106 protein-coding genes, 2 tRNA genes and 1 riboswitch (1 of these 109 running past the window's edge) are annotated in these 115,343 nt (G+C 67.5%); of the genes, 36 read left to right on the top strand and 72 right to left on the bottom strand.

Annotated features, from left to right (window positions below; translation table 11 throughout):
- The 12 genes from D000_RS0107400 to smc form a co-directional block, all read right to left on the bottom strand.
- Positions 1-1,063: the beginning of an alginate lyase family protein gene (locus tag D000_RS0107400; protein WP_026279832.1), read on the bottom strand. 1,640 nt of this gene lie to the left of the window's left edge; only the first 1,063 of its 2,703 coding nucleotides appear in the window; the start codon lies at positions 1,061-1,063; its stop codon lies off the left edge, out of view.
- Between the two features lie 64 nt (positions 1,064-1,127).
- Entirely contained in the window at positions 1,128-2,060 is a 933-nt protein-coding gene (locus D000_RS0107395) for a glycosyltransferase family 2 protein (RefSeq protein ID WP_018872898.1), read from the bottom strand.
- On the bottom strand, positions 2,057-3,685 hold the full coding sequence (locus tag D000_RS0107390; protein WP_018872897.1) for a hypothetical protein: 1,629 nt from the start codon (positions 3,683-3,685) through the stop codon (positions 2,057-2,059). The genes D000_RS0107395 and D000_RS0107390 overlap by 4 nt, the downstream gene beginning before the upstream one ends.
- A gap of 442 nt (positions 3,686-4,127) precedes the next feature.
- Entirely contained in the window at positions 4,128-4,508 is a 381-nt protein-coding gene (locus D000_RS0107385) for a type II toxin-antitoxin system VapC family toxin (RefSeq protein WP_018872896.1), read from the bottom strand.
- Complete coding sequence (locus tag D000_RS0107380; protein ID WP_018872895.1) at positions 4,505-4,711, bottom strand: AbrB/MazE/SpoVT family DNA-binding domain-containing protein; 207 nt, start codon at positions 4,709-4,711, stop codon at positions 4,505-4,507. The genes D000_RS0107385 and D000_RS0107380 overlap by 4 nt, the downstream gene beginning before the upstream one ends.
- A gap of 176 nt (positions 4,712-4,887) precedes the next feature.
- Entirely contained in the window at positions 4,888-5,871 is a 984-nt protein-coding gene (locus D000_RS0107375) for an IS110 family transposase (protein WP_018872894.1), read from the bottom strand.
- 281 nt (positions 5,872-6,152) lie between these two features.
- A complete protein-coding gene (locus tag D000_RS0107370; RefSeq protein WP_018872893.1) occupies positions 6,153-7,319 on the bottom strand; it encodes a nucleotide sugar dehydrogenase in 1,167 nt (388 codons plus the stop codon).
- Positions 7,320-7,551: 232 nt separating this feature from the next.
- Positions 7,552-9,453 (bottom strand): nucleoside-diphosphate sugar epimerase/dehydratase, encoded by a 1,902-nt coding sequence (locus D000_RS0107365; RefSeq protein WP_018872892.1) that lies wholly within the window; start codon positions 9,451-9,453, stop codon positions 7,552-7,554.
- A gap of 392 nt (positions 9,454-9,845) precedes the next feature.
- Positions 9,846-10,301, bottom strand: coding sequence for a transposase (locus tag D000_RS0107360; protein ID WP_018872891.1), 456 nt, complete (start codon positions 10,299-10,301; stop codon positions 9,846-9,848).
- 141 nt (positions 10,302-10,442) lie between these two features.
- Positions 10,443-12,533, bottom strand: coding sequence for an NAD-dependent DNA ligase LigA (gene ligA, locus D000_RS13400; RefSeq protein WP_018872890.1), 2,091 nt, complete (start codon positions 12,531-12,533; stop codon positions 10,443-10,445).
- Complete coding sequence (gene zipA / locus D000_RS0107340) at positions 12,530-13,756, bottom strand: cell division protein ZipA (RefSeq protein ID WP_018872889.1); 1,227 nt, start codon at positions 13,754-13,756, stop codon at positions 12,530-12,532. Before zipA ends, ligA begins: the two co-directional genes overlap by 4 nt.
- Positions 13,757-13,886: 130 nt before the next feature.
- Positions 13,887-17,381: a chromosome segregation protein SMC gene (gene smc, locus D000_RS0107335; RefSeq protein WP_018872888.1), complete on the bottom strand. Its 3,495-nt coding sequence runs from the start codon at positions 17,379-17,381 to the stop codon at positions 13,887-13,889.
- A 222-nt stretch (positions 17,382-17,603) separates the two neighbouring features.
- Between smc and queF the strand changes: the two genes are divergently transcribed.
- The 4 genes from queF (at position 17,604) to cysZ (ending at position 20,432) form a co-directional block, all read left to right on the top strand.
- Positions 17,604-18,026, top strand: coding sequence for a preQ(1) synthase (gene queF, locus D000_RS0107330; RefSeq protein WP_018872887.1), 423 nt, complete (start codon positions 17,604-17,606; stop codon positions 18,024-18,026).
- 10 nt (positions 18,027-18,036) lie between these two features.
- The gene (locus D000_RS0107325) at positions 18,037-19,332 is read left to right on the top strand and encodes an FGGY-family carbohydrate kinase (RefSeq protein ID WP_018872886.1); all 1,296 of its coding nucleotides are present in this window, start codon (positions 18,037-18,039) and stop codon (positions 19,330-19,332) included.
- Between the two features lie 120 nt (positions 19,333-19,452).
- Positions 19,453-19,662 carry a DUF3185 family protein gene (locus D000_RS0107320; RefSeq protein WP_018872885.1) on the top strand — a complete coding sequence of 70 codons (210 nt, stop codon included), beginning with the start codon at positions 19,453-19,455 and terminating at the stop codon, positions 19,660-19,662.
- Positions 19,663-19,670: 8 nt separating this feature from the next.
- Positions 19,671-20,432 (top strand): sulfate transporter CysZ, encoded by a 762-nt coding sequence (gene cysZ / locus D000_RS0107315; protein ID WP_018872884.1) that lies wholly within the window; start codon positions 19,671-19,673, stop codon positions 20,430-20,432.
- A gap of 73 nt (positions 20,433-20,505) precedes the next feature.
- Here the strand turns inward: cysZ and D000_RS0107310 are convergent, their stop codons facing one another.
- From D000_RS0107310 to D000_RS0107295, 4 genes are all read right to left on the bottom strand, one after another.
- Positions 20,506-22,494: a DUF1631 family protein gene (locus D000_RS0107310; protein ID WP_026279830.1), complete on the bottom strand. Its 1,989-nt coding sequence runs from the start codon at positions 22,492-22,494 to the stop codon at positions 20,506-20,508.
- Between the two features lie 221 nt (positions 22,495-22,715).
- Positions 22,716-23,039, bottom strand: coding sequence for a non-heme iron oxygenase ferredoxin subunit (locus D000_RS0107305; protein ID WP_018872882.1), 324 nt, complete (start codon positions 23,037-23,039; stop codon positions 22,716-22,718).
- A 42-nt stretch (positions 23,040-23,081) separates the two neighbouring features.
- The gene (locus D000_RS0107300; protein ID WP_018872881.1) at positions 23,082-23,411 is read right to left on the bottom strand and encodes a hypothetical protein; all 330 of its coding nucleotides are present in this window, start codon (positions 23,409-23,411) and stop codon (positions 23,082-23,084) included.
- Positions 23,412-23,906: 495 nt separating this feature from the next.
- Complete coding sequence (locus D000_RS0107295) at positions 23,907-24,365, bottom strand: YaiI/YqxD family protein (protein ID WP_018872880.1); 459 nt, start codon at positions 24,363-24,365, stop codon at positions 23,907-23,909.
- 187 nt (positions 24,366-24,552) lie between these two features.
- Between D000_RS0107295 and D000_RS13840 the strand changes: the two genes are divergently transcribed.
- Positions 24,553-24,729: a PLDc N-terminal domain-containing protein gene (locus tag D000_RS13840; RefSeq protein WP_018872879.1), complete on the top strand. Its 177-nt coding sequence runs from the start codon at positions 24,553-24,555 to the stop codon at positions 24,727-24,729.
- Between the two features lie 49 nt (positions 24,730-24,778).
- Here the strand turns inward: D000_RS13840 and D000_RS0107285 are convergent, their stop codons facing one another.
- Positions 24,779-26,170, bottom strand: coding sequence for a MinD/ParA family protein (locus D000_RS0107285; protein ID WP_026279829.1), 1,392 nt, complete (start codon positions 26,168-26,170; stop codon positions 24,779-24,781).
- A 232-nt stretch (positions 26,171-26,402) separates the two neighbouring features.
- On the opposite strand from D000_RS0107285, the gene D000_RS0107280 reads away from it, so the two are divergent.
- Positions 26,403-28,532: an HDOD domain-containing protein gene (locus D000_RS0107280; protein WP_018872877.1), complete on the top strand. Its 2,130-nt coding sequence runs from the start codon at positions 26,403-26,405 to the stop codon at positions 28,530-28,532.
- Between the two features lie 27 nt (positions 28,533-28,559).
- On the top strand, positions 28,560-30,701 hold the full coding sequence (locus D000_RS0107275) for a bifunctional diguanylate cyclase/phosphodiesterase (protein WP_018872876.1): 2,142 nt from the start codon (positions 28,560-28,562) through the stop codon (positions 30,699-30,701).
- 51 nt (positions 30,702-30,752) lie between these two features.
- Here D000_RS0107275 and D000_RS0107270 read toward each other — a convergent pair whose 3' ends face one another.
- The gene (locus D000_RS0107270) at positions 30,753-31,235 is read right to left on the bottom strand and encodes a DUF1249 domain-containing protein (RefSeq protein WP_026279828.1); all 483 of its coding nucleotides are present in this window, start codon (positions 31,233-31,235) and stop codon (positions 30,753-30,755) included.
- 113 nt (positions 31,236-31,348) lie between these two features.
- Here D000_RS0107270 and D000_RS0107265 point away from each other — a divergent pair, with 113 nt between their 5' ends.
- A complete protein-coding gene (locus D000_RS0107265) occupies positions 31,349-32,986 on the top strand; it encodes an alpha-D-glucose phosphate-specific phosphoglucomutase (RefSeq protein WP_018872874.1) in 1,638 nt (545 codons plus the stop codon).
- 22 nt (positions 32,987-33,008) lie between these two features.
- Complete coding sequence (locus D000_RS0107260) at positions 33,009-34,382, top strand: sodium-dependent transporter (RefSeq protein ID WP_018872873.1); 1,374 nt, start codon at positions 33,009-33,011, stop codon at positions 34,380-34,382.
- Between the two features lie 27 nt (positions 34,383-34,409).
- Here the strand turns inward: D000_RS0107260 and D000_RS0107255 are convergent, their stop codons facing one another.
- From D000_RS0107255 to D000_RS0107165, 19 genes are all read right to left on the bottom strand, one after another.
- The gene (locus tag D000_RS0107255) at positions 34,410-35,516 is read right to left on the bottom strand and encodes an aminotransferase class I/II-fold pyridoxal phosphate-dependent enzyme (RefSeq protein ID WP_038047615.1); all 1,107 of its coding nucleotides are present in this window, start codon (positions 35,514-35,516) and stop codon (positions 34,410-34,412) included.
- Positions 35,517-35,611: 95 nt separating this feature from the next.
- Complete coding sequence (gene der, locus D000_RS0107250) at positions 35,612-37,102, bottom strand: ribosome biogenesis GTPase Der (protein WP_018872871.1); 1,491 nt, start codon at positions 37,100-37,102, stop codon at positions 35,612-35,614.
- Between the two features lie 28 nt (positions 37,103-37,130).
- Positions 37,131-38,291 (bottom strand): outer membrane protein assembly factor BamB, encoded by a 1,161-nt coding sequence (bamB, locus tag D000_RS0107245; RefSeq protein ID WP_018872870.1) that lies wholly within the window; start codon positions 38,289-38,291, stop codon positions 37,131-37,133.
- A 196-nt stretch (positions 38,292-38,487) separates the two neighbouring features.
- Positions 38,488-39,102 (bottom strand): tetratricopeptide repeat protein, encoded by a 615-nt coding sequence (locus D000_RS0107240; RefSeq protein WP_018872869.1) that lies wholly within the window; start codon positions 39,100-39,102, stop codon positions 38,488-38,490.
- A gap of 33 nt (positions 39,103-39,135) precedes the next feature.
- Positions 39,136-40,407 carry a histidine--tRNA ligase gene (gene hisS / locus D000_RS0107235; protein WP_018872868.1) on the bottom strand — a complete coding sequence of 424 codons (1,272 nt, stop codon included), beginning with the start codon at positions 40,405-40,407 and terminating at the stop codon, positions 39,136-39,138.
- 45 nt (positions 40,408-40,452) lie between these two features.
- Positions 40,453-41,571 (bottom strand): helix-turn-helix domain-containing protein, encoded by a 1,119-nt coding sequence (locus D000_RS0107230; protein WP_018872867.1) that lies wholly within the window; start codon positions 41,569-41,571, stop codon positions 40,453-40,455.
- Positions 41,568-42,338, bottom strand: a complete 771-nt coding sequence (gene pilW, locus D000_RS0107225; protein WP_018872866.1) for a type IV pilus biogenesis/stability protein PilW — start codon at positions 42,336-42,338, stop codon at positions 41,568-41,570. Before pilW ends, D000_RS0107230 begins: the two co-directional genes overlap by 4 nt.
- Positions 42,335-43,468, bottom strand: a complete 1,134-nt coding sequence (locus tag D000_RS0107220; protein WP_018872865.1) for a bifunctional tRNA (adenosine(37)-C2)-methyltransferase TrmG/ribosomal RNA large subunit methyltransferase RlmN — start codon at positions 43,466-43,468, stop codon at positions 42,335-42,337. The genes pilW and D000_RS0107220 overlap by 4 nt, the downstream gene beginning before the upstream one ends.
- A gap of 117 nt (positions 43,469-43,585) precedes the next feature.
- A complete protein-coding gene (gene ndk / locus D000_RS0107215) occupies positions 43,586-44,017 on the bottom strand; it encodes a nucleoside-diphosphate kinase (RefSeq protein ID WP_018872864.1) in 432 nt (143 codons plus the stop codon).
- Between the two features lie 365 nt (positions 44,018-44,382).
- On the bottom strand, positions 44,383-44,586 hold the full coding sequence (gene iscX / locus D000_RS0107210) for a Fe-S cluster assembly protein IscX (RefSeq protein ID WP_018872863.1): 204 nt from the start codon (positions 44,584-44,586) through the stop codon (positions 44,383-44,385).
- 10 nt (positions 44,587-44,596) lie between these two features.
- A complete protein-coding gene (fdx, locus tag D000_RS0107205) occupies positions 44,597-44,935 on the bottom strand; it encodes an ISC system 2Fe-2S type ferredoxin (RefSeq protein ID WP_018872862.1) in 339 nt (112 codons plus the stop codon).
- Positions 44,936-44,939: 4 nt separating this feature from the next.
- Positions 44,940-46,823, bottom strand: a complete 1,884-nt coding sequence (hscA, locus tag D000_RS0107200; protein WP_018872861.1) for a Fe-S protein assembly chaperone HscA — start codon at positions 46,821-46,823, stop codon at positions 44,940-44,942.
- A gap of 3 nt (positions 46,824-46,826) precedes the next feature.
- Entirely contained in the window at positions 46,827-47,372 is a 546-nt protein-coding gene (gene hscB, locus D000_RS0107195; RefSeq protein WP_018872860.1) for a Fe-S protein assembly co-chaperone HscB, read from the bottom strand.
- Positions 47,373-47,479: 107 nt separating this feature from the next.
- Positions 47,480-47,803: an iron-sulfur cluster assembly protein IscA gene (gene iscA, locus D000_RS0107190; RefSeq protein WP_018872859.1), complete on the bottom strand. Its 324-nt coding sequence runs from the start codon at positions 47,801-47,803 to the stop codon at positions 47,480-47,482.
- 7 nt (positions 47,804-47,810) lie between these two features.
- Positions 47,811-48,221: a Fe-S cluster assembly scaffold IscU gene (iscU, locus tag D000_RS0107185; RefSeq protein ID WP_018872858.1), complete on the bottom strand. Its 411-nt coding sequence runs from the start codon at positions 48,219-48,221 to the stop codon at positions 47,811-47,813.
- A 54-nt stretch (positions 48,222-48,275) separates the two neighbouring features.
- Positions 48,276-49,499, bottom strand: coding sequence for an IscS subfamily cysteine desulfurase (locus D000_RS0107180; protein WP_018872857.1), 1,224 nt, complete (start codon positions 49,497-49,499; stop codon positions 48,276-48,278).
- Between the two features lie 6 nt (positions 49,500-49,505).
- Positions 49,506-50,018, bottom strand: coding sequence for an Rrf2 family transcriptional regulator (locus tag D000_RS0107175; protein WP_018872856.1), 513 nt, complete (start codon positions 50,016-50,018; stop codon positions 49,506-49,508).
- Positions 50,019-50,076: 58 nt separating this feature from the next.
- Positions 50,077-50,904, bottom strand: a complete 828-nt coding sequence (cysE, locus tag D000_RS0107170; RefSeq protein WP_196800597.1) for a serine O-acetyltransferase — start codon at positions 50,902-50,904, stop codon at positions 50,077-50,079.
- A gap of 56 nt (positions 50,905-50,960) precedes the next feature.
- Positions 50,961-51,704 carry an RNA methyltransferase gene (locus D000_RS0107165; RefSeq protein ID WP_026279827.1) on the bottom strand — a complete coding sequence of 248 codons (744 nt, stop codon included), beginning with the start codon at positions 51,702-51,704 and terminating at the stop codon, positions 50,961-50,963.
- A 163-nt stretch (positions 51,705-51,867) separates the two neighbouring features.
- Between D000_RS0107165 and D000_RS0107160 the strand changes: the two genes are divergently transcribed.
- Complete coding sequence (locus D000_RS0107160; RefSeq protein WP_018872853.1) at positions 51,868-52,680, top strand: inositol monophosphatase family protein; 813 nt, start codon at positions 51,868-51,870, stop codon at positions 52,678-52,680.
- Positions 52,681-52,855: 175 nt separating this feature from the next.
- Here D000_RS0107160 and D000_RS0107155 read toward each other — a convergent pair whose 3' ends face one another.
- Complete coding sequence (locus D000_RS0107155; RefSeq protein ID WP_018872852.1) at positions 52,856-54,754, bottom strand: thioredoxin domain-containing protein; 1,899 nt, start codon at positions 54,752-54,754, stop codon at positions 52,856-52,858.
- Positions 54,755-54,907: 153 nt separating this feature from the next.
- On the opposite strand from D000_RS0107155, the gene D000_RS0107150 reads away from it, so the two are divergent.
- The 6 genes from D000_RS0107150 to D000_RS0107125 all read left to right on the top strand — a co-directional run bounded on the left by D000_RS0107150 (position 54,908) and on the right by D000_RS0107125 (position 64,094).
- A complete protein-coding gene (locus D000_RS0107150; RefSeq protein WP_018872851.1) occupies positions 54,908-55,867 on the top strand; it encodes a MerR family transcriptional regulator in 960 nt (319 codons plus the stop codon).
- A gap of 14 nt (positions 55,868-55,881) precedes the next feature.
- The gene (locus tag D000_RS0107145) at positions 55,882-57,459 is read left to right on the top strand and encodes a cryptochrome/photolyase family protein (RefSeq protein WP_018872850.1); all 1,578 of its coding nucleotides are present in this window, start codon (positions 55,882-55,884) and stop codon (positions 57,457-57,459) included.
- Complete coding sequence (locus D000_RS0107140; protein WP_018872849.1) at positions 57,459-58,865, top strand: deoxyribodipyrimidine photo-lyase; 1,407 nt, start codon at positions 57,459-57,461, stop codon at positions 58,863-58,865. The genes D000_RS0107145 and D000_RS0107140 overlap by 1 nt, the downstream gene beginning before the upstream one ends.
- A gap of 15 nt (positions 58,866-58,880) precedes the next feature.
- Positions 58,881-59,144, top strand: a complete 264-nt coding sequence (locus D000_RS0107135) for a hypothetical protein (protein WP_018872848.1) — start codon at positions 58,881-58,883, stop codon at positions 59,142-59,144.
- Positions 59,145-59,254: 110 nt separating this feature from the next.
- Positions 59,255-59,746 (top strand): DsrE family protein, encoded by a 492-nt coding sequence (locus D000_RS0107130; protein ID WP_018872847.1) that lies wholly within the window; start codon positions 59,255-59,257, stop codon positions 59,744-59,746.
- A gap of 529 nt (positions 59,747-60,275) precedes the next feature.
- Complete coding sequence (locus tag D000_RS0107125; RefSeq protein WP_026279825.1) at positions 60,276-64,094, top strand: AAA family ATPase; 3,819 nt, start codon at positions 60,276-60,278, stop codon at positions 64,092-64,094.
- A 251-nt stretch (positions 64,095-64,345) separates the two neighbouring features.
- On the opposite strand, the gene D000_RS0107120 is transcribed toward D000_RS0107125, so the two are convergent.
- The 11 genes from D000_RS0107120 to D000_RS0107070 form a co-directional block, all read right to left on the bottom strand.
- Positions 64,346-64,421: transfer RNA gene (locus D000_RS0107120), tRNA-Glu, on the bottom strand.
- Positions 64,422-64,441: 20 nt separating this feature from the next.
- On the bottom strand, positions 64,442-64,666 hold the full coding sequence (locus D000_RS0107115; RefSeq protein ID WP_026279824.1) for a hypothetical protein: 225 nt from the start codon (positions 64,664-64,666) through the stop codon (positions 64,442-64,444).
- Positions 64,667-64,692: 26 nt separating this feature from the next.
- A tRNA-Ala gene (locus D000_RS0107110) sits at positions 64,693-64,768 on the bottom strand.
- Positions 64,769-64,810: 42 nt separating this feature from the next.
- Positions 64,811-66,217: a glutamate--tRNA ligase gene (gltX, locus tag D000_RS0107105; protein WP_018872844.1), complete on the bottom strand. Its 1,407-nt coding sequence runs from the start codon at positions 66,215-66,217 to the stop codon at positions 64,811-64,813.
- A 156-nt stretch (positions 66,218-66,373) separates the two neighbouring features.
- The gene (locus D000_RS0107100; protein WP_018872843.1) at positions 66,374-67,354 is read right to left on the bottom strand and encodes a cytochrome-c peroxidase; all 981 of its coding nucleotides are present in this window, start codon (positions 67,352-67,354) and stop codon (positions 66,374-66,376) included.
- A 203-nt stretch (positions 67,355-67,557) separates the two neighbouring features.
- Positions 67,558-68,166 (bottom strand): cob(I)yrinic acid a,c-diamide adenosyltransferase, encoded by a 609-nt coding sequence (gene cobO / locus D000_RS0107095; RefSeq protein WP_018872842.1) that lies wholly within the window; start codon positions 68,164-68,166, stop codon positions 67,558-67,560.
- 66 nt (positions 68,167-68,232) lie between these two features.
- Entirely contained in the window at positions 68,233-69,084 is an 852-nt protein-coding gene (locus D000_RS0107090) for an ABC transporter substrate-binding protein (protein ID WP_018872841.1), read from the bottom strand.
- On the bottom strand, positions 69,051-69,611 hold the full coding sequence (locus D000_RS0107085) for a cob(I)yrinic acid a,c-diamide adenosyltransferase (RefSeq protein WP_018872840.1): 561 nt from the start codon (positions 69,609-69,611) through the stop codon (positions 69,051-69,053). The genes D000_RS0107090 and D000_RS0107085 overlap by 34 nt, the downstream gene beginning before the upstream one ends.
- A 6-nt stretch (positions 69,612-69,617) precedes the next feature.
- Positions 69,618-71,480 carry a TonB-dependent receptor domain-containing protein gene (locus tag D000_RS0107080; protein ID WP_018872839.1) on the bottom strand — a complete coding sequence of 621 codons (1,863 nt, stop codon included), beginning with the start codon at positions 71,478-71,480 and terminating at the stop codon, positions 69,618-69,620.
- A gap of 140 nt (positions 71,481-71,620) precedes the next feature.
- A riboswitch (cobalamin riboswitch) is annotated at positions 71,621-71,862 on the bottom strand.
- A 71-nt stretch (positions 71,863-71,933) separates the two neighbouring features.
- Positions 71,934-73,832, bottom strand: a complete 1,899-nt coding sequence (locus tag D000_RS0107075; protein ID WP_018872838.1) for a hypothetical protein — start codon at positions 73,830-73,832, stop codon at positions 71,934-71,936.
- Between the two features lie 186 nt (positions 73,833-74,018).
- The gene (locus D000_RS0107070; RefSeq protein ID WP_026279823.1) at positions 74,019-75,257 is read right to left on the bottom strand and encodes a cyclopropane-fatty-acyl-phospholipid synthase family protein; all 1,239 of its coding nucleotides are present in this window, start codon (positions 75,255-75,257) and stop codon (positions 74,019-74,021) included.
- A 273-nt stretch (positions 75,258-75,530) separates the two neighbouring features.
- Between D000_RS0107070 and fnr the strand changes: the two genes are divergently transcribed.
- The 3 genes from fnr (at position 75,531) to D000_RS0107055 (ending at position 77,369) form a co-directional block, all read left to right on the top strand.
- Entirely contained in the window at positions 75,531-76,262 is a 732-nt protein-coding gene (gene fnr / locus D000_RS0107065; RefSeq protein ID WP_018872836.1) for a fumarate/nitrate reduction transcriptional regulator Fnr, read from the top strand.
- On the top strand, positions 76,255-76,728 hold the full coding sequence (locus D000_RS0107060; RefSeq protein WP_018872835.1) for a DUF2390 domain-containing protein: 474 nt from the start codon (positions 76,255-76,257) through the stop codon (positions 76,726-76,728). The genes fnr and D000_RS0107060 overlap by 8 nt, the downstream gene beginning before the upstream one ends.
- A 71-nt stretch (positions 76,729-76,799) precedes the next feature.
- On the top strand, positions 76,800-77,369 hold the full coding sequence (locus D000_RS0107055; RefSeq protein WP_018872834.1) for a DUF2058 domain-containing protein: 570 nt from the start codon (positions 76,800-76,802) through the stop codon (positions 77,367-77,369).
- 24 nt (positions 77,370-77,393) lie between these two features.
- On the opposite strand, the gene D000_RS0107050 is transcribed toward D000_RS0107055, so the two are convergent.
- The 4 genes from D000_RS0107050 to apbC all read right to left on the bottom strand — a co-directional run bounded on the left by D000_RS0107050 (position 77,394) and on the right by apbC (position 80,359).
- Positions 77,394-77,621, bottom strand: a complete 228-nt coding sequence (locus tag D000_RS0107050; protein WP_018872833.1) for a hypothetical protein — start codon at positions 77,619-77,621, stop codon at positions 77,394-77,396.
- Positions 77,622-77,741: 120 nt separating this feature from the next.
- Positions 77,742-78,641 (bottom strand): carbamate kinase, encoded by a 900-nt coding sequence (locus D000_RS0107045; protein ID WP_018872832.1) that lies wholly within the window; start codon positions 78,639-78,641, stop codon positions 77,742-77,744.
- A 28-nt stretch (positions 78,642-78,669) separates the two neighbouring features.
- Entirely contained in the window at positions 78,670-79,236 is a 567-nt protein-coding gene (gene dcd / locus D000_RS0107040) for a dCTP deaminase (protein ID WP_018872831.1), read from the bottom strand.
- Positions 79,237-79,267: 31 nt separating this feature from the next.
- Positions 79,268-80,359: an iron-sulfur cluster carrier protein ApbC gene (apbC, locus tag D000_RS0107035; protein ID WP_018872830.1), complete on the bottom strand. Its 1,092-nt coding sequence runs from the start codon at positions 80,357-80,359 to the stop codon at positions 79,268-79,270.
- 454 nt (positions 80,360-80,813) lie between these two features.
- Between apbC and metG the strand changes: the two genes are divergently transcribed.
- The 12 genes from metG (at position 80,814) to D000_RS0106975 (ending at position 91,440) form a co-directional block, all read left to right on the top strand.
- Positions 80,814-82,850 (top strand): methionine--tRNA ligase, encoded by a 2,037-nt coding sequence (gene metG, locus D000_RS0107030; protein WP_018872829.1) that lies wholly within the window; start codon positions 80,814-80,816, stop codon positions 82,848-82,850.
- 104 nt (positions 82,851-82,954) lie between these two features.
- A complete protein-coding gene (mtnB, locus tag D000_RS0107025; protein WP_018872828.1) occupies positions 82,955-83,575 on the top strand; it encodes a methylthioribulose 1-phosphate dehydratase in 621 nt (206 codons plus the stop codon).
- Positions 83,572-84,282 carry a hypothetical protein gene (locus D000_RS0107020; protein ID WP_018872827.1) on the top strand — a complete coding sequence of 237 codons (711 nt, stop codon included), beginning with the start codon at positions 83,572-83,574 and terminating at the stop codon, positions 84,280-84,282. The genes mtnB and D000_RS0107020 overlap by 4 nt, the downstream gene beginning before the upstream one ends.
- 153 nt (positions 84,283-84,435) lie before the next feature.
- Positions 84,436-85,014, top strand: a complete 579-nt coding sequence (rsxA, locus tag D000_RS0107015) for an electron transport complex subunit RsxA (protein WP_018872826.1) — start codon at positions 84,436-84,438, stop codon at positions 85,012-85,014.
- Positions 85,011-85,595: an electron transport complex subunit RsxB gene (gene rsxB / locus D000_RS0107010; protein ID WP_018872825.1), complete on the top strand. Its 585-nt coding sequence runs from the start codon at positions 85,011-85,013 to the stop codon at positions 85,593-85,595. Before rsxA ends, rsxB begins: the two co-directional genes overlap by 4 nt.
- 32 nt (positions 85,596-85,627) lie before the next feature.
- Positions 85,628-87,277: an electron transport complex subunit RsxC gene (gene rsxC / locus D000_RS0107005; RefSeq protein WP_018872824.1), complete on the top strand. Its 1,650-nt coding sequence runs from the start codon at positions 85,628-85,630 to the stop codon at positions 87,275-87,277.
- Complete coding sequence (rsxD, locus tag D000_RS0107000) at positions 87,277-88,338, top strand: electron transport complex subunit RsxD (RefSeq protein WP_018872823.1); 1,062 nt, start codon at positions 87,277-87,279, stop codon at positions 88,336-88,338. The genes rsxC and rsxD overlap by 1 nt, the downstream gene beginning before the upstream one ends.
- A complete protein-coding gene (gene rsxG, locus D000_RS0106995) occupies positions 88,331-89,017 on the top strand; it encodes an electron transport complex subunit RsxG (RefSeq protein WP_018872822.1) in 687 nt (228 codons plus the stop codon). Before rsxD ends, rsxG begins: the two co-directional genes overlap by 8 nt.
- The gene (locus tag D000_RS0106990; RefSeq protein WP_018872821.1) at positions 89,014-89,715 is read left to right on the top strand and encodes an electron transport complex subunit E; all 702 of its coding nucleotides are present in this window, start codon (positions 89,014-89,016) and stop codon (positions 89,713-89,715) included. The genes rsxG and D000_RS0106990 overlap by 4 nt, the downstream gene beginning before the upstream one ends.
- Before the next feature lie 105 nt (positions 89,716-89,820).
- Positions 89,821-90,258: a hypothetical protein gene (locus D000_RS0106985; protein WP_018872820.1), complete on the top strand. Its 438-nt coding sequence runs from the start codon at positions 89,821-89,823 to the stop codon at positions 90,256-90,258.
- Positions 90,259-90,338: 80 nt separating this feature from the next.
- A complete protein-coding gene (gene nth / locus D000_RS0106980; RefSeq protein ID WP_018872819.1) occupies positions 90,339-90,986 on the top strand; it encodes an endonuclease III in 648 nt (215 codons plus the stop codon).
- Positions 90,987-91,014: 28 nt separating this feature from the next.
- Positions 91,015-91,440 (top strand): DUF1841 family protein, encoded by a 426-nt coding sequence (locus tag D000_RS0106975; RefSeq protein ID WP_018872818.1) that lies wholly within the window; start codon positions 91,015-91,017, stop codon positions 91,438-91,440.
- On the opposite strand, the gene D000_RS0106970 is transcribed toward D000_RS0106975, so the two are convergent.
- The 3 genes from D000_RS0106970 to D000_RS0106960 are packed head-to-tail and all read right to left on the bottom strand — an operon-like array spanning position 91,418 to position 96,177.
- Positions 91,418-94,564 carry an efflux RND transporter permease subunit gene (locus D000_RS0106970; RefSeq protein WP_018872817.1) on the bottom strand — a complete coding sequence of 1,049 codons (3,147 nt, stop codon included), beginning with the start codon at positions 94,562-94,564 and terminating at the stop codon, positions 91,418-91,420. The genes D000_RS0106975 and D000_RS0106970 overlap by 23 nt on opposite strands.
- Positions 94,561-95,688 carry an efflux RND transporter periplasmic adaptor subunit gene (locus D000_RS0106965; RefSeq protein ID WP_018872816.1) on the bottom strand — a complete coding sequence of 376 codons (1,128 nt, stop codon included), beginning with the start codon at positions 95,686-95,688 and terminating at the stop codon, positions 94,561-94,563. Before D000_RS0106965 ends, D000_RS0106970 begins: the two co-directional genes overlap by 4 nt.
- Before the next feature lie 30 nt (positions 95,689-95,718).
- Positions 95,719-96,177, bottom strand: coding sequence for a hypothetical protein (locus tag D000_RS0106960; protein WP_018872815.1), 459 nt, complete (start codon positions 96,175-96,177; stop codon positions 95,719-95,721).
- A gap of 148 nt (positions 96,178-96,325) precedes the next feature.
- Here D000_RS0106960 and D000_RS0106955 point away from each other — a divergent pair, with 148 nt between their 5' ends.
- Positions 96,326-96,757, top strand: a complete 432-nt coding sequence (locus tag D000_RS0106955) for an SRPBCC family protein (protein WP_018872814.1) — start codon at positions 96,326-96,328, stop codon at positions 96,755-96,757.
- 29 nt (positions 96,758-96,786) lie between these two features.
- On the opposite strand, the gene D000_RS0106950 is transcribed toward D000_RS0106955, so the two are convergent.
- The 5 genes from D000_RS0106950 to D000_RS0106930 all read right to left on the bottom strand — a co-directional run bounded on the left by D000_RS0106950 (position 96,787) and on the right by D000_RS0106930 (position 102,284).
- Positions 96,787-98,151 (bottom strand): YihY/virulence factor BrkB family protein, encoded by a 1,365-nt coding sequence (locus D000_RS0106950; protein ID WP_018872813.1) that lies wholly within the window; start codon positions 98,149-98,151, stop codon positions 96,787-96,789.
- A 38-nt stretch (positions 98,152-98,189) separates the two neighbouring features.
- Entirely contained in the window at positions 98,190-98,822 is a 633-nt protein-coding gene (locus D000_RS0106945; protein WP_018872812.1) for a YdbL family protein, read from the bottom strand.
- A gap of 88 nt (positions 98,823-98,910) precedes the next feature.
- Positions 98,911-100,986: a hypothetical protein gene (locus tag D000_RS0106940; RefSeq protein ID WP_018872811.1), complete on the bottom strand. Its 2,076-nt coding sequence runs from the start codon at positions 100,984-100,986 to the stop codon at positions 98,911-98,913.
- Entirely contained in the window at positions 100,986-101,777 is a 792-nt protein-coding gene (locus D000_RS0106935; protein WP_018872810.1) for a YdcF family protein, read from the bottom strand. Before D000_RS0106935 ends, D000_RS0106940 begins: the two co-directional genes overlap by 1 nt.
- A gap of 24 nt (positions 101,778-101,801) precedes the next feature.
- Positions 101,802-102,284, bottom strand: coding sequence for a Crp/Fnr family transcriptional regulator (locus D000_RS0106930; RefSeq protein ID WP_018866896.1), 483 nt, complete (start codon positions 102,282-102,284; stop codon positions 101,802-101,804).
- Between the two features lie 94 nt (positions 102,285-102,378).
- On the opposite strand from D000_RS0106930, the gene D000_RS0106925 reads away from it, so the two are divergent.
- Positions 102,379-102,837 (top strand): DUF6231 family protein, encoded by a 459-nt coding sequence (locus tag D000_RS0106925; protein WP_018872809.1) that lies wholly within the window; start codon positions 102,379-102,381, stop codon positions 102,835-102,837.
- A gap of 36 nt (positions 102,838-102,873) precedes the next feature.
- On the opposite strand, the gene D000_RS0106920 is transcribed toward D000_RS0106925, so the two are convergent.
- Together D000_RS0106920 and D000_RS0106915 are read right to left on the bottom strand one after the other, a co-directional pair.
- Positions 102,874-104,193 carry an MFS transporter gene (locus D000_RS0106920; protein ID WP_018872808.1) on the bottom strand — a complete coding sequence of 440 codons (1,320 nt, stop codon included), beginning with the start codon at positions 104,191-104,193 and terminating at the stop codon, positions 102,874-102,876.
- The gene (locus D000_RS0106915) at positions 104,190-104,888 is read right to left on the bottom strand and encodes a metalloregulator ArsR/SmtB family transcription factor (RefSeq protein ID WP_026279822.1); all 699 of its coding nucleotides are present in this window, start codon (positions 104,886-104,888) and stop codon (positions 104,190-104,192) included. The genes D000_RS0106920 and D000_RS0106915 overlap by 4 nt, the downstream gene beginning before the upstream one ends.
- A gap of 255 nt (positions 104,889-105,143) precedes the next feature.
- Here D000_RS0106915 and D000_RS0106910 point away from each other — a divergent pair, with 255 nt between their 5' ends.
- Positions 105,144-105,593, top strand: a complete 450-nt coding sequence (locus D000_RS0106910; RefSeq protein WP_018872806.1) for a hypothetical protein — start codon at positions 105,144-105,146, stop codon at positions 105,591-105,593.
- Positions 105,594-105,908: 315 nt separating this feature from the next.
- On the opposite strand, the gene mnhG is transcribed toward D000_RS0106910, so the two are convergent.
- The 9 genes from mnhG to D000_RS0106865 all read right to left on the bottom strand — a co-directional run bounded on the left by mnhG (position 105,909) and on the right by D000_RS0106865 (position 114,004).
- The gene (gene mnhG, locus D000_RS0106905) at positions 105,909-106,304 is read right to left on the bottom strand and encodes a monovalent cation/H(+) antiporter subunit G (RefSeq protein ID WP_018872805.1); all 396 of its coding nucleotides are present in this window, start codon (positions 106,302-106,304) and stop codon (positions 105,909-105,911) included.
- Positions 106,297-106,572, bottom strand: a complete 276-nt coding sequence (locus D000_RS0106900; protein ID WP_018872804.1) for a monovalent cation/H+ antiporter complex subunit F — start codon at positions 106,570-106,572, stop codon at positions 106,297-106,299. The genes mnhG and D000_RS0106900 overlap by 8 nt, the downstream gene beginning before the upstream one ends.
- A gap of 12 nt (positions 106,573-106,584) precedes the next feature.
- Complete coding sequence (locus D000_RS0106895) at positions 106,585-107,058, bottom strand: Na+/H+ antiporter subunit E (protein WP_018872803.1); 474 nt, start codon at positions 107,056-107,058, stop codon at positions 106,585-106,587.
- A complete protein-coding gene (locus D000_RS0106890) occupies positions 107,055-108,557 on the bottom strand; it encodes a Na+/H+ antiporter subunit D (protein WP_018872802.1) in 1,503 nt (500 codons plus the stop codon). Before D000_RS0106890 ends, D000_RS0106895 begins: the two co-directional genes overlap by 4 nt.
- On the bottom strand, positions 108,554-108,901 hold the full coding sequence (locus D000_RS0106885; protein ID WP_018872801.1) for a Na+/H+ antiporter subunit C: 348 nt from the start codon (positions 108,899-108,901) through the stop codon (positions 108,554-108,556). The genes D000_RS0106890 and D000_RS0106885 overlap by 4 nt, the downstream gene beginning before the upstream one ends.
- Positions 108,901-109,326, bottom strand: coding sequence for a Na+/H+ antiporter subunit B (locus D000_RS0106880; RefSeq protein WP_018872800.1), 426 nt, complete (start codon positions 109,324-109,326; stop codon positions 108,901-108,903). The genes D000_RS0106885 and D000_RS0106880 overlap by 1 nt, the downstream gene beginning before the upstream one ends.
- A complete protein-coding gene (locus tag D000_RS0106875; protein WP_018872799.1) occupies positions 109,323-111,623 on the bottom strand; it encodes a putative monovalent cation/H+ antiporter subunit A in 2,301 nt (766 codons plus the stop codon). The genes D000_RS0106880 and D000_RS0106875 overlap by 4 nt, the downstream gene beginning before the upstream one ends.
- Before the next feature lie 216 nt (positions 111,624-111,839).
- Entirely contained in the window at positions 111,840-112,541 is a 702-nt protein-coding gene (locus D000_RS0106870) for a TIGR04211 family SH3 domain-containing protein (protein ID WP_051074946.1), read from the bottom strand.
- 128 nt (positions 112,542-112,669) lie between these two features.
- Positions 112,670-114,004 carry a hypothetical protein gene (locus D000_RS0106865; RefSeq protein WP_018872797.1) on the bottom strand — a complete coding sequence of 445 codons (1,335 nt, stop codon included), beginning with the start codon at positions 114,002-114,004 and terminating at the stop codon, positions 112,670-112,672.
- A 237-nt stretch (positions 114,005-114,241) separates the two neighbouring features.
- Between D000_RS0106865 and D000_RS0106860 the strand changes: the two genes are divergently transcribed.
- Both D000_RS0106860 and fabA read left to right on the top strand, forming a co-directional pair.
- Positions 114,242-114,556 carry a hypothetical protein gene (locus D000_RS0106860; RefSeq protein ID WP_018872796.1) on the top strand — a complete coding sequence of 105 codons (315 nt, stop codon included), beginning with the start codon at positions 114,242-114,244 and terminating at the stop codon, positions 114,554-114,556.
- A gap of 179 nt (positions 114,557-114,735) precedes the next feature.
- A complete protein-coding gene (fabA, locus tag D000_RS0106855) occupies positions 114,736-115,248 on the top strand; it encodes a 3-hydroxyacyl-[acyl-carrier-protein] dehydratase FabA (protein ID WP_018872795.1) in 513 nt (170 codons plus the stop codon).
- Positions 115,249-115,343: the final 95 nt, after the last annotated feature.

The following is a 115,343-nucleotide window of genomic DNA, read 5'->3' as shown; positions in this document are numbered from 1 at the left end:
GCGGTTCCCATAGCTGGAGCCCGTGCTTCTCTCCCACGCGGCTGATCAGCGCCATGGCCATGACCGTGAATGCCACGTAGTCCTGGGGGTACGCGCGCTCCAGCTCCGCGGGCAGGCTGCCGTCCTCTTGCATCTGCGCCTGCAGGCGCGGGCTGGAGACATCGCGGGCGATGCCGGTCGCCAGGTCGTCCTTGCCACAGAAGTCGGCGTACACCATCCGCTGCAGGTCGTACCAGAAGGCGATGTTGTTGTTGCGGCTGGCGGCGGCCTTTCCGAACTCGCTTTCCGTCATCCACTGCAGCAGCTCGGAAAACCATTTCTGGATGTGGTGCACGTCGTCCGCGGCAAGGCCACCCGCCGCCTCCAGCAGCCGGGCCGACTCGGTGATGTAGATCAGACGCCGGGCCTCGATGATGCCCTGCCAGCGACCATCCTTCTCGCCAGGTGCCGCCTGGGCATACTCGAAGTGCGGGTTCTGCCGGGTTTCCTCATCCACACACCATGCCCGCAGAAAGCGCGCCCCCTGGTCCGCATAACGCCGGTCGCCGGTCAGGAAGGCCGCCAGCGCGAGCGGGAGTACGGCCTCCGCAAATGCCTCAAGCTCGGAGAAATCGTAGGTGTCGGAATAGCAGTCCGGGTTGATCCGCCCGTCCTCCCGGACGAAGGGCAGACCATCGGGGGTATCCGGGTTGGGCCACCAGTATTTGGCCAGGCTGTAGTAGTCGTGTGGGTCGCCGGATGCGGGCCTCCCCTGCTTGTTCATCACCGAGAAGGGGCCACGCTCCAGCAATTGGTCGGCTTTTTCGCACAGGCTGTCCACTGCCCGGCCGATCTCGGGATCACCGGCTTCGTACCGGTCTTTCATGAACGCGAGTTGCTCACCTCGAAAAAGACAGGTATCCGGCTTGACCAGAGAGGCGTCGGCGTCGTGAGCGGCGGGGACCCGAAACCAGACATAGCCCAGCGGCACACCGAGACACACGTCCAGAAGAATCGCCTTCTCGATGGAGACGAAACCGCCACCTTGTTCGGCTGGACCGGAAGGATGAGCTTCTGTCGGCATTGTGTGGCGAATCCTTTTGCGGTTGTGACTTTTGGTTATATACCCACTCGGTGCGGGGTGGACGCTATGGCCGCTGACGGCGCGACAGGCGCATCAGCAGACGCAGCATCTCCATCAGTTCGTGGCCCCACAATCGGGACTGCACAGCCAGGCTGACCAGCCGATACCGGACGGGGTATTGGCTCGCCAGCGTATACCGGTAATACAGGGGTACCGGCGGCAGCAGTGTCCGCAACACCCAGTACGCACGCGAGATCCTCGAGCCGCACAAGATCTGCCCACCTTTGATTCGACGCGCCTTGGCTACCACTTCTTCCCAGGACTCGCGGGCCGGGTGGTACACCAGCGCCTCTGGGACAAAGCGGATTGGATACCCGCGGGCAACCGCGCGGCGGCAAAGATCAGCATCACCGCCCGAAAATCGCGTGGCGTCGAAACCACCCAATTCCTCCAGAACCGGCCGTGGAATCAGAAGATTCGCGGTGGCGGCATACCCGCGGCGCACGTAGTGCTCCTGCGGGATGCCGCGAATCAGGTCATAGATCTGGTAGGCATTGGGGCGAAGAGTGTCTGCATACATCTCGACGGGGCCGGCCAGCAGAACGTTTCCGGGCTCTTTTCGGCTTGCGTCTCTCATGGATTCGAGCCACTCGGGCGCAGGACGGCAGTCCGCATCCGTGAATACCATCCATTCCCCCGCGGCTGCCGACACCCCGGCATTTCGGGCTGCGTAGGAACCTCGCCTGTCGCACTGCAGGATACGAACGTTACGGGGAAGCGTTTTGGGCGCCGTGAAGGCCTTCAAGCCGTTGTTGATCAGAATGACTTCGAACTCGTCTTGCGGCAGGGTCTGCGCTCGCAGGCAATCCAGCAGCTCGGGTACAAGCGACCAGTGATCATAGACCGGCACAATGACAGAGTAAGCCGGGCGGGTTGGCTGCTTCCCCTCGCACTGGCATGTCACGTCGGTTGCAGTCACGGCAGGAGCCCCGGTCATGACGGCTCAACCTCCAGAACCGCGGCCTCGTGCTCCGCTGTCAGCAGCCCGACGATTCGCGGCACCAGTCTGAGCGCCCGGGTATAGCGCTGCCGGTCAAAGTGCATCTCGAATTCAAAACTCGATGCCGCGAGTGTCAAACCGCAGTGCGGGCAGCCGAGCTCGTCGCTCATCTCCTCGAGTGCCTGCAGGCTTTTCGGCTTGCCCGGCCAGGAGGCCCCTGCGGGCTCGATCACCCATTGCCCCCAGTGGATCAGGCACGCCTGCCCCGAGCGGGTCAGCACAATGTTGCCAGGCCCTATGCCAGCGGTTGTGAGCGCAGGAGGCAGCGCCGCAAGCTGGTCGCGCCAGTTTTGCAGCTGGGCGCGAAGCGCATCCAGTTTCGTCTGTGTTGCGGGATCGGTTACGGCGATCTGCAGGCGATCCAGCATGCCTTCGTGCAGGCGCTGCCAGAGCATCAGCCGGGAACGCTGGTAACGAGTCAGCAGGGACTGCGGCGGACGCACCAGGAGCAGGGCTTTGCGAATCTCCTCTACGCCCTGGGAGGCATCGCCCTGGCGTTCCGGCAGATCTTCGGGGGCTTGCAGCACGTGGCAATGAAAGCCTCGAACCTGCGTGGCGCCGACCCATTTCAGCCCGGGCAGGCCTTCTGGGGAATCCGCCAGCAAGGTCGCTTCGTGCTGGGCGTACGAGGCGCGCCCAGGGGCGAACAGCTTGATGAAGAGGCTCCGCTGCCCTGGCACGACGCAGTGCAGGACACCCACATTGGAAACGTCTGTCTGCCACCACTGGATATCCATGTCGGCGGGCACAGTCTCGCCAAGCATTTCCGACATCAGGTCCGGCACCCATTCCCGTCGGGCTTTTGGCGCCAGCAGCGTCCAGATCGATTCCTTTTTGTCGTCCTCTTCCGGGCTGAAGGCAGTCGAGTGGAAGAACAACGCGCTCAGCTTGGCCTTCTGGCTGTGCTGCCCCACCAGCCCCGAGACCACACTCGACAGCCGCCCAAAGCTCTGGCGCGACAACAACAACGCGATGATGGCGGGGATCAGCCCCGGTGGATCCAGATACAGGAAATCGATTACCAGGTACGCAAAGGCCAGCATGAAACCCGTACCCGAAAGGACGCTTAGCCAGGCGTTCAGGTTCTCCTTAAAACGGTTGCGGAAACCCGTGTTCGTGGCAAGCACGCTCACGAGCACCGCAGTTACCAGGAGCAGGTAGCCGGAGACAAGGAACGCCACACCCGGATACAGCCAGAACAGAACCACCACGGCCAGTAGCAGGAACACAGCTCCCGCAATCACCTCGGCATGGCGCTTGTACGCGCGGGCGGCGAGCTCGTCCTGGTTCTCGAACAGGACCATCTTGCGGCTGCGCGCGAGCAGGGCCCGGGAGCCCCGCTCGCCACCGAACTCCACGATCCGTTCCGCCACCAGGTACAGGGCGTAGAACGCGACGGTGGCAATACTCAGCCAGACGATCAGCGCATCGCGGTCAAACTGCTCGAAGGCCGGCGGGAAATACCGCGGGATACCGTCCGAGCCCAGCAGGATGATGACCTTCAGGGGAAGGAAAAAGGCGAGCAGCATGGACAGCTGCGATACCAGAGTAAACAGCACCACCCCACTGGTAGCCGTTGGGACGGCCCAGAAAAACTTGGCTCCCAGGCGGCTATTCCATCTCAGGCTGTCCAGAATGTCGCGAATCAAGCTGTTCAACCGCTGCCGGGATCAAGGAGACAGGATCGTCGAGAGGCCTCGGTTCCTGTATGCGAAAAGGAGACAAGGATACTACGCCCCTCATGGCAGCCGACAGCTTGAAAATCCCGATCTTGTCGGTCCGATCACGGATATCGCCAGCAATACAGCAGGCTGCGATGACGCGGCTCATGCAAATGGTGCCACCAAAGTCCCAAATCAACCGACGCCGGCCGATGGCATCGCCCACTACCCCATCGCGCACAGGGCTGCGCTCCTACAGGTCTCGGAGCCACCACAGAAGTGGGAGGCCAGCCCTCTGGCCGATTGGCATCACCAACGCCCCATCGCGCAGAGGGCTGGCCTCCTACGGGGAAGGCTTCGGGATGTAGTGAACAGCTGGAAGCCCGTCGAAATCCGCGTCCTGGGTCCAGAGGTCGGCCTGATGGGCGCGCGCGGTGGCGTAGATGATGCTGTCGGCGAGCGGGAGGCCATGTTGGGCGCCGAGACGGGCAGCGGACAGGGCCAGAGGCCCCGTGAGTTCGACGAGTTCGCCCTGCTGCATCAGTGCGGCCGCCTGCAGGGCCGCTGCCTCGCCTCGTTGTTGGAGCACCCGTTTGAAGACTTCATAGAGGCTGAGCGTGGGCACGATCAGTTCTGCCGTGGTTTCGATTGCGTCTGCAAACACATCGGCGTTCGGGCCGTCGGCAAAGTATTCCAGCCACGCGGACGAATCGACCACGTTCACACGCGGTCTCCGTCGCGCGGGATGTCGGGGTTAATGCCCTTGAGAAACCCCCGCATCTCGCTCATGCGCCGTTCGGGAATCAGCTCGATACGGTCGTCGTACGCCACAATCTGGACCTTCTGGCCGGCACGAAGATGCAGCGCCTCGCGTACCGCCTTGGGGATGACGACCTGATATTTAGGAGAGATGGTGAGGGCTTCCATTTCAGCACCTTGATCGATCGATAATTCGTTTTACCAATGTAGCATCGATGCCGTAGACGAGCGAGCGATCCTTCGCCCCTTGGCCGATTGGGGGTTATACCCAGCGCCCCATCGCGCAGAGGGCTGCGCTCCTACAGCAATCGCCCCGTGTAGATACCGTGTCTCGGTCACTGGGTTCAACCGGTGCTGCAGCGAGGCTGGTACGGCTGCTGCGACTTCAGCACACCGAAGGCGATGTGCAATAGCTTGCGCATCGCGGCGCCGATTGCCGCCATCTTCGCCTTGCCGCGCCGCAACAGCCGCTGGTACTGCGCCCGAACGTCGGCATTGTGGTGCGCGGCCGTGACCGCCGCCATATAGAGCTTGCGTCGCAGGCGGCTGGAGCCGGCCTTCGCCAGCCGCGGTCGCCGCTGGACCGAGATGCCCGATTCCTGCTGGACCGGCACCAGTCCATGGAACGCCGCCGCCTGACGGGCACTCTTGAACGCCCGGCTGCGCAACGTCGCGGTCATCGAGGCCGATAACACCCGGCCGATCCCGGGGATGCTCTCCAGCAGGGCCCGATCCCGCTTCAGGTGGTCATGAACGTCGAAGTGGTCGTCGATCTGCTGCTGGAGACGCCGGTGTTCCTCGCGCAGGGCCTCCAGCACGTTGCCGATGGACTCCTGGGCCAGCGCATCCTCACTGAACTGCGCCTTCTCCAGCCGGTTCTCCTCGCGCCGGATGTCCTGCTCCAGCGCCTCCAGCCGCCCCAGAAGACGCTTGAGTTCCCGCACCTCCGGGGGTTCCGGCTGCCACGGTGCGGGCGCGCGTTCGATGCCGTAACGCGCCAGCATCATGCTGTCCTTGCGATCCGTCTTGTTGCGCACCCCCATGCCTTGGGCGTGGAAGCGCACTTGGGCCGGGTTCAGTACATAGACCCGCACGCCCTGCTCATGCAGCCAGTACGCCAGGGGTTCGTGATAGATGCCGGTGGCCTCCAAGTACACATGTAGTGCCTCGGGCGACTCACCCGTGTTGCGCTCGAGCCAGTGGAGTAGTTCCGGGTACTGGTCCCGGCGGTTCGGGAACACCTTGGGCTTGACCTTGCCCGCCTCCAGGTCCCGCACCCACATGCAGTCGAGCTTGTTCTTGCTGACATCAATGCCAATATGAGCCATCTCGTCCTCTCGCCTTGTCCGTACAGCCTCACCCGTCCGTCACGGAGGGGGGCTTGGATACCGTGCAAACTTCGAGATGAAAACGGGCTCGGGGACCGATCTACCAATCAGGCTCAAAGCCTCAGGAGGCCAACGGGTTGCCCCGAGCCCAGTGCCACAGATGGTAGCGAACCGTCTGCGACGACACACAAGGAGGCCAGCCCTCTGGCCGATGGGCCTGTCCAACATCCGATCGGCCAGAGGGCTGGCCTCCTACAAGGGAGGGAAGGCGTGGAAACTGATCAGTCGCTATTGAAGAGGTCGCGGGTGTAGATTTTGTCGGTCTGGTCGCGGATGTCGTCGGTGATGCGGTTGGCGACGATCACGTCGCTGATGCGCTTGAACTCGTCGAGGTCGCGGATGACGCGGGAGCGGTAGAAGTCGTCGTCCGGGAGTTCCGGCTCGTAGACGACGACCTCGATACCCTTGGCCTTGATGCGCTTCATCACGCCCTGGATGGCGGAGGCACGGAAGTTGTCGGAGCCGCTCTTCATCACCAGCCGATAGATGCCCACCACCTGCGGATTGCGCCGAATGACCGCGTCGGCCACGAAGTCCTTGCGCGTGCGGTTGGCGTCGACGATCGCGCCGATGATGTTGTTGGGGATCTCGTCGTAGTTCGCCAGGAGCTGCTTGGTGTCCTTCGGCAGGCAGTAGCCGCCGTAGCCGAAGGACGGGTTGTTGTAGTGGCTACCGATACGAGGGTCCAGGCAGACGCCGTCTATGATCTGGCGGGTCTCCAGTCCGTGAGTCTCGGCGTAGCTGTCCAGCTCGTTGAAATACGCCACACGCATGGCCAGGTAGGTGTTGGCAAACAGCTTGATCGCCTCGGCCTCGGTGGAGTTGGTGAAGAGGATCGGGATGTCCGCGTCCACTGCGCCTTCCGCCAGCAGGCCCGCGAAGGTCTCGGCGCGGTCGGACTGCTCGCCCACGATGATCCGCGACGGGTGCAGGTTGTCGTACAGCGCCCGGCCCTCCCGCAGGAACTCGGGAGAGAACAGGATGTTGTCGGTCTCCATCTGCGCGCGGATCTCGCGCGTGTAGCCGACCGGCACGGTAGACTTGATGACCATCGTGGCGTGCGGGTTGATCGCCAGCACGTCGCGGATCACGGATTCGACGGTGCTGGTATTGAAGTAGTTGGTCTGCGGGTCGTAGTCCGTGGGCGTGGCGATGATGATGAAGTCCGCGCCTTCGTAGGCCTCTTGCTTGTCCAGTGTCGCCTTGAGGTTGAGTTCGCGGTTCGCGAGGAAATCCTGGATCTCGGCATCGATGATCGGCGACTGCCTGCGGTTGATCTGTTCGACCTTCTCCGGCACCACGTCCAGCGCGACCACCTCGTGGTGCTGCGCGAGCAGGACGGCGTTGGAAAGCCCGACATAGCCGGTTCCGGCGACTGCGATTTTCATCCCTTGCTTCCTTTCTGTCTAAATCTGTGTGTCTGCGTTTACGGTTGCCCGGGGCCTGTAGGAGCCGCCTTGGCGGCGAAGCCCCTGCCAGGGTCCGGCTTTGGCAGGGGCTTCGCCTGCGAGCAGGCTCCTACGGGGGGCTGGCCCACCGGCCGCGATTATGCACGGCCCGAGGATACTGGGGCGTCATGGACAATGATGCGATCGGGGGCACGAAGGGCTAACGGCCTGCTTACCCCGCGAACCGTTCTTGCGGCGGGTGGTCGGCCGGGGCGTATTCGTGCACCACTGTCCGGATCGTGTGGCAGGCGCGCTCGGTATCCATTTCGCGGTCGGCCTGGTCGAGCTGATTCAGGGCCGCCTGCAGGTCCCGTGGCGCGACGCAGTCCTCGCGTGCGCGCATGATCCGGGTATGCGTGGTGGGCTCGACGTTGTCGCCGATCAGCAGTTCCTCGTAGAGCTTCTCGCCTGGGCGCAGGCCGGTGAAGACGATCTCGACCCCGTCCTCGGGCATGCCGTCTTCCTTCACCTGGCGCCCGTGCAGGCGGATCATGCGCCGGGCGAGGTCGATGATCCTGACCGGCTCACCCATGTCCAGCACATAGACCTCACCACCCTCGGCCATGGCACCGGCCTGGATGACGAGCTCGGCCGCCTCGGGGATGGACATGAAATAGCGCGTGATCTCCGGGTGGGTCACCGTGACCGGCCCGCCATCTCGGATCTGCTGGTGGAACAGCGGCACCACGGAGCCGGAGGACCCCAGCACGTTGCCGAAACGCACCATGCTGAAGATCGTGCAGCACCGCTCGCGGGCGCGGTCCTGCAGGACCATCTCGGCCAGGCGCTTGGTGGCGCCCATCACGTTGGTGGGGCGCACGGCCTTGTCGGTGGAGATCAGGATGAAGCGTTCCACGCCCGCGTTCAGCGCGGCTTCCGCCAGGACGGCGGTGCCAAAGACGTTGTTGCGCACGCCCTCGATCAGGTTGGACTCGACGATCGGCACGTGCTTGTAGGCCGCCGCGTGATAGAGGGTCTGCACGCCGTGTTCTTCCAGCACCGCGGCCACGCGCCGCGCATTGGCCACGGAGCCGAGGACGGCGTGGATCGCCGGGTACTGCTCCAGCTGTGCCGCAACCTCCTGCATCTCGCGCTCGATGCTGTAGAGCGCGAACTCGTTGCGCTCGAACAGGATCAGCGCGGCCGGCTCCAGGTGGATGATGCGACGGCAAAGCTCCGACCCGATGGAACCGCCCGCCCCGGTCACCATCACCACCCGACCGCGCACGCTGCGGGTGAGCAGCTCCGGGTCAGGGGGAACGGGATCCCGGCCCAGCAGATCGCCGATGTCGACGTCCTCCAGCTGCTCGAGGCTCGCGTGTCCGGAGACCACAGCCTCCATCGACGGCACGGTCTGCACGTACACCGGCAGCGGTTCCAGTTGCTCGAGGATGCGGCGGCGCGCCTGGCGCGTCGCGGACGGGATGGCCAGCAGCACCCGACCGACCCGGAAACGATTGACCAGACGCGCGAGGTGGGCCGGCTTGTGAACCGGAATGCCGTCGATCGAGCTGCCCTGCAGGCTGCGGTCCTCGTCCACGAACGCGATCACGCGGAAGCGGCCTCCGGCCTTGAGCCCGGACAGCAACTGCACACCGGCCTCGCCGGCCCCGAACACGATCACCGGTTCGGCGCCCGCGGCTGCCTCGATGATGGAGCGATACCAGGTGCGCACCAGGAACCGGCTGCCACCGACGTAGATGAAGGCCACGATCGCGAAGTTGATCGGGACCGAGCGCGGGAAGCTGTCTATACGACCGATCGCCGCCGCCGCCCACAGCACGAGTGCGAGCACGGCCACACCGGCTGCCACCGCCCAGATCGTCCGCGACCCCATAAAGCGGATCACGGCCCGGTAAAGGCCCAATTTTGCGAATACCGGGATGCCCACCAGCACCACCAGCGGGAACAGCCACCAGGTCTCCAGCATGATCGGCGGGAACGGCTCGGCCAGGCGGATGGCGAAGCCGGACCACAGCGCCAGCGGCAGCATCACGACATCCGCCAGCACCATGAGCCAGCGCTTACGCGAGCGCGGCAGATTGAGCAGCCTTTCCAGGCTCCGGCTCAGCATGAGCTGCAACACCCTTTACGCATTGGCCGCCCGACTCCGATGTCCACCAAAACCACCCGGATACAGTACATCAAGCGCCCAACCCGGGGGCCACCGCGATCCGTCACGGCCCGCGGAGCATAAGCAACCCCTGATAAAAATGCACCCCGACTCCGTGATACACACTGTGGGAGCCTGCTTGCAGGCGAAGCCCCCGCCCGCGCCGGGAAACCAACCCCGCGCAGGAGCCTCGCTGCCAAGGCGGCCCATGCGGGGCTGGCCCAACGCGCGACCATCTCGCTGCTCTGGCAGGGGCTTCGCGGGCAAGCCCGCTCCCACAGCGGCACCTTGGGTTCTGTCCACCGTGGGAGCGGCCTTGGCCGCGAAGCCCCTGCCAAAGTCCATTCAGCCGCTCACTCCAACCAGACCGCATCCCACAGGGGATAGTCACCGAGATTGCCCACCAGCCCAGCCCGAAGCGGGTTCGCCACCACATAACGAGCCACGGCCTGGAGATCCTCTTCCCGGCGCAAAGCGCGATCGTGGAAACCCGGCTGCCAAACCCGGCAAGGTCGACCACTCAACTGCCCGATTCGGCGCGTCGTCGAACCCTTCACCTTCTGCACAACGCGGGAGAGCGATCCAACTTCGAGCTGCATCAACCAGTGCAGATGGTCCGGCATAACCACGAAGCAGAGTGTATCCGCCTCGCCTTCCAGTTCACGCAGCGCATGGACGCAACAGCGCCCATGCTCGAACTGGGAAAACCAGGCGTACCGATCGGCGCAAACCGCCGTGACCAGGTAAATCCTTCCGCGCTCGCTAACCCGCCCAAGCCGCAGCCGGTGGGATCGTGCCTTCCGTGGCATTCGAACCTCCCGAGATTGTTAGCACTCCATAGTTCTGTGGGAGCGGGCTTGCCCGCGAAGCCCCTGCCCGGGTCCGACTTTGGCAGGGGCTTCGCGGCCAAGGCCGCTCCCACAAAAACATACCCACCAAGGCCACCATGATCAGGCGAGGAGCTGGGCGAGGTCGTCGGGGCCGAGGATGGGGATGTCGAGGGATTCGGCCTTGGTGACCTTGGAGCCGGGGTCGGCGCCGGCGATGACGGCGGTGGTCTTTTTGGAGACGGAGCCGGTGATCTTGGCGCCGCGGGCCTCGAGGGCGGCCTTGGCTTCGTCGCGGGTCATGGTGTCGAAGCTGCCGGTGAGGACGTAGGTGTTGCCGGCCAGCGGGGCCGCGTCGCCCGGCTCTGCCGCTTGTGGCCGGGGCGGGTCGGGCCAGTGGACGCCGGCGTCGCGCAGGGCCTGGATCACGTCGCGGTTGTGCGGCTCGGCGAAGAAGTTGGCGATGTGCTCGGCGACGATGGGTCCGACATCGGGAACCTCCTGCAGCGCCTCGGCGTCGGCCTGCATCAGCGCATCCAGGTCTCCGTAGTACGTGGCCAGGTTGCGGGCGGTGACCTCGCCCACCTCGCGGATGCCAAGGGCGAAGATGAACCGCGCAAGCGTCGTCTCGCGCGCCTGTTCCAGCGCGTTGACGAGATTGGCCGCGAGCTTGGGGCCGACGCGTTCCAGCGCCTCCAGGCGCTCGGCGTCCAGCGCGAACAGGTCGGCCGGGCTTTGCACGATGCCGCCGTCGGCCAGTTGCTCGATGATCTTCTCGCCGAAGCCCTCGATGTCCATCGCGCGGCGCGAGACAAAGTGCTTGAGCGACTCGCGTCGCTGCGCGGGGCAGACCAGCCCGCCGGTGCAGCGGGCCACGGCCTCGCCCTCCGGGCGTTCGATGTGCGAATCGCACTCGGGGCAGCTCACGGGCATCTCGATCGCGCGGGTGTCCGCCGGGCGTTCGCCGCCGGCGCGGCCGACCACCTCGGGGATCACGTCGCCGGCGCGGCGCACGATCACGCGGTCGCCGATACGCACGTCCTTGCGCGCGATCTCGTCCATGTTGTGCAGGGTGGCGTTGCTGACCATCACGCCGCCCACCAGCACCGGCTCCAGGCGCGCCACCGGCGTCAGCGCGCCGGTGCGGCCGACGCGGAACTCGACATTGCGCAGCGTGGTGGTGCGTTCCTCCGCCGGGAACTTGTGGGCTATGGCCCAGCGTGGCGCGCGCGAGACGAAGCCCAGCGCCTGCTGGTCGGCCAGGGCATCCACCTTGTACACGATGCCGTCGATCTCGTAGTCCAGCCCGGCGCGGCGGGCGGCGAGGCGCTCGTAATAGTCGAGACAGGCCTCCACACCCTCCAGCACCTCGCGCTCCGGGCAGGCCGGGAAGCCAAGCTCCCGCAGCCAGTCCAGCGTGCCGGACTGGGTGTCCGGCAGGGTCCCGCCTTCCACGAAGCCCACGGAGTAGGCGAAGAAGCTGAGCGGGCGGCGCGCGGTCACCTGCGGGTCCAGCTGGCGCAGGCTGCCGGCGGCGGCGTTGCGCGGGTTCATGAAGCCGCGCTGGCCCTCGGCCTCCAGGCCGGCGTTCAGGCGCTCGAAGTCGGCGCGACGCATGAACACCTCGCCGCGCACCTCCAGCACCTGCGGCGCGTCGTCGGTGAAGCGGTCGCCCAGGTGCAGCGGGATCGGACGCACGGTGCGCACGTTGGCGGTTACGTCCTCGCCGGTCTCGCCGTCCCCGCGGGTGGCGGCCTGCACCAGGCGGCCGTTTTCGTAGATCAGGCTGATGGCGAGCCCGTCCAGCTTGGGCTCGGCCATATAGGTGACGGCGGCCTCGCTGCGTGCCGGGTCGCCGGTCTGCTTCGCCAGGCGTTCGCGCACGCGGCGGTCGAAGTCGTGGATCTCGTCGACGTCGAAGCCGTTGGCCAGCGACAGCATCGGCAGGCGATGGCGCACGGTGGCAAAGCCGGCCGCCGGCGCACCCCCCACGCGCTGGGTGGGCGAGTCGGTGCTGACCAGCTCCGGGTGCTCGTCCTCCAGCTTTTGCAGCTCGCGCATCAGGACATCGAACTCGGCGTCCGACACCTCGGGGTCATCGAGCACGTAGTAGCGGTAGTTGTGATGCTCGATCTGCCGCCGCAGGGCCTCGATACGCGCTGCGGCCGCGGCGCTCGGGCCGGCCTCGGGGACCGGGGCCTTGGACGCGGTCATCGCATGCTGCGCCGGCGCAACACGTCCGGGCGGTGACGACGCAACCAGTCGTTCAGGTCCTCGCGCATGTAGGCCAGGGTCTGGTTGGTCGCGGTGGACTGCTGCGCATCCAGGATGCTGCCACCCAGATCGCGCGCGAGCCGGTGGGCATGTTCCAGCAGCGCCTCGAACGCACGCTGCGGCTGGGCGGTCAGATGAACCTGGGTAAAGAGCGTGACACCCGGCGTCATCATGTCCGCCAGGTCTTCCTCGCGCAGGGTGCCGGGGGCGACCATATTGGCGGCGGAGAACAGCGGTACGCGGGTGTCCGTCTCCGGCTCGTGGAAGTGGTAGATATCCATCTCCCCGGGCTTCATGCCGGCGCGCTGCATCGCTGCTCCCAGGGCCACACCGGTGAAGGGCTTGTTGCGCGGGGCGACCACGTGCAGCAGCAGGATCTTCTCGTCGGTTGCACGTCGATCGGCCTTCGGATTGCGCCCGACCACCCGCGGCTCGGACACGTACTCGCCCAGCGCCTCCATGTCCGGCGTGGGTTCCTCGATCAGCTCCGGGTCCACCTCGTGGTCCGGGTGCAGGGGTTCACCCAGGGTATCGTCGGCGCGGGAGCGCCCGAGCCCGCCACGGCGCCAGCGGCCCAGTCCGGCGCGCAGGCGTGTACCCATGCCCTCCAGCGCCGCGCGTGCACGCGCGGCCGGCTCCGCGGCCATGTCCTTGCGGCGGGCGCGGATCGGGCGATCCTCCGGAGACGGCTCGAAGGCCCCATGTGGCGGGGGCGGCGTGGGCTCCTCGTCGCTGTCCAGTACGCCGTAGATGTCCTGCGGGCGCTCGCCGCGATGGCCATAGTCGGGTTCCAGCTCGGGGGCGTCATCGTTGCTGGTCACGCCCAGGTGGGGTTCGTGGCGGTCCCCGGCGGCGGGCGCGGGGATATGCGGCGTGTCCAGCCCGGGTTCGACGCTGCCCCCGGTGCGCTGATGCACGTGGCGATCCAGCGGATCGCCCCAGCCGGCCTCCGGGTCGGCGCCGGCGCCCGACTCGGGTGCCTCGGCCGGCTCAAACCAGCGCTTCTGGCCAGGCGACTCGTGGGCCCGGATGTGCACGGCCTCCTCGCCCCAGTCCGCGGCGTCCTCGTCGCGATCGAGCGGGGCCTCGCGGGTACGCAGACGGTGGGCAATCCAGATGCCCGCGATCAGGACAACCCCCAGAATGATCAGACTGATGCGCATCCAATCCACGCAGTACCTCGTTTAATTGCAGTGTTGTGCCGCGATTTTGCCCGACCACACCGAGCAGCCGTTATACCCGCCCCGGAGACTGCCGCAGCCCATTCGGGGCCACGCAATGCCCGGAGGGCATTCAGGCCTCGGCCAGTTCCACGGCCTCGTCGATATCCACGCTGACCAGGCGCGACACGCCCGGCTCGTGCATGGTAACGCCTATGAGCTGCTCGGCCATGGCCATGGTCGCCTTGTTGTGCGTGATGAAGATGAACTGGATCTGCTCCGACATCTCGCGCAGCAGATCACAGAACCGTCCCACGTTGGCCTCGTCCAGCGGGGCGTCCACCTCGTCCAGCATGCAGAAGGGCGCCGGATTCAGCTCGAAAATCGCGAACACCAATGCCGAAGCCGTGAGCGCCTTCTCACCTCCGGACATCAGATGGATAGTGGACAGCCGCTTGCCGGGCGGGCGCGCCATGATGGTCACGCCGGTATCCAGTAGGTCATCCCCGGTCATCTCCAGGCGCGCCTCGCCGCCCCCGAACAGGCGCTGGAACTTGTGCCCCAGCCCGGCATTCACCTGGTCGAAGGTCTGCTTGAACAGCGCGCGGGTCTCGCGGTCGATGCGGTGCATCGCCGCCTCCAGGGTCTCCAGCGCCTCGATCAGGTCGGCGTGCTGCTCTTCCAGGTAGCGCGAGCGTTCCTCCAGGCTGCGCGCCTCGTCGATGGCCGCGAGGTTGATCGGCCCCAGCTTTTCGATCTTGCGGTCCAGTTCGCCGATCGCCTGCTCCCAGGCCGGGACGGTGGCGTCCTCCGGTAGCTCGGGCGCAAGGGCCTCGGCGTCGAAGCCGGATTCCTGGAGCTGGGTCTTCAGTTGTTCGATCTGCACCGAGCGTTCGCGCAGGTCCAGGCGCAGCTCCTCGCAGGTCGAGCGCTGCGCCTCCACACGATTGCCCAGCTCGGTGCTGGCACCGGCCAGTTCGCGCAGCCGCGCATCGCAGGCCTCCAGGTCGGCGCGCGCCCGGGTCAGGCGTGCCTCGGCCTCCTGGCGTTGTTCCGCGGCGGTCTGCAGATCGGCGCGCCACTGCTCCAGCGGGCCCTGGCGCTCGTGCAGCCCCTGTGCGAGGCGCTCGCGGCGCTGGGCGTCGTCCTCGCGCTGGCGTTCCAGGCGGTCGCGCTCGTGGTGTTCGTGCTCCAGGCGGTGGCGCGCCTCCTGCTCGGCCATCCGCGCCTGGTTCGCCGCGTCGCGCGCCGCGCGCAGCGCATCCCGGGCCTCGGACTGCGCGGCGCGGGCGGCCTCTAGGCGTGCCTCCAGCGCGGCGCGGTCGGCCTCCAGGGTCTCGATGCGCGCCAGCGCCTCGTTGCGCTCGGCCTCCGCGGTCGCGAACTGCTCGCGGGCACGCGCGGCCTCCTCGTCCAGCTCGCCGGCCTCGCGGTCGATGCGTTCCTGCTGCTGCTCGAGCTGCCGGGCCTGGTCGCGCAGACGCTGCACGCGGCGCTCGCGGTCGTCGATCTGGCCCTGCTGCTCGCGGATCTGCCCGTCCAGCGCCTCGCGCCGGGCGCGGGTGGTTGTGATGGTCTCGTTGCGCTCTTCCAGCGCGGCCTGCAGGCGGTTCACATCGGTCGCGAGTGCCTCCTGACGCTCCTGCAGCTCGCGCGCCAGCCGCACCCGCGCGACCGCCCCGCTGGCCCCGCCCTCCAGCGTGCGGTGGGCCAGCCAGCCCGGCCCCAGCCAGGTGCCGTCCGGGGTGATCACGCTCTCGCCCGGAGCCAGCGTCGCCACTCGGGCGCGGGCGGCTGAGAGATCGTCCGCGCACTGCACTGCAGCCAGCCAGGCGGTGACCACCGCCGAGCCCTGCACGCGGGCGGCCAGGCTGCCGGCCGGCGCCTGCGCGCCCTGCGGCACGTCGGTACCGACCAGGCGCAGCATGGCGTCGGGCAGATCCGGCGCGGCTTCCGGGGTGGCGGTCACGGCGGCCTCCAGCCAGGCCCCCAGGACCATCTCCACGGCGGTATCCCAGCCCTCGGCGACCTCCAGCTGCCGCACCAGCGGCCGCGACAGGTCCAGCCCGTGTTCACGCGCCCAGGCGTCGCGTCGGGCGCGGGTCTCCTGCGGGTCGTCCTCGCCGGCGAAGTGCTCCAGCCCCGCCAGACGCCCGGCGACCTCGCGCGCCTCGCGTTCGGTGGCATGCAGGCGTTCCTGCTCCTCGCGCTGGGCCTGTTCCAGTTCGGTCAGCGCACTCTGCTGCTGTTCGCGATCGCCCTGCAGAACCTGCAGCCGCTCGCGCAGGCCGCCCAGTTCCGTATCCAGGCGATCGGCCTCAGTGCCCGGGTGGGTCTGCGGCAGGGCCGCGCGCTCGGACTCGAGGCGCTCGCGGCGCTGGGCGACGCGCTTGAGCAGGTGCTCGGCGTTGTCCATTCGCGAGCGCGCGAGCTGCGCATTCTGGCGCGGTTCCGCCAGCGAGCGTTCCCACTCGGTGAGGGCCTCGCGCGCGGCCTGGTATTCGGTCTCGCCCTGTTCCGCGCCCGCCTCCAGGCGCTCGCGTTCGGCCTCGGCGCTGGCGGTAGCCTCCTGGCGCTGCGCGCTCTCCTGCTCGGCCTGAGCGATGCGCGCCTGCACCGCCTGATGCTCGTCGGCGGCGGCCTCGATGCGGCTGTCCAGCTGGCGCAGCTCGGCCTGTTCGCGCGCCAGTTCGTCCTCGGCATGGCGAATGGACTGCTCCAGCCGCGAGACCTCGGCGGCGCGATCGTAGTAGGCACTCTGCGCCTGGGTGGTGGCCGCCTCGAGCTCAAGGCGCTCCTGGCGCGCCTGCTCGGTGCCGGTCTGCGCCTTCTGTGCCTCGGCCTGGGCCTGGGCCAAGGCTGTCTCGGCATCGTTCAGGCGGGTGCGGCTGGCCTCCATCTCGCGTTCCTGCGCCTGCAGGCGCAGGAGGATGGCCTCGGCGCGCTTTTGCCGCCGCTCGGCGGCCAGGGCCTGGTAGCGCTCGGCAGTGGCGGCCTGGCGATTCAGGCGCTCGGCCTGCTTGGCCACCTCGTCGCGCACGTCGTCCAGGCGCTCCAGGTTCTCGCGGGTGTGGCGCACGCGGTTCTCGGTCTCGCGCCGGCGCTCCTTGTACTTGGAGATGCCGGCCGCCTCCTCCAGGTACACGCGAAGCTCTTCCGGGCGCGCCTCGATCAGCCGCGCGATCATGCCCTGCTCGATGATGGCGTAGCTGCGCGGTCCCAGGCCGGTACCGAGGAACAGGTCCACCACGTCGCGCTTGCGCGCGCGCTGGCCGTTGAGGAAGTACTTGGACTGGCCGTCGCGGGTCAGCGCGCGTTTGACGGCGATCTCGCCATAGCCGCTGTACTCGCCGCCCAGACGGCCGTCGGAGTTGTCGAAGACGAGCTCGATGGAGGCCTGCCCCACCGGCTTGCGGCTGGAGGAGCCGTTGAAGATCACGTCCTCGCTGGAGTCGCCGCGCAGATGCTTGGCCGAGGATTCGCCCATCACCCAGCGCACCGCGTCGATGGTGTTGGACTTGCCACAGCCGTTCGGCCCGACCACGCCAACCCGGTTGCCGGGCAGGACGAGGGTGGTCGGGTCCACGAATGACTTGAAGCCGGCCAGCTTGATTCGGGCGAGTCGCACGTTCGGCGCTATCCGCGGTCAGGAATCTCGGGGTTAGAATGGTACACGCTTACAACCCGACCGTGACCTGCCCCCAAACACCTGACACCTGCCCCCGTAGGAGCCTGCTTGCAGGCGAAGCCCCTGCCAAAATCCGGCGTGGGCAGGGGCTTCGCCTGCAAGCAGGCTCCCACGGTGGCACAGTCAGGCGCGGGACCTTTCATTCCATAACGAGAGACGTAGATGCCCAGCCAGCCGAGCAAGACCCTGGATACCTTCGACAACCCGGCACCGGAAAACGACTTCGCGATTTACATGCGCATTCCGGAGTTCACCTGCCTGTGTCCCGCCACCGGCCAGCCGGACTTCGCCGAGCTGCACCTGCAGTACGTGGCCGACCAGAAATGTGTGGAACTGAAATCGCTGAAGTCCTACATGTGGTCGTTCCGCGAGGAAGGCGCCTTCCACGAGGCGATCACCAACCGCATCCTGGCCGACCTGGTGGCCGCGACCGATCCGCGCTACATGCGTCTGACCGCGTATTTCAACGTGCGCGGAGGGATCTACACGACCGTGGTGGCGGAACACCGCAAGCCGGGCTGGAACCCTCCGGCTCCGGTTCAGCTGCCCGCCCCGGCCCGCAGCCCGCTGGACATGAACCGCTGACGCCGACGCGATGCACGCACTCGGCCTCGACCTGGGCACTTCCGGCATCCGCCTGGCCCTGCTGGACCCGGACGGGCGCCATGTCCACACGGCCCGGCGCGGGCTGCCGGAATCCAGCGGCGCGGACGACAGCCACGCGGAACAGGACCCGATGCAGTGGTGGAGCCATGTGCGCGAACTGCTGCGCGAGGCCGCCGGCCTGCTGCGCGGGGCACCGGCGGCGATCGCGGTGGACGGCACCTCCGCCACGCTGCTGCGCGTGGACCACGAGGGCCGGCCAACCCACCCGGCTCTGATGTACAACGATGCCCGCGCCACCGACATGCAGTCGGTGCTGGCCGGGGTTGCCCCCACCGAATCGGCCGTGCACAGCCCCAGCTCCTCGGCCGCCAAGCTGCTCTGGCTGCGCCGCCACGAGGGCCTTTCCGGGGTGCGCCATGTGCTGCACCAGGCGGACTGGATCGCCGGCCGCCTGCGCGGGCGCTATGACCGCATGGACGAAAACAACGCCCTGAAACTGGGCTACGACGCGCTGTGGGGTGGCTGGCCGGACTGGCTGCAGGACATCCTGGGCACGGATGCGGCCCTGCTGCCGACGGTCGTGCCTGCTGGAACCGTGCTCGGCCCACTCGATCCCGCCATGGCGGAATCACTGCACCTGAACCCGGCCTGCCGGGTGGTGGCGGGCACGACGGACAGCATCGCGGGGTTTCTGGCCACGGGCGTGGACGACGACCGCACCGGCGTCACCAGCCTGGGTTCGACCCTGGTGATCAAGCAGCTCGCGCCGGAACCGGTCTACGCCCCGAAACTGGGTATCTACAGTCATCGTCTGCTGGGGCGCTGGCTGGTCGGCGGGGCCTCCAACAGCGGGGGTACCGTGCTGCGCCAGTATTTCGACGATGCCGCCCTGGAGCGCCTGAGCGCTGCGATCGACCCGGAAACCGACAGCGGGCTGGACTACCTGCCCCTGCCCCGCCCCGGCGAGCGCTTCCCGGTCAACGACCCTGAACTGAAGCCGCGCATGACCCCCCGCCCCGAGGACGACACGCGCTTTCTTCAGGGCCTGCTCGAGGGGATTGCCCGCATCGAGCGCGACGGCTACCAGCGCCTGACCGAGCTGGGTACCCCGCCTGCGGAACGCGTGGTCTCCCTCGGTGGCGGCGCCCGGAACCTCGTGTGGACGCGCATCCGCCGCCGGATTCTGGGGCTGCCGGTGACCCGGGCCGAGCACGACGACGCCGCCCGCGGTGCGGCCCGACTCGCCCGGATTGGCATCGGCCTGGAGCCCGGCTTCACGGACTGACCCGCCCCTATGGGGAAAGACCCTTGTGGGAGCGGCCTCGGCCGCGAAGCCCCCGCGGCGCCTCCGTGCCGGTGACCGGTGTTACATTCGGAAGGGAACACCACGACAAAGGGACACAACATGCACTGGACGCGAATTCTCGGGATTGCCCTGCTGGTCGGCGGGATCATCCTGCTGTTGATGGGCTATGACGCCACCGAAAGCCTGGGCGAGGAGCTGCACCGCGAATTCCTGGGTAGCTACACGGACGAGACACGCTGGTATCTGATTGGCGGGGGCGTGATGGCGGCCGTCGGCCTGGTGCTGACCCTGTTCGGGGCCCGCCGCTGAGGCAGACGGTGGCGCAGCCTGCGCGCGGGGTTGCAACACCCCTGTTCGCGTTTCTCGCGCCGTTTCGCGGCCTTTCGCGGGTGTTCGATCCGGCCCTGCGCGGGCTGGTCATGATCCCGCTGCTGATCAACATCGCCGTGGTGATCGGCCTCGCCACGGCGGCGGCGTTCGGCTTCGAGGCGCTGCTGACCGCCTGGCTCCCGAGCGGATGGGACTGGCTGGCCTGGTTGCTGTGGCCCCTGTTCGCGCTGGCCCTGCTGGTGGCCTTCGCCGTGTCCGCGGTCGCGCTGGCGGCGATCATCGCCAGCCCGTTTTCCGGGCCTCTGGCCTACCGCACCGCCTGTAACCTCGGGTACCCGCCGCCGCGGCCGGCGCGATCCTTCTTCGCCGAGACGGGCCACGCCAGCATTACCGCGCTGCGCAAGACCGGCTACTACGCGCTGCTGTTCATCCCGGTGCTGCTGATCACGATCATACCCGGGCTCAACCTGATCTCCGGGATCGCCTGGTTCGTCTTCGGGAGCTGGGTGCTGTCAGTGGAGTTCCAGGAACCGCCGCTGGCCAACGACGGGCTGGGTTTTGCAGCGGTGCGTCAGACCCTGCGCGGCCGACGGCTGGAGACCCTCGCCTTTGGCGCCGGCACCACGCTGCTGGCGATGGTGCCGCTGCTCAATCTCCTGCTGGTGCCCGCGGCGGTTATCGGCGCCACCCATCTGCACGTACGCCGGCAGCGAGGCCTGACAGCCCGGGGAACTCGCACCGCGGGGTAATACGCACAGCCACGGCGCGCGGCGGATCCCGCTACGGGGACTGCGCACCGTTTCGACCCCATGCGGCCCAGGTTCAGCCCAGCAGCGCGTCGAGCGGGTTGTCCACCGGCAGGGGGCGCATGCGGCCCTCGCGCAGCTCCTGGGCCACCCCCTGCAGGGAATGGCGCCGGCACCGACCCTGATCCAGCGACAGGAACAGGAAGCCCCGCGTCGCCTCGCCACGCCAGACCAGCCCCACGCGCCAGGACTCGCCGCTCGCCTTGTCCACACACTCGAACCAGTCACCCCTGCGAATGCGGCTGGCGTCGAAGACAAAACGGTCGTCCAGATCGGTCAGCAGGTCGCGGTCGTCGTCCTCCAGACGCAGGGTGCGGCGCGCCTGGATGCGCGCCTGCGGATCGAACCGCGGTTCGTTGCCCGTGGCGCGGATGCGCTGCAGATGGGCCTGCCCCAGGTGCTGAACCACGGCCTTGATGCGATCGTCGTCGGCCCCGAACTCGCGCGCAGTGCCGACGATGCGCTGCACCAGCGGATTGACCTCCTGCGGTGTGGCCCGGTTGCAGATCGCCCGCGCCACCTCCTGCACCTCGGATTCCAGTACCTGCTGCGCGGCCTCGTCCACCGCCAGCAGGTCCTCCCAGGCATCCGCGATCTGTTCGGCGGCACGTTCCGGCAGCTCGGCGCCGGTTTCCAGCACGCAGACGGTCAGGCTGCGCCGGGCCCGCGCGGCCCGCTCCTGCTGCATCATCGGGGCCGCTCGCTCCTGGGCGCCCTCCCACCAGTTCGTGTCTTCCGCCGCCCGCGCGGCCTCCCAGCTCGCATACAGGTCCTCGGCACCGGCCCGGTCGATCGTATCGGCCTCGTTTGCCAGACGCTGGATCGCCGCACGCATGGCCAGCAGATAGCGCTTGACCGCCTCCGAGTCCTCGATTTTCACACCGGGACTGATCCGGACGCCGGTATTGACCAGGCTCCCCGCAAACTGGCGCAGCGGATGCGCCGGGTCGTGGAAAAATTCGAGATCGCGACTGACTGCACGCGCCAGCAGCGGCGGCAGGGACTGCATCAGACCCCGAAATTCGGCGTGGCAGAGCAACTGCTGCGAGACCTCGGCCAGCACCCCGGCGAGGATGCCTTCGATCACGGCGGCCAGGCTGGGCGCACCCGCCGGGGCGGCCCCGGACTCCGCCGGTACCACCCCGCCATCCCCGGGCAGCCAGCCGGCTGTGGCGGCCCAGCGTTGCCAGGCCTCCGGCCCGGCGTCGGCCGCCGGCATGCGTGCACGGCCGCCGCCACCCGCAACAGCACCACCCGCGGCGGCCCCGTCGGGCCCCGCCAGCAGCGCCGGGTCCGCGCTCGCAGCATCCGCCGGCGTCTGCGCTTCGGGCTCGCCATTGTCCGCGCGGGTATCACCCCAGCTTGGGCGCGCCGGCGCCCGGCTCAGATCGCCGTCCGGGGCCTCGGAGACCGGCTCGCGGACCAGGCCGCAGGCCTCCACCGTCTCCACCACGAAGGCCAGCGCAGGCGCGGCCGTCTTGCCCAGGCACTGCACATAGCCCCGCATCAGCGACAGCGTCATGTCGGTGCGGCCGAACTGTTCCTCGGCCGACTCGATCAGGCGCTCGTACCAGTTCAGGGGCGACCAGGGGGCCCAGCCGGGGTGCTCGAAGCGGTCGTCCTCGCGCGCGGCCTGCACGAACACGTAGTAGGAGTAGCGATTGTGCTCGCGGATCAGGCCCTCGAGCTGGTGGCGCAGGGAACGCCGCGTGGACTGGTAGTCGTCCAGTATCTGCAGCCCGGAGTCATCGCCCGCGTAGGCCGAGCCGGAAAAGTCGTAGGCGGGTGGATAGGTCGCGGACAGGAAATCGCGCTCCAGTGCCTCCTCGAACTGGCGCCGCAGCACGAACTGGTAGCTGCGCAGCTGGTTGGCCCATTCGCTGGTGTCCGCATCGGCACCGCGGGCAGGCCATCGCTGCGCCACCGATTCCAGGCAGCGGTCGAGGTGATCCGTGACGCGCGGCACGATGCCGCGGGCCAGCTGCTGGCGCTGGGCCTCCGACAGCCCCGCCAGGCCGGACCAGACCACAGCCAGGTCCTGTCCTGTGTCGCCGCCCTCGGTTCGCCCCTTGTCTGCCATCGCTGTGCGGCCCTCCTGCCGATAATTGTCCGCCCGCTTCAATCCCTTGCGGGCTGTAGTAAACGCTGATTCCCGGCCGCGTTTTTCTGGACGATAGTGTACAGGGGCGGCCTGCACGCGGCATCCCGCGCGGGCGCTCGCGGTGCTCAGTCCAGCGGCTGCGCGCCGACCTGGATCATCGTCCCCTCGACGCGGACCGGAAACCGCGTCAGCGGATCCTCCGCTGGCGGAGCCATCACCGCGCCGGTGCGCAGGCAGAACTGGGCGTCGTGTATCGGGCAGGTTATGCAGTCATCAGCGTCGATCTCGCCGTCGGCGATGGGCACATCCTCGTGCGTGCAGAGGTTCTCTACCGCGAAGTACTCACCGCCGAGGTTGAACACGGCGACCTCGGTATCCGCCGCTTCCACCAGGCGATGGTCACCGTCCTCGATATCCCCTACGGGGACTACGTCAATCCATTCCGTCATGCGATTATCCAGACCTTCCGTTCTTGTATGACAGCGTATCGGTCAGCGCGCCGACGCGCGCAGCGCGGCGGTCGCGGCGGGATCGATCTCGATGCGGCGACCTTCCTCCGGGTGGTAGGAGAAGCGCCCGACCACCCGGAGGCTCTCGCCCACATGCGCGCGCACCGCCGACTTCGGCGTGACCGCGACACGATTGATCGCGTCGTCTTCCAGCCAGTAGTGTTCCGGATCCTCGAAACGGTTCACCACGCCTTCGGTCTCCACCAATTCACCATTGAAGGCGGGCGCGGATGCCGCCAGCTGCTCCAACGTGACCGGGGAGACGCGCTCGCCACCGCAGCCGGCGAGCAGCAGGGCCAGCGTACCCGCCACGATCAGGCTCCATCGTCTACCCACTTGAAAGCTCCTTTTGTGGTTATGGCGAACGCCGCCACCGATGCCTTACAGCCTACCGGAATCGTCCCCGGGCGCCCGATTAACCCCGGTCTCCGTGCCCCATGGGAACACCTCGGACCGCGGGCCACGCCCCCTGCACGGGCAGCGGGGCTGCACCCTCACGATTCAAGTCCACCCACGCCTCGCCGTTACCGAGGGAAGACCCACCCACGCACTGCCAGCGCAAAGGGGCCGCTCGTGAATCCGGTACCGCACACCCGTCACCGTATGGACCGCCGCCTCGGCGCGCACTCGCGGGGCCCCGAGACTGCCTCGGCGTCTGAGCCCGAACGCGCATCCACGCGCCCGCACCCGGACTGCGCAGGCACAGAGGACTGGATCGGGATCGCGCACGAGGCCCTGCGGCTGATCCGACAGCTTCGCGTTTAGGCTTCGAGCTCAGGGCACCACGGTCGCTGCCGAGCCTGGCGGTCACCCCGGGCGCGGTGCGTGTTGCGCAAGCCAGCGGTCGAGGGCATTGCCGAAGGCCTGGCGGTCGCGCGGGCCCAGGGCTGCGGGACCGCCGGTGTCCACGCCGCTGCCGCGCAGCGTATCCATGAAATCGCGAATGCTGAGGCGCTCGCGGATGTTGTCGCGGGTATAGAGCTCGCCGCGCGGATTGAGCGCCTGGCCGCCCTTCTCGATCACCTCCGCGGCCAACGGGATATCGGCCGTTATGACCAGGTCGCCCGCCGCGAGACGCCGGACAATCTCGTTGTCGGCGACGTCGAACCCGGCACCGACCTGAATCGAGTCAATCAGCTTGGACGGCGGCGTACGCATGGGCTGATTGGCGACGAGGGTCATCGGCGTCCCGGTGCGCTTCGCGGCGCGAAACAGGATCTCCTTGATCACGCCGGGACAGGCATCGGCATCCACCCAGATCTTCATCGGTTTCCCCTCGTTCCAGTTTGCGCCGCAGGGTATCGGTTTGTGGCCGCAGGCACATTTTGCCGCGACCCGCGCTGGCGCCCGCAGCACAAGCGTGTTACGAAATGTCGCATCGCACCACCGGACCGCGGAGCGGGCCACCCGCCGGCACCGTCCCGGCCGCATCACAACCTGCAAGGAGCCTCGCATGGGCATCGAAGTGACCGGCATTCTGGGCCTGATCTGGCTACTCGTCGTCATCTGGGCAATCGTGAAGACCGCGCAGAGCCCGGCCGGCCCGGTGGTGAAACTGCTGTGGATCCTGATCCTGCTGTTCCTGCCCCTGCTGGGCCTGATCGCCTGGCTCCTGCTCGGGCCTCGCTAGGTCTGATCTCTCAATAGGTTGTCCACGGGGTGGCGTGGACTGGAGCTATTCAGTCCGATAGTCGGCGCAGGAATGCCGCGAGATCCAGGTCCGCGTCCGTCCGCTGGCGCAGACGTTCCGCCAGCGCATCCTGGCAGCCGAAACGCTCGTGGTCATAGCCCGGCAGACGGCCCGACCCGGTGACTGGCGCGGACTCCGCAGCAGCGGCGCGCCAGCCGAAATCGGGTGGCGGGGTCGCGGCAGGCGCCGACTCCACGCGGGCCGATCGGGGATCGGGCGTATCCACGCGCGACTGGCGCTCGACGCGATCAGGCGCCGCGGCCAGGGCGCGGTAGCGGGCCTGCAGTTCATCGAGTGCGGCCCCCAGGGATTCGGGACTGGCTTCGCGCAGGCTGCGCTCGAAGGCCTGGTGCAGTGCATCGAGCGCATTGGGCGCATTGGGCGCATTGGGCGCATCGGGCACATCGGACGGCTCCGCATCCACCACCACGCTAATGGCCGGATCGGCGGCCGCGGCCGGGGCCCCCTCGGGGGCAGGATCGGCCGCCGCCCCGGACTCTGGCTCAGCCCCGGGAGCCGACGATGCGGGCGGCGGCTCGGCCTCCGGGGCGAGATGCGCGCCCCAGAAGCGGCTCAGCGGCATCGCATCCGGCGCCGGCACATCCTCTTCCAGCGCATCGGCCAGGCGCTGGAACGGCCGCGCCGACGGGTCATCCTCCGCGAACAGTGCCACCGGATGCTGCAGCGTAACCGCGGAGCGCAGGCTCTCGTCGCGCTGGATAAAACCAAAGAACTCGACCCGCGTGTGCAGGTACTTTTCCGCGGCATTGGCGAAACGCTGGAACACACTGCGCGCCTCGGCCACGTCCGCCACCATGTTGACGATCACCCGCACCTCCAGGGCCTGCTGGCGCAGGGCCAGCTTGAGCAGGGAGAAGGCATCCGTCAGCGAGGTCGGCTCCGGGGTCAGCACCAGCAGGACCTGGTGACCGGCGGCGAGGAAATCCAGGGTGGTCGCGCCGATACCGGCGGCGGTATCCAGCAGCAGGTCATCGAAATCGGGCTCGATACGGGCCAGCTCGTCCACCAGGCGCCGCTGTTGCGCGGGTGACAGCTCGGCATACTCGCGCAGGCCGCTGGCCCCGGGGATGATCCGCAACCCGTGCGGTCCCTCCAGCAGCACCTCCTCGATCCCGCATTCGCCTGCGAGCACCTCGGCCAGCCCCCGCGCCGGACGCAGCCCCAGCAGGATATTGACGTTGGCCAGCCCGGTATCCCCATCCAGGATGCACACACGCCGGCCGCGCCGCGCCAGCGTAATCCCGAGGTTCACCGCGATGCTCGATTTGCCCACCCCGCCCTTGCCGCTGGCGACGGTGAGCACGCGCGGCCGTGCGCGGCCGGCGGAGGGGGCTTCCGCTGGGGCAATCCGATCCGGCATCAGGACTCCCTGCTTCGCATTCATCGGCATTGGCAGCCTGGCAACATCAACCTAAAGAATGACGACGAACTCACGCCGGGTCTACCCCATTTGCTGGCACCCGGCAAGACCGCCCATTATAGTCGGGTATCCGTACCGGGCCGGCGCCCGCGACCAAACCTGTTTGGCGCGCCGTGCCCGGACATCGGTCCGTGAGGACGACGGGCCGCCCGCATCACCACCGGGGAGTGCAATGGCGAGGGTCAACACGGCAACGGAGGGTCTGCCCAGCCTGCCCCAGGCCCTGAGCGCCGTGCTCGATGCCACCCAGGCCGACGAGGCCGATTTCCAGTCCCTGGCGCGCGCGATCCTGCAGGATGCCGGCATGTCCAGCCGCCTGCTGCAGGCCGCCAATTCCCCTTTCTATTTCCGCGGATCGCCCTGTCGCACCATCGACCGTGCCCTGTTCAGCCTCGGTCTGGATACCGTCCGCAGCCTCGCGCTGACGGCGGCCATCCAGCAGCTGTTCGGTGCGTTCGGCATGCGGCATCGCGCGTATGTCCGCATCGTCTGGCGCCGCTCCCTGACCTGCGCCGGACTGGCACAGGCCCTGGCGACACTCACCCGCTACCCGCGTCCCGAGGAGGCCTACCTCGCCGGACTGCTGATCGATGTCGGTCGTCTGGTGCGGCTCGCGGAGGACGAGGGGCACTACTGGCCGATCCTGCAAACGGCCACGGACGACCCGCACCTGATCGCGACTGAACGCGAGACCTACGGCCGTCACTATGGCGAGCTGGGGGGAGACTGCCTGGAGGCCTGGGGGCTGGGCCGGTTCCTGGCGGACGCCGTGCGCTATCACCTGGAACCGGCCGAGCGGGTGCGCGATGCCCATCACCTGGTCAAGCTGGTGAACCTCGCCCACGCCCTCGTCTGCCTGCCCGCCACGCTGTCCGCAGCCGCCGAACCCGAGTGTAACGAGGCGGCCCTGGCCGCGGCGGATACGCTATTCGGGCTGAACGAAGGCCTGGCGCGCGAGCTACGTAACCGCGCCGACGAGGATGTGCGTCGCGTGGCCGGCGCGCTGGAGATTGAACTGGCGCCCAGCGCAGCCGCGGCCGAGTCCGGTCCGGAGGCCTCCGACCGCGCGGCCGAGCGGGCCCTCGGCATGCGGGTGCGCGACCTGACCGAGCTGGAACGGATCAACGCCGAGATGGCGCGCGCCGCCAGTCTGCAGGAACGCTGCCTAGCGGCGCGGCGCGCCCTGTATCTGACCCTCGGGATCAGCCAGTCGCTGCTGTTCCTGATGGACGCCGACCAGCAGTCGGTCAGTGCCTGGGTAGAGGACGAGGAAACGCCCGATTTCACACTGCCCCTGCTGCCCGGGCGCAGCCTGGTCACGGACACCCTGCTGGACCGCGAAATCCTGCGCCACGAAGAGGACAATGCCGCCGGACTCCCGGTCATCGATCAGCAGCTGTTCCGCCTGTGCGAGGCCGAACGGCTGTGGAGCTATCCCCTGCTGGCCGATGGTGACCAGCCCGCCGGGGTGCTGATCCTGGGCCTGAGCCAGCACGAGGCCGAGACCCTGGAGGCCCGCAGCGACTTCATCCGCTCGCTTGCCCGCGAGATCGCCCGAGCACTCGCCCGCGCTGCGCCACCCCCCGCCGCCCCGAGCGAGGACATGCAGCGCATCCGCGAGACGGTACACGAGGCCGGCAACCCCCTCAGCATCATCCAGAACTATCTCGGCGTGCTGCACCGCAAGCTGGGCGAGGAGCACGAGGCCCGGCACGAACTGGGTCTGATCAAGGACGAGATCGATCGCGTCGGCCGCATTCTGCTGCGACTGCGGGACCCGGACGCCGTACCCGCCGACGACAACGGTCCGGCCTCGCTGAACGGCCTGGTGCGCCAGATCGCGGACATCGTCGACGGCTCGCTGTGCCGGACCCGCAATATCCGCCTCCATCTCGATCTGACCCCGGCGGACCCGCCCCTGACAGTGCCGGCCGACCACCTGCGCCAGATCCTGACCAACCTGCTGAAGAACGCCGCGGAGGCGCAGCCCTCCGGTGGCGAGATCACCATTGCCACGCGCGCCCCGACCACGGTCAGCGGGCGCCGGGTGGTGCCGCTTTCGGTGGCCGACCGCGGGCCGGGCCTGCCGCCCGAGATCCAGGCCGCGGCCTTCGCGCCGGTCGCATCGACCAAGGGCAGCGGCCACTCCGGTCTCGGGCTCAGTATCGTCAAGCGCCTGACCGAGGAGATCGGGGCGGGGCTTGCCTTCACCAGCACAAGCGCCGGGACGCGCTTTGACCTTGCCCTGCCCCTGCCGCCGGCAGGCACGGGCAGCGCCTCATCAGGGACGATGCGGACATGACCATGCCCCATTGACCCCGAGGCCACGATGACCGAACGCGACGCGACCCCTGATCCGAAGTCCGTACGCATCCTGATTGCCGACGACGACCCCGGGCTGCTGGAAAGCCTGCGGCAGCTGCTCAGCCTCGAGGGCTATCCCGTACATACCGCCAACGGTGGCGGCGCCGCCATCGAGGCCCTGCGCCAGGAGTCCTTCGACCTGCTGCTGCTGGACCTGAGCATGCCCGGTCTCGGCGGGGTCGACGTGCTGCGCTTCATGCGCGCGGCGGACCTGGAGACGCTCACCGTGGTCGTCAGCGGCAACAGCACGGTTGAAGATGTCGCCGGTGCCCTGCGCGAAGGTGCCCACGACTACCTGAAAAAGCCCTACGAACCGGCCGAACTGATGGCCACCGTGCGCAACGCCCTGCAGCGCAAGGTGCTGGAAGACACCAACCGCGCGATGCGCGCGCGTCTGGAACAGTCCGAGCGTCTGCACCGGGTGATCGTGAACAACTCGCCGGATATCGTCTTCATCCTGGACGCCGACAAGCGCTTTCGCTTCGTGAATTCGCGGGTCCACGAGCTGCTCGGGTATTCACGCCAGGACCTGCTGGAGACCTCGGTGCTGGATCTGGTCGAGGCCGACGAACGCGACAAGGCGGAGTATTTCTTCGACCAGGCGCGCAACCGCCAGACCCACCTGCGTTCGGTGGAACTGGCCCTGCGGCCCGCCCGCCACTCGCGCACCCGGCGCTTCTTCGAGGTCGCGGTATGGCCGGCCGGCGCCGGGGAGACACACGACCACGGCGGCCATGAGGCCCTGACCTACGGCACCGCGCGGGACATCACCGACCGCAAGGAATCCGAGGCCTTCATCAACTTCCAGGCCTACCATGACCTGCTGACGCGACTGCCCAACCGCGCGCTGTTCCGCGATCGCGTGGATGTCGCCATTTCCCACGCGCAGCGATCCGGTACCCGCCTGGCCGTGCTGTTCATCGACCTCAACCGCTTCAAGGTCATCAACGACTCCCTGGGACACACCGTGGGCGACCGGCTGCTCCAGGGCGTGGCGCAGCGCCTGCAGGACTGCATCCGCAAGGGCGACACCCTGTCGCGCTTCGGTGGCGACGAATTCACCCTGCTGATCCCCGGGCTTGCCGACAACGACGCGGCAGTGCATGTGGCCGACAAGATCCTGGAGAGCCTGCAGGCCCCGTTCGAGATCGGCGAACACGAGCTGTTCGTCGGGGCCAGCATCGGCATTGCCATCTACCCCGATGCGGGCGACAACCTCGAGGCCCTGATCAAGAACGCCGACATCGCGATGTACCGCGAGAAGAGCACCGGCCGCACCGGCGTGCGCCTGTACAGCCCGGAGATGGGCGGACACCCGCCGCAGCGCCTGCAACTGGAACAGGACATGCGCCGCGCCCTGGACCGCGACGAGTTTCACATCCTCTATCAACCCCAGATCGACACCCACAGCGGGCTGATGGTCGGCGTCGAGGCCCTGGTGCGCTGGGATCACCCCCGACTCGGCCTGCTGGGACCGGCGGAATTCATCGCCATCGCCGAGGAGACCCGCCTGATCGTGGAGCTGGACCGTCTGACCCTGCGCACCGCGATCCGCGAGATCCTTCATCACAACCGCGAGGGCCGCCCAGAGCTGCGCCTGGCGATCAACCTCTCACCGGTGCTGGTCGAACGCGACGACTTCGTGGAGGATTTCCTCGGGATCCTGGGAGAAACCGGGTTCCCGCCCGATCTCCTGGAGGTCGAGATCACCGAGAACCTGCTGATGAGCGACACCGTGGACACGGTGCACAAGCTGAACCGCCTGTGCGCCGCCGGCGTGCAGATCGCAGTGGACGACTTCGGCACCGGCTACTCGTCGCTCAGCTACCTGCAGAAGCTGCCGATCCACACGCTCAAGATCGACCGCAGCTTTACCCACACGATCTGCCAGGAGGACGAGGCCTGCATCGTCAATGCCATCATCTCCATGGCGCGCGGCCTGCAAATGAACATTGTGGCCGAGGGCGTGGAGACCGAGGCCCACCGCGACTACCTGCAGCGCCTGGAGTGTCCGATGATGCAGGGTTTCCTGTTCAGCCCGCCGGCGCCCCTGCATGCCCTGCTGACCAACGGCGATCTGGTGGCCGCAACGGCCACCTGCCAGTAGAACCGTCGCGCCCGCCGCGGCTGCCGGGGCCGGCGGCCGGGATCGCCCCGATCAGTCCAGGGCAACCACCTCCGGGCCGGCATCCGCGCGAAATCGGTGGCCCTGGCGCAGGCAGTAACGCAGCCACTTGTAGAGGAAGCGGTTGTGGCGCCAGCGACACAGCAGACCCGGGTGCCCGGTACGCATCTCCGCCGCCAGGTCCTCCCCGATGCGGCGGCAGTGCAGCTCCAGCACCTCGGCCTGGTGCGCATCGTGGAACATGCGCACCCGCATGTCCGGCTGCCGGCGCTGCTCGCCCTGGTGATCGAAGTGATAGGTCAGGTGCAGGGTCGTGGTGTAACGCGTGCGCTCCAGCACCTCCAGGTGCAGGTCCAGCGCCCCCGCCACCCGCGACACCGAGCGCGGCGGCAGCCCCGCCGGCTCCGGGCACAGGCGCCGCAGCGCAAGGTAGTTATCCTCGTACATCTCCATCAACGCCGCGAAGCTCGCGGGCCGGGGGTCGAGGTGAGCGGGGTTACGGCGTTCCAGCAGCATGTCGCGCAGTCTAACAGCCCGCGCACGCCCCGCCGCGAGCACCAGCACCGGAAGGCGGGACACCCCGGGGGCTTTTTGGTAACGTCGAACGGAACAACAAGGATGCTCGGCCCATGGATATCAGCGTCGTCACGACTCGCCCCTTCCCCGACCAGAAACCCGGCACCTCGGGGCTGCGCAAGCGCGTCCGGCAGTTCCGCCAGCCGCACTATCTCGAGAACTTCATTCAGAGCATCTTCGATGCCTGCCCGGAGCTGCTCGAGGGCGAACTGCTGCTGGGCGGGGATGGCCGCTTCCACAACCGCGAGGCCATCCAGGTCATCCTGCGCATGGCGGCAGCGAACGGTGCGCAGAAGGTCGCCGTGGGCCTCGGCGGGCTGCTGTCTACGCCGGCCGCTTCCCATCTGATCCGCAGCCGCGGCGCCACCGGCGCGCTGATCCTCTCCGCCTCGCACAACCCCGGGGGCCCGGAGGGCGACTTCGGCGTAAAGCTGAACACCGCCAATGGCGGCCCGGCCACCCCGGCGGTGACCGATGCCATCCACGCACGCAGCACCGCCCTGAGCCACTACCGTATCGTCAACGGGGCGGAACACGTGGACATTGACCACCTCCACACCCAGAAACTGGGCGAGATGCAGGTGGAGATCCTGGACCCGGTGGTGCCCTATGCCGATGCCATGGCCACGCTGTTCAACTTCGAGCGTATTGGCGAGCTGCTGCGTTCCGACCACTTCGACATGCGCTTTGATGCCATGCACGCGGTCACCGGCCCTTACGCCGAGGAGATCCTGGTGAAGCGGCTGGGCGCCTCCCCCGAGATCATCCTGCGCGCGGAACCGCTGGCCGACTTCGGCGGCCGCCACCCGGACCCGAACCTGTCGCATGCGCGCGAACTGCGCGAGGCCCTGTTCGGACGCAATGCCCCTGATTTCGGCGCCGCCTCCGATGGCGACGGCGACCGCAACATGATCCTGGGCCGCCACTTCTTCGTGACGCCCTCGGACAGCCTCGCGGTGATGGCCGCAAACGCACACCTGATCCCGGCCTTCGCCGACGGGCTGAAGGGCGTGGCCCGCAGCATGCCCACCAGCCAGGCCGTGGATGCCGTCGCACGGGCCATGGGCATCCCCTGCTACGAGACACCCACCGGCTGGAAGTTCTTCGGCAACCTGCTGGACGACGGCCGCATCCGCCTGTGCGGGGAGGAAAGCTTCGGCACCAGCTCCGACCACGTGCGGGAAAAGGACGGTCTCTGGGCCGTGCTGTTCTGGCTCGACCTGCTGGCCGCGCGCCGCCAGTCGGTGGAGGAAATCGTGCGCGACCACTGGCGCCAGTACGGCCGCCACTACTACACGCGGCATGACTACGAAGAAGTGGAAAGCGAACGCGCGGAACAGGTCATGGCCCGCATCCGTGACCAGCTCTCGGTCCTCCCCGGCCAGTCCCTCGCGGGCATGCGGGTGGCGGCGGCCGACGACTTTGCCTACCGCGATCCGGTCGACGACAGCCTGACCGAACACCAGGGCCTGCGCGTGCTGTTCGAGGGCGGGGCCCGCATCGTGTTCCGGCTGTCCGGCACCGGCACCGAGGGGGCCACCCTGCGCCTGTATATCGAGCAGCACGAGACCCACCCCGATCACCTCGATGCCGATCCCCAGGTCCTGCTGCGGCCACTGATCGACGCCGCTGTGCGACTGGGCGACATCCCTGGCCTCACCCGCCGCCAGAAGCCCGACGTCATCACCTGACCGGAGCCACGCCCCCAGCGCCATGCACATCGCCGCAACGGCCCAGCGCTGGAGCCATGCCTATGCCTTCTTTCTGGCTGCCACGGCCTCCGCCGTGGGCCTTGGCAACGTCTGGAAGTTTCCCTACATCCTCGGACAGAACGGCGGCGGCGCCTTTCTGGCGGTGTATCTGAGCTGCATCGCGCTGATCGGCATCCCGATCATGATGGCCGAGGTGATGATCGGCCGGCACGGGCGCCGCTCGCCCGGCTATGCGGCGCGGGCCGTCGCCCGGGAAAGCGGGGCCCATGACCTGTGGCAGCTAGTCGGCTGGCTCGGTCTGCTCGCCGCCTTCCTGATCCTCGGCTTCTACGTGGTGATCACCGGCTGGGCCTTCGCCTATGTGCAGAAGGCGGCCAGTGGCGCCTTTGCCGGGGCCGGCGGCGACACGGTGGCCGCGCTGTTCGCGGGTCTCACCGGGTCACCCGGCGAGATGCTTGCCTGGAGCACCCTGGTCGTCGTTCTCGCCTTCGCAATCGTGGCCCTGGGGCTGCGCCGGGGACTGGAGCGCTGGCTGCACCTGCTGATGCCGCTGCTGCTGGTACTGCTGCTCCTGGCCGTGGTCAGCGGGCTGTGGATCGGCGATGCCGCCCGCGCCGTGGACTTCATGTTCCGCCCCGACTTCTCCGCCCTCACCGCTCAGGGCGTCCTGATCGCGGTCGGCCATGCCTTCTTCACCATGACCCTGGCCGCGGGCGTGCTGATGATGTTCGGCGCCTACCTGCCGCAGGAGACCTCGATCGCGCGCACCGCGATCGGGGTCGCACTGGCGGACACCGCTGTGGCGCTGATCGCCGGTCTGGCGATCTTCCCGGTCGTGTTCGGCTTCGACATGGACCCGGCCGAGGGCCCGGGGCTGATGTTCCAGACCCTGCCGCTGGCCCTGGCCGCGGCGCCCGCCGGGGTCATGCTGACCACCCTGTTCTTCGCCACCCTGAGCCTGGCGGCATTCAGTTCCGTCATGACCAGTGTCCAGGCCTTTGTGCACCTGTTCCACGAACGCCTGCACACCTCGCGGATGCTGGCCGCGCTGGTCTGCGGCGGCGCCATCTGGCTGCTGAGTCTGGCAACGGTGTTTTCGTTCTCCGGTGCCGCCTGGACGCGTCTGGACATCACCCTGGCCGGGCGCGAGCTGCCGACGCTCTACCACGCGTTCGAACACACCGCGATCAACCTGCTGCTGCCAGTAGGCGGGCTGCTGATCGCGACCTTCGTCGGCTGGGTCGTGCCGGCCCGCATCAGCCGCGAGGAACTCGCCCTCGCCCCTGCCGGCTTCCGGCTCTGGCGCTTCCTGCTGCGCTACGCCGCACCCGGCGCACTGGGGCTTCTGCTGCTGCAGCTCGTTGGGGTGTTTTGAGCCCTGCCGGCGTGCCGGGCGGGCGCCCTACAGCACCCGGGCCAGGCGCTCCACGGCCTCGCGCAGGCGGTCCTGCGACTGAGTATAGGCAATGCGCAGGTAGTCGCGCCCACACGAGGGGCTGAAATCCGTCCCCGGCGTCAGCGCCACCCCCGCGCGGTCCAGGATGCGGGCGCACAGGGCCTCGGAGTCCGGTCCATGCGCGGTACAGTCGGCGTACAGGTAAAACGCCCCCTGCGGGTGCGCCTGTACCTTCAGGCCCAGTCCTGGCAGGGCCTCCAGCAACAGGTCGCGACGCTGGCGCAGCTCCCGCACCCGAGCCTGCAGCAGGGCCTCAGTCTCCTGCCCGAAGGCCGCCAGGGCCGCGGTCTGGGCCATCGTGGCCGGGGCCACGAACAGGTTCTGCGCCAGCCGCCGCACCGACTCGACCCAGGCCGCGGGCACAACCATCCAGCCCAGCCGCCAGCCGGTCATGGCGAAATACTTGGAAAACGAGTTGATCACCACAACGTCGGGGAAATCGGCGGCGGCGCTGGGCTCCGGGTCCTCGAACACGATCTGGGCGTAGATCTCGTCCATGATCACCAGCCCGCCACGGGCCCGCACCACCTCCACGATGGCAGCCAGCCGCGTACGCGACAGGCAGGTTCCGGTCGGATTCGCGGGCGATGCCAGCAGCACCGCGCGCGTATTCGCACCCCAGGCCGCGGCAATGGCCTCGGCGGTCGGCTGAAAGCCCTCTTCCGCGCGTACCGGAACCGCGACAGGCCGGGCCCCGCGGGCGGCCACGAACTGGCGATTGCAGGCATACCCGGGGTCCGGCAGCAGCACCTCCTCGCCCGGGTTCACCCCCGCCGCCAGTGCCAGAAGGATGGCCGCGGAGGCCCCCGCGGTGATCACGATACGCTCGGGATCAACCGCGGCCCCGTGGCGGGCGCGATAATCGGCCGCCAGGGCCTCGCGCAGGGCCTGAGTGCCATGGGCGGGCGTGTAGCGCGTGTCCCCGTTCGCCAGCGCGGCGTGCCCTGCGGCGATCACCTCCGGGGGCGTCGGGAAGTCCGGCTCCCCTACTTCCAGATGGATGATATCGGCACCGGCGCGCTCGGCCGCCTGGGCCCGCGCGAGAATATCCATGACCCGGAACGGCTCCACCACCTCGGCGAAGGCCGACAGTGCCGGGCCGCTCACGGGCTCTTCGGGGGAGGTGCGCGCCACGCCCGGGAACGGCGTCAGCGACGGACGTGCCGCATCAGCCGCTTGCGTTTTTGCTGCTGGCGCGGGGTGAGCTTGTTCCGGCGCCCGGCGTAGGGGTTGCGGCTGGAGCGGAATTCCAGCCGCAGCGGGGTGCCCACCAGCTTCAGGTGCTTGCGGAAGAAGTTCTCCAGATAGCGCTTGTAGCTACCCGGGAGCGCATCGGTCTGGTTGCCGTGCAGCACGATCACCGGCGGGTTCTGGCCACCCTGATGGGCATAGCGCAGCTTGATCCGGCGGCCGCTGACCATGGGCGGGGCATGTTCCGCTACCGCGGCCTCCAGCAGCCGCGTGAGTTCGGGCGTGGAGACCTTGCGGAAGGCACTGGCATGCGCCTCGCGCACGTCATCCAGCAGGTGCCCGACATTGGTCCCGTGCAGCGCGGAGATCAGCCGCATGCGGGCGAAGTCGACAAAGCCCAGGCGCCGGTCCAGCTCGTCGCGGATGCGCTCGCGGGCATGCTCCTGCATCCCGTCCCACTTGTTCACCGCCAGCACCAGGGCGCGGCCCGCCTCGATCACCATACCCAGCAGGTGGGCGTCCTGGTCGGACAGGCCGGCCTGCGCATCCACCACCAGGATCACCACGTGTGCGGCCTCGATCGCCTGCAGGGTCTTGATGACACTGAACTTCTCGATCACCTCGTGGACCCGGGCGCGGCGCCGCACCCCAGCGGTATCAATCAGGGTGTAGTCCACCCCGTCGCGCTCAAAGGGCACGAAGATGCTGTCGCGCGTGGTGCCGGCCACATCGGTGGCCACCACCCGCTCGTCACCGAGGATGCGATTGACCAGCGTGGACTTGCCGACGTTCGGACGCCCGACGATCGCCACGCGGATACCGGGCCAGTCGTCGAGCGCAGCCTGCTGCGAGGCCTCGTCGAGGCCGTCACTGGCCGCCCCGGTGCCGCTGCCAGCCCCTGTGCCCTCGGTTTCGGCGTCCTCGGTCCCGGCCTCCGCCTCGGCAATCCGCCGTGCAGCGGCCACATCCTTGCGCACGGCCTGCATCAGACCCTGCACGCCGCGCCCGTGGGCGGCGGCAATCGCCGTCACCTGCCCCAGCCCCAGCGCATAGAACTCGGCGCTGACCGAGTCGGCGTCGAGCCCGTCGGTCTTGTTGACCACCAGACGCGCGCGGACGCCGGCACTGCGCAGCTGGTCCGCAATCACCTGGTCCTGCGGGGTGAGGCCGTCACGGGCATCCACCAGAAACAGCACATGGTCGGCCTCCGCCACCGCGCGCTGGGTCTGTTCGGCCATGGCCCGGTCCATCTCCGCACCCTCGCCGGACAGACCACCGGTATCCACCACCAGGTAGGGGAAGCCCCCTACCTTGCCGACGCCGTACTGGCGGTCGCGGGTCAGACCGGCGACATCCGCCACCAGGGCATCGCGCGTTCGCGTCAGCTGATTGAACAGGGTGGATTTGCCGACGTTCGGGCGGCCCACCAGTGCGATGACGGGGATCATGCGTCGATCTCGCCCACCAGCCGGTCGCTCACTCGTCGCCTCCGAGTCCCGATTTCACCGCGGTCAGCTGGCCGTTGTCGGTTACCACGTAGAGCGTGCCGTTAACCAGCACGGGCCGGGTAACCACGGCGCCGGAACTCGCGCGGATGCGCGCCACGATGCGGCCGTCCTCGAGATCCAGCCAGTGCAGGTAGCCCTGATAGTCACCGACAATCGCATGCGAACCGACCACCACCGGCGCGGTTACGCCGCGCAGACGCAGGGCATCCGTCTGCCACAGGTCACCACCACTGCGCGGGTCCAGGCCCCACACGTGACTCTCGGCATCGGTCACCACCAGCACATCGGACCCGGTGTCCACGTCCGCCCCCTGATAGGAGGAGAAGTCACGTGCCCAGAAGATCTCGCCGGAGTTCAGGTCCAGTGCCGCCAGGCGCCCCTGGTAGGTCGCGGCAATCGCCGCGCCGCGGTACAGGGGGATGTGCCCGTCGATGTCCACCATGCGCTCGACCTCGGTGCGGCCGCTGGAAATGCCCAGGGTGGTCTCCCACAGCACGTTGCCACGGTTGAGCCCCAGCATCAGCAGGCGACCATTGTCGAAGCCGGCCAGTACCCGTCCGGAGGTGATCTGCGGGCGCTGCGCGCCGCGCAGGCTCAGCGACGGCGTGGTGCGCAGCGCGGTCCACTGGGTTGCGCCGGATTCGGCATCCAGCGCATGGATGCGACCGTCGTTGGTACGTACCACCACCAGACCGCCGGCGACGTCGGACACCGCCAGCACCTCGCTGGAAAGCGTGGCGCGCCAGCGTTCTCCATCGCCTGCCAGATCCACCCCGATGGCATGGCCGTCCAGCGTACCCACCACGGCGATCTCCTCGCCGATACCCACGCCCGCCGAGATCCGGGCGTTGTCCAGACGGGTCTGCCAGCGCTGGCTGCCGCTCTCCGGGTTGAGACCCGTCACGCGCCCGGCGGCATCACTGACTACCACCAGGTCCTCGCCGATGCCCGGGTACATCTGCCACAGGAAGCGCTCGCCGCCGCTGCCGACAGAGCGCGACCACAGCCGCTCCGCTTGCCCTTCGGCCTCGAATTCCGGCAGGTCGGCCGGGGGCTCGGTGGTATCGCGCTGCCACAGACCGCAGGCGCTCAGGGACAGGATCAGCGCGCTGGCAAGCAGCAGGCGCACGACCGAACTCGTTAGGGAAGGCACTGGCATCGGGCGACGAATCCTCCGGGAAAAGTCTGGCTGGGAAAACGCGGATTAAGGCAACACGGATTACTGTACACGCCCGCGCCGGGGTCGCGCCTGCAGGCGCAGCGACGTGCGGGCGGCGGCGAGCATCCGATCCCGGGCTGACAACGCGAGCGCACGCACGCGGCGGTCAGACCGAGAGCTCTTCGTATTTCAGCTGCAAATACTCCGGACGGTGCCCGGCATCCAGCGCGGCGCCATAGCGCTCGCGCGCCAGGTCGCGGTCACCGCGGGCGCGCGCCAGGTCGCCTTCCAGCTCCAGCCGCAGACCGTCAAAGGCATCCCCGCGGATCGCCTTGAGCACGTCCTCGGCCGCATCCAGCCGTTCGGCCAGGATCAGCTGGCGCGCCAGCCGCAGGCTGAACACCTCGCGGTAGCCGCGATCGGGCGCGCTGTCGCGCGCCGACTCCAGCGCGCGAATCGCCGCCTCGCGATCATCCTGGGCCAGCGCGACATCGGCGCGGTAGATCCAGGCCAGCGACCGGTACGGGGTCCCGCGGCCCTGTTCGATCAGGGCGTCCGCCAGCTCGGCGGCGCGCTCGGTCTGGCCGACCTGACCGGCGGACTGCAGGGCCTGGTACATCTCCGATGCCACCTGGGCGCGGGTCTCCTCGCGGTCGCTCCACCAGTTCCAGCCGAACAGGCCGCCAATCCCCAGTACCAGACCCGCGACAATGGCCAGACCATTATCGGCCCACCACTGCTTGATGCGTTCCGCTTTCTCTTCGTCGGTGAGGTAGCTCATGCTTTTCTCTGTCGGTTGTACGTCGCGCGCGGGCTACTGCAGGGCCGTGCGCATGTAATCAGCCAGGGCGGCACGCGCAACCGCCTCCTGCTCGCCGCCCTGCGATCTTAACGGCTTGACGGTTACGGTGCCCGCCGCCTGCTCGTCCGAGCCGAGCACCAGCGCGTAGCGGGCACCCAGACGGTCGGCCCGCTTCATCTGCGACTTGAAGCTGCCGCCACCGCAGTGCTGGACCAGGCTCAGTCCCGGTAGCGCGTCGCGCAGTTGTTCCGCCAGCTGCAGGGCATCCGCCACGAGTTCGTCGCCGCCCACGATCAGGTAGGCGTCCGGTCCGCTGGCGGCCGGGGCCACGGCGGCCCCCTCCAGCAGGGCGACCAGCCGCTCCAGCCCCATGGCCATCCCGATCGCCGGGGTGCCACGTCCCCCGAGCTGCTCCACCAGCCCGTCGTAGCGACCGCCGGCACATACCGTGCCCTGGGCCCCGAGGTCGTCGGTGATCCACTCGAACACGGTATGGGTGTAATAGTCGAGCCCGCGCACCAGACGCGGATTGTGCTCGAACGGGATCCCGAGCTGTTCCAGCTGCGCACAGAGCCCGTCGAAGTGGGCCCGGGACTCCGCATCGAGGTGGTCCATCAGGCTGGGTGCCTGCGCCACCACCGCGCGCGTCTCCGGGTGCTTGCTGTCGAGGATGCGCATCGGGTTCTCGTACAGCCGTCGCTGCGCCTCCTCGTCGAGGGCCTCGCGATGGCCCTCGAAATAGGCAATCAGATGCTCGCGGTAACGCTGGCGGCTATCCGGCGTACCCAGCGTATTCAGTTCCAGGCGTACGTTGTCCAGGCCCAGCATGCGCCAGAGGCGCGCGGTCATCGCCAGCATCTCGGCATCCACGTCCGGCCCCGGAAGCCCGAACACCTCCACCCCCACCTGATGAAACTGGCGGTAGCGCCCCTTCTGCGGGCGTTCGTGGCGAAACATCGGCCCCAGATACCAGAGCCGCTGCACCTGGTTGTGCAGCAGGCCGTGCTGGATCCCGGCGCGCACGCAGCTGGCGGTCCCCTCCGGGCGCAGGCTGAGACTGTCGCCGTTGCGATCTTCGAAGGTGTACATCTCTTTCTCGACGATATCGGTCACATCCCCGATCGAGCGCTTGAACAGCTCGGTCGCCTCGACCACGGGCATGCGGATCTCGTGATAGCCGTAGCCCTCAACGACCTCCCGCAGGGTGGCCTCCAGGTGCTGCCAGACGTGGATGGACTCGGGCAGGATGTCATGCATCCCGCGAATCGACTTGATCGCTTTCATGTTGCCTTTTGGTTCGTTGCGTGACGCTGATGAGCCCTCGGGGGCTCAGCGTTCCAGATCAAAGCGTGCGGTACGGTCGCTCCTGACGTGCGGCTCGAGATCGAACGCCTCGCCGTCCAGATTCAGGGAGACCCCGGCGGCATTGCCCAGCACGACCCGTGCGGGCAGTTCCAGACGCAGTTCCTCGCGATCGCCCTGGCTCAGCACGCCGGTCAGGACGACTTCGTCCGCGGCATCGCGCACCTCCACCCAGGAGGTCTCGCTGAACTCGAGCACCAGCGTCGCACCGGTACCGGGGTGCGCAGCCGTGTCTGCCGGGGCCGGAGCCTCGACCGGTTCCGGTGCGACCCGGGCGGGTTCCGCAGGCTCGGGCTGCGGCGGCGCCACCGGCTCGGCCAGAGCCTCGGCGGCCACGCGGGCGTCCGCGGGCACCGTGTCGGTGCTGGCCTCAGCCTCCTGCTCACTGGGCGCCTCGGGCTCGGCCGCGGCTTCCGGCGCTGCGGCCGGCGTCTCGGTTTCGGAAGACACCGTGTCCGCAGGCGCCTCGTCTCCGGGCTCGCTGCGCGGGGCCTCGCGGGTGTCGCCCAGATTCAGTGCCGGCAGGCCCAGGCTGTCGCCACGCTCAGTCCATGCATACACGCCCAGGCCCAGCAGGCCCAGCACCAGCAGGAGCGCGAGCCAGTAGATCCCGCGCCCGCGCCGCCGCTGGCGACCGCGCGCCGAGGGCGTCGCCACCGCCCGGAGTTCGGGCTCCATCAGTCCGTGTTGTTCAAAGGCCGCGATCCAGGGGTCCGCGTTCACACCCAGCTCGCGCGCACAGGAACGCAGGTAGCCCCGTACGTAGGCCGGCGGCATGTGCTGGAACCGGTTCGCCTCGAGGTCTTCCAGGGTCCCACGGCCGAGGTGGATACGCCGTGCCAGGCTCGCGGTGTCGAGCCCGGCCGCCTCGCGCGCGCGGCGGAGGCTCGCACCCGGTTCGCCCTCGCCGGAACCCTGCTCGGGCGCGGATGCGGCGGGCTGATCGCGGCTGGTCAGGCCGCTGGCGGCCGAAAACGAGGGCTCGGGATCCGCCGTTTCCGGGCGCAGGGATTCCACGTGGGTAACAGAGTCATCGACCTCATCGACGCGCCCGAGCCCCGGTTCCTTGTCCCTGGGCTCGCTCACCCTTCACGCTCCAGCCGACGCAGTTCTTCCAGCTCCGGACTGTCCGGGAACTGGCGGTTGAGACGGTCGGCACAGGCGTTGGCCGAACGGCTGTTGCCCAGGGCCGTCTCCGCCTGGTAGCAGAGCAGCAGGGTCTCGGCGTTTTGCACACCCTGCCCGTCCAGACGCTGGAGGAAGGCGCGCGTCTGCATCGGACGGCCATCGTCGTAGGTCAGCCGGGCCATCTCCAGCAGGGCCCGCGGATACTGCGGATCCAGCTCCAGGGCACGCCGCAGCTGGCGTTCCGCCTCCTCGCGGTCACCCGCATCGAAGTGGCAGACCCCCGAATTCATGTAGGCGATGTCGCGGCGATCGTAATCCGGATTGGCGATGGCCTTGGCGAACAGCTCCTGTGCCTCGTCGAAGTCGCCGCGCCCACACAGCAGCGCCCCCAAGTTGGTCTGGGCAAAGGGGTTGCCCGGGTCGCGGCGCAGCGCGCTGCGGTAGTGATCCTCCGCCGCCGTGGTGTCGCCCTTGCGCTCCATGACCGCGGCCATGCCGATGTTAGCCAGGGCATAGCCCGGGTCGTAGTCGAGCGCGCGGCGCAGGTTACGTTCCGCCTGCTCGAACTCGCCCTCGCGCAGGTAGCCGATGCCCAGCTCGGCATGCACCTCGGCCGCCTCCTGGCGGTCGCCCGAAACCGGCCGGTCGGCGGTCGCGGCGCACCCGCCGACAAGCAGCGCCAGGGCCAGCACTCCAGCCACTCGATAGCCCGCGCGTACGGTCATGAAGCCCTCCGGTCCGTCTGTGGCAATTCGGCATGCAGCCGGAACATGCGCATGCCGCGGTTGGTGCGATCCTCTACCTGCCCCACCAACTGCCCGCAGGCGGCATCGATATCGTCGCCCCGGGTCCGGCGCACGGTGGTGACGTATCCCGCCTTCTGCAGGCGCCGCTCGAACGCCAGCACATCCTCTTCCCGCGGCCGGTCGAAAGGCGCCCCCGGAAACGGATTGAACGGGATCAGGTTGATCTTGCCGGGGATGCCGCGCAGCAGCCCCGCCAGTTCGTTGGCATGCTGCGGCTGATCGTTGATCCCCGCCAGAAGCACGTACTCGAAGGTCACACCACTGTGGGCATCCGTCGCCTCGACGTAGCGGCGGCAGCTCGCCAGCAGTTCGGCGATCGGATACTTGCGATTGATCGGCACCAGACGATCGCGCAGGGCATCGTTCGGCGCGTGCAGGCTGACCGCCAGGGCCACATCGGTGTGCTCGCTGAGGCGATCCAGGGCCGGCACCAGCCCGGAGGTGGACAGGGTCACCCGGCGCCGACTCAGGCCATAGGCGTTGTCATCGGTCATCAGCTGGCAGGCCGGCACGACCGCATCGAAGTTCGCCAGCGGCTCGCCCATCCCCATCAGGACCACATTGCTGACCGCCCGCTTGCGCCCCTCGGGGGCCGGCAGGCGCTGCATCGCCAGCCAGACCTGACCGATGATCTCGGCACTGGTCAGATTGCGGTTGAAGCCCTGCTGGGCAGTGGAGCAGAAGGTGCAGTCCAGTGCGCAGCCCACCTGGGAGGAGATACACAGCGTGCCGCGGCCGCCCTCGGGGATGAAGACGGTCTCGATGGCGTTGCCATCCGGCAGGCGCAGCACCCACTTGACAGTCCCGTCCGCGGAGGCCTTTTCCAGACCAATTTCCGGCACCCGGATCTCGGTCTCCCGCGCCAGGCGCTCGCGCAGCTTGCGCGACATGTCGGTCATCTGGTCGAAATCGGTCACCCCGCGCTGGTGAATCCATTTCACCAGCTGGGTGGCCCGGAAACGCGGCTCACCCCACTCGGCCAGCAGCTCGACGAGCTGTTGGTGGCTGTAACCCAGCAAATTCAGGGGGGTGGAGGATGCGTGTGCCATAAGAGGGACCAATTGGCTGTAACACCCTAGTGTACTTCGCGGAAGGGATGCCTGCCTACGGGCCCGGCGACGTTCGCCCCCGGGCCGTAGTGCATACAGGCAGCAACCCGGCGCGTGTTACCGGGTGCGCGGGCAGACGCCGTCGTCGCCGAAGAAGAAGGCGATCTCGCGCTCGGCGGTTTCCGGGGCATCGGAACCGTGCACGGCATTCTCGTCGATGGAGACCGCGAAATCGGCACGGATGGTGCCCGGGGCCGCTTCCTTCGGGTTGGTCGCGCCCATGATGTCGCGGTTCTTGGCAATGGCGCCCTCGCCTTCCAGGACCTGCACCAGCACCGGACCGGAGATCATGAACTCGACCAGGTCATTGAAGAACGGGCGCTCCTTGTGCACGTCGTAGAAGCCTTCGGCCTGCTCGCGGCTCAGGTGCATCATGCGCGCGCCGACGACCTTCAGGCCGGCCTTTTCGAAGCGGCCGATGATGTCGCCGATGGCGTTCTTGGCAACGGCGTCGGGCTTGATGATGGAAAGGGTGCGTTCTACGGCCATGGGACGGCTCTCCTGCTACTTGGATTGAATCGGGCGATGGTCGCGCCCCGCTACAAACGCGAGAACCCGCCGTACGGCGGGTTCCCAACGCAAAACGACGCGGACACAACGTGCGTCGCGTAGTTTATCGACCTCCCACGCCCACGGCAATCGACCGCGCCAAGACCTTAGTGCACCGCCAGCGTCGTTCCGAAGATCAAAAGCGGTTCACAGGAAGATGGGAAGACTGGAAGGAATCATGATGTGTGGCCATCGGGTGGTTCTTGCCGGGGCGGACCTCAGTTGAATTCTTCCTGTCTTCAAACCTTCCTGTGAACCGCTCTTGACCTTTAGGGCGCTGATGCGAAACCAGGCTTGGCTCGTCGTCAGTCGTCGATGTCGGCCTCGTCCATCCAGGCGGCCTGGATCGCCTCCAGGATGCGCTCGCCGGAGCGGTTGGGGTCGTCGTCGAATTCCGGCAGTTCCATGACCCACTGGCGCAGGTCCACGAAGTTGATGTTGCGCGGGTCCACGTCCGGGTGCTCGTCCGCCAGCTGGATCGCGATTTCCTGGGTATCGGTCCACTTCATCGCCATGCCCTCAGTGGTTCTCGGAGACCTGGTTGATAGTGTACTTCGGCAGCTCTACGACCAGATCGGTGTCGGCCACCAGTGCCTGACAGGAGAGTCGGGAATCCGGCTCCAGCCCCCAGGCCTTGTCCAGCATGTCTTCCTCGTCCTCGGTCGCCTCGGCGAGGCTTTCCAGCCCCTCGCGCACATAGACGTGACAAGTCGTGCAGGCGCAGGACTTCTCGCAGGCATGCTCGATCTCGATCCCGTTTTTCAGGGCGAGATCGCAGATGCTGATGCCCGGTTCGGCCTCGATGGAGGCCCCCTCCGGGCAGATTTCCTCGTGGGGCAGAAAGATTACCTGGGGCATGTTTTCAGTTCCCTGCGTCGTATTCGCTAACGTTGTGTCCGGCGAGCGCGCGCCGGATGCTGTCATTCATGCGCCGTGCGACAAAGGCCTCGGAGGCCTGTTCCACGCGCTTGCGCGCGGCCTCGATGGCGTCGGGGTCGGCGCCCTTCTCGCGTTCGGCGCGCAGCGTGTCGCGCGCCTGCTCGATGGTCTGGCGCTCCGCGGGCTCGAGGTAGCGATCACCGTCCGTCTCCAGCGCGGCATCCAGCGCCTCGAGCACGCGGTCGGCCTCGACCTGCTGCTCGCGCAGGCGCCGCGCCTCCATGTCCTCGCGCGCAGAGGAGGCGGAATCGCGCAGCATCTGCTCGATCTCGCTGTCGGTCAGGCCGTAGCTCGGCTTGACCTCAATATGCGCCTCCACGCCCTGGGTCTGCTCGCGGGCGGTCACGTTCAGCAGCCCGTCGGCATCGACCTGGAAGGTCACGCGGATGCGCGCCGCCCCGGCCACCATCGGCGGGATACCGGACAGGGTAAACCGGGCCAGCGAGCGGTTGGCATCGACCACATCGCGCTCGCCCTGCACCACGTGCAGCGACATCGCGGTCTGGCCGTCCTTGAAGGTGGTGAAGTCCTGCGCGCGGGTCGCCGGGATCGTGGTGTTGCGGGGGATGATGAACTCGACCAGCCCCCCCATCGTCTCCAGCCCCAGCGACAGCGGGATCACGTCCAGCAGCAGGAGCTCGGTATCCGGCTTGTTGCCGGCCAGGATGTCCGCCTGCTGGGCGGCGCCGATCGCCACCACGCGGTCGGGATCGATCCCGGCGTGCGGCGCGCGGCCAAAGAACTGCTCCACCGCCTCGCGTACCGCCGGCATGCGCGTGGAGCCCCCGACCAGCACGACCTCGTCGATCGCATCGCTGGCCAGGCCCGCGTCTTCCAGCACCTGCCCGCAGGCTTCCATCGTGCGCTGCAGCAGCGGGCGCGCCAGCTCGACCAGGGTGGCCCGGTCCAGGCTGCCATTCCAGGTGCTGCCATCCGCCCGCAGCACCTCGACCGGCGTGCTCTCGGCGTCGGTCAGGGCCTCCTTGGCGCGCCGCGCGGTCAGCAGCACCCGCCGCAGGCGCTGAGGATCGCTCTCCCCCGCCATGCCGGCCTCGTTCAGCAGCCAGTCCGCAATTGCGCGGTCGATATCGTCGCCGCCCAGCGCGGAGTCGCCGCCGGTAGCCAGCACCTCGAACACCCCCTTGCGCAGCTGCAGGATGGAGATATCGAACGTTCCGCCGCCGAGGTCGTACACCGCGATCGTGCTTTCCTCGCCCTGATCCAGGCCATAGGCCACCGCGGCCGCAGTCGGCTCGCTGATCAGGCGGAACACGTTCAGGCCCGCCAGCTGCGCCGCATCGCGCGTCGCCTGGCGCTGGGCGTCATCGAAATACGCCGGCACCGTGATCACCACACCTTCGAGGCTGTCCCCCAGAGTGGCCTCGGCGCGTTCGCGCAGCGTATCCAGGATCGCCGCCGAAACCTCCACCGCCGTCTTGTCCCCGGCCGCGGTCTCGATCCGGGGGACGTTCGAGTCCCCGGTCTTCAGCCGGAACGGCAGCTCGCCCGACAGGGTAGCCACATCCGCTGCCCCGCGGCCGATCAGGCGCTTTACCGAGGCGATGGTGTTGTGCGGATCATCCGCCGCGTGCTCGGCGGCGGCATGGCCGACGGTCACGGCATCCGCGCCGTAGTGAACGATCGACGGCAGGATATGCCGGCCCTGCGCGTCCGGCAGGGTATCGGCCTCGCCGCTGCGCACGGTGGCCACCAGGGAATGCGTGGTCCCGAGGTCAATCCCTGCCGCCAGGTGGCGCTGGTGCGGGGCCGACTCGGCCCCGGGTTCGGTGATCTGCAATAACGCCATCGACTACTCCATTCCTCTTGTGGCGGCGGGCCGGGCCAGGCTCTGTCGGGTCCGTCTCAGTTCGTCCAGCAGGCGGTCGAAGAAACGCAGCTCCAGCACGCGGTCCTTGGCTCCGGCCGTCGGAGCTGCAGGATCGGCCAGCGCCGCGGCCACCTGCGCTCGTGCCTCGACCCGCGCCTGCTCCAGCTCCTCGCCGGCTGCCTGCAGGGCCTCTGCGTCGCCGCTGGCCTCGGCCTCCTGCAGCCGCTCGCGCCACTCGATCTGCGCCTCGATGAATGCCATGTTCTGGCTGGTATCGCGTTCCGGATCGAACCCGATCCCCGCCCGCTCCAGCAGGTGCAGGGCGCGGCGATAGTCGTCCGCCAGGATCGCATAGGCCTCGTTCACGTCGGCCGCCACCGCCGCCGCCATGCGCCGAGCCTGATCGCCCTGGCGCACAAAGCGGTCCGGGTGCAGCTCTGCCTGCAGGCGCCGGAAGCGCTCTTCGAGCTGCTGCTGGTCCAGCTCGAAGGCCAGCGGCAGATCGAACTGTTCGTATGGATCGGTCATTACATTCCCGCTTGGCCTTCCCGCTGGGCGGGCAGGCGACAAAAGAAAAGGGGTGGGACGACAACCGGCAAACGGCCGCCATACACCACCCCGGACGCGATGCTCACTCAGATGCTGAAGCTTTCACCGCAGCCGCACCGGGCCTTCTCGTTCGGGTTGTTGAACTTGAACCCCTCGTTCAGGCCTTCCTTGCCGAAGTCCAGTTCGGTCCCGTCCAGATAGACCAGCGATTTCGGGTTGACGATCAGCTTGATGCCGCGATCCTCGAACACCGTATCGGCGTCCTCGACCGCGTCGGCAAACTCGACCACGTAGGCCATGCCCGAGCAGCCGGTCGTCTTGACCCCAAGGCGCACACCCACTCCCTTGCCCCGTTTGTCGAGGTAGTTGTGGATGCGCTCGGCCGCAGGTTCGGTCAGTGTAATCGCCATTGAAACCTCAAGCGGTCTTCTTTGCGGCCTGCTCAGCCTGACCGTGCCGCTCCTGATAGTTGGAGATGGCGGCCTTGATCGCGTCCTCGGCCAGCACGGAGCAGTGGATCTTCACCGGCGGCAGAGCCAGTTCTTCGGCGATCTGGGTGTTCTTGATCTGGCTCGCCTCTTCCAGGGTCTTGCCGCGCACCCACTCGGTGAGCAGCGAGCTGGAGGCGATGGCGGAGCCACAGCCGTAGGTCTTGAACTTGGCGTCTTCGATCACGCCGTCGTCGTTGACCTTGATCTGCAGTTTCATCACGTCGCCGCAGGCCGGGGCGCCGACCATGCCGGTGCCGACCGAGTCGTCGTTCTTGTCGAAGCTGCCGACGTTGCGTGGATTTTCGTAGTGGTCCAGAACCTTGTCACTGTAAGCCATGACCGTTCTCCTGTTGCGTGGTACGCGTTGGGTTCGTAGTGCCGAGCCGGTGCCCTAGTGGGCCGCCCACTCGACGGTGCTCAGATCGATGCCGTCCTGATACATCTCCCACAGCGGGGAGAGTTCGCGCAGCTTGGCGACCGCGGCGCGAACGATCTCGACCGTGTGGTCGACCTCCTCCACGGTCGTGTAACGACCGATGGAGAAGCGGATCGAGCTGTGTGCCAGCTCGTCGTCGCGCCCCAGTGCGCGCAGCACGTAGGACGGCTCCAGGCTCGCCGAGGTGCAGGCCGAGCCGGAGGACACGGCGATATCACGCAGCGCCATGATCAGGCTCTCGCCCTCGACGAAGTTGAACGACACATTCAGGTTGTGCGCGACCCGCTGTTCGGCGTCGCCATTCAGGTAGACCTCTTCCATGCCGTCGAGGCCCGCCCACAGGCGGTCACGCAGCATACGGATGCGCTCGAGTTCGGTGCCCATTTCGGCGCTGGCAATGCGGAAGGCCTCGCCCATGCCGACGATCTGATGGGTCGCCAGCGTGCCGGAGCGCATGCCGCGCTCGTGGCCACCGCCGTGCATCTGCGCCTCGATACGCACCCGCGGCTTGCGGCGCACGAACAGGGCACCGATGCCCTTCGGCCCGTAGGCCTTGTGCGCGGAAAAGCTCATCAGGTCCACCGGGAGGCTGGACAGATCGATTGCGACCTTGCCGACCGACTGCGCCGAGTCCACATGGAACACGATCCCGCGCTCGCGACAGAGGTTGCCAATCGCCTCGATGTCCTGGATCACGCCAATTTCGTTGTTTACGTGCATCACGGACACCACGATAGTGTCGTCACGCATCGCGTCCTGGAGCTCCTGCAGGTCCACCAGGCCGTTGTCCTTCACGCCCAGGTAGGTGACTTCGTAGCCCTCACGCTCCAGCTGGCGCGCGGTATCCAGCACGGCCTTGTGTTCGGTCTTGACCGTGATGATGTGCTTGCCCTTGCGCTGGTAGAAGTGCGCCGCACCCTTGATCGCCAGGTTGTTGGACTCGGTCGCGCCGGAGGTCCAAACGATCTCCTTGGCGTCCGCCCCGACCGCAGCGGCTACCTGCTCGCGGGCGTTCTCGACGGCCTTTTCCGCGCCCCAACCGAAGCTGTGGCTGCGTGAGGCCGGGTTGCCGAACAGGCCATCCTTGGTCAGGCAGGCCGTCATCTTCTCGGCCACACGCTCGTCCACCGGCGTGGTCGCGGAGTAGTCCAGGTAGATGGGCAGTTTCAGGTCACTCATTGCGTCTCAGCTCCTTTCGGCGGCCGCCTTCGCGGGCGCATGGCTTTGTTCGGTTGCGGCCTGCAGGGAGGCGCCGTGCAGCACGACCTCCTGCACACCGTCTTTTTCAATTTGTTCGTGGTGACGCTGCAGCACATCCGCCAGCGAACGGGTGCTGAGGAAGTCATAGACCTGCTCACTCAGATCGGTCCAGAGGTCATGCGTCAGGCAGCGCGAATCCGAGTTGCAGTTGGCCTTGCCGCCGCAGCGGGTCACGTCCACCGGCTCATCCACCGCCACGATGATATCGGCGACACTGATGCCTTCGGGGTCGCCGCTGAGGGCGTAACCCCCGCCCGGGCCGCGACTGCTTTTCACCAGGCCCTTGCGGCGCAGCCTCGAAAAAAGCTGCTCGAGATAGGACAGCGACAGCTTCTGGCGTCGCGCCACCTCGGCCAGGGAAACCGGCCCGTTGCGGGTATGCATTGCCACGTCCAGCATCGCGGTCACGGCGTAGCGGCCTTTGGTCGTCAATTTCATAGTTGAGTGCGCTTGTCGGTCATTTGCAAACAAGCTTAGCAATACCCGACAAAAACGATCAAGTATTCCCCTGCTGTTTACGTTCTTGTTCTGACTTCGCCGCCGCCGGGAGCTCGCATTCGTCCGGCTCCAGCCCCTCCAGATCGCAGGCCTCCAGCGGTCCCGAGTCGTCGTCACCCAGGGCCTCACCGGGGTCGATGCCGGCGCGCTTGAGCGCCTGGCAGGCCCGCTCCATGCGCTCGTCCAGGTCATGCACTCGCTGCACAATGCGATGGATGGCATTTGCGACCGGGTCCGGCATATCGCGCGACAGCCCGTAGGCATCGAAACCCATGCGGTCGGCCATCTGCTGAAAACGGGGGTCAGGCTCCGGCCGCGGCCCGATCACCCGCGCCGGGATCCCGACTGCCGTGGCGTCGGCCGGCACATCTTTCAGCACCACGGCATTGGATCCGATCCGCGCGTGGTTCCCAATGTGGATCGGTCCCAGCAGCTTCGCCCCGGCCCCGATCACGACCTCGTTGCCCAGGGTCGGGTGGCGCTTGCCGCCCTCCCAGGTGGTCCCGCCCAGCGTGACCTGATGGTAGATCGTGCAGTCGTCGCCGACCTCAGCGGTCTCGCCGATGACCACGCCCATGCCATGGTCGATAAAGAACCGCCGCCCGATGGTCGCGCCCGGATGGATCTCGATGCCGGTCAGCCAGCGGCTGACGTTGCCCACCACCCGCGCCAGCCAGCGCAGGCGATGCGTCCATAGCCAGTGGGCGATGCGGTGATACCACAACGCATGCAGACCGGGGTACGCAGTCAGCACCTCGAAGGCATTGCGCGCCGCCGGGTCCCGGTCAAACACGCAGCGTACGTCCTCGCGCATCCTGTCAAACATCGTCCGGCCTCATTCCTGAGTCTGGCGCTAAGGTATCACGCGCCCCGCAAATCGCCTCAGCGGCCCCTTTCCGTGTGCGTCAATATACCGCGCAGCATACGGACCTCACTGGTGCTGAGCCCGGCCCGCAGATACAGGTGACGCAACCGGCGCATCAAGTGGCGCGGGTTCTCGGGATCAAGCACATCGATCGTGGTGAGCGCCTGCTTGAAGTGGGCAAACAACCCCTCCAGTTCCGCCTGGGTGGCCGGAGGGTCGCGCGGCTCCTGCGCCTCCGGCACCGTCGAGGCCTCCTGCGACACGGCGCCGAGCGCGGCCATGCGCAGGGCGTAGGTCATCACCTGCACGCTGCTGGCAAGGTTGAGCGAAGAGAAGCTCGCGACCGTCGGGATCTGCACAAACGCATTGCAGTGATCCAGTTCGTGATTGGTCAGCCCGCTGTGCTCGCGACCGAACACCAGCGCGACCGGGCCCTCGGCCGCGTGCGTCAATGCCTGCTCCGCAGCCACATCGGGCCCGAGCACCGGCACCGAATGGGTGCGCAGACGCGCGCTGGTGCCGACCACCCAGACACAGTCCGCCAGCGCCGCCGCCAGATCGTCCACGACGCGCGCGGCCGCCAGCAGGTCATCGGCACCGGATGCCAGCGCGGTGGCATCGGCATGCGGAAATTTCTCCGGCGCCACCAGCACCAGGTCCGTCACCCCCATAGCCTTCATTGCCCGAGCGGCGGAACCGATGTTGCCGGGATGGGTGGTCCCCACCAGGACCACCCGCAGGCGTGCCAAACGTTGTTCCATCCACTCCTCGCTGTGCCGGCGGCGCGCGCCGCGAAATGCGGCGGAATTGTACACGGAGGCGGTCGCGACTTCCCAAAAAAGAGCCGCTTGTGTATTGTTCGCGGCCTTCCCGCGGGCGTGCGCACGCTCAGCTCGGCACCCCCAGAACACCAGGAGACACCCCATGCACCCCATGCTGAACACGGCGGTATCGGCGGCCCGCGAGGCCGGACGCATCACCACCCGCGCCTGGGGCCGGCCGGATCGCATGAATACCCGCGAGAAGGCCCGCAACGACTGGGTGTCGGATGTCGACCTTGCGGCCGAGCAGACCATTGTCCAGACCCTGCGCCGGGCCTACCCCGACCACGCCATCATGGCCGAGGAAGGTGGCGAGCAGAGCGGCGCCGACAATGACTACGTATGGATCATCGATCCGCTGGACGGGACCACCAACTACCTGCGCGAGATCCCGCAGTACGGCATCTCCATCGCCCTGAAGCACAAGGGTCGGCTGGAACAGGCCGTGGTCTACGACCCGCTGAAGGAAGAGCTGTTCACTGCCACCCGTGGTGCCGGCGCGTTCCTCAACAGCCGTCGCATCCGGGTCTCGGAAAGCAAGGACCTGAGGGGTGCCCTGCTCGGCACCGGCATCCCGTTCCGCGAGGGCCAGGACATGGAACGCTACCTGAGCAGCCTGCGCCACCTGGTACCGGGCACCGCCGGCGTGCGCCGCCCCGGCTCGGCGGCGCTGGACCTGGCCTGGGTGGCCTGCGGACGCTTCGACGGCTTCTGGGAGATGGGCCTGCAGCCCTGGGACATGGCGGCGGGCCTGCTGCTGGTACAGGAGGCCGGGGGCGTGGTCAGTGACTGGGCCGGCAATCCGGACGTGATGCGCCGCGGCGACGTCGTCGCCGGCAACCCCAAGGTCCTGAAGGCCATGCTGCAGCGCCTGCACAAGGCCGAAAAGGAAGCCACCGCCCGCTCCGACACCTGAACGGCCTGGAAGATCTAAAGCGTCTAACAGGAAGAAGGGAAGATCGGAAGGAGCCTTGTTGATTGGCTTCTACCTGCTTTTCGCGCCGTTTACTTCATTGATTTTCTTCTTGCCTTCCAGCCTTCCTGTTAACCGCTTTTGACCTTCTCCGTAAGCTCCGTGGTGCGAAACGCTGTCAGCGATTGCGCTGTTCGAGCCAGAGGATCAGGCGGGCGTGCTGCTCCGGGCTGGATTCGATGGCGCGGCCCGGCCGCAGGTCGTCGTCCGACATGACCTGTTCCAGCCCCGCACCCGCCTCCGCAAGCGCCGCGGTCAGCTCCAGGATCAGGGTGGTCGGCGACGGGCGATGCACCGCCGGATGGAAGCGCTGCGAGATCATCCCCGGCAACGGCGGCTCCGGCTCGGCGCGAAACCCGTCCGCGTCACGGAAACGCTCCCATACCACCTCCAGCAGTGCCACTACGGGCGCGAAATCGCCCGCGCCCTGGCGCTCTTCCCAGTCGTAGAGCCCGCGCGCGACATAGGCATAGTCGTTCAGCGTGGCGGAGCCGGCCTGCTCCTGCGGCAGCCCCATCAGGGCCGGCAGGGCCTCCGCGTCGGCGCCGACCTCCAGCAGCCAGTCGCGCACGGCCTCGCCGGCCGCGTGGAAACGGGCGTCATGCTTCGCCGCGACCGCCAGCGCGGACAGCAACAGTCCGTGCGCACCGGTCAGGACCTTCTCGTCCCGCGGCAGCCCGCGTGCCTCACGGGCACGGATCAGGGCACTCCGACCCGCCTCCAGCTGTTCCCGCGCCATGTCGGGGTCGAGATCGAAGCGCTCGGCCAGCTCGTCCACGTCGGCGCCGCTGCGTGGCAGGTATCCCAGCTCGAACACGGCCCGGCCGTCCATGCCGAATGCCGCACGCACCAGATCGGGGTCGGGATGGTCGGCCAGGGCCGACTCCAGATCGGACTCCGGCCACAGGTAGGCACCGCCTTCGCGTCCCTCTTCATCCACGGCCGAGAGGCTGGAGGCAAAGCCCCGGAAACCGGTGGCGGACGGGGCCGCCGACGCCCCCAGCTCGTCCTCGCGCAGGGCCATGTCGCGCTTCACGAAGTCCAGGTTCTCCAGCCCAAGCGCAATCCAGTCATCGCGGTCGTAGTGCGCCCCCGCCTGCAGGTAAATCCAGGACAACTGGGCCTGATCCTCCAGCATCACCTCGAAATGGGGCTCGTTCCAATCGGGCGATTCGGAGTAGCGGAAGAACCCGCCCCCCAGCACATCGCGCAGCCCGGATCCCGCCATCTCCTCCAGCGTGATCTCCAGAAACTCGCCGACCCAGCCCGGTGCCGTCCCCGCCTGCTCGGCCTCGAGCATGGCCCGCAGCCAGGGCGAATGCGGGAACTTGGTGGACTGCCCGAAGCCACCGCCAAGGTCGTCGGCCTCGCGCTCGAGGCGGTTCCACAGGACCTGGGGCAGACGCCCGGCACGGCCCGCCGACAGGGGCTCCTCGCCGTCGCGCAGACGCTGCGAGAGCTCCTCGCTGCCACGACGGGCCAGATCCAGCAGGGCGTCGTAGTCGGCGTCGAGGCGCTCGGTGATCCGGTCCAGGAACTCGGCAAAGCCGTCCCGCGGGGCATAGACCACGCCGGTCAGGGCATGCCCGTCCGGGGTGACCACCACGTTCAGCGGCCAGCCGGCGCTCCCCGCTGTCGCCCGCTGAAACTCCAGCAGGTAGGTATCCAGCGCCCCGTCCACCTCGCGGTCCACCTTCACCGGGATAAAGTGCTCGTTCAGGCGCCGGGCAATCCCTTCGTCACGGAAGCTCTCGTCCTGCATCACATGGCAGTAGAAGCAGGAGTAGTAGCCACTGGAGATCAGCAGGGGGCGGCCCTGCTCGCGGGCCTCCTCGAGCAGGGCCGGGTCCCACGCGCGCCACTGCACCGGGTCATCCACGTGCAGACGCAGGTAGGGCGAGATGCTGTCCGCCATCTCCGGATTGGCCTGGGCCCCGCCGGACAGGCCCAGCAGGCCGGCCAGCAGCACAACCGCCAGCGCGGCCTTCGGGTTTGCGGTTCCGGTTCGCGTAAACATGCCTGCTCCCTGCCCCTGATCGGAAAGATTGCTATGGTTCTTGGTTGACGCAGGCGGCCTGAAGGTTCATCCCCGGACCGCAACATCGCGGGGAATTCGGGTTCGATCCGGCCTCCTTGTACACGAGCTGTATAGATGTCGTACAATTAACCCATGGCGAGTACCACGCATATCGAACCCCAGGACCAGGAAGGGCTCTACCCGATCCGGCATGTATGTGCGGAGACGGGTATCAACGACGTAACCCTGCGCGCCTGGGAGCGTCGTTACGGGCTCATTCGCCCGATGCGCACGCCCAAGGGCCACCGGCTCTACAGCTCGGGTGACATTGCCCGCATCAAGCGCATCCTGGAACTGCTGGATCAGGGGATCCCGGTCTCCCAGGTCCACCGCGTGCTCAACGACGAGCCCCCGCCCGCCGCGCGGGCGGAGTCCTCTGAGACCCCGCGCCGCAGGAGCCCCGGTCCGGGCGTTGCGCCCCACACCACCGATCCGATCGCCGAAACCCTGCACCAGGCCGTTGCCGGGCTGGACGTCGGCGAGCTGGACCGCTGCTACTCGCGTCTGGTGATGCGTCACGGCTGGAACGGCGTTCATGAAAGTGCCTTTCTCGAGGTCTATCGTCGCCTGCGCGAGGAATCCCGGCACAGCGCGGAGGGTGAGGTCCGGCTCGCCATCTTCGCTGCCTGGGCCACGGCGGCCTTCGCCGACCAGCTGCGGGCTGCACTGCGGGCCTGCGAGGGGCCGACCTACCCCTGTCTCGTGCTCGGTGGCGGCCACCAGCAGGTCGGCGGGCTGCTCCTGCAACTGGCCTGCGCGCGCCAGGGCCTGAAGACCCTGCCCCTGTTCGACGCCACCAGCCCCGAAGGTCTGGAGACGCTGGTTCAGCGCCTGCACGCCCCTGCGGTGATCATCCACGGTTCGTCGCAGCTGAAACGCAGCCCGGAACTGCCGCGTATCGAGTCCATCCTCAAGCAGGCCGGGCCACCCTGCTTCCTGGCCGGTTCTGCCGCGCTGGAGCTATCGCAGATGGCGCATGGACGCGAGGTCGAGGTGCTCCCCGGCCCGCCGCTCGAGGCGGCACAGCGCCTCGCGCGGCAACTCGCCACTTAGCGCCATCCGGCGCCGTGACCCGCCCTTCGTCCCCGCGCGCAGCCGAGCACCCGCGTACCCTGCTGGTCGTACTCGGGGATCAGCTTGACCCGCAGCACCCCGTCCTTGCGCAGCTGGACCCACAGCAGGACGCGCTCTGGATGGCCGAGGTCGCGGCCGAGTCGCAGCACGTTCCGTCGCACACGGCCCGTACCACGCTGTTTCTGGCCGCGATGCGCCACTTCGCCCGCGCACGGCGCGAGCAGGGCCTGACCGTTCACTACCGGCGCCTGGGGCAGCACGCCGAGACGACCCTCGACGCGGCGCTGGAGGCCGACCTGAAACGTCTGCAACCGCGCCAGCTCTGCGTACTGCAACCGGGCGAGCACCGCGTTCAGGGCCTGCTGGAAACGGCCTGCCGGGCCGGGGGCACCCCGCTCGAGATCCACGAGGACCCGCATTTCCTCGTGCCACTGGCCGCGTTCTCGGAATGGGCGCGGGGGCGCAAGCAGCTGCGCATGGAGTACTTCTACCGCGAGCAGCGTGCGCGCCTCGACATCCTGATGAATGGCGACGAACCGGCCGGCGGACAATGGAATTTCGACGCCGACAACCGCGGCCACTTCGGGGGCCAAGGCCCCGGCCTGCTGCCGGAACCCCTGAGCTTTCCGCCGGACGCCATCACCCGCGAATGCCAGCAGGACATCCAGCGCCACCTCCCGGATCTGCCGGGTCAGGACGAGGCCTTTGACTGGCCGGTAACCCCGCAGCAGGCGCGTGCGGCCCTGGACGACTTTATTGCCCATCGCCTGCCGCATTTCGGCACCTATCAGGACGCGATGTGGACCGACCAGCCATGGCTCTACCATGCCCGCCTCAGTGCCGCGCTGAATCTGCACCTGATCCATCCGCGGGAGGTCGTCACCGCCGCGGAACAGGCCTGGCGTGACGGCGATGCACCGCTGGCGGCGACCGAGGGATTCATCCGCCAGATCCTGGGCTGGCGCGAGTACGTGCGCGGGCTGTACTTCCACTTTGGCGGCGAATGGCACGAGTGGAACGCCCTGGGCGCGCGCGAACCTCTACCGTCCCTGTACTGGGATGCCGATACCTCCATGCAGTGCCTGCACCAGGCCGTGGGACAGACCCTGCGGCTGGGCTACGCCCACCACATCCAGCGGCTGATGGTGACTGGACTGTTTGCACAACTGCTCGGGGTCCGTCCCGCGGCAATCCACGCCTGGTATCTCGGCATCTACGTGGACGCCGTGGAATGGGTGGAGTTGCCCAACGTGATCGGCATGTCGCAATACGCCGATGGCGGCCGTATGGCCTCGAAACCCTATGTCGCCAGCGGCCGCTACATCCAGCGCATGAGCAACTACTGCCAGCACTGTGCGTTCGATCCGGGCACGGCCGTGGGTAAAAAGGCCTGCCCCTTCACCACACTGTACTGGGACTTCCTCGCTCGCCACCGCGACCGCTTCGCGCGCCACCCGCGTACCGCGCTGCAGTGGAAACATCTGGAAAAGATGGACCCCGAACGTCTGCAGGCAATCCGCGAGCGCGCCGGCGAGCTGCGCAAGAGCCTGGCAAAAGGAGACCGCATCTGATGGCACACCCCGGCCCCACTCTGGTCTGGCTTCGGCGCGACCTGCGCCTGGCCGACCAACCGGCACTGCACGCGGCGGCCGCTCGCGGCGCACCGGTGATCCCGGTGTTCATCCATGCGCCGGAAGAAGAGGCCCCTTGGCAGCCGGGCGCCGCCTCCAACTGGTGGCTGCATCATAGCCTGCAGGCGATGGCCGCCGAATTCGAGCAGGCCGGTAGCCCGCTGATCCTGCGTGCCGGTCCCAGCCTGGACACCCTGCGCGCCCTGATCGCCGAGACCGGCGCCGAGGCGGTGTACTGGAATCGGCTCTACGACCCCGCCTGCGTACTGCGCGACCAGGACATCAAGGCCGGCCTGCGCGCCGACGGCCTCGATGTCCACAGCTTCAACGCCGCGCTGCTGCTCGAGCCCTGGGAAGTCGAGACCGGACAGGGACGCCCCTACCGGGTGTTCTCGCCATTCTGGAAGGCCTGTCGCCAGCACGGCATCGATCAGGACCCGCTGCCCGCGCCCGGCGCGCTAGCGGCTCCTGAACGCAAGCCGGAGTCGCTCACCATCGAGCAGCTGGAGCTCCTGCCCGGCATCGACTGGGCCGGCGGCCTGCGCGCCAACTGGAAACCCGGTGAGGTCGCGGCCCACGAGCGCCTGCAGGGCTTTCTGGAGCACACCGCCCGAGACTACGGCGGGACCCGGGACCGACCAGACCGGGACGGCACCTCACGCCTGTCACCCCACCTGCATTTTGGCGAGATCTCTCCCCGCCAGATCCTGCGCGCCCTGCGGCAGGCCGGGCTGGATACGGAACACGGGGGCGCGGAGGCTTTTGTGCGCGAACTCGGCTGGCGCGACTTCGCCCATCATGTGCTCTACCACTTTCCGCACACACCGGAACGCCCCCTGAACCCGCGCTTCGAGGCCTTCCCCTGGCGCGAATCCGAGACCGATCTCGGCTCCTGGCAACGCGGGCGCACCGGGGTACCGGTGGTCGACGCGGCCATGGCGCAACTGTGGGAAACAGGCTGGATGCACAATCGCCTGCGCATGGTGGTGGGCTCCTTCCTGACCAAGAACCTGCGCCTGCACTGGCATCACGGCGCGCGCTGGTTCTGGGACACCCTGGTCGACGCCGACCTGGCCGCCAACACCCTGGGCTGGCAGTGGGCCGGGGGCTGCGGCGCCGATGCCGCACCCTACTTCCGGGTCTTCAACCCGCAGCGCCAGGGCGAGCAGTACGACCCGGAAGGTCGTTTCGTGCGCCGCTTTCTGCCCGCCCTAAAGAACATCGAAACGCGGTATATTCACGCGCCAGGCGCGGGAGGCGCGCGCAACTATCCGGCGCCGATCGTGGACCTGAAGGCCAGCCGCCAGGCGGCTCTCGAGGCCTTCGACGCCATCAAGAACACCTAAAACCAGAGGCCGACCATGACCTTTTCCGAACAGAATCTGCAGTATCCCAAGGACGTGAGCTACAACTTCAGCCGCTACGAAACCACCTCGCCGGTACGGGTCAACCACGAGGGCAAGCGCTATGTCGGTCAGCTCCTGAACTGCGAGGCTCCATTCCGCATCCGTCTGACCGAAGAGATCGTCGGACCCGGCGTCTCGCGCTACACCCCGGTCCGCGAGATCCAGCTACAGAGCCTCGACGGCGTCGAATACCTGCACAAGGGATATCACGGCCACTGAAACCCGGCCGACCGTACCGGTGGTGGCCACGACGGCCACCACCCGTCCCGACACAGTGAATCCGCTCCTGCTACTCTCAAAGCAGGACCTGTGGAAAAGGGATCAACGCCATGAAAAACCTGCTTGCCTCTCTCCTGTGCTGTGCCCTCCTGCTGCCGGGACTGGCCCTGGCCGAAAAACCCGGGGACCAGCGCGCCATTGCCGGCATGGACACCGGCCGCATCCTGTGGGATATCACCATCGGCGAACCGGAACGCCTGATCGCCCGCCTCAGCGTCATCCAAGAGACCTACGAAGACATGCAGCGCCAGGGCCTGGAGCCGGACATGGTGTTTGCCTTTCGCGGCGGGGCCGCGGCCCTGATTGCCCGCGACACCGACCATCTGGAGATCGAGGACGTCTCGGCCGCGCGACACATCCACGAACGCCTGCAGGCGCTGATGGAACTGGACGGCATCCACATGGAGGCCTGCCAGATCGCCACCCGCCGCTTCGATCTCGGCCAGGAGGACCTGATCCCCGGGGTCCAGCTGGTCGGCAACACCTTCCTGTCGATCATGGGCTACGAGAATCAGGGCTACACCACCATCCGGATCGACTGAGGAACACCGTTAAGGAGACGCTGATTGAATCGCACGTCCGCGCTCGAGTCGCTTTTGCGTGCGAACAAGGCGCGGTGACTGCCGTGCAGTCACTCTGCACAAGGGAACCGCAACGCCGTTCCCGCGCCCGTTTTTGATCAACAACGGGCGGCCGAGCCCCTGCTTTCAATGGCTTGTGGGGTTGGTGCCCCCCCCGATTCTGAATATATATGGCCCGATCCTGCGTTGCGCCCCGCAATCCATCAAAAACGGGCGGGAAGAACCACTACCCGCTGCACAACGCGCCTTGTCTCGGAACGCTTTGTCTCGAAAAACCGGGGGGCACCAACGCGGACGTGCGATTCAATCAGCGTCTCCTTAACCCCGGAGACCGAATCTCGCTACAATCAGGACAAACGGACCCGTGGTAGCGACCGGAACGAGACGGGGTACCGCCCCGGAGCACCGGGCCGCCCGCATGCGCGGAAGCTGAAGGTACATGGCGACACACAAGGGCCGAGAAGGCACAAGGGAGAACCCTTTGGCGCAGATGGAGATCACCACCTTCGGCACCGTTGGGGTACGCGTCGGCGACCGCGACGTGCCCGCCCTTTCCGGCACCAAGCTCGGACTGCTTCTCACCTATGTGGCCACCGAAAGCCCGCGGCGTATCCCCCGCGAGGAACTGGCGCGACTGTTCTGGCCGGATCTCGATGCCGACAGCGCCCGGGTCAACCTGCGCCAGGGCCTGTTCCAACTGCGCCGCCAGCTCCCCGCCGGCGACCCGCCGCTTCTGGACACCACGCCCCGCTATGTCCGCTTCCAGCCGCAGCCGGAATCCCGTATCGACTTCCTGATCCTGCACCGCGCGCGCGCCGAACGGCGAACGACCGAAGGCCGCGAGAACAACGCCCCCCCGCCCGATCTAGCCACTGTCTGCGACTATCGCGGCCACTTCCTCGAGGGGCTGCGAGCCCTGCAGGACCTGCCCGAGCTGGCCGCCTGGGCCCAGTCTCAACGCGATCATCACTGGCAGAACCTGCTGGTCTTCATCGGCCACAATCTGGCCGCACTGGCCAAGCCGAACGACGGCGAACCGCTACTGGCGGAACTGCATCGCCTGCTGGCGATGGAGCCGCACGACGAGACCCTGCATCACCTGCTGATGAAAGCGCTGGCCCACCTCGGCCACCCGAAGCGGGCACTGGAGCACTACGCCCATCTCGAAGCCGAAGCCGGCAAGAGCCCCGGCGAACTGCTGGCACGCACCCGCGAAGAGATCCTGGGTGCGGAGCGCGCAGAGGCCAGCAGCCAGCATGCCGGTAGCGACGATGCCGAACCGCCCGTCCTGCGCCCCGAGCGCAGGCGCGTCACGATCGTCGCCTGCCACGTACAGCCCGACCCCGGCGCCGATGTCGAGATCCAGCAGCAGCAGGTCAACCGCAGCCTGGAACACGTCGATCTCGTGCTCCTGAGCCACCACGGCCACGTGGTGCCCTCCCCCGGCCATGGCCTGCTGGCCTACTTCGGCTACCCGGCCGGCCGCGAGGAGGCCACGGTGGATGCCGTGCATGCCGCCTGGCAGGCACTCACCACCGCACCCGGGGACTGCCAGCTGCGCCTCGCCGTGGACACGGACCTCATCGTGACCGGCGCCGACCCCGACCTGCCGGACCCCGCCGGACAGCTGACCGCCCGCGTCCTGGACTGCGCCCAGCACGCCGACCCCGGAACCCTGCGCGTCAGCGAACCTACCTACGCCCGGGTCGGCGGTTACTTCAGCTTCAGCCCCGAAGACGACGGCACCGGCGCCTACCGCGTCACCGCCGACCCCGGCCCGCTGGACCGCGTGGACGCCCAGGCCCAGCGCGGCATGACCCCGCTCACCGGGCGCTGCCCGGAGCTGCAGCTCCTGCGCGCACACTGGGACCAGGTACTTGAGGCCGGCGCTGTCCGCTTCGTGCTGATTCAGGGCGAGGCTGGGCTGGGCAAGAGCCGCCTCGCCCGCGGTCTCGACTTGCAGGTCCGCGGCCAGGCCCGCTCGCGATACCTGCTGAAGTGCCGCGAAGACCGTTCGCGGCAGCTACTCGCGCCGGTGCGCCAGGCCTTTGCCACCTGGATCGGGCGCGACCGCCTGCGCGAAGCGCGGCAGCGGCATCTCGCACACGCCCTCGTGCAGACCGGCCTCGCCACCGACCCGGCAACCCAGCTCGCCCACTGGCTGACCCACCCGGACACCGAAGGCCCGGAAAACCTTGCCCAGGCGGGGCTCGATCGCGACCGCATCATCGACACCCTGGTGGAGCTGGTGCGCCGCCGCGCCGCCCATGGCGCCACCCTGCTGATCTGCGACGACCTTCACTGGATGGACTCGGGGACCTCCGAGCTGCTGCGGCGGTTGTACCAGCGCCTGCACCATAATCCGCTGATGGCCGTCTTGACTGCGCGCATGAGCTACCGCTCGTCCTGGCGCGACCTCACCATCGAACACGTCCGTCTGCACAGCCTGGATGCGGACGCGGCACACAGCCTGGTGGATCGCCTTGACCCCCACGGCCGGCTTTCCAGCGGACTGCGCCAGCAACTGGTCGAACGCGGAGAAGGCGTTCCGCTGTTTCTTGAAGAACTCACGCGCTACGCCCTGGAGGCGGCCCGCACAGGCCCGTCGCCGGAGAGCCTGCCACCCGGCCTCTCGAACCTGCTGGTTGCACGTCTGGAACAGCTCGGGAGTGCGCGCGAGCTCGCCCATTCCGCCGCGGTGATCGGCCGTGATTTCGACACCCGCATCCTCAGCCGTCTGCGCGGGCAGCCGGCCGACGCCATCCGGCGCCAGCTCACCCGCCTGACCGGGAAGGGCTTCATCGAGCCCGCCGGCATGGTGGACGGGGTGCGCTATCGCTTCCGCCACGCACTGTTCCGCCAGGCGGCCTACGAATCCATGCTGCTCACCGAACGCACCCGTCTCCACGGCCAGCTGGCCGACCTGATGCAGGAAGACGGCGAGAACGGCATGCAGACGGCCGACTGGGGACAGATCGCGAACCACCTCTACCATGCGGAGCGCTATCCGGAGGCGACCCGTGCCTGGCTGCAGGCGGGCGAGGCGGCCTTTGCCCGCGGCACCCTGCCGGAGGCCTCGCACTACTTCGAGGATGCGCTGGCGTGCCTCGAGCACTTCCCGGACGCGCATCGGACCGAGACGGATCAGACCAACTACGAGCACTGCACCCTGCGGGCCCTGGGCGGCCTCGGCGCGTCCAACCTGGCGCTGCTCGGCTACGGCTCGCGCACCGTCAACGATATCTTCGAACGCGCGATGCGCCTGACCGCCCCGGAGCAGGACCCAGTCCAGTACTTCCGCGTGCTCTGGGGCCTGTGGCACGGTGCCGGGTCCTGGCACGGATTCACCGAGGCGCAGCGCCTCGCCGACGAGATGGAACGCCTTGCCGAGCGCTCCGGTGACCGCCTGCTGCGCATCGCCGCCCATTACGTCCGGGGCAATACCCACTTCTGGACCGGCCAGTTTGCCGAGGCACTGGAGCACCAGACCCGCGCCATCGAGCTCTACCGCGACGAGGACCACACAACGCTGGTCGCCCGCCACACCGAGAACCCGGCCATCAGCGCCCGTGGCTTCCTCGCCTGGACGCTGCTCCATCTGGGCAACCATGCACGTGCCTGGGAAGAAATCGACGCCGCATGCGAACAGGCCGACCAGCTCGGCCACCGGCCCACCGAGGCCTTTGCATACGCCTTCCGCGCGGTACTGGCCTTCTACAGTGGCGATGCCGAGAGCGCCCTGCCCCCCGCGCGCCGGGCGCTGGCCATTGCCCGCGAGTACGACTACCCGCTATGGCGTGCCGCCGGCGTCACGCTCGAGAGCTGGGCCCTCGCACGCCAGGGGCAGCCGGATGCCTTTCGGGTCATCGAGGAGCAGGTCGAGGCGATGCGCCACATCATGGATGGGGTGAACACCATCTTCCAGCTGATCCTGCTGGACGCCCTGCAGGCCAGCCATGTCGATCCGGCGCGACGCCTCGCCGTGGCCGACGAGGCGCTGGCGGGCTGCCATCAGCGCGGGGATTTTTGTTTTGAAGCCGCGATTCACCGCCTGCGCGCCGTGGCCCTGCTCGCGGCGGACAACGGCCGCAAAGAGGAAGGCTGGCAGGCGCTGGAACAGGCCCGCAAGGTCGCTCATCAGCAGGGCAATCCGAACATCGAACGCCAGGCCCTGCTCGACTATGCACGTCTGGCCACGGATGCCCAGGTCCAGTCCTGGGCCGAGCGCGAACTCCTGCGCATCAACCACTGCATCATCCCGCGCCCGCACCCCGACGAACCCCGCCAGCACGGCCCGCGCCTGGCCTGAGCGCGCCAGGATCATCGTTCGCGGGGCCCGGGTGCCCTTCTGCCTGTGGTTCGGCGTACGCTTGATGTGACGCCGTGTCCTTTTCTCGCACCCTCCCGCATAGCGGGGACCGTACAACAGGTGCAAGGCAAAAAAGGCGGCTCTCCCCTGCCACGGCCAATGCGTTCCGCCCCTGACCCGCGGCGAGGCCGCGGCCGTTCACGCAGCAAAAGAAAAGGCCCGAACCTTTCGGTTCGGGCCTTTTCGGGATATGGCGTCCCCACGGGGATTCGAACCCCGGTCGCCGCCGTGAAAGGGCGGTGTCCTAGGCCTCTAGACGATGGGGACGTAGAGGCAACGTCTTGTTGCTATTCCGGTGGGCCCTTGGGCCGGTCATCCTCGCTACCCGGTGGCCGATGCAGAAGCGTCGTCACCAGACCGTTGAACACCAGCAGGAACCCGATCGGTACCAGCGCGATGAGGGGCTTGGACCAGGTCTGTTCCCCGGTGAGCATCAGCCCGAATCCGCCGATCAATCCGACCACTGCCAACACCAATCCAACGTAGAGCGATATGACTCCGAAACGATGCATTGATGAATCCGCAGTTCACCTGAATTTGGTGGAGCCAGGCGGGATCGAACCGCCGACCTCCTGCATGCCATGCAGGCGCTCTCCCAGCTGAGCTATGGCCCCGTGTCAGGCGAGCGCGTACTGTAGCCAGCACCCCGAAATGTGTCAACCCGCTTCGGCAGAAATTTTCTGCAGTGCGCGATCAATACGGGCCAGGGCGCGCTCGCGACCAATAAGCACCAGCGTATCATCGATGGGGGGCGAAACCGTACCCCCGGTCAAGGCCACACGCAGCGGCTGTGCGACCTTGCCCAGCTTGAGATCCAGGCGCTCGCCGGTGTGCACCACGACCTCGTGCAGCGGCTCCTTCTCCCAGGCGCCCAGCGCGCTGAAACCGTCATGCAGCGTCTGCAGCACCGGGAGGGCCTCGGCGGTGAGCTGCTTGCGTGCGGCCTTCTCGTCGTAGTCCTCGAACTCGCGATAAAAGTACACGCTGTTCTCGGCCATCTCGCGCAGCGTGCGCGCGCGTTCGCGCTGAGCGATCACCACGTCGCGCATCGCCGGGCCACTGGAAGGATCGATGCCCAGCTGACCCAGGTGCCAGCCGAACTCCAGCGCCACGTGATCCGGGTCCAGCGACTTGATGTAGTGCTGGTTCAGCCACAGGAGCTTGTCCGGGTTGATCGCAGAGGCGGACTGGTTCACGTCCTGGATGTCGAACAGGCGCACCAGTTCGTCCATCGAGAAGATCTCCTGATCGCCATGGGCCCAGCCCAGGCGCACCAGGTAGTTCAGCAGGGCCTCCGGCAGGTAGCCCTCGTCGCGGTACTGCATCACCGAGACCGCGCCATGGCGCTTGGACAGCTTGGCACCGTCCGGGCCCATGATCATCGGCAGGTGACCGTAGCGCGGCGGCTCCACGCCCAGCGCCTTCAGGATATTGATCTGGCGCGGGGTGTTGTTCAGGTGATCGTCGCCTCGGACCACGTGGGTGATCCCCATGTCCATGTCGTCCACCACCACCGTCAGGTTGTAGGTCGGCGAGCCATCGGAGCGGGCGATGATCAGGTCATCCAGTTCGCGGTTCTGGAACGCGACCTTGCCGCGCACCATGTCGTCGACGACGGTCACGCCCTCGTCCGGGGTGCGGAAGCGGATCACCGGCTCCACGCCCTCGCGCGGCTCGGTGCGCGCACGGCAGCGACCGTCGTAGCGCGGCTTTTCCTTGCGCGCCTTCTGCTCCTCGCGCATCGCATCCAGCTCTTCCTTCGTGCAGTAGCAGCGATAGGCGTGGCCTGCAGCCATCAGCTGGTCGATCACCTCCTTGTACCGGTCGAAGCGTTCCGTCTGGTAGAACGGCCCGTGATCGTAGGTCAGCCCCAGCCAGTTCATGCCCTCGAGGATCGCGTTCACCGACTCCGCGGTGCTGCGCTCCAGATCGGTGTCCTCGATCCGCAGTACGAACTCGCCACCATGGTGGCGGGCGTACAGCCAGGAGAACAGCGCGGTGCGGGCACCGCCGATATGCAGATAGCCGGTCGGACTGGGGGCAAAACGGGTACGAAAGCTCATGCGTCAGACACTCGATTCCGGTGGTCGGGAAAGGCGCACAGGGTAGCAGAAGCGCCGCAGACCGACCGCCCGCAAACGAAAAAGGCCGGGGACCAAGCCCCGGCCTGTAATCGCCCCCTCATCAGGGGGTGCACGGAGTGAATGGCGCGGGTGCGCTCAAGGCAGCGCCGGGATGTCGAAGCGCGGCATCTCGCCGGTCAGCGCGTGCATGAAGGCCTCGATGTCGGCGACCTCGTCATCGCTGAACTCCTTGCCGAGCATCTCCTCCCCCATGATGCGGATCGCCTCGTCCAGCGTGGCGGTCTCGCCGTTGTTCATGTAGGGGTAGGTCAGGGCCACGTTGCGCAGGGTCGGGGTCTTGAACGCGAACTTGTCGGATTCCTCGCCCGTGACCAGGTAACGGCCCTTGTCCTCCGAACCCGGCACCTGGATGCGGTGGAAGTGGCTGTCGGTCAGCGCCGGGCCGCGGTGACAGGCTACGCAGCCGTTATCGGCGAACAGGGCCATGCCGCGCATCTGCTGCTCGTCCATCGCGCCCTCGTCCCCGGCCAGCCAGCGATCCAGCGGCGAGTTCGGGGTGTTCAGCGTACGCTGGAAGGTCGCCAGGGCCTTGGCCACGTGGTCAGTGTTGATCACGTTGTCGCCGTCATAGTCGGGATAGGCCGCCTCGAACTTCTCCTGGTACTCGTTGAACTCCTCCAGGCGCGCGATCGCCTCTTCCAGCGGCATCGCCATCTCGATCGCATCCTGGATCGGGCCCAGGGCCTGGCCTTCCAGATCGTCCTCGCGGCCATCCCAGAACTGCGCGGTGAAAAACCCGGAGTTCAGCACGGTCGGGGTGTTGCGTTCGCCGACCTGGCCATCGTGACCCACCGCGCGCGGGATGCGGTCCGCCCAGCCCAGCGCCGGGTTGTGGCAGGTCGCGCAGGAGATCACGCCAGAGCTGGAGATGCGCGGCTCGAAGAACAGCATCTTGCCCAGCTCGATCTTCTCCTTGGTCATCGAGTTGTCCGCCGGGATCGGCGGCAGCGCCGGCAACGGCTCGAACACGTCGCGGTATTCGGAATAGTCGGTATCGGCCACGGCCGGGGTTGCGGCCCCGAATGCGACGGCCGCGCAGGCCGCGAGCGCCGTCATGCGGAATCCGGAAAGCGTTTTCATACAGGTCTCCCTTGAGCAATAGACATCTGAGAAGCGGACATCGGTGAGGGCCGATATAGACTCAGTCCAAACCACTTAAAGCCCACCCTACAGGCGCGGGAACCTGGTTGCGATCAAAACCCGACTGATCGTTGATCTGGATCAATCGGCCCCGTTTGCGCGGCACGGGGCCAGGGTGTTCAGAGCTCGATGCCCTTCTGCGCCTTGATGCCGGCCTGGAAGGCATGCTTGACCGCATCGATCTCGCTGACCGTGTCGGCCGCCTCGATCAGGGCCTTTGGCGCGGCGCGGCCAGTGGTGATCACGTGCTGCATCTCCGGCCGTGCGGCGATGTCTCGGAGCACCTCGTCGGGATCGAGGTAGCCGTACTTGAGCGCGATGTGCAGTTCGTCCAGCAGCACCATGTCGAACGCCGGGTCCGTGAGCATGTCGCGGGCATGGGCCCAGGCCTCGCGCGCAGCTGCAGTGTCCTGGTCGCGATCCTGGGTCTCCCAGGTGTAGCCCTCGCCCATCACGTGGTACTGCACGCGATCCTGCGCGCGGAAAAACGCCTCCTCGCCGGTGGCGAACTGGCCCTTGATGAACTGCACGATCCCCACCTGCATGCCGTGGCCCAGGGCGCGGGCCACCATGCCGAATCCGGAAGAGCTCTTGCCCTTGCCGTTGCCGGTCAGGATCAGGAACACACCCTTCTCGTCCTGGGCTTCCGCGATCTTGCGGTCCACGATCTCCTTCTTGCGCGCCATGCGCTGGGCGTGGCGTTCTGCACGCGCGGCTTCGTCGTCCATGGTGAACTCCTGTTACCGATTGGTTTGTGTAAGGTTGCTGTGCCCGGGGAACGGGGCCGCCTGAGGTTATGGCCCGACGGACCAGCGATCCCGCTCCTGTGCCAGGCGCTCCAGCCCCTGCACAATCACCGGGGCCGGATGCTGGAACGGCTCCGTGGGCAATGACACCACCCGGAACGGCCGCTCGGCGGTAATGGCCCGGCATTCCTCCGCGGCATCGGCATTGAAGGCGAAGACCACCTGCGCCCGGCTGTGATTGATCAGATCCGCAAGGTCGTCCCGCTCGTCGCTGAACTCGAGGTGGGTCACGCCCGACTGGTCCGCCACGACATCGAATCCCGCCGCAGCAAACGCGTCGAACAGCCAGGTCCCGGGGCCGTAGGTGTAACCCTGCCCGCTGCACGAGGACAGCAACAGCACCCGCTCGCCCGAGGCCGGAACGGCTTCCGCGGCCGCCCGCCATTCCCGGTCGAAGCGCTCGGCACGGGCCGCCCCGTCTTCGAGCCCGGCCGCCTGGCTCACACGCTCCACATTCCGGACCACAGCATCCATCCCGCCGAAACCACCGAGCACCAGGGCACGGGTATCCTCCGGCAGGACCGCTTCCCACTCCTTCTCGTCCATCCACTCGGATGTGATCGCCAGTTCGGGCGCGAGGGCTGCAATCGCCTCGGCATCCGGGTCGTAGACGCCACCCGTATCCGGATGGGCGGGATCGTAGCGACTGGACCCGACAATGCATCCGTCCAGGCCCAGATAGTCCAGCGTGTGGGTGATGAAGGGCGACTGGCTGACAATCGTGGGGCAGTCGGGGTCCCCGGGGCCGGCCAGGACCACCCCCGGGAACACCAGCAGAGCGAACAGCAGCGCAAGTGTCCGCGCGGTCACGTACTCCCCCGGCGGTTCGCCGGCTGCCACAGGACTTCCGCACCGTTCTCGTGACGTGCCAGCACCCGGCAGAGCACGAACAGCAGATCCGACAGGCGATTGATGTAGGCGAGCGAACTTGGCCGCAGCGCCTCGTGGTGATTCACCGCCACCAGCCGGCGTTCCGCGCGCCGGCAGACCGTGCGCGCGATGTGGCAGTCGGCCGTGGCCGGGCCGCCGCCCGGGAGGATGAACTCCTTGAGCGGCGGCAGATCGGCGTTGAAGCTTTCCAGCTCCACGTCCAGGCGCTCCACCGAGGCCTCCGGCAGGGCCTGATGCCCCGGCACCGCCAGCTCCGCCCCCAGATCGAACAGCTCGTGCTGAACCAGGGCGAGCGCGCGGCGAACATCTTCCGGCAGATCGTGGACCAGGACCCGGCCCACGACACTGTTCAGCTCGTCCACGTCACCAAACGCCTCGACGCGATGGCTGTCCTTGTCCACCCGCGAGCCGTCCCCCAGGCCCGTCCGGCCTTCGTCACCCGTGCGGGTCGCAATCTTCGACAGTCGATTACCCATGATCCATTACCTCTGCTGATAGCGAAGCTTCACGAAGGCGGCGCGCCCCGGCTGGTTATAACCGCCAGCGGTCACATAATCCTTGTCGAACACATTGTGCACCGTGGCCTGGAGCTGCCATTCCGGTGAGAGTTGATATCCCGCCCGCAGGTTGAACAGACCGTATCCCGAGAGCCTCTCCTGGTTTGCGGGGTCTTCGTAGGCACGGCTCTTCGCGACGACAGACCCACCTAGAGACAGACGTTCGAAGCTACGGTCGAGATCCAGCCGAGCAGTAACCGGTGCACGACGGCGAAGCTCCTTCCCCGATTCACGATCTTCGGCATCAAGCAAGGTCAGCGAGGCGCGCCATACCCACTCAGAGGTCGCATACCCTCCTTCCAGTTCCACGCCCTGAATGCGCGCCTCGTCGATGTTCTCGGGTCGCGACGCGACCGGATCAAAGCTGATCATCTGGTCGAGTTCGGTCCGAAAGACCGCGACATCCGCATAGTAAGACCCGAGGCTGTAGCGGCCCCCAAATTCCACGGTCCTGGAATCTTCCGGCTGCAGGTCGGCATTGCCGAAACCAGGGAAATACAGGTCGTTGAACGTAGGTGCCTTGAAAGCAGTGCCATAAGATGCGCGCAAACGCAGATCATCACTGAGCTGCGTACCCCAGGCAATCTGGCCCGTGGTCTTACTTCCGAATTGCTCATTTTCGTCGTAGCGGAGAGAGCCTTCCAGATCGTGCGCACCGACTGTGGTACGCAGAACTGAATACACTCCCACGTTGTAACGCGAGTCTTCAGCATAAGCAGTAGTGCCATCCACCCGATCTTCGTATGCATCAATACCAGCAACCAGATGGGTTCGATCGCCCAGCCGAGCATCGTTACGCCAGGTCAATTGATCCCGCCGCGTATCGAAACGGTCGGCGCTCCCACCATGGACACCCCCCTCGGTGACATCGCCACTCTCATCCCGGGACTGGCCTACGGCAATCTCGGTATCCCATAAGCGAGTTACCGGTATGCGGATCCCAACTTGCAGTGCAGCGTGGACGAAATCCGTGTAGGCACGATCATATGGCCCCAGGTTCGCGAAGGTGACAGGGTCGGACTCGTCAGCGTCATATTCCGAGCGCCCCTCCGAATACAGAATATTGCCGAAAAGTTCGACTCCACTGTCGAAACGGTGCGACAGCTTGCCGGCCAATGAAGTGTTGTCGTAGCCATCCCGGTCGTCATCTCCGACGTCGTCCTGCACGTTGATGCCGTCGGTCGCGAAGTGACTGAGCGAGAAACTGTAATTGGTACTTTCGGTACCACCGGCAACGCCCACGCCAGTCTCCTGAGTATTAAAACTGCCACCGCCGACAAAGGCATTGACCTTCGGCGGGCCCTTGCGTCCCTCACGGGTAAAGACCTGCACCACGCCACCAATGGCATCGGAGCCGTAGATACTGGTGCGCGGCCCGCGGACGATCTCAACGCGCTCGATCTCTTCAGGTGGCAGAAATTGCCAACTGGCCCCGCCGCTGGTGGCCGACCCTACGCGAACGCCGTCTATCAACAACAGGGTGTGATCGGAGCTGGTACCACGGGTAAACACCGAAGTATTCTTGCCGAAGGCGCTATTCTGTGAAGTCTCGATCCCGGCGCGTCCTTCCAGCAAGTCGGTGAACTGCTGTGGCTGCAGGCGCTCGATCTCTTCTCGGTCGATGATGGTGACCGAGGATAGGGTCTCGTCGACAGTCTGAGCCATGCGGGTGGCGGTCACCTGGACCGTGTCCAGGGTACGGGGTTCGGTTTCGGGGCCGTCCTGACCGTGAGCCAGAACCGGGGTGGCGGCCAGCAGGATGGCCGTGGAAAGTGCTGTGCGTTTCATTTCGTCCGTGTCTCCCGGCGAGCCGCCCGCACGCCGTTGATTCGTCGGGATCGCGCAGACAGGGGGACAGACACGAGGAGGGGTCGGCCGCGGCCCACGAACGGCCCGGCGCGATCATCCGCCTCGCATGCCCGCCGCATGCCGCGCGATCATTCCCTGGCCGGTCTCCGGGCTGACAAGCGGCGGGCGCGGCGCCTTCCCGAGCATCTGCTCAGTGGCGGTATGCCGCGACCGTGGAAACCGCCTAAGGCGGTCCCCTGCTCGATCACCGTTGCGGGGGCAGCGTCGGATTTATCCCTCACCGGAGCGAGGCGAATTCACCGAACTTCCCGTTTAACCCGTCGGCAGCAGCCGGCCGGGCACCGGGGAACGGCGCGAAGACTACACAGTTGGGCACAAAAATACCAGCCAGCCTGCATCGCCGAAGCGCACCCACCCCCGCACTGGGGTGGTTCAGCGCCGCCGGCGCTCCTCGGCATGCAGGTAGCGGGTACCGCGTTTGAGCAGGCGGCCCCAGGTCTTGTCCTGGAGCATCGCGTCAAACTCGGGCGACCGTTCTGCGCGCAGCGCGACGGGTTGCGATTCCTCCCCCACGCGCGTCGCCAGCATTTCCAGGCGCTCCGGGTTCGCCCCGTAGTGATTCACCAGGAAGTCGCGCATTGATTCGCTCAGCGGCAGGTGGTAGACCCGCGTAAGCCGCAGGGCCAGCCACTCGGCCATGCGCCCCAGGTCCTGGCGCACCTTGCGCACCATCGCCGAACCCAGGCCCGCCTTGGCGTCCGCACTCATGCCGACATAGAGCCCGCCCAGATAAGCGGCGGGGTTGGCATAGATCGCCCGCTGAATGCTCGGATTGGTGAGGTCGACCAGTGGCTCCAGGATCAGGGCCAGCTGAATACCGATCCGCTTGGCGGTCTCCGCATCCAGGGCGGTCCCGCCGAAGTAGAACAGCTCGCCCTTGCGCTCGATCTTCAGCTCCCGCAGGAAATTGCAGAAGTCGTTCGCCAGCTTCAGCTTCTGGTCGTCACTGAGTTCGATCAGTTCCTCGCTGACCCGGATACCGCGCACGCTGCGCTTGAACCAGCCCTTCTCGCCCTTCTTCTCGACCTGGGCAAGCCGCAGCGCTTCCCAGCGTTCCACCGCGTTGGTGTAGCGGCTTTGGGCCTGCATAAGCTGATCGCGTGCCTCACGCAGGTCCTCCACCCGGCGCAGGGCCAGGCCCAGCAGGCGGCCCTCCGGGGAATCCTCCGCGGGCTGGGCATCCTCCAGCTGGTTCAGGGCCTCCAGTATCTGGCGCCCGAGATCGAGCACCGGCTCGCGCAGGGCCTGCGACCCCAGACCCGATGCCTCGTGCTGCGCCAGCAACATCCCCAGCGAGCGCAGACGGCTGACCACGCCCGCCTGCGCGACCCGGAAACGATTGCCCTGCGCCTCCAGCCGATCCAGGGCGGCTCCCAGCTGCCAGCCCCCGGACCACTCAAAGCTCAGGCGCTTGATCTGGCGGCCGTTCACCAGCTCGAAGGCCAGCACGAAGATCGCCTGCGTGTCATCCAGCGTACAGCGCACCAGGTCGTCCGCATCGGCCGCGGAAAACAGGCGATCCAGAAACTGGTCCACCCGCCGCACACCATCCTCCTGGGTCGGCGCCAGCCCGCGCAGCCGGTCCCGCAGCAGGTCCGCCACCTCGGGGGCGTCGTGGTGCAGCTTCTCCAGGGCCGCCAGCCGGGCATCCTCGGTTGCCTCGACCAGGTCACCCACACGGGAACGCAGCCCCAGCCGCCGGTAGATCTCAATCTGTTCCGCCGCGGCGGCCAGGCTCGTGTCACCGGTCATTTCGCGCACCGCCACGGCGACGCCCTCGGGAGAGATGTCCACCTCGTGCAGCAGGACTTCGGCGGCCTTGCGCCGGCGCATGTCCGGGGTAAGCTCCGCCATCGCCAGATCCCGGGTCACAAACAGCAAATCCGGCAGCAGGTCGATGGTGTTGCGCAACTGCTCGCGCGAACGCTCCTGGCGCTTGCCACGGGTGGCATCGGCAAAAAAGCGTGCGAGCAGGCCGATCACCCCGAACAGCAGGGTGTACACGGCAAAGAAGATGAAGTTCTGCGCCGGAGCCGCATGCCCGAAGCCGAGGAAATACCCGCCCTGCATGGCCAGGAAGGTGACCGGGCCGGCCGCCCACAACAGCTGCAGGAAATTCAGTGACCAGGGTACGCGGCGGGCGCTGGCAGCCACCTCGGTGATGCGACTGCGACCGGCCGCCTCGATCAGGACGTGATCCTGCGAGGGACCGCTAGAGTCCGGGCTCTCCGGCCCGCGAGCCTGCCTGCTGTTGCGAAAGCGACCGAACACGCGTCCCTACTCCGAAAACTGGGTGGCCACGGCCCACTGGGCTTGGGTGCTCGTGGAAACATGGCTGAAGATGCCGGGGCGCGGCGCCGATCGCGGCCCAGCCAAACCATACCCGGGTCCAACGGGCGCCCATTGTAGGGAAAACGCCCAACATTCGCCCGGGCCACCTGCGGTCCGGGGCAGCGGTCAGGCCGCGTCGCTTTGCCGCGCGCGGGACCTGGCCGGGGGCGTGGAGACGACCGCCGGGGCGTCTTCGCGGTAGAGATAATCGCGGGTCAGCGGTACCGCATCCTGCTGCTTGGCCATCTGCACATGGAAGACCACCTGCCCCCACCAGCGAAAGGTGCCCTCGCAGCTCGCCAGATAGAACTCCCACATACGGCAGAACTGCTGGTCGAAACGCTCGACGGCCTCGACCCGAACCTTCTGGAAGCGGCGATACCACTCCGCCAGAGTCTCCGCGTAGTGCAGGCGCCAGAACTCGATGTCCGTCGCATGCAGCGGCGTCGGCTCCAGCGCCGCCATCACCTCGGACAGCGCCGGGGTGTAGCCCCCGGGAAAGATATACTTGTTCAGCCAGGGATTCGGGGTACCCGGTGGCTCCTGGCGGCCGATGGTATGGAGCACCGCAACACCATCCGGTTTCAGAAGGTCGTGCACGCGCTGGAAGAACGTCCCGTAATTGGGCGTACCCACATGCTCGAACATCCCGACACTGACAATACGATCGTACTGGTCGTCGTGTTCGCGGTAGTCCTGGTAGAGAAACCGCACACGATCGTCGAGCCCGCGGCGCCGGGCCTCCTCGCGCGCCACCCGCAGCTGCTCGCGGGAGAGCGTCACGCCGTCCACCTGCACATCGGCATGCTCCGCCAGATGAAAGGCCAGACCGCCCCAGCCGCAGCCGATATCCAGCACGCGCATCCCTGGCTCCAGCAACAGCTTCTTGCGCAGCATCGCGCACTTGGCCTGCTGCGCATCTTCCAGCGTCATGTCCGGCCGCTCGAAGTAGGCACAACTGTAGAACATGCCCGAGTCCAGAAACTGGCGGTAAAGCCACTCGTCCACATCATAGTGGTGGGCAATGTTCCGGTAGCAGCGCGCCACCTTGTTACCCTGCTCGATGAGCGCGCGCAGCATGCGCACCGCCGGATTGACGCGCTGCCGGAACATCGGCGCGAAGTTGCGCATGGCCACATCGAGAAAGACCTGGAGCCCCTCCGGCCCCGGCGACCACAACCCGCGGATGTAGGTCTCCCCCAGCTGAAAGCCGGGATCGCGCGCAATCCTGCGCAGGGCAGACCGATCGTGCAGCACCATCGAGATCTCCGGGGCCCCGCTGCCAAACCGGGCCTCGCGACCATCTGGATAGCGCAGAACGAAGGTTCCGTGGTGCATGTACTTCTGCAGCAAGCGCTCGATCATCTTCACCCCTGACCTTGTTGTGACACGCGGCTCCTGCGCTCGGGCTAGCAGGGACGCGCACACGACACCTGCCTCCAAATTAGACCAAGTCCAATTATCAGATCAATCGATGCCCCCAGAGGAAGCCACTGCCGAACGCACTCGGTGTGCAGCCCAGGGGCGTGATGCCCATGCAAAACAGCCCTCCTCAAGGAAAGTAGCCCATTCCATCCGCGTGTGGCAGGGTCTTGAACACGCTTCCCCAAACGCCTTCAAAACGGCTACCCTGATCGCATGACGCTACGACCCACACAGGCCTGCCAGCACTGCACCCTGCGCCAGCTCTGCCTCCCTGTCGGACTGCCCCAGGACGAGCTCTGGCAGCTCGACCAGATCGTCCAGCAGCGCCGTCCGATTGCGAAGGGTGCGGCACTCTTCACCATGGGCGCCCCGTTCGATTCACTGTTCGCGGTCCGCACCGGCGCGCTGAAGACCGTGCTGATCTCCGACGACGGCACCGAACAGATCACGGGCTTCGCCCTCGCGGGCGATCTGCTCGGTCTGGATGCGATCCATTCCAGCACGCACCCGGTCAGTGCCATTGCGCTGGAGTCCACCAGCGTGTGCGCGGTCCCCTATTCGCATGTGGACGATCTCGCCGGCCGCCTGCCCACCTTCCGCCAGCACATGATGAGCGTGATGAGCCAGGAGCTGGCCCAGGATGAAAACCTGCATGTCCTGCTCGGCCAGCGCACCGCGGAACAGCGGCTGGCCACGTTCCTGATCACGCTGTCGGAGCGCCACCGCGCGCGCGGTCTGGCCGCCAACCGTTTCTGCCTGCCGATGTCGCGTGCCGACATCGCGAACCACCTGGGGCTGACCCAGGAGACCATCAGCCGCCTGTTCACGCAGCTGCGCAAACAGGGCGTGATCAGCCTGCATACCCGCGATCTCCAGATCCTGGCACCGGATCAGCTGCGTAACACCGCCGGGGTCACCATCACCTCCGCTGCGAGCAGTGCCTGAGGCCCGACCGGATCCGGGCGCGGATTTTGCGACCTTCCGGGCCAGCGCCGAACAGCACTGGGCCCAGCCCGCGGCACGCCAGCGCCTGTTGCACTGGCAGGATCACTACGGGGTCGACGTCATACTGGTCCTGTTCGCCCTGTGGTATCCGCACCCGCTGACCGCCCGGCAGTGGACCGCACTTGCCGCCAGCGCGAGCGCCTGGCAGACCGCCGTGACCACCCGCGTGCGGGCCGTGCGGCGCGCCTTGCGCACCCCGGAACGCCACGACCTCTATCGCGCCCTGCTTGACCTGGAGCTGCAGGCCGAGCATCTGGGCGGACGCCGCCTCCTGCGTGCGGCCCGTCAGGCCTCGGCGCCGACGACGCCCGCCGCGGTGGACACGACGCGGCGCCTGCAGACCCTCTTCCCGCAGCTGCCCGCCGCCGAGATCCGCGACGGGCTGCGCGATCTGGCCCGCGCCTGACTCGGCGCGGCTGCACGCCGGGGGCATTCCGGCTATCCTGCCCCGCACACTGACCGCACACGGCTGGATTCATGTCGGATGATCTGCGCAGCCAGCTCCTGAAAACGGGGCTGGTAGACGAAAAACAGGTTCGCAAGGCCAAGGCGCAAAAGCACAAGGCGCGCAAGGGAAACACGAAGAAGAAGCAGGACCGTCAGGCACCTGCCGAACCCGGCGTGGCCGAGGCCCGCCGCGCGGAACAGGCGGAGCGTTCGCGGCAGAAGAATCGCGAGCAGCAGGAGCGCGCCGAACGCCGCGCCCGTCACGCCCAGATCCGGGAACTGGTCACGACCCATCTGGCGCCGATTCCCACCGGCGATGCCGCGCTGGACTATCACTTCGAGCAAGGCGGGCAGATCCGCCATATCCCGGTCACCGCGGATCTGCAGAAGCGCCTGGCCGACGGCCGCGCCGCGATCGCCGGTCTGGACATCCGCCCGGAAAAGGGCTTTCGGGTCATCCCGCGGGAAACCGCGGACCGCATCCGCGAGCGCGATCCGGAATGGCCGCTGGTCATACCGGCCGAGACCGAGGCCAGCCCGGCGCCCGACCCGGACGACCCCTACAAGGACTACGTGGTGCCCGACGACCTCATGTGGTGATGCGCCGGGACGGTGGGACCGAGTTCAGTCCGTCACGCGTTTCACGTCCGCCGCCGGCATCCCGCCCTGCTGCGGGCGTCGAGCCTCGTCGCTGCCACTCATGTCCTGCGGCGTGATGCCTCCCTGCTCGAGCCCCTGCATGCCTTCCACGCGCTCGTCCGACTCCACACTGCCGCCGCCACACCCCAGGGCCAGCAGGCCCACGGCCGTAAGCCCGATGACCAGGGGGGCTGCTCGCTGAATCTCTCGCATTGATACCGCTCTCGAATCGATTGTGATGGCCACAAGCCTGCAATCTCGTGCCTGCGCACGCAAGCACGCGCGCTCGACCAAAGGCCTTCACAAGCCCGGCCGGACTGCATCACCAGCACTTCAGGCCAGCGGCTGGATGCGCGTCCCCGCCTGCCCATCCAGGATCGCCGCGGCATCCTCCAGCGCGCCGATCCCGGTGCGGATGCCTGCCTGCGCGGCGCGGCGTGCGGCCTCCATCTTCGGCCCCATCGAACCGGCCGGATACATCGCGGGCTCCACGGCCGTCGCCAGCAGCGCCTTCAGGCGCCGCGCCCGGGGCGTCCCCCAGTCGAGGTAGACGCCATCGACATCGGTCAGCAGCAACAGCCAGTCTGCCGCCAGATGCTCGGCCAGGCGGGCGGCGGTCAGGTCCTTGTCCACTACCGCCTCAATCCCACGCAGGCGGCCATCGCCATCACGCACGACGGGAACCCCGCCACCGCCGGCACAGATCGCGACCGTGCCACTGGCCACCAGGGTCGACACAGCCCCCATGCCGAGCAGGCGCTGTGGCTCCGGCGAGGGCACGACCCGCCGCCAGCCGTCGCCATCCGGGGCAACCGCCCAGCCGCGCTCACGGGCCAGCGCGCGCGCACGGGCCTCGTTCCAGGTGGGGCCAATAAACTTCTCGGGGCGCTCGAAGGCCGGGTCTGCCGGGTCGATCTCGGTCTGGGTCAGCAGGCTCGCCACCCGATCATGACCCAGCGCGTTGTGCAGCTCGCGCGCCAGGATGTAGCCAATCATGCCGTGGCTCTCGGCACCGACCACATCCAGCGGCCAGGCGATGCGGTCGCACTCCGCCTGGTTCGCGAGCAGCCCCACCTGCGGGCCATTGCCATGAGTCACGACCACCTCGTGTTCACGAGCCACGGCCGCGATGGCCGCGGCCGCCCGCTGCGCGTTACGCTCCTGGGCCTCGGCCGAGGGCGCCTCGCCGCGTTGCAGCAGGGCATTTCCGCCCAGCGCGATCACGATGCGCATGGGACCTCCAGGGGGCAGGGCGAGGGGCTCAGGTGCGCGGCAGGGTGACGCCGCGCTGGCCCTGATATTTGCCGCCGCGATCCTTGTAGGAGGTCTCGCAGACCTCGTCGGACTGCAGGAACAGCATCTGCGCCACGCCCTCGTTGGCGTAGATCTTGGCGGGCAGCGGCGTGGTGTTGGAAAACTCCAGCGTCACGTGGCCCTCCCACTCGGGTTCCAGCGGGGTCACGTTGACGATGATGCCGCAGCGGGCATAGGTCGACTTGCCCAGGCAGATCGTAAGCACGTCGCGCGGGATGCGGAAATACTCGACCGTGTGGGCCAGCGCGAACGAATTCGGCGGGATGATGCAGACGTCGGAGTGCACGTCCACAAAGCTGCCCTCGTCGAAACCCTTGGGGTCGACGATGCTGGAGTTGATGTTGGTGAAGATCTTGAAGTGTTCCGAACAGCGCACGTCATAGCCGTAGCTGGACGTGCCGTAGGACACGATCTTGTGCCCCTCGCGCTGTCGGACCTGACCCGGTTCGAAGGGCTCGATCATGCCCTGGGTCGCGGCCATCTCCCGGATCCAGCGGTCCGACTTGATGCTCATCTGCCCTGTCCCTGGCCGGCTGCGTGCCGGATTAGTTGTTCTGGATGACGATGTTGGGGAACTTGCTGCTGTAGTCCCGGGACTGCTCCGCCAGCTTGGCACCGGTACGGCGCGCGATCTCGCGGTAGATCTCGGTAATGCGGCCGTCGGGGTTCGCGACCACAGTCGGCTCGCCACTGTCGGCCTGTTCACGGATGCGGATGTCCAGCGGCAGCGCGCCCAGCATGTCCACACCATACTCCTCGGCCATGTTCTCCGCGCCACCCTGGCCGAAGATGAACTCCTCGTGGCCACACTTCGAGCAGATATGGATGCTCATGTTCTCGATGATGCCCAGGACCGGCACCTCGACCTTCTCGAACATGCGCAGGCCCTTGCGCGCATCCAGCAGCGCGATGTCCTGCGGGGTGGTCACGATGACCGCACCGGAGACCGGGATCTTCTGTGACAGGGTCAGCTGGATGTCCCCGGTGCCCGGCGGCAGGTCGATGATCAGGTAGTCCAGATCCTTCCAGTTGGTCTCGTTCAGCAGCTGTTCCAGCGCCTGCGTCACCATCGGGCCACGCCAGATCATCGGCGTGTCCTCGTCGATCAGGAAGCCGATGGACATGGCCTGCACACCGTGGCGCTCCAGCGGTTCCATGGTCTTGCCGTCCTTGGACTCCGGCTTGTCCTTGATGCCCAGCATGCGCGGCTGGCTGGGGCCGTAGATATCGGCATCGAGAATGCCGACCTGCGCGCCTTCGGCGGCCAGGCCCAGGGCCAGATTCACCGCGGTGGTCGACTTGCCCACACCGCCCTTGCCCGAGGCCACGGCAATGATGTTCTTGATACCGGACATCGGCTTCAGGCTCTTCTGCACCGCATGGGTGGTGACCTTAGTAGCGATCGTGACCTCGGAAGACTCCAGGCCCGGCACAGCTGCGAGGGCACCCTGAATCGCCGCCCTCAGCTCGTCGTGGTAGCCCGCGGCGGAGTACCCCATCTGGATCTCGATCACCGCCCGGGCGCCGTCCACACGGATATCGCGGACCGCGCCGGCGGCTACCAGGTCCTGTTCGAGGTACTTGTCCTGAACGGTCTTCAGGGCGTTTTCGATCTGCTCGCGGGAGAGTTCGGCCATGGCGTTCGTGGCATCCGGTAGAAGTGATGATCGCGCGATTCTACTGGCCACACCGCGGGACGCCAATGGCACCACGCTCCGCCTGTACTTTCTCCCTGCCCTCGAGGGGGGCTGCACCCCCTTCTGTCAACCCCCCCGAGAGGCGTTTTATGCACAATCCCTGTGCAACCAGCGGGAAACACCCAAGATAGCGGAATAAGCATACAATCCGCCGCACATAGTCAACACAAATGACTGTTTTTATGTTACTTGTTGGGGTTGGTCGATTTTTAACCAATTTGTCACCTGCCCTTATGCAGCAAGGGCTGGCGCGAGATTCCACCGGGTTTCCCACAGACTTATCCACAGGTTCTGTGGACAAGATGCCGAAGCCCTTGACGCGCCTCGACAAGGCGGCAGGCACACCGGACAATAGCGACCCCGCGAACCGGACCCAGCCCCAAGGCCCCCGAACATGACCGACACCCCGCGCAAGATCCTCGTCACCAGCGCCCTGCCCTATGCCAACGGCCCGATCCACCTGGGCCACATGGTCGAATACATCCAGACCGACATCTGGGTGCGCTTCCAGCGTGCGCGCGGCCACGAGGTCATCTACGTCTGCGCGGATGACGCCCACGGCACGCCGATCATGCTGAAGGCCCGCGCCGAGGGTATCGAGCCCGAGGAGCTGATCGCGCGGGTGCGACAGGAACACGAGGCCGACTTCCGCGAGTTCCTGGTCGGCTTCGACCACTACCACTCGACCCACTCGGACGAGAACCGCGAGCTCGCCGCCCACATCTACACCGCGCTGCGCGACGCCGGGCACATCGAGACGCGCACCATCGACCAGGCCTATGATCCCGAGGCCGGGATGTTCCTGCCCGACCGCTTCATCAAGGGCACCTGCCCGAGATGCGGTGCCGAGGAGCAGTACGGCGACTCCTGCGAGGCCTGCGGTGCCACCTACAGCCCGCTGGACCTGAAAGATCCGGTCTCCGCGATCAGCGGCGCCCGTCCCGAGTCGCGTCAGTCCGAGCACTACTTCTTCAAACTCGGCGACTTCGAGGCCTTCCTGCGCGAATGGACCGGCTCCGGCCGCCTGCAGGATGCGATCCGCAACAAGCTGGACGAATGGTTCGACGCCGGCCTGACCGACTGGGACATCTCGCGCGACGCCCCCTACTTCGGCTTCGAGATCCCCGATGCCCCGGGCAAGTACTTCTACGTCTGGCTGGACGCGCCCATCGGCTACATGGCGAGCTTCCGCGCCTACGCCGAGCGGCAGGGACTGGACTTCGACGCCTGGTGGGGCGCGGATTCCGATGCCGAGCTGTATCACTTCATCGGCAAGGACATCGCGTATTTCCATACGCTGTTCTGGCCGGCGATGTTGCACGGCGCGGGCTTTCGCACGCCCAACGCGGTGTTCTGCCACGGCTTCCTGACCGTCAACGGCCAGAAGATGTCCAAGTCGCGCGGGACCTTCATCCGCGCCCGCGACTACCTGGACCACCTGAACCCCGAATCCCTGCGCTACTACCTCGCCGCCAAGCTGGGCGCCGGGGTCGACGACCTCGACCTCAACCTGGACGACTTCGTCCAGCGCGTGAACTCCGACCTGGTCGGCAAGCTGGTGAACATCGCCAGCCGCTGCGCCGGCTTCATCACCAAGCGCTCGAACGGCGAGCTGGCGGCCGAGCTGCCGCGCCCGGACCTGCACGAGGCCTTCGTGGCCGAGGGCGAGGCCATCGCGGCCGCGTTCGAGAACCGCGAATACGCCCAGGCCATCCGCCGCATCATGGCGCTGGCCGATCAGGCCAACCAGTACATCGACGAGGCCCAGCCCTGGGTACTGGCGAAGCAGGAAGGCCGCGAGGCCGAGGTCCAGGCCATCTCCACCCAGGGGCTGGACCTGTTCCGCATCCTGATCGTCTACCTCGCCCCGGTGCTGCCGCGACTGGCGGCCGACGCCGCGGCCTTCCTCCGGCTGGACAGCCTGGCCTGGGACACGCGCGTGCCGCTGGTCGGGCGCTCGATCGAAAAGTTCAAGCCGCTGATGACCCGCATCGAGGGCGAGACCGTCGACAAGCTTCTGGAGGCCTCGAAGGCCACCCTGGCCGCTTCCGAGCCTGAAGCGGGCGCAAGCGCCGAAGCACAGCCCGACGTGGACCCCATCGCCGAGACCATCGACTTCGACACCTTCGCAAAGGTGGACCTGCGCATCGCGCGCATCGCCAGTGCCGAGCATGTGGAAGGCGCCGACAAGCTGTTGAAGCTCACCCTCGACATCGGTTCGGAGACGCGCCAGGTGTTCGCCGGGATCAAGTCCGCCTACGCCCCGGAGGACCTGGTCGGCCGTCACACCGTGATGGTCGCCAACCTCGCGCCGCGCAAGATGCGCTTCGGCGTCTCCGAGGGCATGGTCCTGGCAGCCGGCCCCGGCGGTTCGGAGCTGTACATCCTGAACCCGGACGACGGTGCCCGCCCCGGCATGCGCGTGAAGTAATGGCGCACCCCTGCGACACGATTGTTCTGGACGAACCGACGCCGGCCATGGATTTGCGCCCCATGCTCGCGTAAGCTGCCGCTCTTTTGCCGACCCCCGGACGCATGGAACAAAGCCCCGAATTCAAAGCGCAGGTCCGCCTGCTGGCCGAAGCCGGACGCGAACTCGCAGACCGCGGCTGGCTCCCCGCGCGCACCGGGCACTTCTCCGCACGGCTGGACGATCAGCACATCGCGATCACGGCCACGGGGCGCAGCAAGGACCTGCTCGACGCGCACGACTTCATTGTGGTCGACCTCGACGGCCACCTGGTCGCCGGCAGCGGCGAGCCCGGCCCCGAGACCTTCCTGCACATCATCATGTATCGCCGCGACAGCCGCCTGGGCGCGGTCCTGCACACACACAGCGTGCACGGTACGGTGCTGTCGCGCGAAACCCGCGGCACGCTCTTGCTGCGCGACTACGAGGTGCTGCGCGAACTCCCCGGCTGCCAGCATCCCAGCCGCGGCCTTCAGATCCCGGTCTTTGCCAACGAGCCCGACATGCAGCAGCTCGCGGCCCGCGTGGACGCGGCGATGGACCGCAACCCGGAACTGCCCGGATACCTGATCAGCGGTCACGGTCTCTACACCTGGGGCCAGACCGTGGAGCTCGCCATGCAACGCACCGAGGCCTTCGAGTTCATGTTCGAATGCGAGACGCTGGCACGCCAGCTGCCCCAATGAGCCCGGCCGCCGACTCCGTGCCCGCACCCCAGGCGATCATCCTGGCCTTCGAGGGTGTTCTCGCGCCGTCCGGCGTGCTGCGCGAGACCCTTGAGCCACATGCCCTGGAGGCCCTGCCCGGCTTTCTCGACCGCCACGCGGAGTCCACCGCCGTACAGCGCACCCTGGCCGACATCCTCGCCTACTCCGGGCGCGAACTGGACGTGGACGGGCTGCTGGCCCAGATCCGTGCCTGGATTCGCGGTGGCCAGGACATCACCCCGGTTCGCCAGCTGCAGGGCATGGTCTGGGCCGACGCGCTGGAGGCCGGCGATCTGCAACCGGAACTGTCCGAGGCGACTGCCGATGCCGTCCGGTGCCTTCACCAGGCCGGTATCGCCCTGTACAGCTTCGGTGCGACCCCGGCCCCGGTGCAGCGCGACTGGCTACGTCACGGCCCGCATCCTGAGGTCGAGCAGTGCCTGTCCGGGCTGTTCGACACCCGCATTGGCGGGCGCCGGGACGCGGGCAGCTACCGCCGCCTGGCCGAAGAGATCGGGCGCGCACCGGAGACCGTGCTGGTCCTGTCCACGCGCGCCGACGAGCTGGACGCCGCGCACCAGGCCTGGCTGCTGACCGCGCGGCCGGAACCCGACCCGCAGGGCACAACTACGCACCCGCTGCGCCCGCTGAGCTCGCTGATCCCCGCAAGGCCTGCCCAGAGCTGAAGCCCGGCCTGTACGGGGCCGAGCGGCGGGACCCGCGCGAGCCCGATAAAGGCCATGTCCGCGAAATCCACGGGGTTGAGTCCGCCATACCGCTCCCGGATACTGTTTTGTTGACCTGACAACTCGGAATTAACCCGAACACTTGGAACGAACGTGGAATACGTCCTGATCCTCATCAGTACGATCCTCGTGAACAACTTCGTACTGGTGAAGTTTCTGGGCCTGTGCCCGTTCATGGGGGTCTCGCGCAAGGTCGAGACGGCCACCGGCATGGGCCTGGCCACGACCTTCGTGCTGACGTTGTCCGCCGTCAGTTCCTACGTGATCAATGAATACCTGCTGACCCCGCTCGGGCTGGAATACCTGCGCACCATCGCCTTCATCCTGGTGATCGCGGCGGTGGTGCAGTTCACCGAGCTGGTGGTGCGGAAGACCTCGCCCCTGCTCTACAACGTGCTGGGGATCTTCCTGCCGCTGATCACCACCAACTGCGCGGTGCTGGGCGTGGCCCTGCTGAACGTCCAGGAGGCGCACAACTTCGTCGAATCCGCGCTCTACGGCTTCGGCGCCGCGGTCGGCTTCTCGCTGGTCCTGATCCTGTTCTCCGCGATCCGCGAGCGCATCGCGGTGGCCGATGTCCCGGTCATGTTCCGCGGCAGCGCGATCGCGATGATCACCGCCGGGCTGATGTCGCTGGCGTTCATGGGCTTTTCCGGGCTGGTGCGGCTGTGAGCGTCGTCTACGCCATCCTCGCCATCGGCGGCCTGGCCGCGACCTTCGGGCTGATCCTCGGCTTTGCCGCGCAGCGCTTCCGGGTCGAGGCCGATCCGGTCGTCGATCAGATCGATGCGCTGCTGCCACAGACCCAGTGCGGCCAGTGCTCCTACCCTGGCTGCCGGCCCTATGCCGAGGCCATCGCCGCCGGCGAGGCGGACATCAACCGCTGCCCCCCGGGCGGCCAGGCCACGGTACAGGCCCTGGCCGACCTGCTCGATCGCGAGCCCACCCCGCTGGAGGAAGAGGAACAGGAAAAGGCCGTCGCCATCATCGACGAGAACCTGTGCATCGGCTGCACCCTGTGCATCCAGGCCTGCCCGGTGGATGCGATCCTCGGCGCGGCCAAGCAGATGCACACCGTGATCGAGGAGGAGTGCACCGGCTGCGAGCTGTGCATCGAACCCTGCCCGGTGGACTGTATCGATATGGTCCCGATCCAGGCCGACATCACCGAATGGCGCTGGGCGGAACCGGCACCCTCGCCGATCGAGCGCCCCATTCACACCATCGCGGACGGTTCGCGGGCTTCCGACTGAGTCGGATGCGCGCGAACCGTTAGAATACGCTTATGCACCTGCACCGCTTCCACGGGGGCTTGAAACTGCCCGACGAAACCGCGGCCAGCACCGCCGATCCGGTGCTGGTCATGGGCGTGCCGTCGCGGCTGACGGTACCGCTGGGGCAGCACATCGGCGAAGCGGCAGAACCCTGCGTGCAGGTCGGGGACCACGTCACCAAGGGCCAGCGCATCGGCCAGTCCAAGGGCTACATCGCCGCCCACGTGCATGCCCCGACCTCCGGCGAGATCATCGACATCGACCTCTACCCGGTACCGCACCCCTCCGGGCTCAACGCCCCCTGCGTAGTAATCCAGGCGGATGGACGCGACGAATGGGGCGACACCCGCATGGAGCCCTGGCTGGACTGGGATACCCGCGACCTGCGCAAGCTGCGGCAACGGGTGCGCGACGGCGGTATCGTCGGGCTCGGTGGCGCCGCGTTCCCCACCGCGGTCAAGCTGAATCCGCGCGCCGGGCAGCGCATCCACACGCTGATCGTGAATGGCGCCGAGTGCGAGCCGTACATCAGCGCCGACGACATGCTGCTGCGCACCGCGCCAGAGGCGGTTTTCGAGGGCATCCGCATCGTCGCGCATCTGCTGCAGGTGGAGCGGGTGCTGTTCGCCGTCGAGGACAACATGCCCGAGGCCATGCGCACCCTGACCGAGACGCTGCCCGAAGAGCTGCGCGGCTGGCTGCAGTTGGTATCGGTCCCCGCGATCTACCCCACCGGCGGCGAACGCCAGCTGATCAAGGTACTGACCGGCCAGGAGGTCCCCAGTGGTGGCCTGCCGGCCGACATCGGCATGGTCTGCCACAACCCGGGGACCTTTCGGGCGATCTGCGACGTCGTCATCCAGGGCCGCCCCCTGGTCTCGCGCATCGTGACCGTCACAGGCCCCGGCGTGCGCCAGCCGCGCAATGTGGAGGCCCTGATCGGTACACCATTCGCGGACGTGATCGCGGCGGCCGGCGGCTATGCCGACGATGTCGACCGGCTGGTCATGGGCGGCCCGATGATGGGCTTCGCGGTGCATGACGACGCCATCCCGGTCATCAAGGCCACCAACTGCCTGCTCGCCACACGCCCGCAGGACACCCCGCCGCCCGGCCCCCTGATGCCCTGCATCCGCTGCGGCGAGTGCGCGGCGGTCTGCCCCGCCCAGCTGCTGCCGCAGCAGCTCTACTGGCAGGCGAAGGCCAAGGACTTCGACGCCATCCAGGACTACGGGCTGTTCGACTGCATCGAGTGCGGCTGCTGCGCCCATGTCTGCCCCAGCAACATCCCGCTGGTGCAGTACTACCGCTACGCCAAGAACGAGATCTGGGCACGCGAAAAGGAACGCCAGAAGTCGGATATCGCGCGCGACCGCTACGAGTTCCGCCAGGAACGGATCGAACGCGAGGAGCGCGAGAAGGCCGAACGCATGGCCAGGAAGAAGGCGGCCGTGAAGAAAAAGGCCGCGGATGGTGAGGGCGACAGCGACAAGCAGGCCGCCATTCAGGCGGCACTGGAACGTGCACGCGCGAAAAAGGCGGCGCGTGCGGCCGAGAAACAGGGTGGCGAGCCCACCGCAACCGCCCCTTCCGGGGACGCCGACCCCGGCGCGACGAAGCCGTCCAGTGCGGATACGCCCCATGACGGAGACGCACGCTGATGCGTTTTCGCACCGAATCTTCCCCGCACATGATCCCGGCCCACTCGGTGAGCGGGGTCATGCAGCAGGTGCTGATGGCGCTGGTGCCCGGCACCCTGGCCATGACCTGGTTCTTCGGCTGGGGCGTACTGGTCAACGTGCTGCTGGGCGTGCTGTTCGCGGTGGCCTTCGAGGCGGCCATGGTCGCCGCGCGCAAGCGCCCCGTGATGCCAACCCTGGCAGACAACTCCGCGATCGTCACCGGCTGGCTGTTTGCGCTGGCGATCCCGCCACTGGCACCGTTCTGGGTCACGTTGATCGGCATCGCCTTTGCGATCATCGTCGCCAAGCACCTCTACGGCGGCCTCGGCTACAACCCATTCAACCCGGCAATGGTCGGCTACGTAGTCGTGCTGGTCTCGTTCCCGCGCGAGATGGCACTGTGGCCCGCCCCGGATACCCTGCCGGAGTCCCCGCTGACCCTGCTGCAGACCCTGCAGACGGTGCTGACCGGCAGCCTCCCGGGCGCCCAGGAGTGGGACGCCGTCACCCGCGCAACCCCACTGGATGCGATGCGCGAGGGCCTGGTATCCGGGCGAACGGTGGGTGAGATCACCGCCAGCCCGCTATTCGGCAGCTTCACCGAGACGGGCTGGGAATGGATCGGTAACTTCTTCCTGCTGGGCGGGCTGTACCTGCTGTTCCGGCGCATCATCCACTGGCACATCCCGGTGGCGGTGATCCTGGGCGTCGCCGTGCCGGCCGGCTTTTTCTGGATGCTCGATCCGGGCTCCTACGCCTCCCCGGCTTTCCACGTGTTTTCCGGTGCGGTGATTATCGGCGCCTTCTTCATCGCCACCGATCCGGTCTCCGCCTCGACCACCCCACTGGGACGCATCCTGTACGGCGCGGGCATTGGGGTCCTGATCTTCGTGATCCGCACCTGGGGCGGCTATCCGGATGCGGTCGCCTTCGCCGTGCTGCTGATGAATATGGTCGCCCCGACCCTGGACCATCTGACCCGGCCCCGCATCTTCGGACGCACCCGCGGCGGGCCACCGCCGGGGGGCGGTCATGCCTGAACTGAGCGCACGCAACATCCTGATCGCGATGCTCCTGCTGGCCGGGTTTGCCGGCGCTGGCGCGGGCCTGGTCGCGCTGGTCCAGGAAGGGACCGAGGCCCGCATCGCGGAGAACCGTATGCAGGTCAACCGCAACCGCATCGCCGAACTGACCGGTGACCTGGCCTACGCCAACGATCCAGTGCACGACACCACCGACCTGAGCCACGAACTGCTGGGGGGCAACCACCTGCCGGCCTGGTTTGCCCGCGACCGGGACGACGCGGTCATGGGCATCGTGTTTTCCGCGGTGGCCCCGGACGGCTACAGTGGCAACATCCATCTGCTGGTCGGCGTGGACCGCAACGGCGAGCTGCTGGGCGTGCGCGTATCCAGCCACCGCGAAACGCCGGGGCTGGGGGACGCAATCGAGGCGGAACGCTCCAGCTGGATCCATGCCTTCGACGGTCGCTCCCTCGGCGATCCCCCGCCCGACCAGTGGGCCGTGCGCCGCGATGGCGGCGTGTTCGACCAGTTCACCGGAGCCACCATCACCCCGCGTGCGGTGGTTCGCGCCGTGCGCCGCACGCTGGAATACTTCGACGAACACCGCGACGACCTGCTGTCCGCAACACCGGAAGACGAAGCCTCCCTGGTCGAGCCGGTCCCGACACCGGACACGGACGAGGAACAGCCATGAACCCGACCCTGACCGACATCATTCGCGACGGCCTGTGGCACAACAACCCCGGCCTGGTGCAGCTGCTCGGGCTGTGCCCGCTGCTGGCGATCTCCGGCACTATGGTCAACGCGATCGGACTCGGCATCGCGACCACCCTGACCCTGCTGCTGTCCAATGTCCTCGTTTCGCTGATCCGTAACCATGCGCGTCCGGAGATCCGCATCCCGGTGTACGTGCTGATCATCGCCTCCATCGTGACTGCGATCGAGCTGGCGATGAATGCCTGGTTCCACGGCCTGTACCTGATCCTCGGCATCTTCATTCCGCTGATCGTCACCAACTGCGCCATCATCGGGCGCGCCGAGGCCTTCGCCTCGCGCAACTCGGTCCCGCGCGCGGCGCTGGACGGCCTGATGATGGGGCTGGGCTTCACCGGCGTCCTGATCGCGCTCGGCGCGCTGCGCGAAATCCTCGGCCAGGGCACGCTGATGGCCAATGCCCACCTGCTGTTCGGCAGCTGGGGCCATAACCTCACCCTGCAGTTCTACCCCTCCGAACACGGCTTCCTGCTGGCCCTTCTGCCCCCCGGGGCATTCATGGCCATGGGCCTGCTGATCGCCGCGAAAAACTGGATCGACCACCAGTTCGAGCCGGAGCCGAGCGCCAGCCACGACGAGAGCACTGCCGAATCAAGCACCGCCCCGGACAACGCCTGAACCAGGCCGGCCTTGATTCCTGGCCATCACCCGGTAAACTTCCGGCGCCACGAATTCCATATACCGGGGCCCGCCCCGGCAATCCCAACCTCTCAGGAGATAGGCATGGCTGGACATTTCCCGTTTGCTGGCAAGCGCGGTACGCGCTACGGCCTCGCCCCGCGCGGCACCATCGCCGCCTTTTTCGAGAACCACGGGTTCAACGACGAACTGCAGGAGAAGTACTACAAGTGGTGGTACGACTGGGCCAAGGACTTCGTTGAAAAGGACAGCGACCTGTCCTACACCATGATCCGCAAGTTCGACAGCTACCCGATGGGCACCCACGCCCATCACGCGTTCCACCTGAACGACAAGTACTGGCCCGTCTGCCTGGACGAGCTGGGTTCGTTCATCCGCGACGTGATCTTCCCCAAGCTGGACGAAAAGGCCATGCACGAGGTGGAAGAGAAGCACAGCAAGCTGCTGAAGGACCTGGAGAAGGAAGCCGAGTCCAACCCGCGCGAAGCGGCCCCGGACGTCGGCCTGTTCCGGCACCTCTGACCGGCAGCCTCGTCGCAGCATCCGGCCCCGCCCTGCGGGGCCGTTTTGTTTAGGCAAACACCAACCAATGTACACACTCGATGAACGCCGCCAAGCGTGAAGCCATCTTCGAGCGCCTGAAGGCGGCGAACCCCGAGCCGACCACCGAGCTCGAGTACGACACCCCCTTCGAGCTGCTGATCGCGGTCATCCTGTCGGCCCAGGCCACGGATGTCGGCGTGAACAAGGCCACCCGCCGCCTCTACCCCGCCGCCAACACGCCCGAGGCGATCCTCGCGCTGGGGCTGGACGGGTTAAAGGAACACATCAAGACCATCGGCCTGTACAACGCCAAGGCCGAGAACGTGATCAAGACCTGCCGCATCCTGGTCGACCAGCACGGCGGCGAAGTCCCGCGCGACCGCAAGTCGCTCGAGGCCCTGCCGGGGGTGGGCCGCAAGACCGCGAACGTCGTCCTGAATACCGCCTTCGGCGTACCCACCATCGCGGTGGACACCCACATCTTCCGGGTCGCCAACCGCACCGGACTGGCGCCCGGCAAGAACGTGCTGGAGGTCGAGAAGCGGCTGATGCGGCTGACGCCAAAGCCCTATTTGCAGGACGCCCACCACTGGCTGATCCTGCACGGACGCTATGTCTGCAAGGCGCGCAAGCCCGAATGCTGGCGCTGTCCGATCGAGGACCTGTGCGAATACAAGGCGAAGACGCCGCCACCCATCGGCGCCTGACCACCCCCATACCTTCGAGGAACACCCCATGTACGGCAACCGCGACCAGATCCGCACCCAGTTCGTCGATGCCTGGCACAAGGCGCAGGCCGGCGCGACGCTGACCGACCTGGAACAGCAGCTGGTGGACGTGATCTCGGAACACCCCGAGTACCACGTATTCATCAAGGACCGCGAGACCGCGCTGACCGGCGAATTCCCGCCGGAGCTCGGCACCTCCAATCCGTTCCTGCACATGGCGATGCACCTGAGCCTGCGCGACCAGGCGCGTACCGACCGGCCCGCGGGCATCCGCGAACTGCACCAGGGCCTGTGCGCCCGGTTTGGCGTGATGGACGCGGAACACCGGATGATGGAGTGCCTCGGCCAGACCCTGTGGGAGGCCCAGCGCAGCAACAGCGCACCGGACGAGAACGCCTACCTCGAGTGCCTCAAGCGCCTGGCGAGCCGGTAGCCGCTGCGGGCCGCCGGTCCAGTCCCAGCCGATCCAGCAGCACCAGCATCGCGGGGGTAAACAGCAACGTCAGCGGCGTGGCAATGAACAGCCCCCCGGCGATCGCGGTCGCGAGCTGCACCCAGAAGCCGGTCACCGGCGCCCCGACGTAGAAATCCCTGCCGGCGAAATCCACGGTCCAGGCCAGCACCATCGGCATCAGACCGAGGATGGTGGTGATCGCGGTCAGCAGCACCGGCCGCATGCGCTGGGCCGCCGCGCGCAGGGCCGCCTCCAGGGCATCCAGCCCGCGTCGACGCTGCTCGTTGTAGGTGTCGATCAGCACGATGTTGTTGTTCACCACGATCCCGGCCAGCGCCAGCACCCCGATCCCGCTCATCACAATGCCGAATGGCTCGCCACGCAGCAGCAGGGCCAGCAGCACCCCGGCGGTGGAGAACACGATCGCCGACATCACCAGCAGCGCCTGCGAGAAGCGGTTGAACTGGGTGACCATCATCGCGAGCATCAGGAACAGCGACAGCGCGAAGGCCGCGAGCAGAAAGCGCGCCGCCTCGGCCTGCTCCTCGGCCTGGCCGCGAAACCGCAGCTGCACCTCCGGGTCCAGGTCCATCCCGGCGATGCGCGCCTCCAGCGCGCGCTGGCGCTCGTCCACCAGGAAGCCGCTGGCCGCATCCGCCTCCAGGCTGTAGGCACGGTCGCCGTCGCGGCGCTTGATCAGGCCGGTGGCCGGTACCGGCACCAGCTCGGCGAAATGCGCCAGCGGCACCAGCCCGGTCGCGCCCGGCAGATTCAGGGTGGCCAGCTGCTGCAGGTGGCGCTGCTCCGCCGGCAGGCGCAGGCGGATATCCACCTCCTCGTCGCTGTAGTCCGGGCGGTAACTGCCAAGCTGGATGCCGCGAGTCAGCAGCTGCACACCCTCGCCCAGCAGCGGCACATCCACGCCAAAGCGCGCCGCCTGTTCGCGGTCGAAGCGCACCTCCAGCTCCACCCCGGGCAGCGGCAGATCGTCGGTCACATCCTCGAAGCCGCCCAGTTCGTCCATCGCCGTCCGGATCTCGCGGATCACCGGCGCAATGCGGTCGGCCTGGCGACTGGAGGCCTCGACCACGATCGGCCGGCCCTCGCGCGGCCCGCGTTCCTGGGCGCGAAACTGCAGGCGGATACCCGGCAGGTCGGCGGTACGCTCGCGCAGCTCCTCGATGATCGCGGCCGCTGGCGGGCGCTCGCGCCAGGAAATCAGTTCCAGCTGGATCAGTCCGATCAGGTCTTCCGGGTGGTCACCCTGCAGCCGCCCGAGCTGGGTACCGATGGTCCGCGCATAGACATGCTGGATCTGCGGCACCCCCTGCAGGCGCCCCTCCACCTGCCGCACCAGGGCGTCCGCCTCCCACACCGACAGGTCGCCGCGCGCCTGTACCTGCACCTGCACGAAGTCGGGCTCCACCTGCGGGAAGAACTCCACCCCGCGCCCCTGCTGGGCATACAGCGCATAGGCGGCGGCGACCAGCGCCAGCGTGCCCGCGAGCGTCCAGACGGGACGGCGCACCAGCGGCTGCAGCAGGCGGATATAGGCGCGGGTCAGACCCTGCAGTTCGTCATAGCGGCCCTCCTCGGCCGCGCGCACATAGCGGCTCTGGGCCGCGTTGATCGGCCGGTTCGGGCCGATCACCGACCCCAGCGCCGGGATGAATACCAGCGCCATCGCCAGCGAGGCGATCAGGGTCACGATCACCGTAGCCGGCAGGTAGACGATGAACTCGCCGACCATGCCGGGCCACAGCAGCATCGGCGCGAACACCGCCAGCGTAGTCCCGATCGCGGTGGTGATCGGCCAGGACATGCGCTGCGCCGCGGCGCGGAAGGCCTCCCGCCGGGGCATGCCCTCGGCCACATAGCGGTCGGCCAGCTCCACCACCACGACCGCGCCGTCCACCAGCATGCCGACCACCAGAATCAGCCCGAACAGCACCACCACATTGAGCGTGAAGCCCATCAGATAGATCGCCAGGATGCCGCCGAGGAAGGCCCCGGGGATCGCCATGCCCACCAACAGGGCCGCGCGCGCCCCCATCATCGCCAGGATCACCAGCGCCACGATCAGCACCGCGGCGACCACGCTGTTCTCGAGATCGCCCAGCAGGTCGTCGACATCGCGCGCCATGTCCTGCAGGTAGGTGACCTCGACCGTCTCCGGCCAGTCGGCCCGCGCCGCCTCGATGGTCGCGCGCGCAGCCGCCACCACCTCCAGGATGTTGGCCTCCGAGGCCTTGCGGATCTCCAGCGACACCGAGGGCTGGCCGTCGATGCGGGTGAAGCCTTCCGGGTCCAGGTAGCTCTGGCGGACCTCGGCGACATCGCGCACCCGCACCACCGCGTCGCCCTCCACCCGGATCGCGGTATCCAGCACGTCGTCGACATCGTCGATGGTACCCGGCACCCGCAGCGGGATGCGCCCGGCTCCGGTATCCAGCGCCCCGGCCGCGACCAGGCGGTTGTTGCGTTCGATCGCCCGGGTCAGTTCATCGAACGACAGCTCGAAGGTCTCCAGCACCAGCGGATCGACCAGCACCTCCATCTGCTCCTCGCGATCGCCGCCGACATCCGCCTCCAGCACCCCGGGGATCGCCTCCACGCGGTCGCGCAGGTCGCGCGCCAGACGCACCAGCGTGCGCTCGTCCAGCGGCCCGGACAGGTTCAGCGTGAGCACCGGGAACAGCGACAGGTCGACCTCGGAGACGCTCGGGTCCTCGGCCCCGGCGGGCAGTTCCGGGCGCACCTGATCGACCTCCTCGCGCAGGTCCGACAGGGCCCGGCGGTTGTCCCAGCCGGGCTCGAAGTCCAGCCGCACCAGGGCAAAGCCCTCGCCGGCCCAGGACTGCATCTCGTCCACCCCGGGCAGGGTCTGCAGCTCGCGCTCCAGCGGGCGCAGCATCAGACGCTCGGCATCCTCCGGACTGACCCCCGGATAGGGCACGGACACGAAAAAGATGGGGATGTCGATCTCGGGGGCCGCCTCCTTGGGCACCACCTGGTAGGCGGTCGCGCCCAGCACCAGGATCAGCAGCAGGAACAGCAGCACCGTCCGGGCGTGCTCCACCGCCCAGGCGATCAGGGCCCTCACGGCAGGGCCCCGCCCACCGGTTCCGGCACGGCCGCACCCGTCGACTCCTCGGTAGGCCGGGGCCGGACGGTCTCGCCCGGGGTCACGAAACCGTGGCCGATGGTGATCACCCGTGCCCGCTCCGGCAGCCCGGTCACCCAGACGCCGTCAGTGGCGGCCCGGATCACCTCGACCGCGTGGAAGACCACCCGGTCGTCGTCATCCACCGTCTTCACCCCGACCCGGCCGCTGTCGTCCAGCCCCATCCAGGCCGGCGACAGCTTGTGCGCCGCGACCGTCTCGGTCGGGATCTCGACCCCGGCGCTGATCCCCGAGGGCAGCGCCTCGTCGGCATTCGGGACCTCGACCTCCACGCGGAAGGTCTGGGTGCCGACCTCGGCCACCCGCGAGACGAACCGGACCTCGCCCTGGGCGCGACGCCCGTCGAGGAAGCGGATGCGCGCCGCCTGGCCCGGCTCCACCCGCCCGATCTGGTGCTGCGGCACATGCACCACCGCCAGCAGCGGGTCGTTGTCCACGATCTCCGCCACCGGATCACCGCGACCCACGAAGTCGCCCCGCTCCGCCACGCGCTGATTCACCACCCCGTCCACCGGGGCGATAATCCGCGTGTTGCGGATATCCAGCTCGATCGCCTCCAGCTCCGCCCGGGCGGCCTCGCGCTCGGCCTCGCGGGCCTCCAGCTGGGTGCGCGACACATGGCCCTGATCGTGCAGCCGCTGGGCGGCCTCGAATTCGCTCTCGGCCCCGCGCAGCCGCGCGATCGCCTGGCGCCGGCGCGCCTCACGATCGTCCATGCGCAGCCGCGCCAGCGGCGCGTCGGCGGTCACGCGTGCCCCGCGGGCCACCTCCCACTCGGCCACCTGGCCGGCGGTCTCGGCGCGCACCAGCACGCGCAGATCCGGCTCCACCCGCCCCTGCAATACCAGCAGGCGCTCCACCGGCTCCGCCTCCAGCGTGGTCACGGCCACCGCCATCGGCTGCGGCTCGGCCGCCCGCGGCGCCTCGTCGGCCTCGCGCCCGAGCATCCCCGAGGCGATCCAGAGGATCACCAGCAGCAGGATGCCCAGCGCGAGCAGCACGCGCGCCTGCCCGCGCAGGCGCTGCCACCAGGAATCAGCCATTGCCCTGTCTCCGCTGTGTACCGGCGGTACTCATTTTGCCCCGCCGAACAGGCGCTGCCACCAGCGCCGGCGGCTGCCGGTCGGCGGCATCGCCGCCTCCAGGTCCACCGGCGGCACCCGCGAGAGCACCCAGCCCGGCAGCACCCGCAGCCCCGAGGAGCCGCAACTGGAGCCGAGATTGTTGGGGTCAAAGATCTTCACGAATGCCGGCGCCTCGCGGTCATCGACGTAGACGATCCCGCAGTAGTCCTCGTCGTGATCCTGGCGCAACAGGGTGTCGACCTCGTCGATGAAATGCCGGAAATCCTCGGCGGAGACCGGTTCCACGGGCACGGTGTCCCCCACGGCGTAGATGTACCAGCCGCCGTCGGCACGGTCGCGCAGCAGCGCCCACAGCCGCTCCAACTGCTCCCAGTACAAGATGCCGGTGGAACCGGCCTCGAAACGTTGCAGGAAGTCGGGCACGAGCCCCTCGGGCGCTGGATTCATACGGAGATCCGTTTATCCGGAAAAGACTCTTATCCTAGGGAAACACGCATCAATGTACAGGCCCGCACGGTTCCCCCACCGCTTGCAGGGAACCCCCGCCCGGGGCCATGTTCTTAAAGCCAAAGCCTCCAGCCAAGAAGACTGCGCCATGCGAACCATCTCCCACGCCACCTCCCTGCGCGCCGAGCCGGAACGGGTCTTCGAGCTGCTGAGTCACGTGCCCAACTTTGTCGACCTGTGCGACCACGTCGAGCATATCGAGTGCCTGGGTGACGACCGCTATCGCTGGACCATCCGGGCCGCCGGGATGCGCATGGATTTCGATGTCGAGGTCTGTACCGCGATCGCGCCGGAACACTTCGCCTGGCGCTCTATCCGCGGGGTGCAGAACCGGGGCAGCTACCGCCTGAGCCCCGAAGGCGAGGATCGGACGCGCGTGGAGTTCGAACTGGAGTACAAGCTGAACCCGCTGCTCGACGCGGCCGTGCGGCGCGCCGCCCAATCCCTGGTCGACCGGGTGTCGGGCCAGCTGATGGCACGGGCCCAGCAGCGCCTGGACGCCGAGGCGGCCGGTTCTTGACCCCAGACTGACCCCAGCGTGCCCGGGTATCAGGCGGTCTCGGCCGCGGCACTGGCATCGGGCCGTGCCAGCAGGTCGCGCAGGGTGCGCCCGTTCAGGCGCTCCTCGCGCGCCTGATCCACCTCTTTCAGCGTCGTCTCCACACTCAGGCTGCCGCGCAGGCGACGAATGGCGTGATCATCGCTGTCCTCGCGCAGCGCCTCCAGGATCTCGTCCACGCGGATCGCATCCAGGTCGCGGGCCGGCACCAGATGCTGGCCCTCGCTTCCCGCCTTCAACAGCAAACCAGCCTCTTCCAGCCGGTGCGCCGCATCGCCCAGGGCATTGCCCGGCACCGCCAGAGTCGCGGCCACCTCGTCCAGGGTGGGTGCCGGGCGCCCGTCGTGGAACCGCTGCCCGACCTGCTGCATCAGGTGCAGCCCCATGCGTTCGCGCGCCGCCCCGGACAGGCGCAGGCGGATGCCGCGCACGTTCATGTACTCCGGGTGCTGTACGAAGAAGGCGACATTCGCCCCGATCAACAGGATCAGCCAGGCGAGATAGATCCAGATCAGCAGCATGATCATGATCGCGAAGCTGGAGTAGATCGCCGCGTAGCGGGTCGAGCCCGCCACCATGTTGGCAAACACCCAGCCCACGCTCTGCCACAGGAAACCGGCCACCACCGCGCCGATCAGGGCCGGGAGGATCTTGACCCGGGTGTTCGGCACGAACACGTAGATGAATGCGAACGCGGCAATGATCAAGATGTACGGCACGAGCCGCGAAATCTCGGTAATCAGCATGCCGAAGGGTTCGACCCCGGCGATCGCCTGCATCGCGGCCGACGACATCACCGTGGCGGTCAGCCCCAGCGCCGAGACCACCAGCACCGGACCGATCAGGATCACCGACAGGTAGTTGGAAAAGCGCTGGGCCAGACTGCGGCTGTTCTCCACCCGCCAGATGGTGTTGAAGGCCAGTTCGATCTTCTGCACCAGCGCGATGACGGTATACACCAGGAACAGCAGGCCGACGAAGCCGAGCACGCCCACGCGCATGTTGTCGACAAAGTCGAGCACGTTGTGGGCGATCTCCACCCCCTGCTCGCCCAAGGGCTCGAGCACGCCCAACAGAAACGGCTCCACCGCATTGTGGGCACCAAAGGCCTTGAGCACCGAGAACGACAGCGCCAGCAGCGGCACCATCGACAGCAGCGTGGTGTAGACCAGACTCATCGCGCGCAACGTCAGCTGGCCCTCGGATATCTCCCGGACCAGGCCGAAGAGGCCCCGCACCACGCCCAGTGGGACCGCCTTCCACCAGGGCAGCGCCGAAAGGTCCGTGTCCTGGACCAGCTCGACCAGCTGGCGCCGGCGGGCATCCAGGCGTTCGGCCCAGGCTACGCCCGCCACGCGTCACTCCCGCAGGTATGAGACCCCGTCACCAGGCCCTACTTCTGCTGCCACTGGCCGTTACGGTCCTGGTACCAGTAGCCCGCCGGGGACTCTTCCACCCAGACGCGGGCGAAGGTCTCGCGGATCTGGCGTTCCCAGTCCGGGCGATCATTGGCGCGCGCGATCTCGCGGTAGAGCGAATCGCGGTCGGAGTTCTCCTCGCTGACCAGGCGCTGCACGGTACTGCGGTCCCGCAGCGGCACCTCGGAGAGATCGCGAATCACCACATCGCCGTTATTGCCGAACCCGACCGCCCCGTTGCGGAAATGCGGCGCCAGCTGCGGCGCACGCTCACGCATCGAGGCACGGATGCGGTTGATCGCCGGGGTCTGGATCTGCAGATCGGGGCTTTGCGCGGCAGCCGGCGGAATCAGCCGGTCCAGCACCCAGGCCAGGGCCGGCAGCGAGGCCTGCCCGCCGGAAGGCGCGTTCCAGGCCCCGGTTTCGGCCCCCGCCTCGGGCGCGGAGCCATTCTCGGGGACGGCATCGGGCACCTGAAGGGCGTCGCGCACGATGGCGCGCGCCGCCTCCTCCGCCGCGGCGGTGGGGAAGTAGATATTGATGGTCACGCAGCCGGCCAGCAGGGCAAACACCAGCGCCAGTCCCGGAACACTCCACAAAGCCTTCATGCCTGTCTTCCCGTGTTAAGGCGGGTGATTCCCGCATGCCTCCCAATCTACACCATCATGCTGAACCGCAACCAAACGCCGGCGCTGGTCACTGCATGACCGGCCCCTCCCCCGCCTGGATGCTCTCCAGCCGATGGATCAGCTCGGGCCAGTCGACGCGGCGGTTGTAGCCAATCACCTGGATCTGCGGCAGCCCGCCGCCCTGCACCAGCACAAAGCCGCCATCGGCACGGTCCGCGACGCCGGAGGCGGTGCATACGTCCCCGCGCAGCTCGCAGCGAAAGCCCAGGCGGCGATAGCTGAAGTTCTCGAAAAAGCGCAGGAAGATCGACGACGCCGCCGCCTGGATCCCCCCGCCCAGCTCGGTGATGTTCTCCACCGCGCGCTGGCTGATGCGCCGTCGCCCCGGCGCATCCATCGGCGTCATCAGCTCCAGATCCATATGCACCGGCGACCAGTCCACCATCACCAGGTCGTTCACGTGGCCCGACAGACGGCCCTGGATACGCCCGAAATCGAAGGCACGGGTGACCAGCTCCAGGTCCAGGCGCTGGATCTGCGTCGACAGCCCCAGCTCCGGGGCGTATCCGAACAGATCGTGGATATAGACATCACGCAGCACCACCTCGCCGTCAAACACCTGCACCAGCAACCGCCCGTCCACGTTCAGGTCGCCATCCTCCAGGCGGACGCGCGGGATCATTCCCGCCACCTGCCCGGAGAACCGGGGCCATCCCAGCACCTCGGTCAACGGCTCCAGGCTGATGGCCCGGATGCCGCCCTGAAACTGCACATCCGGCCCGGTCTCCGTCTGCTGCAGACTGAAGGCCCCGACCCGCAGCCCACCGTCGAGGATCGGGATCTCGGTCGCCTCCAGTAACTCCAGTCCCTGTGGCCGCGCCCGCACCTGCGCGCTGAAGGCATCGAACGGGAGCCCGTAGAGATGGGCGGCATCCACTTCGATGCGCCCCGGACCGCCCGGCACCGAGTCCGACCAGTCGAGTCCACCCCGCGCCCCACTGAGACCGAAGCGACCCCGACGATCCTGCGCCTCCACCCCGGACCACTCCGCACGCATGTAACGCGGCATGGAATCCTGCAGTTCGATCTCGCCCGCCAGGTGACCCGCGACATCCAGCTCGCCCAGCGGGGTCCCCACCAGCCAGGGCGACAGCAGGGTGTCGTAGATCACCCCCAGCGCCGCGATCTCCGCCTGGACCCGGCCCTCCAGCCCGCGCCCGGGCGCGAACGCCAGGTCCTGCCCCTGCAGGGCCGCCGCCGCCCCATAGTCCAGCGAGAGCGAATCCGTGCGCGCCGAGCCGTTGTCGGCGTCCGCCACCAGGCCACGGGCCTCCAGCGCGACCGGCCCCTCGGCGTCGAGATCCACGAACCAGGGATCCACGAACACCACGCCTGCCGTCACGGCCGCCTCCACATCCCAGCCGTTCGCGTCCCCCGCGACCCACAGTCGCGCATCCAGCTCCTCGCCCGCCTGGAGCCCGAGGTCATCGCTGAAGGCGAGGTCATGGACCCGCAGGGTGCCTTCCGAACGGCCGCGTTCACGCCAGCGCAGCGCGACATCCGCCCGGCCCTGGCCAAGGTGCACGGGCAGCTCCATCGGCAGGCGCGGGGAGGCGGCCAGCGCCGCCAGATCAATGCCGTCGAGATCGGCCCGCACATCCCAGCCGCGCGCCGGGTCGCGGTGCACACGAACATCCCCGCTGGCCCCGAACCAGCCCGGCCAGGCGCCCGCCAGGGTCAGCTGACCGCTCTCGCGGCCCCAGACCAGGCGCACCCGCGCGCCGCGCAGCTCCAGATCCCCGGCATCCCCCCAGAGTCGGGCGGCCTCGCAGCGGACCTCGGTACGGCCGAGCCGCAGGTCGCCACATTCCACCCGCAGTCGTCGCAGGGTCCCGATCGGGGCGGGAAGCTCGACGCGTTCCGCGCGGATTTCCAGCGACAGGCCTTCGCGCGTCCATTCCACCCGCGTACTCAGGCCGCGGGCATCGAGATCCTCGCGCAGCAGGGATTCGATCTGCAGGTCGAGTTGGATACCGCCGGCAGCCGATGCGGATTCGGCGGCCATCGCCGCCCCCGACAGCAGGAAAAGCACCAGCCCGGCCGCCGCGGCCACTGCACCCGGTGCACCGCGCCGCGCGTGCATCAGGCCGGGTCGCCCCGCTCCGGCAGGCGATCGCGCAGCGGGCGCGCCAGACGCGCCAGCCACTCGCGCAGGGCGAAGCGGGAGGTCTCCAGGGCGTCCAGTCGCGGCAGGAAGTCCTCGACCCGCATCGGGTCGCCGGTCGGGCCGCGAAAGCCGGCCGGGGCCGGGTCGGCGGCCAGTCCCGCGCGCTCGAAGCAGGCCAGTGCACGCGGCAGATGCAGCGCCTGGGTCACCACCAGTACCCGCTGCACATCACTGTTCTCGAGTCGCTGGCGGGTGTGGGAGGCGTTCTCGCAGGTGTTGCGCGAGGTGTTCTCCAGCCAGCGCACCGGCACCCCCAGATCGCCCTGCAGGCTCGCCGCCATCAGCTCGGCCTCGGAGCGCCGGCCCGGCAAGGCACCCGGACGCCCGCCGGAGACCAGGATCGGCAACCCGGTATCGCGGTGCAGCCGCGCCGCATGTCGCAGGCGCTCGTGGGTCTGCGGATTCAAGGCGTCACGCCCGCCGTCCTCGGCGCGCCCGGGCCAGCGGCCACCCCCCAGCACCACAATGGCATCGGCCCGGCCCACCGCGATCACGCCGTCGCGCAGGTCACGCTCGATGCTGTGGGCCAGCGGCTGGGCCACGATGTTCAGGCTTGGCAGCACCAGCGCCAGCAGGCCCAGGGCGAGCAGCGCCCGCCCGCCCCGCCAGTCGGCGCGCCACAGGGCCACGCCCACAAGGGTCAGCGTGATGCCCAGCCCGGGCGGCAGCAGCAGGTGCTCGGCGATCGTCTGCAGGGTGGCGAGCACGAGAGTCTCCGCCCGCGACCGGGGTTACTTCTTGCCCGGGGAGTAGAGATAGTGGGCGTAGGTGGCCACGTCCTCGGAGACCCGGCGGATCAGGTGATCCAGGCTGATGATGGCAAACTCGAGCAGGTTCACCGCGATGTACGGCTGCTCGACACGCAGGCGGTCGTACATGGAGCGCGACAGGCGCAACAGGCGGGTATTGTCGCTCAGGGCACGCATGCGCACGCCACGCGGCACGCGGTCGAAGAACGACATGGACCCCGCCAGCTCGCCGGTCTGCATGCGGCCGACCTCGATCTCCTGGCTGCCGTCGTCGTGGTACAGCGCGGCGGTCCCGCTGACCACGAAGAACAGCGACTCCCCGACCTCGCCGATGTCGGCGATCACCTGCTTGTGATGGGTCTCCACCACTTCCAGATACTCGAGCAGGACTTCGACCTCGGCCGGCGTCAGGGACGCCGAGATTGGGTGTTTGGAGAGGAATTCGGTCAGCAGTTCCTTGGACATGAAGGGCTTCCTTTTGACGGTTCCGCGGAAGGTGTTCGAGTACATTAGAGTATAACGAACGCGGCCCCGAACGGGGCCCCACCGGAGGCACGCCTTGCTGGATCTTGAAGCCCTGCGCCGACACCTGCCACGCCGCCTGCGCGACGGCCGCGCCGTGCTGCTGGTCGCGGAGCCGGCCCCGGACGGCATTCCGGACGGGCTGGAACCGCTTGCGGTGGCCGACTTCCTCGACGCGCCGCCGCAACAGCGGGTGCCGCTGGTGCTGCTGCTGGATACGCTGAGCGCCCTGGACCCCGCAACCGGCCAGCAGCTGCTCGGCGGACTGCGCGACCGCTGGGCCGACGAGGTCCTGATCCTGCACCGACTGGACGATCACCGCTGGGGCCTGAACGAGTTCCTGGCGCTCGGGTTCCGCCGCGACCCGGATGCCGAGACCGTACTCCCGGATCACGCCGTCTACCGCACCAGCCTGTACGACTACAAGCTGACGCCGGACTGGCTGAACGCGCGTTTCTGGGCCAACCCGGACATGTGGGACAAGGCCCGCTGGTAGCCCTGCCGGTGCCGGTCCGACCGCGGCCGCAGGCGCTCAGTCATCCGGGTTCAGGCGCGGATGGGTCTCCTCGCCCCACCACCAGACCACGGCCCCGGAGGCGAACATCGCGATCGCCACGAACCAGAAGCCCCAGGTGACCGTGCCGCCGACATGGGCCACGATCCCGAGCCCCAGCGCACCCACGCCGTAGCCCAGATCGCGCCAGAAGCGGTAGGTCCCGATTGCCGAGCCACGCCAGTTCGGGTGCGCGATATCCGCCACCGCGGCGCTGAGATTCGGGTACAGGAGCGCCATGCCGAACCCGGTCACCGCGGCCGCGAACGACCACCACAGCACGCCCTCGCCGAGCAGGGTCAGGGCGACCCCGCCGCCACAGATCCACATGCCCCAGATGATCGGCCGCAGCCTGCCGATATGATCCGACAGCCGCCCGGTCATGAACTGCGAACCACCCCAGACGAACCCGTAGATGCCCACCACCCAGCCGATCGCGGCCAGTCCCAGCCCCTGCTGGTAAAGGAACACGGGGTAGAACACCCACACCAGCGCATCCACGAACTTCTCCACCAGCCCCGCCTGGCTGAACGCCGCCATGCGCCGGTCACGCCAGGACACCAGCGTGAACACCTCCCAGGTGCCGGGACGGTCGGCGATATTGCGGGGGAAGCGCGGGGTCGGCCCGGTGCTGCGCCCGGCCGCGTGACGCGCGCCCTCGGCCCGGGCCCAATCCAGTGTCTCGCGCACCCAGATCGCGGTCATCAGGATGGCGATCACGATCACCACCACACCGAACACGAACAGTCCCATCCGCGGACCCAGGGCGGCGGCCAGATAGCCGGTCACGATCCCGGCCACGGCCACGCCGACGTAACCGGAAAACTCGTTCATGCCCATGGTGAAGCCGCGTTCGTCACTGCGGGTGATGTCCATCTTCGCGGTCTGGGTCATCGACCAGGCCAGGCCCTGATTCATCCCCAGCAGGATGGTGGCCGCGACGATCCAGTTCCACGAGGGCGCATACAGGATCATGAACGGGATCGGGATCGCCGCCATCCAGCCCAGCATCAGCACCGTCTTGCGCCCGAGCCGCTCGGACAGGCGTCCGGCGACGAAATTCAGCGCCCCCTTGACCACCCCAAAGGCAACCACGAAGGCCGTCAGCAGCATGAACGAGCCCTCGGCCACGCCGAACTCGTCCTCGGCCAGTGCCGGGATCACAGTGCGCATCATCCCGATCGTCAGGCCGACAAAAAAGACCTGAATGAGCTGCTGCCCGAACTGTCCCAGATTCTCGCGGATCCCGTGGGTCAGGTGGTCATAGGCCTCCGCGGCCTTGTGGTGGTAGTCCGTCACTCGGTGCACTCCTCGCTGTCATGAGCCGCGGTGGCGAGCGGCAAGCCCTGGTAGCGCCATTCGGCAACGCCATCCTCGAGACGACTGGCCTGAAAACCGGACCGCGCGAGAATCGCTACGGCCTCGCTCGCCATCAGGCAGTACGGTCCACGGCAGTACGCCACCACCGGCCGGTCGGCCGGCAATTCGCCCAGCCGGTCGCGCAATTCGCTGACGGGGATGGAGCGGGCATAGGGGAGATGGGCGTTGGCGTATTCCATGCCCGGACGCACGTCGAGCACGATCACCTCGCCGCGCCGCGCCCGCTCGAGTAGCTGTTCCCCCGCCATGGGGGCCAGATCGCCGCCGCCCTCGGCGATCTCGCGGGTGGCGGCCTGCAGCTCCAGCAGCCGTTCTTCGGCCAGTGTGCGCAACATCACCCAGAAGTCGGCGACATGCCGATCGACCAGGCGGTAGAACATGCGCCGACCCTCGCGCCGCGCCTCGACCAGCCGCGCCAGGCGCAGCTCCTTCAGGTGGGCGCTGGCCAGTTTCACGCTGATCTCCGCGTCGGCCGCCAGTTGTTCGACGCTCTTCTCCCCCTGCACGAGGATCTCGATCAGCTCCAACCGCTTGGGGCTGGCCGCCGCCCGCGCGATGCGGGCCACCTGTTCGTACAGGAGATCCTTGAGGTCACGTCCGGACATCACACATATTCCAATATTCGTTGGAATATACGTTATACGGTGCGCGCGCGCCGCGCAAGACCCGCGTTTTCATCGCCCGGCGCCACCTTTCAACCCGCCCTCTCCGTCACTGCGGAGGATTGGACCCTACGGTTTTTGGGTCATATTGGCCGCCCCGGAATACCTGATTAGATTGCTCAGGAACTTCAATTAGAAGTTGCTTACTAACTGAATGACTACCCCGTGCCCCCGACGGGCACCCTTCCCTAGCAAAAGGAGGACGTCATGAGCCAGCTGATCAACAACTTCCCGAGCGACGGCGTGGTCACCATCAATCGCGTGATCCTGAAGCCGGAGTACAGCATTGACGACCTGCAGGAACGCGTCGCGGTGCTCTGCGAGAACGTGAAGACCTACCACTCGGACACCGGTTTCGTCGGCGGCTTCGTGTCGCTCAACTCCGGCGCGGTCTCCAACGAGGGCTCCACCATCGGCCAGGCCGTTGAGAGCCCGCTGAAAGACAAGGAGGCCCTGATCATCACCTTCTGGCGCAGCATGGAGGAACACGAGGCCTCGCACCGCAGCGAGACCTTCCAGCCGCTGTTCCAGGATGTCCTCGAGCTGTGCGAAAACGGTAACGAGGAGATCGCCTACGAGATGCTCTGGTCGGGTGCCGCCTACTCGCCGGAAGAGGCCGAGGCCGCACGCAAGGCCAAGGAAGCCCACGCGGCCTGAGCCGCGAACGATCCACAAAACAGCCGTCTCTCCAACGACTGTACTGCTTGCCGGGGCCCTGCTGCCCCGGTTTTTTTTGCAAGCTGCCCCGCCCAGGCTGCCCTAGCCCCCTGTAGGAGTGTGCTGAACCGGTGGACATCTCGAGCATCCGGGTTCTTCTGACGCTCGAGATCCCGGCTCTGCCCTTCACTCCGGCCGGAATGACCGCGTGACCTCTGAACGCAGTGTCCTCTCGCTCCGGCCGCGCGGGCCCCAAACGAACGAGCCCCGCGGCATGGCCACGGGGCTCGCTGGAGGTGCCGGTGCCAGTCGGGCTCAATGCGAGGCGTCGTCCTTGGCGGCGGGCTCGTGCATCTCCGGCGGTGATTCGAGGGTGTGGGTCTTTTCGTCGTAGCGGCCCTTGAGCTCGTCGGTCTTGCTGTGCTCCCACAGCGGCACCCCGACAAAGTAGCCCGCGCGCCCGATCGCGTGGGCGGCCACCGGCGCGGTCAGCAGCAGGAAGCCGATCACCGCCACCGCGCGGGTGGTCACGCCGCCATCACCGAAGTACACCGCCACCCCGACCATCATCAGGCCGGCACCCAGCACACCCGCCTTGGTGGTCGCGTGCAGGCGCATCGGCAGGTCGGGCATGCGCACCAGGCCCAGTGCCGCCACCACCATGAATGCGGCGCCCACCACCAGAAACAGTCCCGTGAAGAACTCAGTCATCGTCGCGGTGCCCTCCCTTTTCCAGATAGCGGGCAAAACCCACCGCCGCCAGGAACGCGGTCAGCGCCAGCACCATGGCCACGTCCACGAACGGGGTGCGGCCACTGGAGATCACATACACCGCGATGTAGCCGATGGTCAGCGACGCGATCAGCTCCAGCGCCACCACGCGGTCCGGCAGGGTCGGCCCGAGGTACAGGCGCCAGAAGCCGAGCACCAGGGCGATGCTCAGCAGCACGTTGGCAGCAATGATGGCGATATCGAACATCGGACCTCCCCGCTAGCGCAGGACCTCCAGTGCGCGGTGTTCCAGGTACTTGATGGAGCGGATCACCGCATCGCGATCGTCCAGGTACATCACGTGGATGTACAACACCTTCTTGTCGGTGGAGACGTCCAGGCTCAGGGTGCCCGGGGTCAGCGAGATCAGATTGGCGACGATGGTGATCTCCCCGTCGCTCTTCGCATCCAGCGGGAAGGCGATCACGCCCGGCACCATGTGGTGGGTCGGCGTCATCACGTCGTAGGCGACCTTCAGGTTCGACAGGAACAGTTCCCACAGGAAGTAGCCGATGAACGCGATGAAGCGCGGCACCCGGCGCGCATAGCCGGCGAAGGCCGGCTTGTCCCGCAGCGCAAAGGCCAGCAGGACATAGCCCAGGAAGAACCCGATCAGCAGGTTCCCGGTGGTGAAGGTCCCGGTCAGGAACACCCAGATCAGGGCCAGCGCGATATTCCAGGTCAGCGCGATCATTCCTGCACCCCCAGGACGGCCTCGATGTACTGCGACGGATCCAGCAGCTGCTCGGCCGACATCAGGGCCATCTGGTAGATCGGCTCGCCGTACAGGCCGATGGCGATGGTCATCATGGCCAGCATGATCACCGGAATCCACATCCAGATCATCGGCCCGGAGCTCACGTCATGGATCTCGCCCTCGACCCCTTCCGGCTGTGCCTTCCAGAATACCTCGGCCCAGATCTTGATCATCGAATACAGCGTCAGCAGGCCGACCACCAGCGCGACCGCTACCACCCAGTAGGCCTCCGCCTCGATACCGGCGCGGATGATGATGAACTTGGCGAAGAAGCCGGACAGCGGCGGCATGCCGGCCAGCGACAGCGCCGGGATCAGGAACAGCACGCCGAGGATCGGGTTGGTTCGGTAGATCCCGCCCATCTGGCGCAGCTCGTGGGTCCCCTTCATCACGAAGGTGATACCACTGATCAGGAACAGATTCGCCTTCACGATGATGTGGTGCATGATGTAGAACACCCCGCCCACCAGGGCCAGCGGCGTGAACAGCGCCAGGCCCATGATCATGTAGCCGATCTGGCTGATGATGTGAAACGACAGGATGCGCCGGAACTCGTAGTGCGCGGCGGCCCCGAGCACGCCGGTCAGCATGGTGCCCGCGGCCACCCACAACAGGATCTCGTGGGTGTAGTCCACCTCCTGATTGAAGATCAGGGTGAACACCCTGAACAGCGCGTACACACCGACCTTGGTCAGCAGGCCCGCGAACAGCGCGGAGACCGCGACCTTGGGCGTGTGATAGGACGCCGGCAGCCAGAAGAAGAACGGGAACGCCGCCGCCTTCACCCCGAACGCGACCAGGTAGAGCATCGCGATCACCGTCACCAGGCCGGTGTCCTCGACGGTGGCGAGCTTGGCGCCGATGTCTGCCATGTTCAGCGTACCGGTCAGGCCGTAGGTCAGACCGATCGCGGTCAGGAAGATCATCGACGACAGCAGGTTCAGGGTGACGTACTTGATCGCCCCCTCCATCTGCGAGCGTTCGCCTCCCAGGATCAGCAGCGCGAAGGACGCCACCAGCATCACCTCGAACCACACGTAGAGGTTGAAGATGTCGCCGGTCAGGAAGGCCCCGTTGACCCCCGCCAGCAGCAGGTGCAGCAGCGGGTAGTAGCCGAATTTCTCCGACATCTTGCCGATGCCGGAAAGCGAGTAGATCGCGGTCGCGAACCCGATGATGCCGGTCAGCACCACCATGATCGCCGCCAGCATGTCGGAGACCAGCACGATCCCGAACGGCGCCGGCCAGGAGCCCATCTCCATGACCACGTGGCCATGCTCCCAGGTCTCCATCAGCAGCCAGATCGTGGCCAGCAGCATCGCGCCGGTGCCGAGCACGCCCAGCGAGCGCTGCGCGAAATGCGAGCGCCAGAACATCACCGACAGCGCGCCAAAGAACAGCGGCAGGATGACCGGCAGGGCAACGGACATATTCATCGATCCGTGTCCTTCATCTGGTCCATGTCATCCGCCTTCACCACCTCGTAGGCGCGGTGAATCAGCACCACGGCAAACGCCAGCACACCGAAACCAATCACGATCGCGGTCAGCACCACGGCCTGTGCCAGCGGGTCGGCCGATGCGCCATCGGGCACGGTCATGCCCGGCGGGATCAGGGGCGGGGCCCCAGACTTCATCCCGGCCACGGTGAAGATCAGCAGATTGGCCGCATTCGACAGCAGCACCAGCCCGATCACCAGCTTCACGATCGAGCGGCGCAGCATCATGTAGATGGCCGCGGCATACAGGCCGCCGACCACGAAGGCCATGACGACTTCCATCAGTCTTCCGCCTCCGCCAGGTTGAGCATGATCGTCAGCACCGATCCGATCACGACCAGGTACACGCCAATATCGAAGATCAGCACGGTCGAGAGCTTGATGTCGCCAAAGACCGGTGCGGTGAATTCCCACCACTGCGCGGTGAAGAATGGCTGGCCGAGGAACACCCCGGGGATAGTGCTGAGCACCGCCAGCACCATCCCCGCGCCCAGCACGTCGCGCGGATCAACCCGCAGCACCTTGCGCGCCGATTCGGTGTCCATCGAAAACAGGTACAGCACGATCGCGGCCGCGGCGACCAATCCGCCGATAAAGCCGCCACCCGGCTCGTCGTGCCCGCGCAGCAGCAGGAACACGGAAAACAGCAGCAGCAGCGGCAGCAGGAAGTGCCCCGCCGTGCGCAGGATCAGCGAATGCATATTCATCGGCGGTCCTCTGCGCGGAAGCGGAGCATCGCGTAGACCCCGATCGCGGCCAGCGCGAGCACGAAGATCTCGCCCAGGGTATCCAGCGCCCGGAAGTCGACCAGCACCACGTTCACGATATTGCGGCCGTAGCCAGACGGCTCCGACTCCTCAATGAAGTATTGCGAGATCGACGGGAACAGGCGCGCATCCAGGGTGCTCAGGATCAGCAGGGTGATCATCCCGCCGGTCACCAGCGCGATCCCGGCGTCACGCACCCGCAGTGCGCTCGAAGACAGATTGAGGAACCCGGGCAGACGGAACAGCACCAGCACCAGCAGGATCACCGTCAGCGTCTCCACCAGCACCTGGGTAATGCCAACGTCCGCGGCGCTGTAGAGCACGTAGACCAGTGCCACGGTAAAGCCGAGCGAACCCAGCGCTGCCACCGCCCCCAGGCGCGAACGCGTCAGCACCGCAAACAGCATCGACGCGACCAGGATCGCGATGATCGCCATCTCGTGGATCTGCAGGCGCTCGAAGTGGAGCGTGCCCACGCTGACCTCGAACAGCTGGGCAGTCACCCCGACCAGCCCGGCGGTCATCGCCACGGTTACGATCACGTAATAGCGCAGGTAGCCGTTCTGCAGGACCCGGGTCTGCCATTCGGAGATCCAGACCAGGCCGTCCATCATCTTGAAATAGCCCTTCTCCGGCCCGTATTCCGCGGCGCGATCGACCCAGGCCAGGGCCCGGCGCGCCTGCTCCCAGCGCCAGTACAGCAGCCCACCGGCCACCAGGCTGAACGCCGAGATCGCCAGCGGCAGATTGATGCCGTGCCACAGCGCCAGATAGCCATCCACCGGTGCGCCCTGCACGCTGGCCGCGGCGGCGTTGATCAGGCCCTGGTCGGCCAGGCCCGGCCCCAGGCCGAAGATCAGCCCCAAGCTGGCCAGTACCGCCGGCCCGGCCAACATCGCCACCGGTGCCTCGTGCTGCGGCGTCTTCGGCGTGTCGGCGCGCGCGCCGAACCAGGGCCGGATACCGACGATCGCCGCCACCGCGACCCCGAGGATGGCCGTGAGCACCGCGAACAGGCTGAGGATGCCGACCAGGCCCGGGGCGTCAAGCACCGCCTCCAGCATCAGCTCCTTGGCGACAAACCCGAACAGCGGGATCACGCCCCCCAGCGACAGCGCGGCCAGGATCGCGAACGCCGCCGTCACCGGCAGTGCACTGCGCAACCCGCCGGTCTGCAGGAAGTCCTTCGCGCCGGCCTCGTGATCGAGAATCCCGGCGACCATGAACAGCGCGCCCTTGTACAGCGAGTGCGCCAGCAGGAAGGCCATCGCCGCCAGCAGCGCGGTCTCGGTGCCGACCCCGATCAGCATGGTCAGCGTACCCAGGGCCATCACCGTGGAATACGCCAGCACCTTCTTCACGCCCGTGGACCGGAACGCCAGGAACACGCCGGTAAACATGGTGACCGCGCCGAACAGGGCCAGCGTGGTGAACCAGATGTCGGTGCCGCCCAGCGACGGATTCAGGCGCGCCAGCAGGTAAACACCGGCCTTCACCATGGTCGCGGAATGCAGATAGGCCGAGACCGGCGTCGGCGCGGCCATCGCGCGCGGCAGCCAGAAATGGAACGGCACCTGGGCGGATTTGGTAAACGCCCCGAGCAGGATCAGGAGCAGCAGCGGCAGATACAACGCATGTTCGCGCACCACGTCGCCGTTGTTCAGGATCTCGGACAGCTCCCAGGACCCTCCGGCCATCGCGAGCATGATGATGCCAGCCAGCAGCGCCAGCCCGCCGCCCACGGTCACGAACAGACCCTGCAGGGCGTACTTGCGGGCGTCCTTGTCCTCGTGGTTGTAGCCGATCAGCAGGTAGGAGGTGATGCTGGTCAGCTCCCAGAACACGAACAGCGCAATCAGGTTGTCCGCCAGCACCAGCCCCAGCATGGAGCCCATGAAGGCGAGGATAATCACGTAGAAACGCCCGAGGTCGCGGTGCGCCTGCAGGTAGCGCCCGGCGTAGGTGACGATGAAGAACCCGATACCCGATACCAGCAGCGCGAACAGCAGCGACAGGCCGTCGACCAGGAACGACAGCTGGATATCCAGCCCCGGCATCCATGGCCAGACCAGCACGATGGACTCGCCGCTGGAGACCGCCGGCAGGAAACTCAGGAAATAGACGAACAGGGCCGCCGGGAGCAGGCCCAGCACCCAGCCACTGGCACGGCCGGTCAGACGGTGGACCACGGGGGCAACCGCCGCCACCAGAAATATTGACAGAATCGCGTAGAGCATCCGGCCAGTTCAGTCCTTTCAGTTCCGGGCCAAGGGCGCAACGGTCGCGTTACGCAGGGGGAGTTCTTCCGTCGCCGAAAGCGAGGCCGGCGCATGGCGGCCCCTGGCAGACGAACGCGGAAGCCTACCGACTGCGATGGGACCGTGCAAGAAGCGGGTGGTTCCCCGCGGACGGACGGCGCCGCGATCGCCTCGCGGCGCGCGGAGCCACCGCGGTCAGACCCAGTCGCTGCGGCGCCGGCGGGTGGGGATCCGGGTCAGGATGATGCCGAGGATCACCGAGCCCACCGTGACCAGGGCTCCGGTCATGAACCAGCGGCGCTGGCTGTCGGCCTGCATCACCTCGACCTGACGACGAAACTCGTCGGCGGCATCCCGCGCCTCGACCAGATCGCCTTCCAGGCGCCGGTTTTCCCGCTGGATCTCCTGGGGGCGCGAGGCAATATCCCGCAGTTCCTCCAGCTCCGTCTCCATGTCCGCAAGCTGCGCCTGCAGCTCGTCGCGCTCGGACGTGAGCGCGTTGCGCCGGTCCAGCAGCTCCGCGATCCGTCCCTCCTGGTCATCCGCACCGGAGCGGATCTCGGCCAGCTCGGCCTCGACCTCGGCCAGGCGCTCACGCGAATGCGGCTCGTCCTGCAGGTAGCGGGTCAGGATCCACGCCTCGTTGCCACTGGGCAGCCGCACCCGGCTCCAGCCATCGCCGGATGCCTCCAGCACTGTCAGCGGCTGTCCGGCGCGCACCGCACTGACAATGCGGTTCTGGTTCGAGGGGCCACCGCGCACCCCGACCTCGAGTTCCTCGCTGACATAGCGGGTCTGCTGTGCTGCCGCGCCACTCCAGGCCAGCACCAGCATTCCACCCAGGACCAGCGCCATCGCGCGTGTCGACCACCGATTCATCGTCATGTCTGCTGCCATCTCTTGCTGGGTCAGGGATCTCCGGCGCCGCATTCTACAGCGGGCCGGGGCCGACGCACGCAACGCCACACTGCGGGTTGAACGGGTTCACATTACCGTTGAGGCTCGGGACTCACATGACTCGAGAGTCACATGAACTGCTCGCGCAGCGCGCGCGACGGCAGGGTCACCAGATCAAACACCACCGGCAGCAGCCGCCGCACCTGCGCGGCGGCCACCGCCAGCAGGTACAGAATACCCGCCAGCAGCGACAGTACCAGCGTCAGCAGGCCGCCGAGCATCACCCGCGTGGACTGCAGGAGTCCGACCAGCCACACCGGCGCCAGGGCCACAATCAGTGGGACCAGCAGCCCCAGGACCGCGCCCACCGATTGTTCGAACAGATTCAGACTCGCCGGCGGCGCTTCCGCACCCGCCAGCAGCGTATCCATCAACTCCTGGCGGTACGCGACCCACTCAAGATGGAACCCGCCCACGGCCGAGACCAGCGCCAGCACCGCCAGCACCAGCCCGGCCAGCACCACCAGCGCCCGACGCAGGCCCTCGCTGCCGTCCATCATCGCCTGCGGCAGGAGCCGCGACACCCCGCGCGCCTCCGCCAGCAGCCAGCCCGCCACCGCGGCCGCCCCCAGCAGGGTCACCACCACCAGGTCCGGAAAGGCGAAGCCGGAGGCCTCCATGGTGGCCGGAAACTGCGCCCCCAGGGCCGGATCGAACAGACGCTGGTAGACCACCACCGCCACCCCGGTCAGCGCAAGCCCCGCCACGCCCACCAGCCATTGGCTGCCCGCCTGCGCGTAGGCCGGCAACTGCCGACGCGCCGGGTGGTCGCGGCTCTCGCAGCGCGAAAGCCCGTTGTCCAGACGCTCCCCCTGGCGCTGCAGATCCGCCAGGCGTCGATGCACCTGTTCCAGCCGCCCGGTCAGTTCGTGCAGCGGGGCCTCCAGACGGCGCCTGGCCGACACCAGGCCCCGTGCCATCTGGCGGTGCTCCTCCATACCCAGCCTTGCGATCCGCAGAATCGTCTCCTGCATGTCCTGCGCCAGGCGCTGTCCCTGCGGCGTATCGGCCACCGGCGCATTCGCCAACGCCTCCAGGCGCGTCACCCAGCCGGGTTCGGCGGACAGACGCGCCTCGTCCCGGGTGTAGGCATCCTCCAGCGCGCGCAGGGTCTCGTGCACCTGCTGGCGCAGGTCCGGGATCGCGGCCAGGTCATGCCCCACCAGTCGGGCATAACGCCGCTCCAGCGCATGCACCGCGACGTGCACACGTTCCGCCTCCAGCCGCGCCAGATGCGCCTGATGCCAGTGATGGGCCGCGTCCCGCAGATGCTGGACCTGCCGCCGCAACGCGCAAACCAGCCGGGTCAGCCCCCCGGTCAGCCCCACCAGCAGCCGCCGCAGAGGCCGCCGCGCAAGATCCAGCACCACGATCGCGACAACAACCCCCAGTACCCACAGCAAAACAGTGATGGCCACGACAACCCCTTGCTTGTTGTTCTTGTACAGGCAGCGCCAACCCGTCCCGGGCGCGCCTCACCGGCATGGTCGGTGCACGTCTTCAGCGGTGCAACTGCGCAGGCCCGGCACCGGCCCCGATTATGTCGGATCAAACCGACTCCTGCGCGCGACCACGCACAGCGGCACTCAAGTTTGCGCCACCGGGGCCGATATCCGGATTAAATCCCCGGAGAATTCGCCATGCTCAGCCTCGACCTTCTGCCCGCCGCCCCAACGGCCCGTGCCGAAAACCCGTCCTGGCTGGATGCCGGATTTACCGCTGGCTGGGTCCCGGCCTTTCGTGACCGGCAGACCGGCGAGGTACACGCCAGCCACCTGGAAAACGGCCACCTTGCCTGCACCCATGTGCTGGACACGGTGCCGGCGCACTGGGTCGCCGAACGCGACGCTCAGGGTCGTCCCGGCGCCCTGATCGCCGAGGTCCAGGCCGGCTACCTGCGCGGCGACCGCTTTTTCACCCTCGCCGAACTGCTGCGCTACCCCGCCGACGCCTGACACCGCGCCAGCACCCGGCCGCGCGCTCAGGTACGGCCCCGGCGCCTCCCGTCTGTAGCTGCCCCGGGAGTCTGCAAGCCTGGACACAGGCGCCGCTGGCCCTGCCCCGAAACCCGCCACAATTGCTTTTGCGCGCGGGTTTCGGTCCAATACCGGCCTTTTCCCCGAGCGGCATTCTCATGCAGAAGAACCAGTACGATCGCGATGAACTCCTGGCCTGTGGCTACGGCAACATGTTCGGCCCGGGCAATGCCCAGTTGCCCGTACCCAACATGCTGATGATGGATCGGATCACCACCATCAACAGCGACGGTGGCGAGCACGGCAAGGGCCAGATGATCGCCGAACTGGACATCGACCCCGACCTCTGGTTCTTCGCCTGCCACTTCCCCGGCGATCCGGTCATGCCCGGCTGCCTCGGGCTCGACGCGATGTGGCAGCTGGTCGGCTTCTATCTCGCCTGGCTGGGCAACCCCGGTCGCGGCCGCGCCCTCGGCGTGGGCGAGGTCAAGTTCACCGGCCAGGTGCTGCCCACCGCGAAGAAGGTCACCTACCGCATCGACATGAAGCGGGTGATCGCGCGCAAGCTGGTGCTCGGCATCGGCGACGGCATTGTCGAGGTCGACGGGCGTCCCATTTACGAAGCCCACGACCTGCGCGTCGGCCTGTTCACCTCCACCGAAAACTTCTAGGGAGACGCTGATTGAATCGCACGTCCGCGCTCGAGTCGCTTTTGCGTGCGAACAAGGCGCGGTGACTGCCGTGCAGTCACTCTGCACAAGGGAAC

Source organism: Thioalkalivibrio sp. ALJ16 (genome assembly GCF_000377345.1).
In the GTDB taxonomy this organism is placed as follows: domain Bacteria; phylum Pseudomonadota; class Gammaproteobacteria; order Ectothiorhodospirales; family Ectothiorhodospiraceae; genus Thioalkalivibrio.
Note: the sequence above shows the minus strand (reverse complement) of the source record. Positions and strands in the feature narration are given on the sequence as shown.

Coding starts and splice junctions, on each gene's coding strand:
- D000_RS0107395 (WP_018872898.1), bottom strand. CDS start 2,060: ATGACCGGGGCTCCTGCCGTGACTGCAACCGACGTGACATGCCAGTGC.
- D000_RS0107380 (WP_018872895.1), bottom strand. CDS start 4,711: ATGGAAGCCCTCACCATCTCTCCTAAATATCAGGTCGTCATCCCCAAG.
- D000_RS0107375 (WP_018872894.1), bottom strand. CDS start 5,871: ATGGCTCATATTGGCATTGATGTCAGCAAGAACAAGCTCGACTGCATG.
- D000_RS0107370 (WP_018872893.1), bottom strand. CDS start 7,319: ATGAAAATCGCAGTCGCCGGAACCGGCTATGTCGGGCTTTCCAACGCC.
- D000_RS0107365 (WP_018872892.1), bottom strand. CDS start 9,453: ATGCTGAGCCGGAGCCTGGAAAGGCTGCTCAATCTGCCGCGCTCGCGT.
- D000_RS0107360 (WP_018872891.1), bottom strand. CDS start 10,301: ATGCCACGGAAGGCACGATCCCACCGGCTGCGGCTTGGGCGGGTTAGC.
- ligA (WP_018872890.1), bottom strand. CDS start 12,533: ATGACCGCGTCCAAGGCCCCGGTCCCCGAGGCCGGCCCGAGCGCCGCG.
- zipA (WP_018872889.1), bottom strand. CDS start 13,756: ATGCGCATCAGTCTGATCATTCTGGGGGTTGTCCTGATCGCGGGCATC.
- queF (WP_018872887.1), top strand. CDS start 17,604: ATGCCCAGCCAGCCGAGCAAGACCCTGGATACCTTCGACAACCCGGCA.
- D000_RS0107325 (WP_018872886.1), top strand. CDS start 18,037: ATGCACGCACTCGGCCTCGACCTGGGCACTTCCGGCATCCGCCTGGCC.
- D000_RS0107320 (WP_018872885.1), top strand. CDS start 19,453: ATGCACTGGACGCGAATTCTCGGGATTGCCCTGCTGGTCGGCGGGATC.
- D000_RS0107305 (WP_018872882.1), bottom strand. CDS start 23,039: ATGACGGAATGGATTGACGTAGTCCCCGTAGGGGATATCGAGGACGGT.
- D000_RS0107295 (WP_018872880.1), bottom strand. CDS start 24,365: ATGAAGATCTGGGTGGATGCCGATGCCTGTCCCGGCGTGATCAAGGAG.
- D000_RS13840 (WP_018872879.1), top strand. CDS start 24,553: ATGGGCATCGAAGTGACCGGCATTCTGGGCCTGATCTGGCTACTCGTC.
- D000_RS0107285 (WP_026279829.1), bottom strand. CDS start 26,170: ATGCCGGATCGGATTGCCCCAGCGGAAGCCCCCTCCGCCGGCCGCGCA.
- D000_RS0107280 (WP_018872877.1), top strand. CDS start 26,403: ATGGCGAGGGTCAACACGGCAACGGAGGGTCTGCCCAGCCTGCCCCAG.
- D000_RS0107275 (WP_018872876.1), top strand. CDS start 28,560: ATGACCGAACGCGACGCGACCCCTGATCCGAAGTCCGTACGCATCCTG.
- D000_RS0107270 (WP_026279828.1), bottom strand. CDS start 31,235: ATGCTGCTGGAACGCCGTAACCCCGCTCACCTCGACCCCCGGCCCGCG.
- D000_RS0107265 (WP_018872874.1), top strand. CDS start 31,349: ATGGATATCAGCGTCGTCACGACTCGCCCCTTCCCCGACCAGAAACCC.
- D000_RS0107260 (WP_018872873.1), top strand. CDS start 33,009: ATGCACATCGCCGCAACGGCCCAGCGCTGGAGCCATGCCTATGCCTTC.
- D000_RS0107255 (WP_038047615.1), bottom strand. CDS start 35,516: ATGGATATTCTCGCGCGGGCCCAGGCGGCCGAGCGCGCCGGTGCCGAT.
- der (WP_018872871.1), bottom strand. CDS start 37,102: ATGATCCCCGTCATCGCACTGGTGGGCCGCCCGAACGTCGGCAAATCC.
- D000_RS0107240 (WP_018872869.1), bottom strand. CDS start 39,102: ATGAGCTACCTCACCGACGAAGAGAAAGCGGAACGCATCAAGCAGTGG.
- hisS (WP_018872868.1), bottom strand. CDS start 40,407: ATGAAAGCGATCAAGTCGATTCGCGGGATGCATGACATCCTGCCCGAG.
- pilW (WP_018872866.1), bottom strand. CDS start 42,338: ATGACCGTACGCGCGGGCTATCGAGTGGCTGGAGTGCTGGCCCTGGCG.
- D000_RS0107220 (WP_018872865.1), bottom strand. CDS start 43,468: ATGGCACACGCATCCTCCACCCCCCTGAATTTGCTGGGTTACAGCCAC.
- ndk (WP_018872864.1), bottom strand. CDS start 44,017: ATGGCCGTAGAACGCACCCTTTCCATCATCAAGCCCGACGCCGTTGCC.
- iscX (WP_018872863.1), bottom strand. CDS start 44,586: ATGAAGTGGACCGATACCCAGGAAATCGCGATCCAGCTGGCGGACGAG.
- fdx (WP_018872862.1), bottom strand. CDS start 44,935: ATGCCCCAGGTAATCTTTCTGCCCCACGAGGAAATCTGCCCGGAGGGG.
- hscA (WP_018872861.1), bottom strand. CDS start 46,823: ATGGCGTTATTGCAGATCACCGAACCCGGGGCCGAGTCGGCCCCGCAC.
- hscB (WP_018872860.1), bottom strand. CDS start 47,372: ATGACCGATCCATACGAACAGTTCGATCTGCCGCTGGCCTTCGAGCTG.
- iscA (WP_018872859.1), bottom strand. CDS start 47,803: ATGGCGATTACACTGACCGAACCTGCGGCCGAGCGCATCCACAACTAC.
- iscU (WP_018872858.1), bottom strand. CDS start 48,221: ATGGCTTACAGTGACAAGGTTCTGGACCACTACGAAAATCCACGCAAC.
- D000_RS0107180 (WP_018872857.1), bottom strand. CDS start 49,499: ATGAGTGACCTGAAACTGCCCATCTACCTGGACTACTCCGCGACCACG.
- D000_RS0107175 (WP_018872856.1), bottom strand. CDS start 50,018: ATGAAATTGACGACCAAAGGCCGCTACGCCGTGACCGCGATGCTGGAC.
- cysE (WP_196800597.1), bottom strand. CDS start 50,904: ATGTTTGACAGGATGCGCGAGGACGTACGCTGCGTGTTTGACCGGGAC.
- D000_RS0107165 (WP_026279827.1), bottom strand. CDS start 51,704: ATGGAACAACGTTTGGCACGCCTGCGGGTGGTCCTGGTGGGGACCACC.
- D000_RS0107160 (WP_018872853.1), top strand. CDS start 51,868: ATGCACCCCATGCTGAACACGGCGGTATCGGCGGCCCGCGAGGCCGGA.
- D000_RS0107155 (WP_018872852.1), bottom strand. CDS start 54,754: ATGTTTACGCGAACCGGAACCGCAAACCCGAAGGCCGCGCTGGCGGTT.
- D000_RS0107150 (WP_018872851.1), top strand. CDS start 54,908: ATGGCGAGTACCACGCATATCGAACCCCAGGACCAGGAAGGGCTCTAC.
- D000_RS0107140 (WP_018872849.1), top strand. CDS start 57,459: ATGGCACACCCCGGCCCCACTCTGGTCTGGCTTCGGCGCGACCTGCGC.
- D000_RS0107135 (WP_018872848.1), top strand. CDS start 58,881: ATGACCTTTTCCGAACAGAATCTGCAGTATCCCAAGGACGTGAGCTAC.
- D000_RS0107130 (WP_018872847.1), top strand. CDS start 59,255: ATGAAAAACCTGCTTGCCTCTCTCCTGTGCTGTGCCCTCCTGCTGCCG.
- D000_RS0107125 (WP_026279825.1), top strand. CDS start 60,276: ATGGAGATCACCACCTTCGGCACCGTTGGGGTACGCGTCGGCGACCGC.
- D000_RS0107115 (WP_026279824.1), bottom strand. CDS start 64,666: ATGCATCGTTTCGGAGTCATATCGCTCTACGTTGGATTGGTGTTGGCA.
- gltX (WP_018872844.1), bottom strand. CDS start 66,217: ATGAGCTTTCGTACCCGTTTTGCCCCCAGTCCGACCGGCTATCTGCAT.
- D000_RS0107100 (WP_018872843.1), bottom strand. CDS start 67,354: ATGACGGCGCTCGCGGCCTGCGCGGCCGTCGCATTCGGGGCCGCAACC.
- cobO (WP_018872842.1), bottom strand. CDS start 68,166: ATGGACGACGAAGCCGCGCGTGCAGAACGCCACGCCCAGCGCATGGCG.
- D000_RS0107085 (WP_018872840.1), bottom strand. CDS start 69,611: ATGGGTAATCGACTGTCGAAGATTGCGACCCGCACGGGTGACGAAGGC.
- D000_RS0107080 (WP_018872839.1), bottom strand. CDS start 71,480: ATGAAACGCACAGCACTTTCCACGGCCATCCTGCTGGCCGCCACCCCG.
- D000_RS0107070 (WP_026279823.1), bottom strand. CDS start 75,257: ATGATCGAGCGCTTGCTGCAGAAGTACATGCACCACGGAACCTTCGTT.
- fnr (WP_018872836.1), top strand. CDS start 75,531: ATGACGCTACGACCCACACAGGCCTGCCAGCACTGCACCCTGCGCCAG.
- D000_RS0107055 (WP_018872834.1), top strand. CDS start 76,800: ATGTCGGATGATCTGCGCAGCCAGCTCCTGAAAACGGGGCTGGTAGAC.
- D000_RS0107050 (WP_018872833.1), bottom strand. CDS start 77,621: ATGCGAGAGATTCAGCGAGCAGCCCCCCTGGTCATCGGGCTTACGGCC.
- D000_RS0107045 (WP_018872832.1), bottom strand. CDS start 78,641: ATGCGCATCGTGATCGCGCTGGGCGGAAATGCCCTGCTGCAACGCGGC.
- dcd (WP_018872831.1), bottom strand. CDS start 79,236: ATGAGCATCAAGTCGGACCGCTGGATCCGGGAGATGGCCGCGACCCAG.
- apbC (WP_018872830.1), bottom strand. CDS start 80,359: ATGGCCGAACTCTCCCGCGAGCAGATCGAAAACGCCCTGAAGACCGTT.
- metG (WP_018872829.1), top strand. CDS start 80,814: ATGACCGACACCCCGCGCAAGATCCTCGTCACCAGCGCCCTGCCCTAT.
- mtnB (WP_018872828.1), top strand. CDS start 82,955: ATGGAACAAAGCCCCGAATTCAAAGCGCAGGTCCGCCTGCTGGCCGAA.
- D000_RS0107020 (WP_018872827.1), top strand. CDS start 83,572: ATGAGCCCGGCCGCCGACTCCGTGCCCGCACCCCAGGCGATCATCCTG.
- rsxC (WP_018872824.1), top strand. CDS start 85,628: ATGCACCTGCACCGCTTCCACGGGGGCTTGAAACTGCCCGACGAAACC.
- rsxD (WP_018872823.1), top strand. CDS start 87,277: ATGCGTTTTCGCACCGAATCTTCCCCGCACATGATCCCGGCCCACTCG.
- rsxG (WP_018872822.1), top strand. CDS start 88,331: ATGCCTGAACTGAGCGCACGCAACATCCTGATCGCGATGCTCCTGCTG.
- D000_RS0106990 (WP_018872821.1), top strand. CDS start 89,014: ATGAACCCGACCCTGACCGACATCATTCGCGACGGCCTGTGGCACAAC.
- D000_RS0106985 (WP_018872820.1), top strand. CDS start 89,821: ATGGCTGGACATTTCCCGTTTGCTGGCAAGCGCGGTACGCGCTACGGC.
- nth (WP_018872819.1), top strand. CDS start 90,339: ATGAACGCCGCCAAGCGTGAAGCCATCTTCGAGCGCCTGAAGGCGGCG.
- D000_RS0106975 (WP_018872818.1), top strand. CDS start 91,015: ATGTACGGCAACCGCGACCAGATCCGCACCCAGTTCGTCGATGCCTGG.
- D000_RS0106965 (WP_018872816.1), bottom strand. CDS start 95,688: ATGGCTGATTCCTGGTGGCAGCGCCTGCGCGGGCAGGCGCGCGTGCTG.
- D000_RS0106960 (WP_018872815.1), bottom strand. CDS start 96,177: ATGAATCCAGCGCCCGAGGGGCTCGTGCCCGACTTCCTGCAACGTTTC.
- D000_RS0106955 (WP_018872814.1), top strand. CDS start 96,326: ATGCGAACCATCTCCCACGCCACCTCCCTGCGCGCCGAGCCGGAACGG.
- D000_RS0106945 (WP_018872812.1), bottom strand. CDS start 98,822: ATGAAGGCTTTGTGGAGTGTTCCGGGACTGGCGCTGGTGTTTGCCCTG.
- D000_RS0106940 (WP_018872811.1), bottom strand. CDS start 100,986: ATGCACGCGCGGCGCGGTGCACCGGGTGCAGTGGCCGCGGCGGCCGGG.
- D000_RS0106930 (WP_018866896.1), bottom strand. CDS start 102,284: ATGTCCAAGGAACTGCTGACCGAATTCCTCTCCAAACACCCAATCTCG.
- D000_RS0106910 (WP_018872806.1), top strand. CDS start 105,144: ATGAGCCAGCTGATCAACAACTTCCCGAGCGACGGCGTGGTCACCATC.
- mnhG (WP_018872805.1), bottom strand. CDS start 106,304: ATGACTGAGTTCTTCACGGGACTGTTTCTGGTGGTGGGCGCCGCATTC.
- D000_RS0106900 (WP_018872804.1), bottom strand. CDS start 106,572: ATGTTCGATATCGCCATCATTGCTGCCAACGTGCTGCTGAGCATCGCC.
- D000_RS0106895 (WP_018872803.1), bottom strand. CDS start 107,058: ATGATCGCGCTGACCTGGAATATCGCGCTGGCCCTGATCTGGGTGTTC.
- D000_RS0106890 (WP_018872802.1), bottom strand. CDS start 108,557: ATGAATATGTCCGTTGCCCTGCCGGTCATCCTGCCGCTGTTCTTTGGC.
- D000_RS0106885 (WP_018872801.1), bottom strand. CDS start 108,901: ATGGAAGTCGTCATGGCCTTCGTGGTCGGCGGCCTGTATGCCGCGGCC.
- D000_RS0106880 (WP_018872800.1), bottom strand. CDS start 109,326: ATGAATATGCATTCGCTGATCCTGCGCACGGCGGGGCACTTCCTGCTG.
- D000_RS0106875 (WP_018872799.1), bottom strand. CDS start 111,623: ATGCTCTACGCGATTCTGTCAATATTTCTGGTGGCGGCGGTTGCCCCC.
- D000_RS0106870 (WP_051074946.1), bottom strand. CDS start 112,541: ATGGCAGCAGACATGACGATGAATCGGTGGTCGACACGCGCGATGGCG.
- D000_RS0106860 (WP_018872796.1), top strand. CDS start 114,242: ATGCTCAGCCTCGACCTTCTGCCCGCCGCCCCAACGGCCCGTGCCGAA.
- fabA (WP_018872795.1), top strand. CDS start 114,736: ATGCAGAAGAACCAGTACGATCGCGATGAACTCCTGGCCTGTGGCTAC.